Here is a 95,222-nt window from a genome sequence, read left to right on the forward strand (position 1 = left end):
TGATCTGATTGGAACGTCGGTACGTCCAATCCGGGATAGAGCTGCGAGCTTCCTGGGAGGCGTCCTATCAGGAGGAGCCACCAATGGATGACGAACGACAATCATCAAAGGCGGGGGAACGGGCCGCTGAAGGCTTGCGGGAAGCAACTTCCAAGGACGAAGCGAAAAACGAGAGCAAGATGGGGCATGATCTAGCCAAGGGAGCCGATCGTTTCGAAGAGCGCTCGAAAAGCTCCGATGGAGAAAGCGCAGAAGAGAAACAAAAAGAGTGAATCCAGGCCGCAATCAAACCTGATCTCATCACGCTTTAGTCTAGGTCTCTCACTTAGCCTTTGCCGAGATCAGGCTTGAGATAGCCTCGGCACTCTCGGACGGCTTCAGGTGACCTGCATCGAGGGTGAGGGCGGGCTGGGGCATTGATGCCATGCAGGCATCGAACTGCGGTCGGAGTGTGCGCAGTAGCGACAGGTCCCGCATCTTGCCGAATGCGGCACGATCTTCATCGACCAGGCGTCGCTCTTGCTCTGCCTGTTCCAGGTGAAGTGCTACGAAGATGACCTCACCGCCATTGCGCTCCACTAATTCTTGTACTCGGATCGGAAAATCGCCAGCCACCGTTGGCTCGGGGGCGAATGTGAATATCAACGATCGCCTCTGCTTGGCAGCTTCCTCAAACACGGCCATCCAGAATTGTTCACGTAAACGCGCGAATGCCTCCGTGCCAAACGGAAACACCGCGCCAACTGCATCGACGACAAGGTGATTGTGAAACAGCGCAATCCCTGTCCCGGAGGCAAGATGGCGCGCGATAGTCAGTTTTCCTGAGGCGACTTGCCCATAGATGAAAATTAGCTGCATCGGATCATAATATCACGGGGACTCCCTCGAAGGCTTCTCCTGGAATCGCCATGTCCAGGCATGGCGGCGCCTACAATGTCGGCTATCGCGTCAAGAAACGCCGCCGATCTTCTCGGACACGATCCTGGCGGCGCTACGCAGCTCCGCGGCGATGGTGCTGGCCTCGGTTGCCGGGATCTGATCCTGCCTCACCAGCGGCACGGTCATCGCGGCCACCGCACGGCCGGAGACTTCGATGATAGGGCAGCTATAGGCAAGGATGCGCGTATAGCCGTCGTCGTTGGAGAAGTTTCCTCCCTCCGCTGAAATGCGGTCGAGCGCGGCAAGTGCCTTCTTGATGCTGATCCGATCATTAGTCGCGATGACCTGCGCCAGCTCCTGGCGGCGGCCCTCGAGCTGAAAGGCCGCCAGAACCTTCGCCGAAGCGTATTGCTGGGTGAGCGGAAACACCGCGCCGACCTTGACCGACCAGCCCATCAGCCATTCCGGCTCGATACGGGCGATCACCATGAACTGCTCGCCGTGCAGCACCGTCAGGTGGCAGGACAGTTGCACGCGGGAGGCGAGCTGCTCCATGACCGGCAGCGCGGCCTTCAGCAGCCGCTCGGTCGGCGGGAATTGCGAGGCGATCCGGAACAGCTTCAGCGTCAACGTGTATTCGCCGGTCGCGGGGTCGCGCGCGACATAGCCCCGGCGCTCCAGCGCCACCAGCATCCGGAAGATCTCGCTGACGGAGCGGCCGACGCGTTCGGCGAGCTGCTTCTGGCTCATCCCGCGTGCGGAGCCTGCCAGCGCCTCCAGAAGGTCCAGCCCCTTTTCCAGGGCGGGCGCGCCCGGCTGCAGCTTCTCAGTCATCCCTAGGCCTTGTTGAGTCAGCGCGCCTGCTAGCGCACGGTGAAAATGCAATTCCCGTGTAGCCGATTGCTCGCGTGGCGAAAAGTCGATCGCCGGCAAGCCTGGCCGAACTCGACGACGTCATCCATCAGCCGCTGCGCCTGAAGATCATGGCCGCGCTGAACGCCCTCCCTGCGGAGGTGGGTCTCGAATTCGCCCGCCTGAAGAAGCTCACCGGCGACCACCGACGGCCATCTCGGCGCCCATATCGAGACCCTGGCGAAGGCGGGGTATGTCCAGGTGGACAAGGCTTTTGTGGGCAAGTAGCCGCAGACCACGGTGACAGCAACGGCCGCGGGCCGAGGGGCGTTCGCCCGGCATGTGGCTACGTTGCAGGAGATTATCGCGGGGAAGCAGAATAGCCCACTGGCAGGACTGCTTACGGTACAAGGCGTGCGTAAAATGGGTCTGTTAGGGCGACTGCGTGGATGGTTTTCAATTGGGTTATTGCTACCGGCGCAATGCCCGCGTTCCGAAGGAGCGAGAGGAGCATCAAAAATTTCGCGTGCGAAATGCGATTTGGAAGTGAAGTGTTGTGAGCAACGATGAACTTTCTGATGGCTGTGAAGCCAGCAACGGTATTGGCAAGCTCATGGTGAAACTGCGTTACACTTGAGGCGGCAAAGCCCCCTGCCTTGCGAAGTATTGCCTCAAACTTTGGTTGAAGCGGAGAGCCAAAAAATCTGGGAAACATTCCTGCAACCAGCCGGGTGAGATGCTCATTGCTTCCCCACATGGAGGCTTTCGTCTCAATAATTGCCATGAGTTCATCGTTCGATGAGTACTTCGAAGCGACCCAGATTTGGGCATACAAGCTCCATGTGGACGAAGAACCGAGACCACTTAGCGCTTGTTTGAGGTGTCCACGCACCCAACTATTGTCCGGCAAACGTGCCGCCACTATAGCACTTGCAATTTCGACAAGGGACGCGTCATCTACAAGATGTCCATCTTGAAGGATTTGGGTCAGCAAGTTGAGCTTGAGAGCAGGAGATGCATGTGCCTGCCACCACTGGAGCAGTGTATGTCTCAATGGCGGCCAGTTCGCCAGAATGAGCGAAAAATCTTCGTCGGAGATTGGGGCCGACGTGTCGCGAGCCAAGTTGAGAAGGCGCTTCAACACCTTGTCCCCGTTGCCCGACGAGAAGGCACCGCGCTTTAGACCAACTCGAATACTAATCTCAATCTTTCGACGCTCGTTGAATATCGAACTCTTAGTCTGTCTTTTGGCTGCAATACGGTCAGATAAGGCACTCAACCACTCATTTTCCCTGATCTTGAAGTGCTTGCGCGCTTCAATCTCCGTCAAGATTCTGGTCTTGCCCGAGTTCAATCGAAGCTGACGAGTTTGTAGGCGAGATCCAGATTTCTTATGATCTCACGGGCCTCTGAGATCGTGTCAACTCCGATATCAATATCATCCATAAATCTTGCGAAGTCCGCGTTCGGAATGCTTTCAAGCAGCTTATCAACTTCAAACAGAAAACAGTGCGCTAACAGACGCGGAGCATCAAGGTTCATCTGGGGCAAACCAATAGGAACGCGTGGCATATAGTCCGGCTGCCAAAGCATGCTCGAGAGAGTATAAATCAGCAGATCGAGCGCATGCTCCTTCACGACCGAAAGGCTCGCCAGTACGTTCCTTAGATGCTCGTACGAGATGAAGTCGTAGTAATTTGCTATGTCAGTAACTACCAAAAATTTCTTAGTATCAGTGAAACCAAAAATCGTCTTCTGAAAGGCTAGCCATGCTGATAGTGAGCCGTATTCCGCGGTTTGCCCTTTGATGATTTTCGAGAAGTTATGGTCGGCTGGTGCATAGAAGGACTTCTTGCTTGGCGCCTGCAGCTTTACTTCGCTCCAGATGGCATTTGATAAAGCCTGAAGAACCAAGGCGTCCTTGGCAGTCGGCACAACAAGCTGCCGACAAAGCCCCTTCGACTTCTCAGCTAAGAAACGCAAGGGCTGACGCGGAGCGTATGAGGCAGAACAAACTTCAGCTTCTATTGCCGCGCAGTTTGCATCTAGTCGGACGTGAAAGTCGAGATTTTCCAGCGGATCGGGAATTGGTTGCTTCCGCATTGCGTCCCGTACTTGCGCCTTCCAAACTATCTTCAGCTGCGTTGCGCCGATTACTTTGCGTAGATCGGCTATTTTCAGAGGAAACTTCGGCGAGTACATTTCGGTTAAGCCATCTCGTGAGAGCTGAGGGGCAGGCTCTACTAAAACGCGTGAGGCAGCTGTCCTACACCGGGGCGAGCCGGTCAATCCCGCGGCAGCAAATACCCGATACCTTAGTGCGCGTTGGGAGGGGGATTACTCCTGAGCTGGTACGAAATCACCTCGGGAGCTTGTAGTCGCCGCCCTGCTGATTGGGGATAGGTGACGAGGTTAACCACGCTCGCAACGCACATTGGGGATCAAAAGCCTATCGTGGCGAGGCGGAGATAAACTTCGCAGCATAGCCAGTCTGTCTCCTCGACAATCTGGGCTTGCGCCTGAGCCACGTGCGCTGGAATGACGGGGAGTTCGGCCAACCCCCTTGAGCCCGACCCCGATTCGTGCGACCTCCGGCCCCAGCAAAACCCCTCATTCTGAGCCTTCGATGCACATTCTCCTGCTTGGTTCCGGCGGCCGCGAACATGCCCTGGCGTGGAAGATCGCGGCCTCTCCCCTGGTGACCAAATTCTGGTGCGCGCCCGGCAATGCCGGCATCGCGAGGGAGGCGGAATGCGCGGCGCTCGATGTCGCCGACCATGCCGCCGTGATCGACTTCTGCAAAAAGAACGCGGTCGAGCTCGTGGTGGTCGGGCCGGAGACGCCGCTCGCGGCCGGCATCGTCGATGATCTCACCAAAGCCGGCATCAAGGCGTTCGGCCCGAGCAAGGTGGCGGCCCAGCTCGAAAGCTCCAAGGGCTTTACCAAGGCGCTGTGCACCGAGTTCGGCATTCCGACCGGCGCCTATCAGCGATTCACCAATGCCGATGAGGCGCGCGCCTATGTGCAGAGCCAGGGCGCGCCGATCGTGGTCAAGGCCGATGGCCTTGCCGCCGGCAAGGGCGTCGTCGTTGCGAAAACCGTGCGCGAGGCGGAGGACGCCATCGCCATGATGTTCGAGGGCGCCTTCGGCGAGGCCGGCACTGAAGTCGTAATCGAGGAGTTTCTGCCGGGCCGCGAGATCAGCTTCTTTGCGCTGTGCGACGGCGAGACGGCGATCCCGCTGGCCTCCGCCCAGGACCACAAGCGCGTGTTCGACCACGATGTCGGCCCGAACACCGGCGGCATGGGCGCCTATTCGCCGACGCCGCTGGTCACGCCCGCCATCCACGACGCGATCATGGCCAAAATCATCCTGCCGACGGTCGCAGGCATGAAGCAGCGTGGCACGCCGTTCCGCGGCGTGCTCTATGCCGGCATCATGCTGACGACGCAGGGGCCAAAGCTGTTCGAGTTCAACGTGCGCTTCGGCGATCCCGAGTGCCAGGTCCTGATGCTGCGCATGATGAGCGACATCGTGCCGGCGCTGCTCGCCGCCTGCGACGGGGAGCTGAAGCATTTCGACCTGCGCTGGCATAAGGAATCCGCGCTGACCGTGGTGATGGCGGCGAAGGGCTATCCCGGCGACTACCAGAAGGGCACGCGGATCGGCGGGCTCGAGGAGGCCGCCAAGGTCGATACCGTCGAGATCTTCCACGCCGGCACGGTTGAGAAGGACGGCGCGATCCTCGCCAATGGCGGCCGCGTGCTCAATGTCTGCGCGCTAGGGGCGACCGTGACGGAAGCGCAGGCGCGCGCCTATCAAGCCGTCGACCGCATCGATTGGCCGGACGGCTTCTGCCGCCGCGACATCGGCTGGCAGGCGGTGGAGGCGGAAAAGGCCAAAAATTAGCGCGTCATTGCGGACGGCGCCCCCAAAAGCGCCGATCCGGAATCGCGACGTTGGCGTCACCGCGCCGCCACATCTACACTCCAGAATATGCAATCGGCCGTTGGGGTTAGCTGCCCCGACGATAATACCGGTACTGTGCATGGGGTTGTTTTCGACACTTTTGTCGAGCGGCCCCGCGACCGACCAATAAGGATGCAAAAAGATGTCCGATCTCGCCGACCTCTATCCGGGCTTTGCCGCCGAATGGATCGATACCTCGTTCGGCCGCATCTTCGCCCGCGTCGGCGGCAAGGGCCCGCCGCTGCTGCTCCTGCACGGCTTCTCCGAGACTCACGTGATGTGGCACCAGGTGGCGCCCGAGCTTGCCGAGCACTTCACGCTGATCATCGCCGACCTGCCGGGCTACGGCTGGTCCGACATGCCCGCGAGCGATGCGCTGCACATCCCCTACAGCAAGCGCGCCATGGCGAAAGCCATGGTCGAGGTCATGGAGCGGCTCGGCCACGTGCATTTCGCGCTCGCCGGCCACGATCGCGGCGGCCGCGTCTCCTATCGCCTCGCGCTCGACCATCCGGGCCGGCTGTCGAAGCTCGCCGTGCTCGATATCCTGCCGACCTATAATTACTGGGAGCGGATGAACCGCGCCTACGCACTTAAGATCTATCACTGGACCTTCCTGGCGCAGCCCTATCCGCTGCCGGAGACGCTGATCGCAGGCCAAGGCGAGTTCTTCCTGCGCTTCAAGATGGCGAGCCAGACCAAGTCGAAGACGCTGGACGCGATCGACCCGCGCGCGCTCGAGCACTACCTCGCCCCGTTCCGCGATCCCGCCCGCATCCACGCGATGTGCGAGGATTACCGCGCCGGCGCCTATTTCGACTACGACCTCGACAAGGCCGATTTCGAGGCCGGCAAGAAGATCACGATTCCGATGCTGGCGCTGTGGGGCAATGCCGGCGTCGCCCAGGCCGCCGCGACGCCGCTCGACACCTGGAAGCAATGGGCCACCAACGTCGACGGCATGCCGGTGGATTCGGGGCACTTCCTCACCGAGGAGAATCCGGAGGTGACCGCGAGGGCGTTGCGCGAGTTCTTCGCGGCTTGACGATCTTGTAGCCCGGATGGAGCGAAGCGAAATCCGGGGTTCTCTCCTCGCCGCGAGACTGTCCCGGATTGCGCTTCGCTCCATCCGGGCTACGCGACTCCAACCTACCGCCGCTCCCGAAAGAACTCCTTCAGCAGCCGCGCCGCCTCGCTCTCGCCGACGCCGGAATAGACGTCCGGCGCGTGGTGACAGGTCGGCGAGGCAAAGAACCGCACGCCTGACTCCACCGCGCCGCCCTTGGGGTCGGCCGCGCCGTAATAGAGCCGCCTCACCCTTGCAAACGAGATCGCGCCCGCACACATGGTGCAGGGCTCCAGCGTCACGTAGAGGTCGCAGTCGACCAGCCGCTCGCTGCCGATCTTCGCGGCGGCCGCGCGCAGCGCGATGATCTCGGCATGGGCGGTCGGATCATGGTCGGTCAGCGTCCGGTTGGCGCCGGTGGCGATCACCTCGTGATCGCGGACCACCACGCAGCCAACAGGAACTTCGCCCGATTTTCCGGCAGTTTCAGCCGCCAGAAGCGCCAAATCCATGAAAGAAGGGGCTTTCATGCCTCGTATCATCGCCAGAAACCTGCTACTAGCTCCGCCTTCAGCAAGAGTGGATACCGATTTTGCCTGAGCATGCGGCTCGCAGCGAGCGCGCACAATGCTCGCGCCACCCCTTAAGTGAGATTAGTCATGCCTCGCGACAGCGACAAAGACAACGATTCCCGCGGCCGGCGAGGCCCGGCCAAAGGCCGTAGCGGCAAGCCGCGCGGGCCAGAGAAGAAATTCGCCAAGCGCGGCTTCGAGGGCAAGGGCGAGGGTAAGCGCGAGCGCGACAGCCGCCCGCCCCGTGGCGACCGCGACAGCCGTCCATTCCGCCGCCGCGAGGAAGGCGACGCACCGCGCCGCGATTTCAGCGACCGTCCCCGCTTCAAGCGCGACGACCGCGGCAGTGAAGGCCGCGGCGAGCGCAGCTTCAAGCCGCGCGGCGATCGGCCGTCCTTTGGCCGTGACGATCGTCCGCCGCGCAGGGATCGCGACGATGCCCGCTCGGCCGGCCGCTCCAGCGACAGGAAGTTCGGCGACAAGAAGCCCTACGCGCCGCGCGGCGACCGCCCGGAGCGCAAGTTCGACGGCGAACGGAAATTTTCGCGGGGCGGGCCGGATCGCCAACGCGACCGTGGGGATCGCCAACGCGGCCATGGGGATCGCGAACGCGACCGTGGGCCGCGCGAGGACCGTGGCGAACGCAGCTTCAAGCCGCGCGGCGACCGCCCGAATTTCGATCGCGGTGATCGCGCACCGCGCGGTGATCGCCCACGCAAGAGCTTCGACAAGGATTTCGGCGGTCGCGATCGCGGCGATGAAAAGCCCTGGCGTCAGCGCGACGATCGGCGGGAGGGTGGCCGTGGCGAGGACCGTCCGCGTTTCTCTCGTTCGCGCGACGACCGCGCATCCGGTGACCGCCCGTTTCGCGAGCGGCCGAAATTCGATCGGCCCCGTGACCGCGACACCGAACGCGGTGACCGTCCGAAGTTCGATCGCCCACGCCAGCGCCCCGAAGGCCGCATGGACTGGCAGGAGCATCCGCGCAGCGAGGGCCGCTTCCGCGATCGTCCGCGCCGCGACAACGAGGACGACAGCAGGATCTTCGAGAAGCGTCCCGCCTTCGGCGGCCGCGGCGCCTATCGCGAGCGCGATCGTGATTTCGAGGGCCGGCCGCGCCGCGACGAGGCGCCGAAGCCGAAGAAGGCCGGCGAGCGCATCGCCAAGGTGCTGGCCCGCGCCGGGCTTGCCTCGCGCCGCGATGCCGAGGAGATGGTCACGCAGGGCCGCGTCACCGTGAATGGCCGCGTGATCAACTCGCCGGCGCTCGACGTCACCAAGAACGACGTCGTCATGGTCGACGGCAAGCCGTTGCCGGAGCGCGAGCGCACGCGGCTTTTCCTCTACCACAAGCCGCGCGGGCTGATGACGACGCATGACGACCCCGAGGGCCGTCCGACCGTGTTCGACAATCTGCCCGAAGGGCTGCCGCGCCTGATCAGCGTCGGCCGGCTCGACTTCAACACCGAAGGGCTCTTGCTGCTCACGAACGACGGCGGCCTCGCGCGCACGCTCGAGCTGCCGGACACCGGCTGGCTGCGCCGCTACCGCGTCCGCGCCCATGGCGACGTCACCCAGGCGCAGCTCGACGAGCTCAAGAACGGCATCGAGGTCGAGGGCGTCAAATATGGTCCGATCGAGGCTACGCTGGAGCGCGACCAGGGCGCCAATGTCTGGCTGGTGTTCGCGATCCGCGAGGGCAAGAACCGCGAGGTGCGCAATGTCTGCGCCCATCTCGGCCTCGAGGTGAACCGGCTGATCCGCGTCTCCTACGGCCCGTTCCAGCTCGGCGAGATTCCGGAAGGCCAGGTCGAGGAGATCCGCGCGCGCGTGCTGCGCGAGCAACTCGGCGACAAGGTGATCGAGAAGTCGGGCGCGCAGTTCGACACGCCCTCGAAGTCATCTTCGCGCTCCGGCGAGGCGCCGAGCGAGAAGAAGCCCGCCAGCAAGCGCGCGGTGATCAACGATCGCAAGGGCCGCCGTGTGCTGGTGCAGCGCACCGGCAGCGAGGAGGCGCGCGAGCGCAACGAGATGGAGGCGAACGGCTACGGCCCTCCGCGCCGTCCCAAGCGCGGCTATCACGGCAAGCGAGACCTGACGCCGCGGGAGGATTGAGGTTGCGCGTCGTCGGCGGCAGGTTGAAGGGGCGCAATCTCGCCTCACCGTCCTCGCGTGACATCCGGCCGACGGCGGACCGGTTGCGCGAGTCCGTGTTCAACATCCTCGTGCACGCCTATGACGATCCGATTGCGGATGCGCGCGTGCTCGATCTCTTCGCCGGCACCGGCGCGCTCGGCATCGAGGCGGCCTCGCGCGGGGCGAAGTTCACGCTGTTCGTGGACAACGGCGCGGAGGCGCGTGCGCTGTTGCGCAACAATGTCGAGGCGCTCGGCCTCGGCGGCGTCACCAAGGTCTACCGCCGCGATGCGACCGATCTCGGCCCCGCGCATCCCGTCGAGCCGTTCTCGCTGGTGTTTCTCGACCCGCCCTACGGCAAGGGCTTCGCCGAGAAGGCGCTGGCGTCCTTGCGCGACGGCGGCTGGCTCACCCCGGGCGCGCTGCTGGTGGTGGAAGAGGCGAAGGCCGCGCAGTTCGTGACGCCGGAAGGTTTTGAGGAATTGGAGCGGCGGGCGTACGACGACACGGAGTTCGTGTTTCTGTGTAGGGCGGATTAGCAAAGCGTAATCCGCCACTGTCTCTCACTGCGGACGCAGAAGAGGTGGATTACGCCTTCGGCTAATCCACCCTACGGCACCGTCACCGCCGCCCGAACAGCTTCTCCACGTCGCTGAGCTTCAGCTCGACATAGGTCGGCCGGCCGTGATTGCACTGGCCGGAGTTTGGGGTGTCCTCCATCTCGCGCAGCAGGGCGTTCATCTCCTCCGGCCGCAGCCGGCGGCCGGCGCGCACCGAGCCGTGGCAGGCCATGGTCGCCGCGACGTGCATCAGGCGGCGTTCGAGCGGCAGCGCCTCGTCCCATTCGGCCATGTGCTCGGAGAGATCGCGCAACAGGCCTCCGGCATTGGTCTTGCCGAGCAGCGACGGCGTCTCGCGCACCGCGACCGCGCCGGGGCCGAAGGATTCGATGGCAAGGCCGAACGATGCCAGCTCCTCGCTGCGCTCCAGCAGGCGCTCCACAGTGGCCTCATCCATCTCCACGATCTCAGGGATCAGCAGGATCTGCCGCTGCACGCCGTTGGCGGCGAGCGAGGTCTTCAGCCGCTCGTAGACGATGCGCTCATGCGCGGCGTGCTGATCGACGATGATCAGGCCGTCGCGGGTCTGCGAGACGATGTAGGTCTCGTGGATCTGCGTGCGCGCCGCGCCGAGCGGGCGATCGACGAGATCGCCGGCGGGTTGGCTCTCGATCCGCACGTCAGCACTGGGCGCGCCGACGTCGAAGGCAGCCTGCGCACGCTCGGCGAAGGCGGGCGCGGCGGCGCCTTCGAACGACGGCATCGGCGCCACCGGGGCGGCTGGCGAGGCGCGCCAGTCCCAGCTTGCCGGACGTGGCGGCGTGAAGGCTGGGCGGAACGAGGACAGCGCGCTCTCGCCGCTGTTGGCGGCGGTGCGGCGGCCCTCGCGTGCGAGTGCTTCCTTCAAGCCATGCACGATCAGCGCGCGGACGAGGCCCGCATTGCGGAAGCGCACCTCGGTCTTGGCCGGATGCACATTGGCATCGACCTCGCGCGGATCGAGCGTGACGAACAGCGCCAGCACCGGATGGCGGTCGCGCGGCAGATAGTCGGAATAGGCCGCGCGCACGGCGCCGAGAATGAGCTTGTCGCGCACCGGCCGGCCGTTGACGAAGAGATATTGGCCGAGTGCGTTGGCCTTGGTCAGCGCGGGAGCCGCAGCATAGCCGGCGATCACGACGCCCTCGCGCTCGGCATGGACCTCGATGGCGTGGCTGCGGAACTCGGCGCCGAGGATGTCGCCGAGCCGGGTCAGCCGTCCGGCCGCGCCGGGCAGTGCCGCGGTCCAGGTCACCGGTGCGCGCTCCTCGCCGGCGAGCGTGAAGGCGATATCGGGCCGTGCCATCGCGAGGCGCCGTACCACTTCGCGGATGGCTTCCGCCTCGGTGCGGTCGGTCTTCAGAAACTTGAGCCGCGCCGGCGTCGCGTAGAAGAGGTCGCCAACCTCGACGCGCGTGCCATGCGCCAGCGCCGCCGGCATGATCCCGGACTTCTCGCCGCCCTCGACCGACAACGCCCAGGCGTGCGGCTCGCTGGCATGCCGCGTGGTGATGGAGAGGCGCGCCACCGAGCCGATTGAGGGCAGGGCCTCGCCGCGAAACCCGAGGGTGCGGATCTGCAGCAGGTCCTCGTCGTCGAGCTTGGAGGTGGCATGGCGCTCGACGGCGAGCGCAAGGTCTTTTGCGATCATGCCGCTGCCGTCGTCGGTGATGCCGATTCGCCGCCGCCCGCCGCCGTCGGTGAAGACGTCGATGCGGCTCGCGCCGGCATCGATAGCGTTCTCGACCAGCTCCTTGACCACGCTCGCCGGACGTTCGACCACCTCGCCGGCGGCGATGCGGTTGACGACCTGTTCTGGCAGCTGGCGGACGGGCATGAGGCTCACTCGGCGAATATTCTCAAGTCTAATGCCGCGCAGCGACAAATGCATGGGTCAGGTCGAGCTTCCCACACCCGAAATGGGGGACATTTTCGGCGCGCGTCGTCCGTCGGGAATGCTTGGCATGTTCCGCGCCGCCGCATATGAGGAGCACAATTCCGCGAAAGCGCCGCGAAAACCCTAAACGATCACCACACGACGCGGCTTGCATCACACCGCGCCGTTCGAACTCTCTTCGCGATGAACCGGTCCGGTGCAGGCGAACGGTGCAGAAGGCAGCCGAACGGTTCATCGCGACATTCCAGGAGAAATGGATGAAGTTGGTGAAGACCTCTGCGATCGCTTGCGCTCTCGCGGCCCTCGTTGCAACGCCCGTTCTCGCCCAAGGCACCTCGTCTGGGACGAGGCCTGGCGGCACCGTACAAAGCAAGCCCATGCAAGGCGGCGCGTCAGGCAGCGAGGATGAGGATCTCGGTGCACAGCAGGGCGCAGCCGGCGAGAAGGTCGGCATGAAGTCGGGCAAAGGCACGAAGGGGTCCGTCGGGACCACCGGCAGCGCGACGCGCAAGGGCACCGCAGACGATGCGGCGACCGGCGGTGCTGCCGCCGGCAAGCGCTACTGACGCCAGCTCGCGAACGGCAAATCTCCGGTCGCTCGCGCGACCGGAGGTTTTTCGCATCAATCGTCGAAGCTCCGGCCGCGGCCGGCCTTGATGTCGCTGCGGCGTTTCTTGCCCTCGAGCCGGCGCTGCTTGGAGGCGAAGGTCGGCCGCGTCGCACGGCGAGGCGTCGGCCGGACCATGGCCTCCTTGAGGATCTCGACGAGACGGTCGATGGCATCCTGACGGTTGCGCTCCTGAGTGCGAAAGCGCTGAGCGTGGATCACGATCACGCCGTCCTTGGTCATGCGCTGGCCGGCAATGCGGGCAAGGCGCAGCGCCGCGTCCTCGGGCAAGGTCAGCTTGCGCGTGTCGAAGCGCAGCTGCGCGGAGGTCGCGACCTTGTTGACGTTCTGCCCGCCCGGGCCGGAGGCGCGGACAAAGCCGATCTCGATGTCGTCCTCGTCGATGACGAGATCGCGGGATATCCGCAGCATGCTGGCACCATTCGTGATGTCAGGACATACCGCGGACATCCGTCGTCAGCAATGGCGCTGCCGTGAAACGCAAATGGCCGGAAACGTCGAGAAAAGAGATCAGTTCGACTTCGTCGCCGGTGCAGCCGCCGGTTGCACGGCGGCCTGCGGGGCCCGGCCGACGACGACGGTCAGCAGCCCCTGGCCCCAGAGCCGCTTGGCGGCCGCCTTGGCATCGTCCAGCGTCACGGCGTCGACGATGGCGTTGCGCTTCTCGATATAGTCGATCGGCAGCTTGTCTTGCTGATATTGCAGCAGCGCCTGTGCCAGCTTGGACGAGGTGTCGAGCGCCAGCATCTGCGAGCCCTTGAGATAGGACTTGGCCTCATCGAGCTCCTTCTGCGTCGGGCCCTCCTCGGCGATGCGGCGCACCTCCTGTTCGATGGCCTCGATGGTGTCGCCGGCGCGGTCGGCGCGGGTGCCGGTATTGCCGATGAAAATCGCCGAGTGCTGCATCCAGAGCAGCGACTCGTACACCGAATAGGCCAGTCCGCGCTTCTCGCGCACCTCGCGATAGAGCCGGGACGATAGGCCGCCGCCGCCGAGGATGTGGTTGACGACGTAGGCCGCCATGAAGCTCGGATCACTCCGCTTCACGCCGGGTCCGCCGAAGGTGATCACCGTCTGCGGCACGTCGAGGGTCACGAAGGCGCGTTGCGGCGGCTTTGCAGCCTCGACGTCGGGAACTGGCGTCAGATTGGCTTTGGCGGGCAGGCTGCCGAAGGTGTGGTCGAGCAGCTTTCCGAGCGTAGCCGGATCGACGTCGCCGACGACCGCAATCTTGAGGCCATCCCTGGCGAGGACACGGCCGACATAATTCCTCAGGTCGGCAATTGTGATGGTCGGCACGCTGTCGAGGTTGCCGTTGCTCTGCCGGCTGTAGGGGTGATCGCCGAACGCGAGCTCCAGAAACTTGCGGCTCGCCAGCGAGGTCGGATTGGTGGTCTCGCGGCGCAGGCCCGAGATGACCTGCGAGCGGATGCGTTCGACGTCGGCCGTGTCGAAATGCGGCGAGGTCAGCGCCATCCTGAGCAGGTCGAAGGCCTCGTCCTTGTTGTCGCGCAGCATGCGAAGGCTGCCCCGGAGGGTGTCGCGGGTGGCGTTGAAGGACAGCTCGATGGCGCGGCGGTCGAGCCGTTCATGGAACGTCTTGGAATCGAGATCGCCTGAGCCTTCGTCGAGGAGAGAGCCGACCAGATTGGCAACGCCCGGCTTGTCCTTGGGGTCCTCCGCCGAGCCCCCGGCGAAGGAATATTCCATGGCAATCAGCGGCACGGTTGCGTCCTGCACGAACCAGGCTTCGATGCCGCCCGGCGAGATCAGGTGCTGGATCTTTGCGGCGGCCTGCGACGGCGAGACCGCAGAGAATGCGAGGACCGCGCCGGCGGCAACGGAGAATGCAATGCGGCGAACGAAGGAATAGGTCACGAGCGCTTCTCCTCGCGCTTGGCGGTTGCAGTGTCCTTGATCAGGTAGCCCGTCACCGAGCGCTTCTTCTCGAGCCATTTCTGCGCAACGGCGCGAACCTGCTCGGCGGTGACGGCGCGGATGCGATCGGGCCAGCTCCTGATGTCCTCGATCGACAGGCCGGTGGTCAGCGCGCCGCCGTACCAGCGCGCCAGCACAGCCTGGTTGTCCTGGGCGTAGATCGCTTCGGCAATGAGCTGGGTTTTGACCCGCTCCAGATCCTCGGCGCGGATCGGGTTCTGCGCGACGTTGGCGAGGACCCCGTCGACCGCCTGCTCGACCTCCGAAAAACTGACGCCGGGTTTCGGTGCAGCCGAGATCGCGAACTGGGTCGGGTCGAGCGAGATGCTCGAATAGCTGGCGCTGGCGGAGACCGCGAGCGGCTTGTCGACCACGAGGGCACGGTAGAGATAGGAATTGCTGCCGCTGCCGATCAGCTGCGCCAGCACATCGAGGGCCGCGCTCTCGCCGGCCGCGGCCGTGGTCGCCGAGGGCACGAGATAATAGCGCCGCATGTTCGGCTGCTCGACGCGCGGGTCGGCCAGCGTGACGGTGCGCGGGGCGGCGGGCTCCGGCTCCTGCGGACGAACGCGCCGCGCCGGGATCGCGGGCTGCGCGGGGATCGAGCCGAAATTGCGCTCGACCAGCGGGCGGATTTCGGCGGCGTCGACGTCGCCGGCGATCACCAGGATCGCGTTGTTCGGCGCGTAGAAGCGACGATAGAAGGCGAGCGCATCCTCGCGATCGAGCTTCTCGATCTCCTGATGCCAGCCGATCACCGGCCGCCCGTAGGGATGGTTGAGATAGAGCGCGGCCATGATCTGCTCGTTCAACCGCGCATCCGGATTGTTGGCGACGCGCATGTTGTACTCTTCGAGCACGACGTCGCGCTCGGGCAGCACGTTCTCGTCCTTGAGGACGAGGCCTGTCATGCGGTCGGCCTCGAACTCCATCATGGTCGGCAGCTGCTCTTTCGGCACGCGCTGATAGTAGTTGGTGTAGTCGACCGAGGTCGAAGCGTTCTCGTTGCCGCCGACACGCAGCACGGTCTGGGAGAATTCGCCTGCCGGATGCTTCGCGGTGCCCTTGAACATCAGGTGCTCGAGGAAGTGCGCGAGGCCGGACTTGCCGGGCGTCTCATCGGCCGAGCCGACTTTGTACCAGATCATCTCGGTGACAACGGGGGTGCGGCGGTCCGGGATCACCACGACCTGCATGCCGTTGGCGAGCGTGAAGCTGGCGGGCGGAGCCGATGTCACCGTGGTCTGGGCAAGGGCGGCGCCGGCCGAAAGGACACTCGTCGAAAGCAGCGCGGCAAGGAGGCAGGCAGCCGATCGGTAAGAGGACATCATGATCCCTGGTTGTGAGGTGCCGAGCCCGGATCTCCGGCTCGGAGGGCACGGCAGGCTACACCGTGCGGCTGAGGCTTCGCGTCACGAAGCAGAGAACTCAACGCTTAGGCAAGTTACTGATAAGCAATTTTGAACGAGGTGGGCGGACATGCACCGCCGACCCTCGCTTCGCGCGGGTCAGAATGTCGCGACAGGACAGGAACGCTATTGTTCCTTCTCCTTGCCGGATCGGACGTCGAAATATGTCCGCTTCGAATTATCCGGGCCGGCGCCGTAGGCGTAGTTCGGCGACGGCGTCTGATATCCCGGCGGCGGCTCCACCAGCGATTGGCGTGGCGGTTCCGACGTAAACTGCTTGGACTCGGGCCCGTTCCCTTTGAAGAGTTTCCACAGCCCTCCGGTATATCCGAGTTCGGCAGGGCTCATCGTCGGATTGGCCACGTTGGTGCCCGGCTGGACCGGGTCATTGCTCGTCCTGTCGGCGGCGGCCGTCCTATGGGCGTTCAACTCGGCGGGCGACAGCGGCTGGGCGTTCTTCCAGTACTCCGTTGCCTTGTTACCGGACTTCTTCCGCTGGGCGATGGCCTCCTTGCGGCGCTTCTCGTCGGGGTCCTTCGGCCAATTCGGCGCAGCCGCGGCTTCGGCGGCGGCAGGCGGCGGCAGGTCGAGCTTGGGCGGCACGACCAGCGGCGAACGCTCGCGGTATTCGATGCCGGGTTTTTCCATGCTCCGGGCGCCAAGGCCGGTCATCAGGTTGTCGATGAGCTTCTCTTCGAAGGTCATGTCGTCGTCGTCGTCATCGTCGGCAGCACGGGCGCCACCGGTCGACATGACGAGGCCGATGCCGAGCGCGACGGCGGCCAATTTCAGTGCCCGCCAGCCCCCCGATTGGGAGCCCCGAACCATCGAACCGCTGGTCTTCGAGCTGCGCATCACCGTACCTGTTTCATATTGTAGCAGATTGCCGCCCACACGCGGCTTGACCCTTGCAAAAGCCGGGTTCCAGCTGCCGGTCCGTATCGGCCGGGATCAGGGCGCTTTTGCGGCGGGTACCCCCAGGAAGGAATCATACAATAGCGCTGCCACCCCAGCAACGATGGCCACGTCCGCGAGGTTAAACACATACCAATTATAGGTATTTCCGGCGATCTCGATGTGGAACAGGGCGAAATCCACCACCGCGCCATAGGCCAGGCGGTCGATGCCGTTGCCAATGGCGCCGCCGATGATCAGGCCGAGCGCGACGGTCGCGAGCATGGTGTGCGAGCGGGCCATCCAGATCGCCAGCGCAACCACCGCGATCGCCTTGACGGCCATCAGCGCGAACTGCGCGGCCTGGCTGTCGTTCTGGAGCCAGCCGAAGCTGATGCCGATATTCCAGGCCAGCACCAGGTCGAAGAACGGCGTCACCCGCACCGCGCCGCGACGGGCGAGGTCGAACACGTTCAACAGCCAGAGCTTCGAGGCCTGGTCGGCCACGAGCGTGACCATGGCCGCGAGGATGCCGGCGCGGAGCGGGGTCATGGCCGACCGATCAGATGCTCACCCCGAGCGCCTTCCATTCGCGCAGCGCCTTGGCGTCGCGCGGGGTGACGTCGGGGTATTCGGCGTCTTCGCCGACCATCGGCGAGATCTTCCAGGAGCGGGCGCATTTGGTGCCGATCGCCTTCTCCACCACGACCGCGACGCCGGGGACGGCATCGAGGCGGAACGCCGAGGCCGGCGCCTCGCCCTCCCGCACCTCGTAGTTCGAGGTGATGCAGACTTCAGCCAGATCGATGTCGAACAAGGTCGCCAGCATGCCGCGATCGGCGACATAGATTACCGGCGATGCCTCGAGCGAGGAGCCGATGTTCTTGGCGGCGCGTTCCAGCTCGAGTGCGCCGGTGACGACGCGACGCACGTTGCGGATCGTCTCCCATTTCGCGGCGAGCTTGTCGTCGCGCAAGGCTTCGAGATCGGTCGGGAACAGCGTCAGGTGCACGGACGGCTCGGCGTCGGGCCGGTACATGCGCCACGCCTCCTCCGCAGTGAAGCTGAGGATCGGGGCCAGCCATTTCAGGATCGAAGCGCACAACAGGTCGATGGTCGTCAGCGCCGCCTTGCGCGTCAGTGACGAGGGCGGATCGCAATACAGCGTATCCTTGCGGATGTCGAAGTAGAAGGCGGAGAGCTCGCTGTTCAGGAACGCGGACAGGCTCGCGACCACGGTCTTGTAGTCGAACTCCCGATAGGCCTTGCCGATCGCGGCGGCGCGACCTGAGAGCTCGTGCAGCATCAAGCGCTCGAGCTCGGGCATCTCGGCCGGCGCGATTGCGTCGGCCGGCCTGTAATGATGCAGCGTGCCCAGCATCCAGCGCACGGTGTTGCGCAGCTTGCGATAGGTTTCGACGGTGTTCTTCAGGATCTCGGGGCCGATGCGCTGGTCGTCGGTATAGTCGCTCGACGCGACCCAGAGCCTTAAGATGTCGGCGCCAGATTCCTTGATGACGGCCTGCGGCTCGATGGTGTTGCCGAGCGACTTCGACATCTTGCGGCCGTCCTCGGCCTGGGTGAAGCCGTGGGTCAGCACGATGTCGTAAGGCGCGCGGCCGCGCGTGCCGCAGCTTTCCAGCAGCGAGGAGTGGAACCAGCCGCGATGCTGGTCCGAGCCTTCCAGATACATCACCGTGTCGGCGCCGCCGTCGACCTTGCGCTTGATGCCGGCGAGCCCGGGAAACTGCACGGGATCTTCGAGCACGAAAGCGTGGGTCGAGCCGGAATCGAACCAAACGTCGAGAATGTCGTCGACCTTCTGCCAGTCCTCGTTCGCGCGGGGCCCGAGGAAGCGCTCGCGCGCGCCGGTCGCGTACCAGGCGTCGGCGCCTTCCTTCTCGAAGGCTTCACCGATGCGCGCATTGACGGCCTCGTCCTGGAGGATCTCGGCGGAGCCGTCGCCCTTCTCGCGCACGAACACGGCGATCGGCACCCCCCAGGCGCGCTGGCGCGAGATCACCCAGTCGGGGCGTGCCTCGATCATGCCGTTGATGCGGTTCTCGCCGGACGGCGGCACCCATTGCGTCACCGAGATCGCCTGCAGCGCGCGGGCGCGCAGCGTGTCGCCGCTCTTCGTCTTGCCGCCCACCGCGATGTCCTTGTCCATCGCAATGAACCATTGCGGTGTGTTGCGGAAGATTACCGGCTTCTTGGAGCGCCAGGAGTGCGGATATTGATGCTTCAGCCGGCCGCGGGCGAGCAGCATGCCTTTCTCGACGAGCGCCTTGATCACGGCCTCGTTGGCATCGCCCTTCTCGCCCTTGTCGGTGATGACGCGCTTGCCGGCAAAGCCCGGCGCATGATCGGTGTAGGCGCCATTCTCGTCGACGGTATAGGGGATGGCGGTGTTGATGCCGCGCGCGTCGAGATCGCGCGCCTCCGCCATCCAGACATCGAAGTCCTCGCGGCCATGGCCGGGCGCCGTGTGCACGAAGCCGGTGCCGGTGTCGTCGGTGACATGGTCGCCAGGCAGCAGCGGCACGATGAAGTCGTAGCCACCGCCGACGCCCTTGAGCGGATGGGCACACTCGATCGCGTCCATGGTGTCGCCGGGGACGTCGCGGACCTTCTCATAAGCCGTCACGCGCGCCTGCTTGAAGACGTCTTGCGCGAGCGCATCGGCGAGGATGAGGAGATCGCCGTTCCTGGCCCAATTGTCGGCGGGGGCGTCCGTCACCTTGTAGAGGCCATAAGCGATCTTCGGCGAGAACGAGATGGCGCGATTGCCCGGCAGCGTCCAGGGCGTGGTGGTCCAGATCACGACGCTCGCCGAGGCGAGCGCACCGTGCGCGGGCGAGGTCACCGGGAATTTCACCCAGACCGTATCGGACGTGTGGTCCTCGTACTCCACCTCGGCTTCGGCCAGCGCGGTCTTCTCAACCACGCTCCACATCACCGGCTTGGAGCCGCGATAGAGCGTGCCGTTTGCGGCAAACTTCATCAGCTCGCGCGCGATCTGGGCTTCGGCCGGATAGCTCATGGTGGCGTAGGGATGGTCCCAATCGCCGATCACGCCGAGGCGCTTGAACTCCTCGCGCTGCACGCCGAGCCAGTGCGTGGCATAGGCGCGGCACTCCTTGCGGAAATCAATCATCGCGGCGCTGTCGCGGAAGTCGGGCTTCTGCTTGCCCTTCTTGCGATAATGCTCCTCCTCGACCTTCCACTCGATCGGCAGGCCGTGGCAGTCCCAGCCCGGCACGTAGTTGGAATCGAAGCCGAGCATCTGCTGGCTCTTGGTGACGAGGTCCTTCAGGATCTTGTTCAGCGCCGTGCCGATATGGATGTTGCCGTTGGCGTAGGGCGGGCCGTCATGCAACACGAACTTGGCGCGGCCCTTCGCACTCTGGCGCAGCTTCTCGTAGAGGCCGATCTCGTACCAGCGCTTGAGGATCTCCGGCTCGCGCTGCGGCAGGCCGGCGCGCATCGGGAATTCGGTCTGCGGCAGGAACAGGGTCTTCGAATAGTCCTTGGCTTCAGACTTTTGGGACTTTTGCGGCTTTTCGGACATGAGGCTGACTGGCTCGGAAGGGCGCGGGAACGGATGGCGATGCAAAATCGCGGGTGAAACGACGAAATCCCGGTCTTGCGCCGAGCCTTCAGGCTCAGGCGGAAGCCGGGCCGCTAATCCCTATGATGCGCCGCGCAAACATGGGCTCTCCATAGCAGGGGGGCGGAGGAAGCGCAAAGGTCCGGGGGCCCGGTTTCGCCTCTCAATCGATCACGCCCAGGCGCGGAAACGCGTCCGGGGCGGCGGCGAGCATGGCGCGGGCGCGGGCGGAATCGTCGTCCATCTGGTGAATCAGGGCCTCTAGACCATCGAATTTCAGCTCATCGCGGATGAAGCCGATGAAGGCGCAGTCGAGCGCCTGCCCGTAGAGGTCGCCCTTGAAGTCGAACAGGAAGATTTCGAGCAGCGGGGCGCCATTGTCGAAGGTCGGGCGGCGGCCGAAGCTGGCCACCCCGTCCAGCCGCTCGGTGCCGCGGCCGACCCGGACCGCGTAGATGCCGTGCTTGAGGCCGCAATTGGCGTCCAGGCGGATGTTGGCGGTGGGATAGCCGAGCTCGCGGCCGCGCTTTTCGCCGTGGATGACCTCGCCGGTGATGAACCAGGGCGCGCCCAGCATGGTCGTGGCCTCGTCGAGCTGGCCCTCGGCGAGGGCGATCCGGATCGCGCTGGAGGAGACCGGCCGCTCGTCGATATCGACATGCGGCTGGACGTCGACTTCGATGCCGAGCCGGGGCGCCTCGTTGACCAGGAGGCTCGGGGAGCCGACGCGACCCTTGCCGAAATGGAAGTCGTAGCCGACCGCGATGCCGCTGACGCCGAGACGCCCGATCAGGTCGTGGTGAATGAAATCTTGCGCGCTGGTTCCGGCACGGGCCTTGTCGAAGGTCATGACCACGGCGCCGGCAAGCCCGGTACCGGCCAGAAGCCGCAGCTTGGCCCGCTCGTCCGTCAGGCGGAATTGCGGGGTGTTGGGGCTGAAGAACCGTCGCGGATGCGGCTCGAAGGTCAAGGCCAGCGCAGGCCGGCCATGCGCCCTGCCCATCTCCAGGGCAGCCGCGATGACGGCGCGATGGCCGAGATGCACGCCGTCGAAATTGCCCATGGCAACCACGGCGCCCCTCGGAATCGCGGAATCCGGCGTTGTATCGCGGATGACGGTAAAAGGCGGAGCCATCAGGGGAATTCTCGAACCGGGCAGGACCGGCCCGGACCGTGGCGCGACCGGCACCGCGAAGTCAAGCGGCGGGGCGGGCAGACATTGAACACGATTTCAAGCCTTCGGAGCTGACCGCAGTTAACGCGCTGTTTAAGGCCTTGGTGCTAGTCCTTGAGGCGTGGAACTGCCGGGCGCCGGCCTGGCAGGTCCGATCGTAATATTCCTGGGTTTGCGTTGGGGGAGTCGAGATGGCGGTTGATTTGTCGATGCCGGTTCTGGTGGTGGATGACTACAGCACCATGATCCGTATCATCCGGAATCTGCTGAAGCAGCTTGGCTTCGAGAACATCGATGATGCCAGCGACGGTTCGGCAGCGCTGAACAAGATGCGCGGCAAGAAGTACGGGCTCGTGATCTCCGACTGGAACATGGAGCCGATGACGGGCTACGACCTCCTGCGCGAAGTCCGCGCGGATCCGAACCTCGCCACCACGCCCTTCATCATGATCACCGCGGAATCGAAGACCGAGAACGTGATCGCGGCCAAGAAGGCCGGCGTGAACAACTACATCGTCAAGCCGTTCAATGCGGCGACGCTGAAGACCAAGATCGAGGCGGTCTTCCCGGACATGGCGAGCGCGTAAGGGCGCTCTTCGCCGGACAACAATTTTCCATTTGGAACGTCATGCCCGGGCTTGTCCCGGGCATCCACGTTCTTGGATGCAAAAAAAGGAAGACGTGGATGGCCGGGTCATAGGCGAGCGCAAGCGACGCCGTCCTTCGGACGGCTATGCCCGGCCATGACGGCGTCTGAGGCTTGCCCTTTGGTCTAAGTCCATTGCAGCTGCGCGCGCTCCGCCGTCACCACTTCAATTCGCGCATCAGCGCCTTCGGCGGGTGGCCGAACAGCTCCATGACCGAATTCGGGTCGAGCTGGTCGAGGCCCTCGAACTCCTCGGCATGGATGCCGCGGGTGACGAACAGGCAGTCGATGCCGAATTCGCGGGCGCCGGTTAAGTCGGTGCGGACGGAATCGCCGATCGCCAGCACCTTCTTCCGGTCGATCTGGTAGCCTTGGCGTTCGCCGGCAAGCGCCATGGCGCGCTCGTAGATCGGCCGGTGCGGCTTGCCGTAGAAGATCACCTCGCCGCCGAGCTCGCGGTAGAGCTCGGCGATGGCGCCGGCGCAGTAGATCAACCGGTCGCCGCGTTCCACCACGATGTCGGGGTTGGCGCAGACCAGCGTCAGCTTGCGCTCGCGCGCCTGCAGCATCATGCCGCGATAGTCTTCCGCCGTCTCGGTCTCGTCGTCGTAGAGGCCGGTGCAGACGATGTAATCGGCTTGCTCCAGCGGCGCGGTCACCGCATCGAGGCCGCGATAGATCGAGTTGTCGCGCTCGGGGCCGAGCCAGAACATCTTGCGGCCGGGATGCTCGGCGACGTAGAGCCGGGTCAGGTCGCCTGAAGATACGATCGCGTCATAGGTCTCATCGGGGACGCCGAGCTTGCGCAATTGCCGCTGCACGGAGTCGGCAGGGCGCGGTGCGTTGGTGATCAGGATTACCGTACCGCCGCGGCTGCGATAGGTGTGCAGCGCCTCGCAGGCTTCGGGGAAGGATTCCAGCCCGTTATGGACCACGCCCCAGATATCGCTGAGCACGACCTCCACGCCGCCCACGAGCTCGCGCAGGCCTTCGGCAAAATGCAGCGCGGTCATGACGTGCGCGGCCGATCAGATGCGGCGCGCGAGCGCTGCGTTTCCGGTGATGCGTTGGGGCGGAGGCGCCGAAGAGGTCGCGCCTGAGCTGGGTGTGGCGGAGCCATTGGATCCCTGAATGTCCTGCGCCTGGTTCGGCGAGGCCCCGCCGGTAGCAGATGCCCCCTCCGGCCGCAATGGCCGGGGCGGCGCGAACAGGAACCCTTGGCCGAACCGCACGTCATAGTCGAGCAGGTCGACCACGGCGCGCTCGCCTTCGATCCGTTCGGCGATCAGGTCGATGCCGAAGCGGCCGAGCAGGTCGGAGAGGTCGGACGGGTGGATGTCGGAGGCGGAGGCCTGCTTGGGATCGAGCAGCAGCGCGGCCGGCACCTTGATGAAGCGAACCCCGCGATCGGCCAGCTCGCGCGGTTCGATGCGCAAATCCGTGACATGGTCGATGGAGAAACGGAAGCCGCGCTGGGCGAGCGCCGCGAGGTTCTCGGTCTCGGCGGGGCCGAGATTGCGGAAGGTCGACTGCTTGAACTCCAGCACCAGCGAGGGTGCCAGCGCGCGGTTGGCTTCCAGGAAATCGAGACATTGCGCGAAGGTGGTGGAATTGCCCAGCGTGGACGCCGCGACGTTGCAGAACACGCCGACGTCCTTGTTGCGCACCATCAGGCGCCGCAGCACCTGCACGCATCGCAGCATCACCATGTTGTCGATGCGCCCGATCAGGCCCGAGGCTTCCGCGATGCTGATGAACTCTTCGGCGGCGATCAGCTGGTCGCGCTCGTCGCGCAGGCGCGTCACCGCCTCGTAGAACCGCACCTTGCGCTGCGGCAGCGTGACCATCGGCTGCAGGAAGATATCGATGCGGTTCTCGTCGACCGCATTGCGCAGCGTCGCCAGCAATTGGGTCTGGTTGCGTCCATTGGCGGTCTGAACCGGGGGGGCGGCCTGGACCTGCACCGTCGGCGGCGCCGGCCGTAGCGGGGGCTGCGGAAGCGGAGGAGGAGCGAGCGGCTTCTCCTCGAACGGGGCAGCCAGATCGATCGGCGTTTCCGGCTCGGGCCTTGAGACCGGGGCGGGTGCGGGAGCCGGCGCGTGGCCGGCGAGCAGATCCTCATGGGCCGCCACGGTGGTGGCGAGCTGCCTGACCAATCCGCCAAGTTCGTTGATCTCGCCGATGACCGACTGGATGCGGTCGGAATTGGTCGAATTGGACGCGGCGATGCGGCTCTCGACCGCAGCCAGCCGGCGGCCGAACTCGGCCGCCTGGCGGGCGAGGTCGGCGGTGCCGCGCGAGAGATCGGCGATCTGGCCGCCGACGTCGCTGCGGTCGCGCAGCCGCATCGACACCGCGTTGTAGAGGATCAGGAAGGTCAGCGCGGTCAGCGCCACGATCGCCGATTCCGTTCCGCTGATGCCGGCGACCGAATAGAGCACGAGCCCGAGCGAGGCCGCGACCAGGACCATGCAGATGGCGATGAAGATCGTCGAAATGCGAATCATGCCGCGCGTTATGCCTTTAAGAGCTGACTGCCTCACCCGGGGAAAACACGGGTCGCTCGACCTCGTCACGCCTCATGCTCCCCCAAGCTTCGATCAGCCTAACATCATTGTTGATTCGAGGGGATAGGACTGTGTCGGAGCCTATTCAGGCCCGCGCGCCCAAAGCGTTTCGTCACACGTCTGCCGGCTCAGGTGCGGAAATCAAGACGCTCTCAGCGGAAAATCATGCCGCCCTCAAGGCCAGCGCGCCGCATGCGCCCTATCGTCCCGGCGTTTTCAACCGCAGGAGATTGCCATGTCGACATCCGCCGCGCTCAAGCCAGCCGCCCCCCAACCTGATCTTGCCGCCGTCAAGCAGCGCCAGCACGGCGCCTGGTCGTCCGGCGATTATGCCGTGGTCGGCACCACCTTGCAGATCGTCGGGGAACAGCTCTGCGAGGCCATTGACTTGCGCGCCGGCAGCAAGGTGCTGGACGTCGCTGCCGGCAACGGCAATGCGACGCTGGCGGCGGCGCGGCGCTGGTGTGACGTCACATCCACCGACTACGTGCCGGCGCTGCTCAAGCGCGGGCGCGAGCGCGCCATGGCCGAACACCTCGCCGTCGAGTTCCGCGAAGCGGATGCCCAGGCGCTGCCCTTTGCGGATGCCGCCTTCGACGTCGTGCTCTCCACTTTCGGCGTGATGTTCACGCCGGATCAGGACAGGGCGGCCTCCGAGCTCGCGCGGGTCTGCAGATCCGGCGGCAAGATCGGTCTCGCCAACTGGACGCCGCAAGGCTTTATCGGCCAGCTGTTCAAGACCATCGGCAAGCATTTGCCGCCGCCGGCCGGGGTGAAATCGCCCGCCATGTGGGGCACACCGGCACGGCTCGAGGAGATGTTCGGCGGCGTGGCCGCGGAGATCGCCGCCGAGCCGCGCATGTTCGTGTTCCGCTATCGCTCGCCGGACCACTGGCTCGACATCTTCAAGACCTTCTACGGCCCCACGCTGAAGGCGTTTGCCGCGCTCGACGCAAGCGGCCAGGCCGCGCTGACGCGCGATCTCCTGACGCTGCTCGAAGAGTTCAACCACGCCGATGACGGCACGATCGTGGTGCACAGCGAATATCTGGAAGCCGTGATAACCAAGCGCTGATCGCGCCCGGGATGCGGTCGGGCCAGCTTCGGCCCGACCGCTACCGATCAAAATGGCGCGGTGGCGCCGACCGTGTCGGCGGAGACGGCGTCCCGGGTGCCGAGCGGCTTCGCCCGCCCGGTGGTGGTATCGCGCAGCGTCTGCCGCTCGATCTCCGAATTCAGCTCGGCGCCGAACATGATGACGATCGCCGACATCCACATCCACGTCATCAGGCCGATCGCCGCGCCCAGCGAGCCGTAGGTTGCGTTGTAATTGGCGAATTCCGAGAGATACCAGGACAGCAGGGCGGAGCCTGCGATCCAGAGGATCGCGGCAATCACGGCGCCGAGGCTCAGCCATTGCCAGCGCGGCGCGTCACGGCTGGGCGCGAAGCGATAGAGGATGGCGAGTGCGACCAGCAGGATGATGAACAGCAGCGGCCATCGTGCCAGCGCCACGATCAGCTTGCTTTCCGGCGCCATGCCGAGATGATTGAGCGCAAGCGGGAAGGCGACGACGGCTCCCACCATCAACAGCAGCGCCACGATGCCGCCGACGGTGAAGGCCAGCGAGACCATGTTCAGCCGGATGAAGCTGCGCTTCTCGCGTTCCTCATAGGCGACGTTGAGGGCGTCGAAGATCGCCTTGACGCCGGCATTGGCGCTCCAGATCGCAAGCAGCAGGCCGACCAGGAAGGTGACGCCGAGCGTCGCATTGCCGTTCGACACCACGCGGGCGACCTGGTCCTCGACGATCTGGAACGAGCCCTCCGGCAGCATGGTCGCAAGCGTGTGCAGATTGGCGCTGATCGTGGCGGGATCGGCGAACAGGGCATAAGAGGAGACGAGCGCGGTGACTGCGGGGAAGAGCGCGAGCAGCCCGAAGAAGACGACGCCGCCCGCCGTCGCGAGCAGGCGATCCTCGTCGATGCGTTGATAGGTCCGCCAGAAAATGTCCTTCCAGCCAGCCCAGGGGATCTCGAACGGGCTTTTCGCGCGGCGGCCGCGGCCCGGCTGCATCGCCGCACCGGCCGGGTGCGTTTCCGGGGAATTCGCTTCGCCCTTGCGGTGGTGTTGCGGAGGCCCGGGCCTCGCCAGGCCGGAATCCTGAAAGTAGCGCTCCGCGGTCAGCACGAACACGGCCGTCGCCGCCACCAGCAGCCAGGAGTCGATCTGTTCGGGGCGCCGCGTCAGCATCACGCCTCCAGACTATGCCTGTTGCGTCGCCGCCGGGCGGCCGTCAGCCCGACCAGGCCGACCGCCGCGAGCATCAGGCCGAGCTGCACGGGACGGTTGGCGCGGGCCGGCCAGGTCTTGATGCCGCCGCGCTCGCCCGGTGCGAGCGGCGCGAGGGGAATCGTCGTTGCGACCTCCTTCACCGCCTCCTTGACCGTTCCACGCGGGATCCGGGGCGTGGCGATCGCCACGCGCAGACGGCTCGCGAGCGGCACGACCGGCTTGGCCTTGCGTTTCATCTGGGCCATGGCCACCCCGGCACAGACCGCAGCCAGCACCAGCAGCACTGCGGCGACGGCGCCAAATCCCCAGAACTGCCCGTAGGTGATCCCGACCCAGCGGTACAGGGCGATCAGTCCGACGAAGAATGCCGCGACAACGAACAGGCCGGCGACCGCGAACAGCCCGCCGGCCACCGCGTAAGATGTCACCTTGCCTGTGGCCTGGCTGGTCTGGTCACGCAGATAGGATTGAGCAGCGCGTTTGACGTGATTGAGCTTGAGCGCCATCCCGGCGCGCAGCAATTCGCCCGATGGCGCGAGCATGCGGACATCCTCCCAAGACGAGAAAATTCATCGGGGGATGAACGTGGCGATATTTGACTTGTTCCGACGGAGCGTGATCGGCCGCGATGAATCAGCCGAGATCGGCGGCCGCGATCCAGAACACCTCGCCCTCGGAATCTTCGGTGTCCAGCCAGAGCAGCGGCAGTTCCGGAAAGGCCTCGTCGACCAGCTCGCGGCCGCGGCCGATCTCGCAAATCAGCCCGCCATCCGCCGTCAGGTGGTCGGGCGCATCGCGTAGGATCCGGCGCACCACGTCGAGACCGTCGGCGCCACCATCGAAGGCGAGCTTCGGCTCGGCCCGGCACTCCGGCGGCAATGCCGCCATGCCCTCGGCGTCGACGTAGGGCGGGTTGGTGATGATCAGGTCGTATCTATTGCCGCCGAGAGGGGCGAACAGATCGCCGCGATACAGGCTGATGCGGTCCTCGAGCCCGTATTCGCCGACATTGCGCGCAGCGACCTCGAGCGCGCCCTTGGAGATGTCGACGGCGTCGATGGTGGCGTTCGGGAAATGATGCGCGGCGAGGATCGCAAGGCATCCCGAGCCCGTGCAGAGATCGAGCACGCGCTCGACCGCCGTCGGGTCGTCGATCAGCGATCCGGCCTCGCCGTGGGCGCCGAAATGCGACTCCAGGAGCTCGCCGATGAAGGAGCGCGGAACGATGACGCGCTCGTCGACATAGAAGGGCAGGCCGCGCATGTAGATCTTGTTGACGAGATAGGCGGCCGGTTTGCGCGTCGTGACGCGCTGATGGATGAGGTCAAGGAGGGTCTTGCCTTCCGCGGCGCTGACGCGCGCGTTGGCGAAGATCTCGAACTGGTCGGGATTGAGATGCAGCGCCTCGCAGACCAGGAACGCGGCTTCCGCGACGGGGTCGGTCGTGCCATGAGCAAAGGAAAGCTTGGCCTCGACGAAGCGGCTCACCGCATAGCGGACGAAGTCGAGCAGCGTGAGAAGCTCGCCGGGTCCCACCTTCGCGAGGTTAGGCGCGGCGCGGCCGCGCGCGGTCTTTTTCGTTGGCTTGGCCATCAGGATTTGGTCCAGCGTGCGGCGGCTTCGTCGTCACGGGCATGGGCCTCGACCCAGCCGGTGCCGGTGGCGCTCTCTTCCTTCTTCCAGAACGGCGCGCTGGTCTTGAGATAGTCCATCAGGAACTCGGCGGCCTGGAACGCCGCCTGTCGGTGCTGCGAGGCGGTCACCACCAGCACGATGTTCTGGCCCGGCATCAAGCGGCCGACGCGGTGGATCACCGTGATGCCGTTGAGCGGCCAGCGCGAGACGGCCTCTTCGGCGTGGCGCCTGATCTCTTCCTCCGCCATGCCCGGGTAATGTTCGAGCGTCAGCGCGGCGACCGTGGCGCTGTCCTCGTCGGCGCGGCAGATGCCGGAAAATGTCACCACAGCGCCGATATCCGTCCGGCTGCTCGTCAGGACCGAGATCTCGCGCGCGATGTCGAAATCGTCTTCCTGGATACGGATGGTGACGGGGCAGGTCATGAGGCTAGCCGCCGGTCATGGGCGGGAAGAACGCGATCTCGCGGGCGCCTGCGATGGCGGCGTCCTGCTTGACGTGAGCGCGGTCGATCGCGGCGCGGATCACCTTCGGCTTCTCGAACGCGTACGCATAGGCTTCGCTTTGGCCGGAGAGCCAGGCGATCAGCTCCTCGACGGTGCGCACGCTCGCGGGAGGCTCGATCGTCTCTTCGGCCTTGCCGACGCGCTCGCGCACCCAGGCGAAATACTTCACCTTCATCCCTCGTCCTCCTTGATGAGGTGATGGATGCCGGCGCGGAAATAGTCGTAGCCGGTGTACATGGTGAGGATCGCCGAAGCCCACAGCAGCGCGAGGCCAATCATCGAGACCACCGGCACCACCTGATCGCCGGCTGGGCCGGCGATCAGGAAGCCGATCGCAACCAGCTGGACCGTGGTCTTCCACTTCGCAAGCTTGGTCACGGGCACGCTGACACGGAGCGCAGCCAGATATTCGCGCAGGCCCGAGACCAGGATCTCGCGGCACAGGATCACGATGGCGGCCCATAGCGACCAGCCGTGAATGATGCCGTCCGCGGCCAGCATCAACAGGCAGGAGGCGACCAGTAGCTTGTCGGCGATCGGATCGAGCATGCGGCCGAAAGCCGATTGCTGATTCCAGATCCGCGCGTAATAGCCGTCGAGGTAATCCGTCACCCCTGCGGCGATGAAAAGGGCGACCGCGAGCCAGCGCAGCCAGAGCGGCTGATCCAGAATCGACTGCGCATAGATGCATCCGACCACGACCGGGATCGCGGCGATCCGGCCATAGGTCAGGATGTTGGGGAGGGACATCGCGCGGCTGGTCGTCCCTCGTGTGGTGGCGATGTTCATCCGTCCTACCAATACCGCTGCTGCCTGAACGTCAACCGTCCCGCGCCCCAAATGAGGTGCGGACACGACGATCATATGACTGCGGTCCCCCTTTAGTTCATCCCGGTTGGGGATGGAAATACTCGAAAATCCTGCGCGCGCTCTCGGCGCTCACCCCCGGAACCTTGCCGAGATCGGCGATCGAGGCCCGTTCGATCTCCTTCAGGGTTCCGAAATGGTGCAGCAAGGCACGTTTGCGTGACGGGCCGATGCCCGGAATCTCCTGCAAACCAGCCTCGCGGATGTCCTTCTTGCGCAGCTTGCGGTGCGAGCCGATGACGAAGCGGTGGGCTTCGTCACGCAGGCGCTGGATGAAATAGAGTACGGGATCGCGCGGCTCCAGCTTGATCGCCTCGCGCTCCGGCATGAACAGGGTCTCGCGGCCGGCATCCCGGTCCGGTCCCTTGGCGACCGACATCAGCGACACCTGGGTCAGGCCGAGATTGGCGAAGATCTCGCGCACGGCGTTGAGCTGGCCGCGGCCGCCGTCGATGATCACGAGGTCGGGCCATTGCGGGAAATCGTCGTCCTTGGCCTTGTTGCCTTCCTTGGCGGCATCCTCGGGCGGATTGATCAGGCGCTTGAAGCGGCGCTCCAGCACTTCGCGCATCATGGCGAAGTCGTCGCCGGGCGTGATCCCTTCCGACTTGATGTTGAACTTGCGGTACTGGTTCTTCACGAAGCCATCTGGGCCCGCGACGATCATGGCGCCGACCGCGTTGGTGCCCTGGATGTGGCTGTTGTCGTAGACCTCGATGCGTTTGGGCACGTGCGGCAGGCTCAGCGTCGCGGCCATGGCCTCGAGCAGCCGGCTTTGCGTCGCGGTGTCCGCGAGCTTGCGGCCGAGCGCCTCGCGCGCATTGGTCAGCGCGTGGGCGACCAGCTCCTTCTTCTCGCCGCGCTTGGGCGCGGTGACCTCGACCTTGTGGCCAGCCTTGATCGATAGCGCGTTGGCGAGCAGCTCGCTCTCCTCGATATCGTGCGAGAGCAGGATGTTTCTCGGCGGCGGCTTGTCGTCGTAGAACTGCGCCAGGAAGGATCCCAGCACCTCCTCCGGGGTAAAGCTCTTCTCCGCGCGCGGAAAGTAGGCGCGGTTGCCCCAGTTCTGTCCGGTGCGGAAGAAGAACACCTCGACGCAGGAGAAGCCGCCCTCCTGGTGGATGGCGAACACGTCGGCTTCCTCCACCGTGCGCGGATTGATGCCCTGCTGCGACTGGATCGCCGACAGCGCGGCGAGGCGGTCGCGGTACAGTGCGGCGCGCTCGAATTCGAGCTCGTTCGAGGCCTTCTCCATCTCGCCGGCGAGCTCCTGCTTCACCGCATGGCTCTTGCCGGAGAGGAAGTCGCTGGCCTCGCGCACCAGCGTCGAATAGCCGCCGAAATCGATCTCCCGGGTGCAGGGTGCGGCGCAGCGGCGGATCTGGTGGAGCAGGCAGGGCCGGGTGCGGCTCTCGAAGAAGGAATCAGTGCAGGAGCGGATCAAGAACGCGCGCTGCAGCGCCGTGATGGTGCGGTTGACCGCGCCGGCGGAGGCAAACGGGCCGAAATAGCGCCCGGGCCGGGTCTGCGCACCGCGATGTTTCAGGATCTGCGGCGCCCAATGGTCGCCGGTGATCAGGATGTAGGGGAACGACTTGTCGTCGCGAAGCTGCACGTTGAAGCGCGGCCGCAGCTGCTTGATCAGGTTGGCTTCCAGCAGCAGCGCCTCGGTCTCGGTCGTGGTCGAGACGATCTCCACCGTGACGGTGGCCGCGATCATGCGCAGGATGCGGGCCGGCAGCGGCGCACTCTGGCGCGCATAACTGGACAGGCGCTTTTTGACGTTCTTGGCCTTGCCGACATAGAGCACGTCGGCGTTCGCATTGAGCATACGATAGACGCCAGGCGAGGTCGGTGCGAGGCGGACCGCGCGCTCGATCGCCTCGTGACCGGTCGCGAGCGGGCCTTCGCCGACGGCGCCGCTCTCTTCCAGGATGTCCGGCAGCAGGGCATCGTCCTCGTCATCGCCCCCTGCCGCCGCGGGATCTACGTCCGGCCCGGCCAGCCGCTCGGGCGGCGTGTCGCTCGCAGCCGGCGGCGCCTTGCGCGCGCGGTCGTCCGGATTGTCGGGGGAATCGTGAACCATGGGACGAATTTAGGCGCTGGGGGGACTGATTTGAAGTTCCGGCCATGCGGCACGCACAGAGGATGGCGGGCAGCTCCCGGTAACGCTTCCTTAAGTCTGTTAAGCGGGCGGTAACCCGGCTTAACAGCCCTTTAACTTAAAACTCTCGATAAATCCTACGCGAAAAGCTCTTGGTTCCGTAACCATGCGGTTTTGCTCGCGCGGCGGCGCGGGCATCGCTCGGGTTGCGACAGTGGCGTTGGAGTGAGTGATGAAGAGGCTCGTTGTGGGCGCAGCCGCGTTGGTTGCGGCCGGCTGGACAGCTTCGGCAGAGGCCGCTGATCTCCAATACGGGCAGCGCGCGCCCTATACCGTCAATCAGCCGCTCAATGCCTATAGCTGGGCGGGTCCCTATCTCGGCGGCAATATCGGCTATGAATGGGGCTCGGTCGACAACAACCCCACCAAGCCGTCCGGCTTCGTCGCCGGTGTGCAGGCCGGCTACAATTTCCAGAACGGCCCGTGGGTGTTCGGCGTCGAGGGCGACATCCAGGCCGCCGGCGCCGACGACACGTTTGCGCCGTGGAAGTTCTCCAACCCGTGGTTCGGCACCCTGCGCGGCCGCGCCGGCTATGCGTTCAACAACGTGCTGTTCTACGGCACCGCCGGTCTCGCCTTCGGCGAGCTGCGCGCGCAGACCTTCGGCTGGTCGGAGTCGCACACCACCGCGGGCTGGACCATCGGCGCCGGTGCGGAAGTCGGCCTCGCGCCGAACTGGAGCGCCAAGCTCGAATATCTCTACATCGATCTGTCGACCAGCCAGTTCGCAATCACGGGCGTGTCAAACGGCTATAGCGCCAACGTTGTCCGCGCAGGCGTGAATTATCGCTTCTGACATCCAAAGAAGAAAATACCGGACCAGCCTCCCGGCCGCTCGCGGCCGGGATTTTTTTTTGCCAGGATCGCTAGGAGAGGATCACCAGATTGACCGCCTTCGGTCCCTTCCCCTTCTTGTCCGGTTCGACTTCGAAAGTAATACGCTGTCCTTCGGCAAGGTCCTTCAGTCCCGCCCGCTCCACAGCAGTGATGTGAACGAAGACGTCGCGACCGCCGTCGTCAGGCTTGATGAAGCCGTAGCCGCGCTCGCCGTTGAAGAACTTGACCGTTCCCGTCATGGCCATCGGGAAACTCCCCCTCATTGCTCCTCCGTCGCGACGCAGACTCACGTCGCGACATGACCGGGCCTTACGGAGCCCGGGAGCTGGCCATCCTTGGACGGACCTGATCGGTCCGGCGGGATCTTTCTTAGGGCCTTCACTCCGCCGCAACCATTCGCGGAAGCGGAACGTAAAGCCAGTCACGGAAATAGCATAATACGGTTCTTTGCAGATTGACTACCGGTCCTGCATATTTTTCCCAAGAATGCCGGAGTGTTACGGCTTGGCGTCAATGCTTGGCGCTAAGGCTTGGGCACCTCCAGCCGGAATCTGGCAGCACCGCCCTGGCCGAGCGGTATTTCCAGCTCCGGCAGAATGGTCTTGAGCTCGCCGTGCAGCGTGTAGGGCGGGTTGACGATCAGGAGACCGGTGGAGGTGAGGGCGGCGCTGTCGGCTTGCGGCGCGACGCTGAATTCGAGGCGCAGGCATTTTCCAGGCGGCTTTGCTGCAGCTGCGAGCCGCGCCACGGTTTGCGCCAGCGTGTCGGTGGCGCGCCGGTTCTTGGCGGGATACCAGATTACGTAGATACCGGTCGGCCATTTCGCGAACGCTGCCGAGAAGGCTTCGCCGAGCCGCTCGAACTCGTCCTTGGCCTCGAAGGGCGGATCGATCAGCACGAGGCCACGCCGCTCCTTCGGCGGCACGAAGGCCGGCAGCGCCACCCAGCCGTCGAGATCGACCACGCGGGCTTGCTCGTCGCGGCGCAGCGCATCGATCAGCGCTTTGCGGGCCTTCGGCTCGAGCTCGCAGGCGACGAGCCGGTCCTGCGGCCTGAGCAGGCCGCGCGCGATCAACGGCGAGCCCGGATAGGCCTTGAGCTCCCCCTTTGGGTTGAAGGCGCGGACGATGTCGAGATAGGGCTTCGTCAGCGCTGCGCTCTCGTTGGACAGGCGCGCCTGCAGCAGCCGCGCGATGCCGGTCAGCCATTCGCCGCCGCGGCGCGCCTCGTCGCTGTTGAGATCGTAGAGGCCGGCGCCGGCGTGGGTGTCGATGACGCGGAACGCTGCCGGCTTGTCCTGCAGATAAGTGAGGATGCGCGCCAGCACGATGTGCTTGATGACATCGGCGAAGCTGCCGGCGTGGAAGGCGTGGCGGTAGTTCATGGCGGAGAGGACTACGTTGTCTGGCGCGATCCTAACCCCCTGTCATTGCGAGCGCAGCGAAGCAATCCAGAAATGCGTCCGCGGAGGCACTCTGGATTGCTTCGCTGCGCTCGCAATGACTGAGCTACCCGCCCCTGATCGGCGGCATCGTCACCTGGTCGCGGCGGCAGGCGCGGCGCTCGATCTCGTCGCAGGCGCGGAATTGCAGGTCCTTGCTGAGGCAGATGCGGACCTCGGACAGCCGCGTCCGGTTGCAGGTGACCGAGACGGCGGCATTGCTGAGACCCGGATTGGCCTTGACGAAGGCCTCCTCGACCTCCGCCGGCGCGACGGTCTTGGCCTGCGCCAGATCGAGATATTCGGGCGGGATCTTGATCGCAGCGCGCGCCTTGCGGATCATCTCGAAATAGCCGCGGCCCTCCAGCCCGGAGCAGGTGCCGTGCTTGTCCCATTCGTTGAAGATCAGGCCCGGCGCCGGCATCAAATCGAGCATCGAGGAAACGATATTGCGGTTCAGCCGCGGCGCCGGCCGCTGGCAGTATTCCGGAAAACCGTTCTCGTATTGCGGCCACAGCCCATGCACCACGAAGGCGTAGGGCCGTCCGCCGCATTGCATCTGGGACCGGCCGCCGCGTTCGGCCGCTTCCTCGCAGAACGAGGGCGACCATGAAAGCGCCAGCACATAGAAATCGAACTCGCCCGGGGCGTTCTGCCGCTTGTCCTGTGCCTTCGCACCGCCGGCGAGGCTAGCCAACCCCGCAGCAAGAGTGAGCGAAATCATCAAACGGGACAACGAACGCAATCTGAAGTGAAACATGGCGACGCCCCTCAACTAGACTGTGCACACACAGCCTAGCAGGCGATGGGAACATTTCAAGAACAAAATTGGGGCGGCAGTCATCGGCTGGCTGATCAGCCCGAATCCGCCGCTGTTGATCAGGGCTTGGCGGCGCGGCAGGCCGGATTGTAGGCCCAGTTGCGGTCGACGCCGACGACGCACCATTCGACACCGTTGCCGTAGGAGGCAAAGCCGCCATCCTCGATGATCGAGAAATGCACCTTGCGCGCCTTGCCGTCATTGAGCATGGCCTCACCGGTGCAATAGCGGCGCGGAATGTTGTCGGACTGCCAGGGCCGGAACGCCGTCTCGCGAACGGCGGAGAAACCGGTGATCTGCAACGAAGAATTCCAGAACGTGTATTCCTTTTCGGCGAACTCGTGCACGATCCTCGGCAGAGCCCAGTCGCAAGGGGCGACGGCACCGTCATAGCGCGGCCCGCTCAGCCAGAAATTCAGCTCGAGCGGATTGGCGGCCCTGGCCTCGCCGAGCGACAGCGCTCCCAACATGAGGCCGAGCACGGCGGCAAAGCGGAGCGATTTCAGGGAGGGGGCGCGCATGGTCAATCCGGACAGCTAAGGTCTTGCGAAGGCTGGACGGTGCCGCGAAGGTTGGGGCGGGTCAAGTGCAGCGCGGCAACACTTCGCCAGGACTTGACCAGGATGTCGCGGCCAACAGGGGTTCGGTTCTTTTCACGTCCGTCCCGGCACCGTAGACTGGCGCCAGCCAATTGGAGTGACGGGAATGCGAATCATTGCGGCCGCGGGCCTTCTTGCCAGCCTGATCGTCTCGGGCATGGCGAGCCAGTCGGCGCGCGCCGACATCTTTTCTCTGGTGCCGCCGTTCAAGGGCAACGACACCGGCGGCATCATCGCCTATTCGATGGCGACCCAGGTCGATGCGCGTCAGGTCGCCGTCGATCACTGCGCCCGCTACGGCAAGGTCGCGAAATTCCTGGGCGTGCAGGCCTATGAGGGCGGCTACATCTCGTTCTCCTGCCGCTGGGTGCCCTATGGCGCCGCCGACCGGCCGATCCGCACGCTGTACTGAGGCGCTGTCGTAGGCGCCGCACCTCTCTCAGCCGGGAGCTTCCCTCATGACGCGCAAACTCGCTTTGCTCGGCTCGACGCTTTGCCTCGCATTGTCGGCAGGCAGCGCCGGCGCCGACGAACTGCCGCTGCGCAAGGCCGGTCTTTGGGAGATGAAGCTGGTCACATCGGGCTCGCCCATGCCCGAGATGACCATGCAGCACTGCACCGACGAGACCGTCGACAAGGAGATGAGCAACAACGTCTCCCCGATGGCCAAGCAGATCTGCGCCAAGCAGGAGATCAAGAAGACCGCGACCGGCTATGTCAGCGATTCCGAGTGCAGCGTCGCCGGTGTCAGCACGACCTCGCATGCCGAGATCACCGGAGACTTCAACTCGGCCTACACGGTGAAGACGACCTCACACGCCAAAGGCGGCGTTGCCGGTGCGGCGGGGCGCGATAGCACGACGACGCTGCAAGCCAAGTGGCTCGGGGCCTGCAAGCCGGATCAGAAGCCCGGCGACATCGTCATGCCCGGCGGTTTCAAGATGAACACGCGCGACATGGACAAGCTGAAGGCGCTGCTGCCGAAGTAGGTGTGCTCTTTCCCTCTCCCCTTGTGGGAGAGGGTGGATCGCCGCAAAGCGGCGAGACGGGTGAGGGGTTTCTCTCCGCGAATTCAATGAGACTTGGACGCGCGGAGAGATACCCCTCATCCGGCGCTTCGCGCCACCTTCTCCCGCAAGGGGAGAAGGGAAGACCGCACCTACACCGGTATCCGCACGCTTGCCCTCAATCCTCCCATCGGGCTGTCACCGAGCGTGATGTCGCCGCCATGCGAGCGGGCGATGTCGCGGGCGATCGCGAGGCCAAGGCCGGTGCCGCCTTCATCCTGGTTGCGGGCGTTGTCCAGCCGCAGGAACGGCTTGAACACCTCTTCGCGCAAGTGGGCGGGAATGCCCGGGCCGTCGTCATCGACGGTGACGGTCAAATAACGGTGATCGCGTTGGCCGGTGATGGCGATGTTCTTGCCGTAGCGCGCTGCGTTGGTGACGAGGTTGGCGAGGCAGCGCTTGAACGAAGCCGGCTTCACCGTCACCACGGGCAGGCCGTTGAAGGCGACGGTCGCGGTATGGCCGTGACGCTCGGCATCGCTGCGCAGCTCCTCGAGCGCCTGCGCCATGTCGGTCGGCTGCGACTGCTCGCCGGAATCGCCGCGGGCGAACGCAAGGTAATCCTCCAGCATCATCGACATTTCGTCGACGTCCTTGCGCATGCCTTCGAGCTCGGGACTGTCTCCGATCAGTGCCAGCTCGAGCTTGAAGCGGGTCAGGATGGTGCGCAGATCGTGGCTGACGCCGGCGAGCATCGCGGTGCGCTGCTCCATCGTGCGCTCGATGCGCGACTTCATCTCCAGGAAGGCGACCGCCGCGCGCCGCACCTCGCGCGCGCCGCGCGGCCGGAAATTCGGCGCCTCGCGGCCCTTGCCGAAGCTCTCGGCGGCATCGGCAAGGCGCAGGATCGGCTTGATCTGGTTGCGCAGGAACAGCACCGCGACGATCAACAGGATCGAGGACGTGCCGACCATCCAGAACAGGAAGATCTCCGAGTTCGAGGCATAGGCGGCGCTGCGCTGCGCGAACACGCGCATCACGGCGTCGTCGAGCTGGATGCGGATCTCGACCAGATTGGAGCGGCCGACCGTGTCGATCCAGAACGAGCGGCCGATCTGGCGGCCGAGCTGCACCGACAGCGTCTGGTCGAGCAGCGAGAAGAACGGTTTTGGTCCCGGCGGCGGCATGTCGCCGGCAGGCAGGAAATCGACGACGAGGCCGAGTCGCTGCTGCGCGATGCGGCGGATCTCGGAGCGGTCCTTGTCCTGCGGATAGCCCTTGTAGACGTCGATCAGCGCGGCGATGTCCTGCACCACCGCGGCCGATAGGCGGCGCGTCACCGTGTTCCAGTGCCGCTCCATGAACACGAAAGCGACGACCGATTGCAGCACCACCATCGGTACGATCATGATGAGGAGCGCGCGGGCGTAGAGGCCGGTCGGCATCCAGCCCTTGAACGCGTTGCCCATCCAGCCGTTCGCGGCGGAGACGCGGCCGGCGGCGCTCTTCAGAAGCGTCAGGCCGGTATCGATCGTGCTCATCTGGCGCGCTTCACTGCGGTTCAGGGCGAGGCCACCAGGCGGTAGCCGATGCCGCGCACCGCCTGCAGGAACAGCGGATTGGCGGGATCGGTCTCGATCTTGCGCCGGAGGCGGTTGATCTGCACGTCGACGGCGCGCTCGTTGACGCTGCCATTGCCGGTCAGTGCGCTGCGCGGCACGGTCTCGCCCGGCGTCTCCGCGAGAATCCGCAGCATCTCGCGCTCGCGGTCGGTGAGGTGGATGACCTCCTCGCCCTGGCGCAATTCGCCGCGTTCGAGATGGTAGACATAGGGGCCGAAGGCGATCTTCTCGATCGTCGTGGCCTGCGGCGGCGGCGCGGCGCGCTTGAGGATGTTGTTGATGCGCAGCGCCAGCTCGCGCGGTTCGAACGGTTTTGCGACGTAATCGTCGGCGCCGATCTGCAGGCCCTCGATGCGGGCTTCCGCCTCGTGGCGCGCCGTCAGCATCACGATCGGCACCGACGACGAGGTGCGGATGAAGCGGGCGAGGTCGAAGCCGGTCTCGCCGGGCATCATGACGTCGAGGATCAGGAGATCGAAATGCAGGCCCATCAGCTTCGAGCGCGCATCACCGGCGCTCGCCGCGGTGGTGACGCGGTAGCCTTCACTTGCAAGAAAGCGCGAGAGCAGGTCGCGGATGCGGCGGTCGTCGTCGACCAGCAAGAGATGCGGGGCATCGTCGGCCGGTTGCACCGGCGGGCGCGCGAGCGTGGCTGCGAGCGGCACGGTCACTCCTTGGCGTCTTGTTTGACGGCAGCGAAGATCGTCTCCAGCACCTTGTCCGGATCGTCGCGGTCGATCATCGCGCGCAGGAAGCGCTTGACCGTCTCGGCGTCCTGCGGACCCATCTCCGCGAGCGCCCTGGTGATCCGCGTGGTCTGCAGCCCGGCGAGCTTCTGCACCAGCGCCTCGCCCTTCGGCGTCGCGTAGAGCAGGCGCTGGCGACGATCGTTGTCGCCGGTCTTCTGCACGATATAACCCTCGTCCAGGAGCTGCTTCAGCACCCGGCCGAGCGACTGTTTGGTGATGCGCAGGACGTCGAGCAGGTCGGCGACCTTGAGCCCGGGATAGCGGTAGACGAAATGCATGACCCGGTGATGGGCCCGGCCGAAGCCGAACGCCTCCAGCTCCTGGTCGGGATCGCCGACGAAATCGCGATAGGCGAAGAACAGCAGCTCGATGATATCCCAGCGCAAATTGCCTCCATCGCCTGCGGCCGGCCGGGGCGCGGCAGCGTCTTGAGAAGGAGTCGCGAAATTTATGTCAGGCATATTGACGTATCTTGGGTTCAATGTTACAAAACGATCGACCCGCACGAAATTTTAGATCGTTTCGCGCCGGGTGGCGTCGGAGCAGGACGGCCGGAGAGAGCCGGACAGGCGGCGACGGCCGAAGCAGATCTACCGTGCGATTGTCGAGCGGCATTTCGGCAAAACATACTGGACTTCCGCCTTCCGCAAAAGCATGTCCTCGATGACATGCTGGCTGCGGAAACCGGCCGTAACATGGCTGGCGGCGGTCCGGCCAGAAACCAATCAAGCCAGCCGGGCCCGAACGGGCAGGCGGGCGCGAGAAACAGCGCCGCCACCGGCAGCGGGAGGCAAGGACATGAGCATGATATTCGACATCCAGCCCGCATCCAATCCGACGCCCGAGAAGGACCGCGTCGCCAAGCTGGTGGATCCCGGCTTCGGGCGGGTCTTCACCGATCACATGGCAATCGTCCGCTACAACCAGGCCAAGGGCGGCTGGTACGAGGCGAAAATCGAGGCGCGCGCCAACTTCCAGCTCGATCCCGCCGGCGCGGTCCTGCACTACGCCCAGGAGATCTTCGAAGGCCTGAAGGCCTACAAGCGCGACGACGGCGGGGTGAACCTGTTCCGTCCCGACGCCAATGCGCGCCGCTTCAAGGACTCGGCCGATCGCATGGCGATGGCGCAGCTGCCCGAAGACGTCTTCATCGAGGCGGTCGAGCAGGTCGTGCGCATCGACCGCGCCTGGATGCCGGGCGGCGAGGGCAGCCTTTACCTGCGGCCGTTCATGATCGCGAGCGAGACCTTCCTCGGCGTCAAGCCATCGTCCGAATACATCTTTGCGGTGATCGCCTCGCCGGTCGGCTCCTACTTCAAGGGCGGGCCCGCGCCGGTCTCGATCTGGGTGTCGGAGAACTACACGCGCGCCGCGATCGGCGGTACCGGCGCGGTCAAATGCGGCGGCAATTATGCCGCGAGCCTGCGCGCCCAGGCCGAAGCGATCCAGCACGGCTGCGACCAGGTCGTCTTCCTCGACGCGGTCGAGCGCCGCTACATCGAGGAGCTCGGCGGCATGAACGTATTCTTCGTGTTTGAGGACGGCTCGCTGTCGACGCCGCCGCTCGGCACGATCCTGCCCGGCATCACCCGCGACTCCATCATCACGCTCGCCCGCGACGCCGGCAAGACGGTGCGCGAAGAACCCTATACGCTCGAGCAGTGGCGCAAGGACGCGGCCTCAGGCAGGCTGAAGGAAGCCTTCGCCTGCGGCACCGCCGCGGTGATCTCGCCGATCGGCAAGGTGCGCTCGGTCAGCGGCGATTTCGACATCTCGGGCGGCGCCGCCGGCCCCGTCGCCATGGGCCTGCGCAAGCAGCTCGTCGACATCCAGTACGGCCGCACCAACGATCCCCACAACTGGATCCGCAAGGTGTTTTGATCACCCTCCCCTGGAGGGGTCCGGGACGAGCGTAGCTCGCCCGTGGGTCGATCGCGCGCAGCGCGAGCGGGGTGGGGTGATCTCTCAACACGGGCAGTGTTCGATGTGGAGAGACCCTCACCCCACCCCGTCTCTCATCTTCGCTACGCTCAGATGCGAGCCGACCACGGGCGAGCTACGCTCGTCCCGGGCCCCCGCCAGGGGAGGGTAAAAAGCGCAACGTTTGTGGCTTATTGCGCACTGAACGTGCTGCTGCCGACGTGCGACAAAGCCAGGACACAACAAGCGTCCCGGACATCGCGATCATGGCAACAAAGCTCTCCCAACCCATGAAATGGGTCGTTCTCGCCGCCATCACCGGCGTTTGCGTTTTCGGCATCCTGACCGTCGGCCCGACCCACGAGGTTGCTGCGCAAGACCGCTCGCCGATCGTCGATGTGCGCACCGGCGATCCCGAGATGAACACCGCGATCGCTCGCGCCCGCGGCTCGCTGCCGACTTTCTGGGCCTCCTATGAATCGCCCAAGCCGTCCGAGTCTGGTCACGCTTTGAAGGTGCGCTTTACGACCCGCAAGGGCGGGGAGCACATCTGGATCGGTGAGGTGAAGAAGCTGCCCGACGGGACCTTGACCGGCGTCTTCGCCAACGAGCCGCGCGATTTGCCGGGCAAGCGAGCCGGCGATAAGGTCAAGTTCGCGGAGGCCGACATCTCGGACTGGATGTTCATGCGCAACGGCAAGATCGTGGGCGGCGAGACTATTAAGCCGACGCTGAAATCGCTGCCGAAGGCCGACGCGGACGCGCTCCGGGCGCGAATGGAGCAGCCCTAGGGCAGTTGCCGCCTTGCGCCCCGGCTGGTAAACGCCGCGCATGGCCGAGAAACCCAAAAAACCCCAGAAACTGAAGGCGCGTCTGCCGCGCGGGCTCGAGGATCGCGACCCCGCCGCGATCCGGGCGACGCGCGAGATGGTCGAGAAGATCCGCGCCGTCTACGAGCTCTACGGTTTCGAGCCGGTGGAGACGCCGGCGATGGAATACACCGACGCGCTCGGCAAATTCCTGCCGGATCAGGATCGTCCGAACGAGGGCGTGTTCTCGTTCCAGGACGACGACGAGCAATGGATCAGCCTGCGCTACGATCTGACCGCGCCGCTCGCCCGCTACGTCGGTGAGCGCTACGGCACCGATGGTCTGGTGCTGCCCTATCGCAGCTACCGCGTTGGCTACGTCTTCCGCAACGAGAAACCCGGCCCCGGCCGCTTCCGCCAGTTCATGCAGTTCGATGCCGACACGGTCGGCTCGGCGACGCCAGCGGCGGACGCCGAGATCTGCATGATGGCGGCGGACACGATGGAGGCGCTCGGGATCGCGCGCGGCCAGTACCTGGTGAAGGTGAACAATCGCAAGGTGCTCGACGGCGTTCTGGAAGCCATTGGCCTCGCGGGTGAAGAGAATGCGGCGCGCCGACTGACCGTGCTGCGTGCGATCGACAAGCTCGACAAGTTTTCCGCCGATGAAGTGCGCAAGCTGCTCGGTCCCGGACGCTGGGATGGCGGCGAGGAAGGCAAGGGCGACTTCACCAAAGGCGCCAATTTGAGCGCGGCGGAAGCCGATGTTGTTCTCGCTATCACCAAGCCGCGCGAAGATTGGAAAGAAGCAATTGCCGCGGCAGAAACCTATCTCACCAAGAGCGAAGTCGGTCAGGCCGGCGTCAGCGAGCTGGAAGAGATTGCAAAACTGGTCACGGCCTCGGGCTATGGTGCGGATCGTATCAAGATCGATCCCTCGGTCGTGCGCGGCCTCGAATATTACACCGGTCCCGTCTACGAGGTCGAACTCCTGCTCGATACCAAGGACGAGAAGGGCCGCCCGGTGCGCTTCGGCTCGGTCGGTGGCGGCGGGCGTTATGACGGCCTCGTCTCGCGCTTCCGCGGCGAGCCGGTGCCGGCAACCGGCTTCTCGATTGGCGTATCGCGGCTGCAGGCCGCGCTGACGCTGCTCGGCAAGCTCGACACGCGGCCCGAGTTCGGCCCGGTCGTCGTCACCGTGTTCGACCGCGACCGCGTGGCCGACTACCAGAAGATGGTCGCGAGCTTGCGTACCGCGGGCATCCGCGCCGAGCTCTATCTGGGCAACCCGAAGAACATGGGCAACCAGCTCAAATATGCCGATCGCCGCAACTCACCTTGCGTCATCATCCAGGGCTCGGATGAAAAGGCGCGCGGCGAAGTGCAGGTCAAGGACCTGATCGAGGGCGCCAAGGCGGCCGCTGCGATCGCCTCCAACCAGGAATGGCGCGAGACCCGGCCGGCGCAGTTCTCGTGCAGCGAAGCCGATCTCGTCGCAAAAGTGCGCGAGGTCCTGGGCCGCCATGACGTGAAGTGGGGCTAGCTATTCGCAGGCCGCGTCATGCCCGGGCTTGTCCCGGGCATCCACGTCTTGTTTGATAGAAGAGAACGTGGATGGCCGGGACAAGCCCGGCCATGACGACAGCAGCAGGGAGAGAACAATGCCTGAGATCACCATCAGCATGGCCGAAGGCCGTACCGACGAGCAGAAGGCCGGCATGATGCGCGACATCACCCAGGCGCTGGTGAAGAATCTCGGCGTCGATGCCGATGCCGTCGTCATCCAGATCAACGAAGCCCCGCTCCGTCACAAGATGAAGGGCGGCAAGACCTTCGTGGAGCGTGCGGCGGCGGCGAAGAAGTAGCGGTCGACGGTTCTGCATTCACCGCTGTCGTCCCCGCGAAGGCGGGGACCCATAACCACAGGGAGTGGTATTGGGCCAGCTGGTAACTCCGAGCCTTCGCCAAACTTGATCCTGTGGTTATGGGTCCCGGATCTGCGCGCGCTTAAGGCGCGCTTGTCCGGGACGACACTGAGTGTAAGGGGTCCATGGACGCACGCGACTTCATCACAACAGGCATGAGCGCCGAGCGCACGCTGGTGGTCCCGGTGGAGCGCACCGTCGGGCATTTCGTGTCAGGCATGCCTTTTGTCTACGCGACGCCGATGATGATCCTGGAGATGGAGATGGCATCGGGTGATGCGATCCGCTCAGCGCTTCAGCCGGGCTGGGTCACTGTCGGTACCGAGGTCGACATCCGCCATCTTGCCGCCGCGCTCGTCGGTGCGACCGTGCGGACCACTGCAAAGGTGGTCGCGGTCGAGCGCCGCGTCATTCGCTTCGAGGTTGAGGCATTCGAGGGCCCGCGCAAGCTCGGCGAAGGCCGCCACGCCCGCGGGCTCGTCAATGTCGAGATGTTCAACAAGCGGCTCGGGGCTTAACGCGGCTGTGGATTTCGCCTAATCCAGCTTCCGCGCTTTTGGAGACGAATACGACGTTTCCTGCTCCCTGCGGAGACGCACGGCAGACAGCCTCTCGTCAATCGCCACATCCGCCCAGGTGATGCAGGTGTCTTTGGCTACCGCCTTGGTCAATCGCACATTGTGCGCAAGCCCGAGTGGCAGATAGCGCTTTTCAAGGGAGGTGCTGGCGGGCGTCAGTTTGCCGAAGACGGTGTAGCCACCTTCTCCGTCGAGCATGTCTCCCTCGCGCAAGTCCTTCTTGGCTGTGGCAGCAACATCGGCGTTGAACGTCGTGGCGACGCCTGTCGCCTCATTGCGCAGAGCGATCGAGGCAACTGAAATTCCAAGCTCCAGCCCTATGAGATGCCACTTCTTGTAGGAGCTCATGTAACGACCGCTCGGATCGGTGACGACGCTGTATTCCTGGAAACAGTTGCGGATGTAATCGCTGTCGCCTTCGAAACAGACCCACACGCCCTTGCGGATGTCGTTGGGGATGGGCCTGCCTTCGGCCGTCAGGCAGGATACGACCTCGACCTGGCCCTTGGATTCCAGGATGCCGCCCTCCGAACGGGGGCGCATCAGCGTGGGGATGTCGTCGACCGATCCCGGTGGGAATGCAAGGCCATGCGAGGGCGCCTCCAGGCCGGTTGCGTTCGCGATCGCGGCAGATTCAATCGCAGGCTTGGAGCCGTCGAGGAACGCGTTGAACATTTTTGGATTCATGCCCCCGCGCGCAGCTTGCTCTGCAGACAATCCCCAGTGATCCCAGACCGTTTCGGGCGTCGATTCCCGGTAATGCGGCAGCCATTTGTGGCCACGGCCCGCTGCCACGACGGGAAAACCGCAGGCCCTCGCCCAATCTACGAGGTCGCAAGCGAGAGCCGGCTGATCGCCATAGGCCAGGCTGTAGATCACGCCGGCCTGCCTGGCTCTCTGCGCGAGGATCGGTCCGCAGAAGGCGTCGGCTTCGACGGTCACGTTGATGACGGCCTTGCCTGCAGAAAAGGCGCCGAGGCAGTGCTCGACCGCCGCGACAGGATTGCCGGTGCACTCTGCGATCACCTCGATGCCTTCGCACTTCACAAGCGCTTCCCAGTCGTCGGTCAGGAAGGTCGTGCCGTACTTGAGAGCATCCCCGAGTGAGGTCGCGGCGAACTGCTCCGGGCGCCACCCCACCCGGTACAGGTTTTCGCGGGCACGCGATGGGGACAGGTCAGCAATTCCAACGAGATGGACGCCCGGCGTACGCAGGACTTGATGGAGATACATTGCGCCGAACTTGCCCGCCCCGATCAGTCCGATTTTGATGGGGCGCCGCTCGGCCTGTCGTTCGAGAAGTTTCGCGTAGAGGTTCACGATTGCTCTCCCTATCGGCAACGACCGGGATCGCCGCGCATTCGGCCGCCGAAGCGCTCTGATCCGTCTACTTCGCCAATTCCTTCGACCGCTGCGTGGCCGCGGCGATGGCGCGGATCATGAGTTCGCGCAGGCCCGGCTCGCCCATCAGCACACTGAGCGCGGCGGCCGTGGTGCCGCCGGGCGAGGTGACGTTCTGGCGCAGGGCGCTGGACGGCAGCTCCGACTGGTGCAGCAGCTCGCCGGAGCCGGCGACGGTCTCGCGGGCGAGCTTGGTCGCCAGCGCCTCCGGCAATCCCGCTTCGACGCCGGCGCGGGCGAGCTCCTCAGCGAGCAGGAACACATAGGCCGGGCCCGAGCCGGACACGGCGGTGACCGCGTCCATCAATCCTTCATCCTCGACCCATTCGACCGAGCCGGTGGCGCGCAGCAGCGCATCCGCCACCGCGCGCTGCGCGGCGCTGACGTTGTTCGCGGCAACAGCGACGGTGATGCCGCGGCCGATCGCTGCCGGCGTGTTCGGCATCGCGCGCACCACGGCGCCGCCACAGACCTCCTGGAGCGAGGCGATCGTGGTGCCTGCCATGATCGAGACCACCGACGTCTTCTCCGAGACGAACGGCTTCAGCTTGGCGCCGGCCTCGCGGAACATCTGCGGCTTCACCGCCACGACCAGCGTCTCGACGGCGCCGGCGGCGCTCACATCAGGATTGAGCACGACGCCCTTGGCGGCCAGCGCGGAGATCTCGGGCGCAATGTGCGGCTCGATCACCGCGACGCGGCGCGGATCGAGTCCGCCCGAAAGCCATCCGGTCAGCATCGCGCCTCCCATCTTGCCGGCGCCGGCAAGCAGGATTGTGCCGGTGACGTTTTGGAGGGTGCTGTTCGCCATCGGTGTCGCCAAATACTCGGTGTCGTCCCCGCGAAGGCGGGGACCCATAACCACAGGCCGTTCTAATGGACGGAGGGCAGAGCAACAAGCGTTGTGCCACAAGCGAAATCACGCGGTCTGGATCCCGGATCTGCGCGCGCTTTGGGCGCGCTTGTCCGGGATGACGTGGGGAGGGAGCTGCCGCCCTCGCGCCTTGGGAGGCCCTACGCTTCTCCGACCGTATCGAACATTGCCGCGTCCATCGCCTCCGCCGTGCTCTTGCCGGCCCACACCACGAACTGGAACGCGGGGAAGTAGCGCTCGCAGGCATGAATGGCGCCGGCGAGCATGACCTCGCATTGCGCCGGCGAGGCGGTGAGGCCGCCCGGCAGCACCAAGGCCTGGCGGTGCATCACCATGCCGGTGGTGGTCCACAGGTCGAAATGGCCGACCCACAGCTGCTCGTTGACAGCGGCGACGAGCCGCTGCACCTCGCCGCGGCGCGCGGGCGGAATCTTCATGTCGAAGGCGCAGGCCAGATGCAGCGCCTCGATCTCGCCCATCCAGGTAAAGGAGAGCTGGTAGTCGGTCCATTGTCCCTTGGAGACAATCGTGAGCTCGTCCTCGCCGGAGCGTTCGAACGGCCAGTTGTTGCTGGCGGCGATGTCCTCGACCACCGCGAGCGGATGGTTTCTGGAATCGATAGTGCCTTCGAGCAGGGACATGCCGTCTCGACCTCTTGCCTTCTTGTTGTCTTTGATACGCACGCGGTTGGGCCCGGCGCGCACTCCCTAAAACGTCGCTGCGGCGTCCCTCGGATCAGCCTTTGCAATCCCCTCGGAGTCGCTGTTGCGATCCCTCGGATCAGCGCAGGCCTGTCGCGGATCAAGTGATGTGATTTGCGGAATCTGCGCAACGGGGTCGCGAGTCCGTCCACAAGCCAGGACTCGTTCGTCCACAGCTCATCTCCGCCACAATTCTTAACGGACGAGAACAAACCGGAATCGGATTCGGCAAAAAAGCTCGCCGCAAATTCCGTGAGGCGAGGGCCGGACCGCCGTGCGGGCATGGGACCATGCGCTTGGCCCATGCGGAACATGCTTGCCGCGACTGCCCGGCGGCGGCATATTTCGTGATAGGCCGTTCATCCCGGACGGCCGATGTTCTCAGGGCGGGGTGAAAGTCCCCACCGGCGGTAAGGGCCGAACGGCCCAAGCCCGCGAGCGCCTTCCGCGAGGGCTATCCCGAACGGAAGGGTCAGCAGATTCGGTGCAACTCCGAAGCCGACGGTTAAAGTCCGGATGAAAGAGAACGGTCGCTGGCAGACGCATCGCAAGGTGCGGCTGTTTGTCGTTCCGTGTGCCCTGATTCTGGTCCTTAAACCGAGGAAAGCCATGAATCAGATGCTGCAAGACCCCCAAAACGAAACGTCCCAAACGCCGCCGCCGGTTCCCGTGGATCCGGCCCCTGCGCATCCGCGTTTCGCCAAGCCGCAGCGGGTGGCCTTCGTGCAGGCCTGCTGGCACCGCGACGTGGTCGCGGAAGCCCGCATCGCCTTCATGAAGGAGGCGGAAGCCCGCCACCTCACCCATGTCGACGTGTTCGAGGTGCCGGGCTCGTTCGAGATCCCGCTGCACGCGCAGGTCCTCGCCAAGACGCGGCGCTACACCGCGATCGTCGCGGCCGGTCTCGTCGTCGACGGCGGCATCTACCGCCACGAATTCGTCGCCGACACCGTGATCAAGGCGCTGATGGACGTGCAGCTGCGCACGGAGGTGCCGGTGTTCTCGGCCGTGCTGACGCCGCAGCAATTCCACGAGACCGAGGTGCACTACGATTTCTTCCGCAAGCACTTTGCGATCAAGGGCGTCGAGGTCGCGACCGCCTGCGCGGAGACGTTGCACGGCCTGGAGCGCCTGCGCGGCCAGGTCGCAGCGGGGATCGTGGGGTAGGCAATGGTCATTCCGGGGCGCGCGCAGCGCGAGCCCGGAGTCCATTGATCGACACGGATTGCTGCAAGATGGATTCCGGGTTCGGCGCTGACGCGCCGCCCCGGAATGACGGTGCTAGATCAAATCAGTCGAACAGGCTCGACACCGATTCTTCCGCCGCCGTGCGCGCGATCGCATCCGAGATCAGGCTGGCGATCGGCAGGGTGCGGATGTTCGGCGCCTTGGTCACCGCGTCGGTCGGCAAGATCGAATCGGTGATCACCAGCTCCTTCAGCCTGGAGCCGGCGATGCGCGCCGCCGCGCCGCCGGAGAGCACGCCGTGGGTGATGTAGGCGTAGACGTCCTTGGCGCCCTTGGCGAGCAGCGCATCGGCCGCGTTCACCAGCGTGCCGCCGGAATCGACGATGTCGTCGACGAGGATGCAGGTGTGGCCGGAGACGTCGCCGATCACGTTCATGACCTCGGATTCACCCGGGCGCTCGCGGCGCTTGTCGACGATCGCGAGCGGGGTGTTGATGCGCTTGGCGAGGCCGCGCGCGCGGGCGACGCCGCCGACGTCGGGCGAGACCACCATCGTCTTGGTCAGGTCGAACTTGTCCTTGATGTCGCGCACCATCAGCGGCGCGGCGAACAGGTTGTCGGTCGGGATGTCGAAGAAGCCCTGGATCTGGCCGGCATGCAGGTCGAGCGTCATGACGCGGTCGACGCCGGCCTGCGTGATCATGTTGGCGACGAGCTTGGCCGAGATCGGCGTGCGCGAGCCTGATTTACGGTCCTGCCTTGCGTAGCCGAAATAGGGCAGCACTGCGGTGATGCGGCGCGCCGAGGAGCGGCGCAGCGCGTCGGTGATGATGAGCAATTCCATCAGATGGTCGTTGGCGGGGAACGAGGTCGACTGGATGACGAAGGCATCCGAGCCGCGGACGTTCTCCTGGATCTCGACGAAGATCTCCATGTCGGCGAAGCGCCGCACCACCGCCTTGGTCAGCGGCAGGTCGAGCCCTTGCGCGATCGCCTGGGCGAGGGCCGGATTGGAGTTGCCGGCGACGAGCTTGATGGAGCCGTTTTTGGCCGACATGGACGCTTCCTCCCGCGCTTTGCTGGATACGACCTTCAACATCTGAGAATACCCGCTGGCAGCACGGTTACGACGGGCGAGGAAATATCAGGCGGAAGGCCGCAATGGCAACCCGGGATGCTACGTTTTCCCTTCGAAAATCCTGAGTCGGGCCAACGGCTTGGCCGCAAGTTGAGGCCGTGGTTTCGCGGGGGTTATTGCTCGGCATAGCCGAGCGCTGATGCCGGCATGTCCTGCGCGGGAGCGTCCTTGACGACGCTGGCCACCGCCGGTCCCCGCAATGCCGGAGCCGCGCCGGGTGCATCCGGCGTTCCGTTGATCATGTTGGAAAGTCCGCTGAATCCGGCCTGGGCGATCTTCCGCAGCACGAGGTCGTCGGCAGCCGACCACGCGTCGCGCCCGCCCTTGGCCGAGGTCGGTTCCTCGCCGGAGAGACGCAGCGCGCGCTGCTGGTTGGCGTCGTAGACGTCCCAGACCCAGGCGATCACGGTCTTGCCGCGCACCACCTGGGCGGAGAGGTAGCTGCGCACGCGATAGGCAGCCGTACCTTCGCGGGAGACCACGGACAGGCTGCGCAGCTTGGATTCGCTGTCGAGCACGCCGACCATGCGGTCGAACACTTGCGGAGGTGGCCCGTCGATCGATTCGAAGGCGATAGTGGCCCCGCTGCCGGCGCTCGGCGCCATCGCATAGGAATTGGCGGCACTGCCGCCGCCGCCGGCGCAGCCGCCCAGCGCGGCCGCCGCCACCAGCAGCATGACCGCCAGCACGCGCGAACCCGCGCGGCGGAAGATGAATGACGCGTCCCTCATTATGGAAGGCAGCGATATCGTTAAAATCGATTAAGGTCTAGGGCAGGCGCGACACATCCCCACTGTCATTCCGGGGGCGATGCGCAAGCATCGAACCCGGAATCCATTTCGCCGCGTGAATTGCCGCACGATGGATTCCGGGTTCTCGCTTCGCGAGCCCCGGAATGACACGGGGTTGCCCCTGTGTTCACCCATCCAGCGCAATCGCGTGAACGTGACGGCCGTAATCCGGCTCCTTGCGATGGACCGAACGCCGATAGCTGAAGAAGCGCTCGTCGGCGTAAGTATCGAGGCCGAGATCGTCGATCATCAGGATGCCTGCGGCCTCGAGCCGCTTGCGGATGTAGCCGGCGAGATCGAACATCGCGTGGCCCTCGCGCACCGAGGGGATGAAGAACACAGTGTTCTCGGCATCCTGTTCGATGAAGCGCGCGACGAACTCGTTGCCGACCTCGTAGCTGTCCTGGCGGATCAAGGGGCCGATCGCGGCGATGATGCCGCCGCGCGTGGCGCCGAGCTGCTCCATCGCCGCGATGGTGGAATCCAGCACGCCCGTCAGTGCGCCCTTCCACCCCGCATGCGCGCCACCGATCACGCGCGCCTGGGGATCGACGAACAGCACCGGCCCGCAATCGGCGGTGGAGACGCCGAGCGCGATGCCTGGCGTCTTCGTCACCAGCGCATCGCCCTTCGGCCGTGGCCCGCTCGGCCACGGTGCCTCGGCAACCAGCACGTCGGGCGAATGGATCTGGTGCAGGCTGAGGAAGCGCTCGGGCGCAACGCCGACATGCTCGGCCATGCGGCGCCGGTTCTCGGCGACCAGGGTCTGATCGTCGTTGGAGCCGAGCCCGCCGTTCAGCGCGGAATAAATGCCGCCGGAGACGCCGCCTTCGCGGGTGAAGAAGGCATGGCGCAGGCCGGGCACGGCCGACAGCAGCGACGAAGCTATCGTCATGAGGCCTCTCCTGTCTGTTCGAGATCGCTGAGGCCGGCAAGGCTTGCCAGCCGCGGCTCCGAGATGCCGAGCACCTTGAACATCGAGCCCATGCCGCCACGCCCGGTATCGGTCAGGCGCTTGAGCGCCACCGAAATGTCGGTGGCGACGTCGGGCGCTGCTTTCTGCATCAAGGCGGCGGCGCGGGTGTCGATGCCGATCCGCTTGAGGAAGTCGCCTTGCGTGACCGGCCCATGCACGCGCGCGCCGACGTCCTCGGCCGCGCGCGCCAGCGCCTGGAAGTCGACATGGGCGGTGACGTCGGCCTGGCCCGGCGCCTTCAAGGGATCGGCGAAGGTGTGGCGCGCAATCGCCTGGAACGTGTCGCCGGCGTCGCTGCGGAGGTGGCCGTAATCGATGATCAGCGCCGCGCCGTCCTGGTCGCGCACGCGCGTGGCAAGCTTCATGATCTCGCCGTCGGGGCGCCACTCGAACACGGCGCCGATGGGGGCGGCGCGCACCAGGGGCGGCAACAGCACGTCGAAGCGAGGCGTCGGCTCCGGCGCCGCGCCGAACTGAAGCTTGCCGTTGGGATCGATCTCGATCACGCGCTCGTGCCAGCCGTTCTCGAGCCGGACCATCTGGTGGATCGGCAGCACGTCGAAATATTCGTTGGCGAGGATGATGCTGGGGCCCTCCGGCACCTCGTCGATGCTGTCGTGCCAGGCGATGTTGCGCACGTTGGCGAGCGTCGCGCTCTGCCGGTCCCGCAACACGGGATTGACCTCGACCATGTGGATGTGGAGCGCCTGGTAGAGCGGGGGCAGCACGCGGAGCGCGCGCAGCGCATCCGCCATCATGGTGCCGCGGCCGGGGCCGAGCTCGATCAGCCGAAGGAACTGCGGCGAGCCCATCTGCTTCCAGACCGAGGCGGTCCACAACCCCAACAGCTCGCCGAACATCTGGCTGACTTCGGGCGCCGTGGTGAAGTCGCCCTCGCGCCCGAGCGGATCGCGCGAGACGTAATAGCCGTAGCGCGGATGCATCAGGCACAGTTCCATGTACCGCCAGACCGGCATCGGCCCGGAAGATTTGATCAGCGCCTTGATCTCGTTGAGCAGCGGCTGGTCGGTCACGGCGATCTTCTCGAAATGAATTAACGAATGGCCTGGACGGGCGTCGGCGCACCGCGCCTCACTGCCAATACAATAAGAATGAGGCCGACGATAAGCATCGGGATCGACAGCAGCATGCCCATGGTTAATCCGCCCCAGAGAAAACCGAGCTGCGCGTCCGGCTCGCGGAAATGCTCGCCGGCGATGCGGGCCAGGCCATAGACCAGGATGAAGGCGCCGAGGATCATGCCGGGGCGCTTCAAGGCACCGAACCGGATCATGATCGCGAGCACGGTGAACAGCAGGATGCCCTCCATGCCGGCTTGGTAGAGCTGGCTCGGATGCCGCGGCAACTGCGTCGGATCGTTGGGGAAGATGATCGCCCAGGGCAGGTTCGGGTCGGTGGCGCGGCCCCACAATTCGCCGTTGATGAAATTGGCGATGCGTCCGAGCAACAGCCCGACCGGGGCGACCGCGGTGGTGATGTCGCCGAGCGACAGGATCGAGATGCCATTGCGCCAGGCGAACCACATCACCGCGACGACGCAGCCGAGGAAGCCGCCGTGGAACGACATCCCGCCCTCCCACAACTTAAAGATCGCGGCGGGATGATCGATGAAGAAGGGCAGGTTGTAGAACAGCACGTAGCCGGCGCGGCCCCCCACGATGATGCCGAGCGTGACCCACAGGATGAAGTCGTCGATCTGAAGCAGCGAGATCGGCGCGGGTCCGCCCCACAGGCGTTCGCTCTTCAGCAGCGCGCGGGCATAAAGCCAGCCGAACACGATGCCGCAGATATAGGCCAAGGCATACCATTTGATCGCGAACGGACCGATCTCGAGCGCGATCGGGTTGAAGGCGGGGAAGTCGATGAGCAGAAACGGCATCGCGCCTTCTGTGTCCAAGCGGGATCGCGGCGGTCGGCGCCGGCAGACGCCCCGTGATTCCTCTTATGCAGGGACGTTGAATACGATTGCAAGGAAACCGGCGCATGACAAGGATACCGCCGCTTCGCTCTTGAACCGGCCCCGTCGGATTGCCATTGTCATTCTGCGTGTTCGCGCAAAGTTTATCGGAGGCCCACAATGACCCAGACCAACAACCGGTTTTTCGACGAGATCGGCCGCCTGATGAACGACGCCGCCGGTGCTGCCCAGGGCGTCAAGCGCGAGTTCGATTCCGTGATGCGCAGCCAGGCCGAAAAATTCCTGCGCGACATGGACCTCGTCAAGCGCGAGGAGTTCGAGGCGGTCAAGGACATGGCGCGCCTTGCGCGTGAGGAGAACGAAGCCCTGAAGGCGCGGCTCGCAGCGCTGGAGGCGAAGCTCGGGGGGACCCCGACGTCGTAAAGCGCGGTCTCTCTGACCAACCCCCTCCAAGGGAGGGTGCCAGCCTATTCTCCTTGTCATTTCCGCAGCTTCCGGGTAAAAGCCCGCCACGTCCGCGGCCCCCGCACCCCTGGAGGCTTGCTGTGGACCATGCCATGGGCCGCCTTGCGGCCCATTAACTTTTGCAAAAACAAGGACTTAACGACATGGCGACGACCGTCAAGGAATTGAAGGCGACCGCACGTCCGAAGAGCGGCAAGGGGGCCGCCCGGGCTGAGCGTCGCGCCGGGCGAGTGCCCGGAGTGATCTACGGCAACAACCAGCCCCCGCTGACGATCTCGATCGAGGATCGTGAACTGCGCCAGCGCATCCTTGCCGGCCGGTTCCTGACCACGCTGGTCGACATCGACCTCGAGGGCAAGAAGCACCGCGTCATTCCGCGCGACTATCACCTCGACCCGGTCAAGGACTTCCCGATCCATGTCGACTTCATGCGGCTGGGCGAAGGCGCCACCATCCGCATCAGCGTTCCCCTGCACGTGGTGAAGGCGGAAACCTCCCCGGGCGTGAAGCGCGGCGGTACCGTCAACATCGTCGCCCACGCGATCGAGCTCGAATGCGGCGTCGAGAGCATCCCGCAATATATCGAGGCCGATGTCGGCGCGCTCGAGATCGGTCACTCCCTGCATCTGGCCGACGTCAAGCTGCCGGCCGGCGTCAAGGCGCTGACCCGCGAGGACGCGACCCTTGTCACCATCGTGCCGCCGTCCGGTTACGCCGAAGAGCAGAAGGCCGCTGCTGCGGCTGCCGCTGCTGGTGCGGCCCCGGGCGCTGCGGCTGCTCCGGCCGCTGGTGCTGCGGCTCCGGCTGCTGCTCCTGCCGCTGCTGCCAAGGCTCCCGCCGGCGGCGACAAGAAGAAGTAATCTCTCGAAGCTGGCGCGCGGTCCTTGACCGCGCGCCGAGCGGGGGGCGCGCCGCGTCATGCGACTCTTTGTTGGGCTCGGCAATCCCGGCGCGAAATACGCACGTAACCGGCACAATATCGGCTTCATGGCCGTCGACGAGATCGCGCGGCGTCATGGTTTTGCGCCGTGGCGCCGCCGCTTTCAGGGCGAGACCTCGGAAGGTGCGCTCGGACCCGAGCGCGTGATCCTGCTCAAGCCCACGACCTACATGAACGAGTCCGGACGCAGCGTTCAGGAAGCGGCGAGCTTCTTCAAGATCGCCGCGGGCGACACCACCGTGTTCCACGACGAGCTCGAGCTGCCGCCAGGCAAGGTGCGGGTGAAGATCCGCGGCGGCATTGCCGGCCACAACGGCCTGCGCTCGATCTCGGCGCATATCGGCAACGATTATCGCCGCGTGCGCCTCGGCATCGGTCATCCCGGCGTCAAGGAGCTGGTGCACGGCCATGTGCTGTCGGACTTCGCCAAGGCCGACAACGAATGGGTGACGACGCTCTGCGACGCGGTGGCCGAGCACGCCGCACTGCTTGCCAAGGGCACGGACGCAACCTTCGCCAACAGGGTGCATCTGGCCATGCAGGCGAAGGGGTTTTTGACCAAGGACGAGAACGGAGAGAAATCGAGCTGATCTCTCTCCGTCATGGCCGGGCAAAAGCGCGAAGCGCGTCTTTGCGCTAGATGCCCGGCCATCCACGTCTTTCTTTCTCCGCGGAGCGAAGGACGTGGATGCCCGGCACGAGGCCGGGCATGACGACTTCAACGCACGCACGCGCCCGCGGCGCGAAGACTGGAAGAGACCATGGGATTCAAATGCGGGATCGTCGGATTGCCCAATGTCGGCAAGTCGACCTTGTTCAATGCGCTGACCGAGACGGCCGCGGCGCAGGCCGCGAACTATCCGTTCTGCACCATCGAGCCGAATGTCGGCGAGGTCGCCGTGCCCGATCCCAGGCTCGACAAGCTCGCGGCCATCGCCAAGTCGGGCCAGATCATCCCGACCCGGCTGACCTTCGTCGACATCGCCGGCCTCGTGCGCGGCGCCTCCAAGGGCGAAGGCCTCGGCAACCAGTTCCTCGCCAATATCCGCGAGGTCGACGCCATCGCGCATGTGGTGCGCTGCTTTGAAGATTCCGACATCACCCATGTCGAAGGCAAGATCGCCCCGCTCGCGGACATCGAGACCATCGAGACCGAGCTGATGCTCGCCGACCTAGACAGCCTCGAGAAGCGCGTCGACAATCTCACCAAGAAGGCCAAGGGCAACGACAAGGACGCCAAGGAGCAGCTCGATCTCGTCAACCGCACCCTGGTGCTGTTGCGCGAAGGCAAGCCCGCGCGCCTCGTCGAGCGCAAGGCGGAGGAGGAGCGGGCCTTCTCGATGCTCGGCCTGCTGTCGTCCAAGCCCGTGCTCTATGTCTGCAACGTCGAGGAAGGCTCGGCCGCCACCGGCAACGCCTTCTCCAAGGCGGTCGAGGAGCAGGCGGCGAAGGAGGGCGCAGTTGCCGTCGTCATCTCCGCCAAGATCGAATCCGAGATCGCGACCATCTCGCGTGACGAGCGCGCGGACTTCCTGGAGACCTTGGGCCTCGAAGAAGCCGGCCTCGATCGCCTGATCCGCGCCGGCTACACCCTGCTCGACCTCATCACCTACTTCACCGTGGGCCCGAAGGAAGCGCGCGCCTGGACCATCTATCGCGGCACCAAGGCGCCGGCGGCGGCCGGCGTGATCCACACCGATTTCGAGAAGGGTTTTATCCGCGCCGAGACCATCGCGTATGACGATTACGTCGCGCTCGGCGGCGAAGCCGGTGCCCGCGATGCCGGCAAGCTCCGCCTCGAAGGCAAGGACTACGTCGTCGCCGACGGCGACGTGATGCATTTCAGGTTCAATACGTAGGAGCTGGTCATTCCGGGGCGCGCGAAGCGCGAGCCCGGAATCCATCTATACGCTTGTTCTGTGGCTCAATGGATTCCGGGCTCGCCTCTTCGAGGCGCCCCGGAATGACGGGAATCACCGCATCCCTGATCCCTGGTCCCGGATCGCGCCGAGATGCTCGTTGATGCGGAAGACGATCAGGATCAGCTCCGCGACGATGCGCGAGAACACGATGCCGACCACGACGCTGGCGATCGACGACAGCAGCACCAGGAAGCCGCCGAATGGGCTGATCGCCATCGCGGCCAACCCTGAGAAGATGCCGGAGAGCCCGAACAGGCAGATCAGCGCGATCACCAGCCAGTAGAAGGTCTTGATGATCGTCGGCGTGATGAAGCGGTCCCACTGGAACAGGTCGCTGAATGAGAACATTGCTCTCCCCAAGGCAAATCGCAAGGCAAATCGGGACTTCAAATCGGGCTTCGGCCGTCGATCGATCCGACTCAAATCAACGCCGATCTCAAGTATGTAGCACGAGCCATGCGGGCCGGCGGGTTGAGATTGCCGCAAAGTGCGGCCACAATCTGTCATTCCCGCAAAGCTTTCCCGAGATGACCCTGACCTTCGAAGATTTCCCGCCTGGCCGGTTCGGAACGTTCGGCCCGCGCCACGTCACCCGCGACGAGATATTGGCCTTTGCCGCCGAGTTCGATCCGCAGCCGATGCACCTCGACGAGGCGGCAGCAGCTGAGAGCATGCTGCGCGGCCTGTCCGGTTCGGGCTGGCACCTGTGCTCGCTGATGATGCGGATGATGGCCGACGGCTTCATCACCCGCGCCGCGTCGCTGGGATCTCCCGGCGTCGACGAGGTGCGCTGGCTGTCGCCACTGCGGCCTGGCGACGATCTCACGCTCGACGTCGATGTCCTGGAAGCGCGGGCCTCGAAGAGCCGACCTGAGCTCGGCATCGTCAAGTTCAAATGCACCGCGCGCAATGCGGCGGGGCAGGCGCTCGCCGAGATGATCTCGCCGATCCTGATCAAGCGGCGCGAGGGAGCGGCCTGATGCGGTTCTTCGAAGACATCGCGATCGGTCAGCGCCGCGAGATCGGCGCCTATACGTTCACCGCGGAAAAGATCAAGACCTTCGCCGCCAAGTTCGATCCGCAACGCTTTCACCTCGACGAGGAGGAGGGCAAGAACTCGCTGTTCGGCGGGCTCGCGGCCTCGGGCTGGCATGTCGGCTCGGCCTGCATGAGCCTGCTTGTCGCCGACGGCCAGCGCCTGGCACGCGAGGCCGCCTCGCGCGGCGAGGAGGTCGCGGTGTGGGGCCCGTCGCCGGGCTTTCGCGACCTGCGCTGGATCAGGCCGGTGCTCGCCGGCGACACCGTCGCTTACGTCAACGAAGTCATCGACAAGCGCGCCTCCGCCTCCCGTCCCGGCTGGGGCATTTTGACGGCCCGCACCACCGGCACCAACCAGCGCGGCGAGGAGGTCTATTCCATCACCGCCTCCGCCTTCGTGCCGCTGCGCAAGGGCGCGTGATTTAGAATTGATCGAGCTGGTCGCGGTTCCTTCACCTCTCCCCGCTTGCGGGGAGAGGTCGAATTCGATCGCAGATCGAATTCGGGTGAGGGGGTACAGGTCTCTCGACCGCCGCCTATACGGAGAGACGCCCTCACCCCAACCCTCTCAGCGCGAGCGAAGCTCGTCGCGCCCCCGTAAGAACGGGGAGAGGGAGAGGAGAAACCGAGCGAGTGTTGCCCGCGCGCTATGGACGCGATTCCGGGTGGCTGCCATAAGCCTGCGCAACATGGTTACGGCGAAGCGGTTTCGCGGAACCAGTCAGTTGCTAACTAATTATGAACCTGTCGCTGTCTATTTGAAACGAATAGGCAGACGACAGGGGACGAGGACCATGGCTGATCGCGGCGCACTCAAATTTGTTGGATTCATCTTCGCGACCGCGACGCTGGCCGTGATGCTGGTCGCGGGCATGGTGGCGAAGGGCTACGCCGATGGCGCCTACACGCTGGAAGCCTCGACCGCGGAAGCGGCCCGGTAAGAATTCGTTAACGATCGCGGCCGGCATCCGGCCGCAGCTCAGCGGCTATAGACGAACGCCAGGATGGCGATCGCAACCGCCAGCAGCCCGACAAAGCGCAGCATGATCGTGCCGAATTGATTCGGCGCGGGCCGCAACGGGATCGGGTCCGTGGTGTCGGGCCGAATGCTTTCCATCTGAAATGTCCCCTGAGCCCGGCCGTAGCTGCACGGGCGCTTGGCGTTGGTCGCCGGGGTGGGCCGGAGGGTTCAATGGTGGCCGTTGGCCGCGCCACATTCTCCGCTGTCATGCCCCGGCTTGTCCGGGGCATCCAGTACGCCGCGGCCTATCGACTCAATCACCGGCGCTGGTGGAATACTGGATCACCCGCCCCTGTGCGCAATTGCGCACTAGGCGGGTGATGACACCTGTGTTGGAGAAACGGCTGCGTGACCCACCAACAAATCAAAACCGCCGCGCTCCCTTCCGGAACGCGGCGGCCAATGATGCGTTCGTGCCGGCGATCAGCTGTTGCGCAGGCCGTCGGCGGCGCGCTTCCACTGCGCGACGTTGTCGGCGATCATGCGGGTCGATTTCATCGCGGCCTGGCTGAGCTGGGCGTAGCCGGAGATCTCGCGCTGGACGCGCTGGCCTTCGGCGTGGAGCAGGTCGCGCAGGCTCTCGAGCTCGGAGATCAAATTCTCGATCTCGGCGAGCGAGGTGCCGGCGACGCGCTGGATCAGCGAGTTGACGTTGTTGACGGTGGCTTCCGCGCTCGGGTCGAGCGGCGGCGCGTCGGCGGTTGTCGCGGCCGGACGGCGCAGATAGGCGATGTCGTTGCGGACGAAGTCGCGGATGCCGGCTTCGACCTCGGTCACGGCGGCGAGGTTGGTGTCGACCGTCTCGGTCTCGGTGGCTTCGATCTTTTCGGGACGCATGGCGTTCATCGTTATTCCCCTGTTCGCGTTGAGCGCAGCGCGAGTGTCCCCCGCACGACGACGTCTGTGAGGCAGGCTGCATCAGGGCGTCCGATTTTGACCGCAAATGGGCCAAGATGCGGCAAGGCCGGACCATTCGGGGGTTTTGCCGTGGCGTATGGTTAGGGAAGGGTGAATCGCGTGCGAGGTGAATGCGCGGTCGGCCGGTGTTTCACGCCCTCGCCCCGTTCTTACGGGGAGAGGGTGGGGTGAGGGGCTGCTTCCGCGATCACGGTGAGAGTTGGACTCGCGGAGAGTCCCCCTCACCCGGAATTTGCTGTCGCAAATTCCGGCCTCTCCCCGCAGGCGGGGAGAGGCGAAGACACTACCAGCTCTTCTTGAAGCCCGCCGTCACGCTCTTGTTCAGCGTGCCTTGCGAGGTTTCACCGACCGAGCCTGATACGGTGACGTTGTCGAACAGCTTCTGCTCGGCGCCGAGCTTGCGCAGCCATTTGTCGTCGGTGGTCGACAGCGTCTGGCCGGCAACGATGCTGGTGCCGGTGTCGGTCACGGTGACCTTGGCGCTCTGGTCGGTCTCGTAATTGCGCGTGACGTGGCCGCCGATGCCGGGGACCGCACTGGTGCCCTGCTGGTTGACGCTGTAGCCGTTCTGCAGCGTCAGCGAGGTATCGCCCGACAGCGGCACCGATTTGGTCAGTGACGCCCCGATCTTGCTGTGCTCGGCGCCGGGATCGACCCTGGCTTCCACCGCGGTCTTGTCCCAGATCGCGCCCGCGCCCGGCGCGGTTGCCGTCGCCCAGGCGCTGCCCGAGGATTGCGGCAGGTTGCCGTCGTTGGTGGCCTTCTGCGCCAGCAGCTCGGACATCGTCCTGGGCTCGCTCGCCAGCGTCATGTCGGCGCCGACTCGGGTATCCCAGAACGAGGACACCGATTGCTTCACGGTCACCGCCGAGGAGCCGTTGGCATTGGGATTCGACGTCCAGTCGAGGCCTTCCCTGGCGGCGGCCTGCGCGCGCTTCTTGGCGGCCATCGGGTCGATGCCGGTCCCGGCATCGACCGCGATCTGGCTCCAGTCGAGCTTGTCGACGTCGATGCCCTTCATGATGTCGGGATCATTGACGTCGGGGGCTTCGGCCGCCTCGGCCTCGTCGTCGGATGCGGGTGCGGAGAAGGGCGGAATGATCTGTGCCTGTAACGTCAGCACCGAGCCCAAGATGAATGCGGCCGCCAGCAACGGCAGCCTGGTCCAGCCAAACCCTGTCGAGAATTCCATCGTCCTGCCCGCGAACCCCAGCGCATGCTGTCCGCCCCACTATAGCGGTCGCAATGACCATGCGCCATTCCGGCGCTGAAAGTGCCGGTTTATCGTTGCGGAATTGTGGCGGTTCGCAAGGGGAGGCGAACCAACGGGCCGCGCGAAAGGCGCGCGCCCGATGACAGGTTCGTGATGCGACGGCATCCGGCGGGGCTGGAGGCCAGGACGTCGCGATCGCCTCGTCATCGGTCCCGAACAGCGGGGCCCGTTGGCGTCCCCCCTAAAGCGCGATGATCATCATCGCGCTTCAGGTTGTTGTTTGCGCATGATCTTCTCGGAAAACCGCTTCGCACTTTGCGCTAACGCGGCCCTTCGGAGCCGGATCATGCGTTAGCCGACGCTGGTCATCTTCGGCAGATGAATGGCGCGGCCGAGTGCCTGCTCGACCAGGTCGAAGGTGTCGATCAGCACCCGCATGCTGATCAGCTTGCCGGCCTTGAACTGGGCGAACTGCGCCACGCGCAGGCTGATCGGCTTGTTGGAATCCAGGGCCGTCAGCGAATAGCGCACCATCGAGGCGGCGGAATCGACGCCCAGCATGATGCTCTCGCGGTCGAAGCGGCGGACCTGGAAATTGTCGGCGAGCTGGCGGATGACGTCGAGCACGGCATCCTTGCCCTGGCGCGCGCCGAGGAACGGAAACATGTCGATCGGGCCGTAGAGCGCCCACTCGACGTCCTCGTCGATCAGGGCCTCGATATCCCTAAAATCCCGGTCGTTGATCGCGCGGTGCAACGCACGCGAGAAACGCCAGAGGCTGTGCTCTGTCATTTGGGGCAGTCCTGAAGGTGGCTTTACGGAAAAAAACGCCAAACAACCCCATGCGCACCAAGGCGCCAGGGCTCAACTCATTTGTATACGAACAAATTAGCAGATTTCGGCCAAAACGCAATTCACGTTTTCGCAATGCACACTTGAACGGGTTTTGTGAGATTTACAATACAACCCCGTAATTGTCCGGGTCCCGGCGCTCAGTCCGCCCCGGCAATCAGCGGCCCGATCTCCCGTTCCAGCACCTGCTGCACCAGGTCGTAGGAATCGATGATCTCGCGCATCTCCGCCACCAGTCCGCCGCGAAACGTGTAGAACACCGCCATGTCGAACTGCACGATGCGGTCGTTGCTGCGCTTCTTGAAAAAAGCGTGCATGTAGGTCGCGACGGCCTCGCCCTCGGCGACGATATGCGGCGTCTTGTAACGAACCTCCGAATAGCGCGACCAGACCGTCTGCCACAGCTCGCGCAGCTCCTGCTTGCCGTGGCGCGGCACCAGATGTGGCAGCACGTCAATCGGGGCGTGGGTGAGGAAATAGACGTCGTCGGTGCAGCTGGCCAGCGCCGTCTCGATATCGCCGCGCGCGAAGGCATCGAGCAGGTGCACGACGCGTTGGCGATTCAGCTGCTCCACCGTCATTCCCACCCGCTCTCCTTGGTCTTGTGCCTTTTGCAAGCCTAGCGCGTGGTCTCACGCCGGCGCAATCCGCAAGATCACAGGGATGTTTGCAGAGGTTTTGACGTGCGAGCGCAATGCCCGGTTCATGGGGTTCGCGGCGTCTTCGGCTGCTTGGTGTGCAAGCCCGCGTGGACGAACCCGCAAAGCCGCGCGCCGGGAACATAGGCGGCCCGCTCTCGTGCGCCGAAGCTTGGGTGAACGTGGAGGGGAGAGACGCAGCCGGCATCGCCGGCCTGCGTGATCCATCTCACGTCGCGCCTGTCCAGACGCCGCTACCGTCATCCCCAAGTCATCAGGGAGACGTGCCATGGCCGCCATCGCCACCGTCAGAAAGTCCCGCCTGCACAACGCGCTCGAAGGCCTCGCGCTGACCGCGAGCCTGCAGAGCTTCCCGACCTTCGCCACATCGGCCTTCCTGCTCAAGCTCTGCGGCGACCACGACCTCGTCGGTGACGCCGGCGTCGCCATCTTCGTCGCCTTCGCCTCGCTCGCCCACGCGACGCTCGCCGTGACCCTCGGCCCGAGCTTCCCGCACCTGTTCAAGACCGTCTACGAGCCGAAATTCTTCGAGGCCCATCTGTCGTTGTCCGACAAGATCACGGCCTGGCGCACCCAGCCCGTCGCCTCGCTGCAACTGGTGACGATCGTGCTGCTGCTGTCGGTGATGGCCGTGGTGGCGGCGAGCGTGGGGTGAGGGGGTAACCACGAACGTCGCCGATAAACCTACGCGTCTACCTCTTCTTCCACCCACCCCTTCGCCCCGGTGCCCCGCCCGTCGACTTCGGCGCGGGCCCGAACTCCGGTCCCGACTGCCGCGAATCCGTCGGCTGGATGATCCTGCTGGTGCTGCCGAACGGCTTTGACGGCAGCGCGCGGCTCTCGCGATAGGGCAACGACTCCGGGCCGTGCATCTCGTCGAGATGCGGCTTATGCACGCGGGAGCCCTTGCCGCCGCCGGCCTTCAGCGCAGTTGCGGCGCTCTTGTTCCTCATGGCGCTGACGGGCAGGTTCGCGGCATCGCCGTATTTCTTCGTGCCGGCATAGGCGCCGGCCTTGGTCGCGACCGTGCGCTGCTTGGCGGTGGGATCGTCGACCACGGCGAGCTCGGTGGCGCGCAGGCGCTTGACCTCGTCGCGCAGGCGGGCGGCTTCCTCGAAGTTCAGATCGGCAGCGGCCTCGCGCATCCTCGTTTCGAGATCGGCGAGCACGGCTTCGAAATTATGGCCGATCGAGATGACGTCGTCGGTCATGTCGTGACCGCCGACCTCGACCAGCACGTGGTCGCGCTCGTAGACCGAGTTGAGGATGTCGCCGATCTGCTTCTTCACGCTCTCCGGCGTGATGCCGTTGGCATTGTTGTACTCGACCTGCTTCTCGCGGCGGCGGTTGGTCTCGGCGATGGCGCGCTCCATCGATCCCGTCATCTGGTCGGCATAGAGGATCACCTTGCCGTCGACGTTGCGCGCGGCACGGCCGATGGTCTGGATCAGCGAGGTCTCGCTGCGCAGAAAACCTTCCTTGTCGGCGTCGAGGATCGCGACCAGCGCGCATTCGGGAATGTCGAGGCCTTCGCGGAGCAGGTTGATGCCGACCAGCGCGTCGAAGGCACCGAGCCGCAGATCGCGGATGATCTCGATGCGCTCGATCGTGTCGATATCGCTGTGCATGTAGCGGACGCGGATGCCCTGCTCGTGCAGATATTCGGTGAGGTCCTCCGCCATGCGCTTTGTGAGGACCGTGATCAGTGAGCGATAGCCCGCTTGCGCAGTGGCTCGCACTTCGCCGACGAGGTCGTCGACCTGCGTGCGCGCGGGGCGAATATCGACGGGAGGATCAATCAGTCCGGTGGGACGAATGACCTGCTCGACGAACACGCCGCCGCTCTCGTTCAGCTCCCAGCTGCCCGGCGTCGCCGACACCGCGACGGTCTGCGGCCGCATCATGTCCCATTCCTCGAAGCGGAGCGGGCGGTTGTCCATGCAGGAGGGCAGGCGGAAGCCGTATTCGGCCAGCGTCGCCTTGCGCCGGAAGTCGCCGCGGAACATGGCGCCGATCTGCGGGATAGTGACGTGGCTCTCGTCGGCGAAGATCAGCGCGTTGTCGGGCACGTATTCGAACAGCGTCGGCGGCGGCTCGCCGGGGCGGCGGCCGGTGAGGTAGCGCGAATAGTTCTCGATGCCGGCGCAGCTGCCCGTCGCCTCCATCATCTCGAGGTCGAAGGTGGTGCGCTGCTCCAGCCGCTGCGCCTCCAGCAGGCGGCCCTGGTTGTTGAGCTGGTCGAGCCGCTGCTTCAATTCGAACTTGATCGACTTGATCGCCTGCACCAGCGTCGGCCGTGGCGTCACGTAGTGCGAGTTGGCGTACATCTTGATGAATTCGAGCTCGTCCTGCTTGTGGCCGGTGAGCGGATCGAACTCCTCGATAGTCTCGATGGTGTCGCCGAACAGGTTCACGCGCCAGGCGCGGTCTTCATAGTGCGCCGGGAAGATGTCGATGACGTCGCCGCGGACACGGAAGGTACCGCGGGTAAAATCGGCCTGGGTGCGCTTGTACTGCAGGGCGACGAGGTCGGCGATCAGCTGGCGCTGGTCGATGCGCTCGCCCTTCTTCAGCGCGAAGGTCATCGCGGTGTAGGTCTCGACCGAGCCGATACCGTAGATGCAGGACACCGACGCGACGATGATGACGTCGTCGCGTTCGAGCAGCGCGCGCGTCGCCGAGTGTCGCATGCGGTCGATCTGCTCGTTGATCGAGGAATCCTTTTCGATGTACGTGTCCGTGCGGGGCACATACGCTTCCGGCTGGTAGTAGTCGTAATAGCTGACGAAGTACTCGACTGCGTTGTCGGGGAAGAAGTTCTTGAACTCGCCATAGAGCTGGGCGGCCAGCGTCTTGTTCGGCGCCAGGATCAGGGCCGGGCGCTGCGTCGCCTCGATCACCTTGGCCATGGTGTAGGTCTTGCCCGAGCCGGTGACGCCCAGCAGCACCTGCGAACGGTCGTTGCGGTTGATGCCCTCGACCAGCTCGGCGATCGCGGTCGGCTGGTCGCCCTTGGGCTCGTAGGACGACTTGATCTCGAAGCGGACACCGCCTTCGGACTTCTCCGGGCGCGGCGGCCGGTGCGGCGTCCACACCTTCATGGAGCCGTCGCCCTTGCGGAACTCCGGCCGGCCCTCGCGGATCAGCGATTCCAGCGCATCCGCGGTGGCCTTGACGCCGAGCGCCTCCATCTTGGAACGCGGCGGGCGCGCCAGCGCTTCGGCATCGTCCTCCTCGGTGGGCAGGCCGAGCTGCCGCGCCAGTTCCGGATCGAGCGTCGGGATGGTGGCCGCAGTTCCGTAATTGGCCTGCGGTGCCTCCTCTAGCCCGGCAAGCTCACTGGACTGACGGGCGCCCGGCGGCTGCGGATTGGGCCGCAGCGGCATCGGCCGCGCCGCATCTTGCGGAAACTCCTTCGGCGTCGAAGCCCGCGCGCGATGCGCGGCGGCCTCGCCCCCGGCGCGGCGGTCGCGCGAATTGTCCGGCGGCGGCTGCAGGCCGGTGCCCGAGCCCAAGCCCGCATCGCCGCGATTGATCGCGGGATTGAGCAGTTCGGCCAGCGCCGGCCCGATCGGCTGCACGTCGGGGCGATGCGCCTTCGAGTTCGGAGCCTTGGTCTTGAGGGATTTGCCGGATTTTTCGGAGGATGCAGGTTTCTTCGCCATGAGGCGAATATGGGACGAGTCCGCCCCGCAATAAAGGGTGAAGGCCCGTGGTCATGCAGGCTGCTGACAGCAGGTTGGCAGCAGCCTTGTGCCCTCACGCCGCCGGCAGCGGCCCCTCGTCTCCGGCGGTGACATTCGGCTCGAGGATGTCGAGATGAATGCCGCCGCAATCGGTGCAGCGCATGGTCCAGTACTCGCATCCGGCGCGGCCGCCGATCACACGGAGCACCGTGAGATCGCTGTCGCATTCCGGGCAGTTGGACAGCACTGCGCGGGCGTAGATCCGCGGCCGCGCTGCATCGGTTTCGATGATGGACATGACCGGTTCCCCCCTTTTTTCGCCGCCCTGTCTCTGGTCGGCCTGCGGACCGCCTATTCGTCGTCGCCGCCGGTCCGCAGCCGAAAACGATCGATGTGGTGCTTGGCATCGGCAATCGCGGCATCGCGATCGGGCCAGGCGAAGCCGACTTCCATGGCCGGAAACAGCACGCCGTCGATGGCCACCGGGCTGAGATCGGCCCGGCGGATCCGCGCGTGCCACAGCCCCTTGCCAGCTTCGAAGGATTCGATGTCAAAGCCGTCGTAGAGGGTCGTCATGAGTGTAGGTCCCACGTTTCTTTTCGGAGGGTCACGAGACCACGTCTGCGGAATTTGGGATGTGAAGCCGTTCACAAGCAGACGGCTTTTTTGCCCGCCAGGCTTCAGTTCCGCGCTGCGGCGCGGCCGATCCGGCGCGGGCGGGCGGCGGGTTCCGATGCCGCCCGCATGATCCAGCGGCGGAAGGCGGCAAAGTCGCGCTGCTCGGTCTGGAAGCTGCGATAGAGCAGGTACCAGCGCATGCCCTTGGGCACTGACAAGTCGAACGGCGCCACCAGTCGGCCGGCCGCAAGATCGTCGTCGATATAGGGGCGGATGCCCATGGCGATGCCGAGCCCGTCGGCCGCGGCCTGCAGCGCCTGGCCGTAGAACTGGAACTCGGGCCCGCGCGCGTTGATCCTCGCCGTGCCCGCCGCCTTCAGCCAGATCGGCCAGTCCTCGGGTGAGTGCGCGACGCGGATCAGGCTCGGTCCTTTCAGGTCGCCCGGGCGCTTCAATCCGCCGGCAAGGCGCGGCACGCAGACGGGGGTGAGGTCGCCCGCGAACAGCGGCTCGGCGACGAGGCCGGGCCAGTCGCCGGTGCCGAGCTTGATGCCGCAATTCCAGTCCTCGCCGAACGGCACCGCGGCGCCGCCGGTGGTGAAGCGCACCTCGATGTCGGGCTCCTCGCTGCGAAACTCCGACAGGCGCGGGATCAGCCAGCGCATCGCAAAGGTGTGGCCGACGCCGATGGTGAGCACGCGCACGCTCGCAGGCGCCGTCACCTGCGCCGTGAGGCTCGCCAGCGCATCGAAGATCGGGGTCAGCCCGCTCTGATAGGCGCGGCCGGCCTGCGTCAGCACGAGCCTGTTGGCCTTGCGCTCGAACAAGGCGACGCCGAGCCGCTCTTCGAGCAGGTGCACCATGCGGCTGACGGCGGCCGCCGATACGCTCAGCTCCAGCCCGGCCGCAGCAAAGCTGCCGGTCCGTGCCGCCGCCTCGAACGCCTTGATGCCGTTGAGAAACAGCAGCCGCCGCAAATGACCCACCCTCAGGAAAGCTGATGCCAGGGCAAGATATCTCAGTTTGCGGAACAGGCGCAAGCGAGGCACAAACATCAGCGTAATTCGTGCTGATTTGTTGAAGCAGGCGCGGTGCCTTCGCCTCTCCTCGCGGGGCGAGGGAGTGAAACAGTTTGCGTCCCTCACTCGCCCTCGGGAGATTCCTTTCGTGACGCCCATCATGATCGCTGCCCTTGGATTGCTGATGGTGGCCACGGCATTCCTGTCGGGGCTGTTCGGCATGGCGGGCGGGCTGATCCTGATCGGCGTGCTGCTGGCACTGATGCCGCTGCCGACCGCGATGGTGCTGCATGCGGTCACGCAGATGGCTTCGAACGGCTGGCGCGCGTTCCTGTGGCGGGCGCATATCCGCTGGCGGCCGGTTGCGAACTATATGGTCGGCGCGGCCGTGGCGCTCGCGGCGTGGTCGCTGACCCGCTACGTGCCGGACAAGCCGGTCGCGCTGCTGCTGCTCGGCATCACCCCGTTCATGGCGCGGCTCCTGCCGGCGAACATCAAGCCGGACCCTGATAGCCTCTGGCAGGGCACGGTCTACGGCACGATCTGCATGGGCCTGATGCTGATGACCGGCGTCTCCGGCCCGCTGCTCGACACCTTTTTCCTCGGCGGCGATTTCGGCCGGCGCGAGAAGGTTGCGACCAAGGCGATGTGCCAGGTCGTCAGCCATTTCACCAAGCTGATCTATTTCGGCGGCATCATCGACCAGGCCGTGGGCCTCGATCCCGTGCTCGCTGCCGTCGCCATCGCAGCCTCGATGCTCGGCACCACGCTGGCGCGGCGCATCCTCGAAGCCATGACCGACCAGCAGTTCATCGCCTGGTCCAACAAGCTGATCACCACCATCGCCTGCTACTACATCGTCCACGGCGGCTGGCTGTTGCTGCGTGCGCCGGTTCTGGCCGCCTTCGACAAGGGAGGTTTGCAATGAGCTGTAACGCCGATCCGCTGGTGCTGGACTTCGTCGAATGGGTCGCGCGCGAGCCGCGCGCCTATGCCGAGGTGATCGCGACCTGGAAGACCTCGTGCCCGCGCCTCACCATCTGGGAGGACGCCGCCGAGCGCGGCTATGTCGCGCGCGAGACGATTGCCGGTCTCGGGCTGGTGATCGCGGTGACGGAAGGCGGCGAGAGGCTGTTGCGCGGGAACGGGCGGTGACGCGCACACCTCTCTCCACATCGTCATTGCGAGCGCAAGCGAAGCAATCCAGAATGTCACCGCGGCGGCAGCCTGGATTGCTTCGCTGCGCTCGCAATGACGGAGCACTGCTCAATGTCGCTCAAACTCTACGAACTCGTCGGCACCGATCCCGCGCGCCCCTTCAGCCCGTATTGCTGGCGCACGCGGATGGCACTGGCGCACAAGGGCCTTGCGGCGGAATCGCTGCCCTGGCGCTTCACCGAGAAGAGCGCGATCGCGCCGCACGGCTCGGAGAAGGTCCCGGTGCTGCTGCATCACGAGAGGGCGGTGGTGGATTCCTGGACCATCGCGAACTATCTCGAGGACACTTTTCCGGATCGCCCGTCGCTGTTCGGCGGCGAGGGCGGCCGCGCGATGGCGCGCATGATCAATGCGTGGGGCGACATCGCCATCGTCGGCGGCATCTTTCCGCTCATCATCGCCGACATCCCGAACAATCTGAATGAGGTCGATGCCGCCTATTTCCGCAAGTCGCGCGAGGCGCGCTTCGGCGGCAAGACGCTCGAGGAGATCATGGCGGGCCGCGATGCCGGCGTCGTCGCGTTCCGCAAATCGCTCGAGATCATGCGGCAGACGTTCAAGACGCAGCCTTTTCTCGGCGGGCAGGCACCGAACTACGCCGATTACATCGTGTTCGGCGGATTCCACTGGGCGCGCGTGGTCAGCCCGTTCAAGCTGCTCGAAGCGGATGATCCGGTCTATGCCTGGCGCGAAAAGCTGCTGGATGCGTTCGACGGCATGGCGCGCAAATCGCCAGGACATGAGGTGTAAACTTCGTAGCCCGGATGGAGCGCAAGCGTAATCCGGGGCCGGTGCTAGCGGAACGATTCCCGGATTACGCTTGCGCTCCATCCGGGCTACGCGCCGCCGCTTTCCGCAAGCACTCCCGGCACAGGCAGTCGTCGCCCTCGAGCGGCATCGGCAGTTTTGCCGTCTCCTCCGCGCACCAGCAATTGCCTGAGAGATCGCAGCCGAATTCGCTGCCGCAACGGGAACAGGTGAGACGGCGCGCAAGGGCCGGCGCTGACGGGATTTCTTTCGGATTTTTCATGTTTTACGTCGAAGCTTCGCCGTCATTTTCATGGCGGGTTCATCTGCCGCTGCAGTATATTACGCGCCGACCGCGTCGAAAGGAAAGCACCTCGCAACGCGCGAAGGACAGATCATCGATGGCCCGCGATTCGCAAGCCGCCCTCGTCGCGCTCAACCGCTTCGGCTTCGGCGCCCGCGGCGGTGCATCGAGCGATCTCGTCAATGCGAGCTCCGACCCGCGCGGCTTCGTGAAGGCGGAGCTTTCGCGTGCCAATGGCGTGCTGCTGGAAGCGCCGGGCCTGCAATCGACGCCGCAGCTCGGGCAGGCCGTGTTTGCCTATCAGGACCAGGTCAAGCAGGCGCGTGAGGCGGCGAAGGCTGCTGCGCCCGCCGAGACGCCGCCCGCCGATCAGAACGCGCCCTTGCGCCGCAATCTCTCGCTGAATGCAGCGGCAGAGATCACCGGCCAAATGGCCGATGCAAAGCCCGCCGAGAACACCGTTCGGCCCGAGGCCATGCAGCCGAACGCCGCGCCGCCTGCTGCCAAGCCAGCGCCGCAGCCGCTCAATGTCATCCAGAAAACCTTTCGCGCCGAGGCACTGGCGCGGCTGCAGCGCGCCACGCTCGTCGAGTGCGGTTTCACCGAGCGCCTCGTCGCGTTCTGGTCCAATCATTTCTGCATCTCTGCCAGTAAGGGCGAGCTGGCGCGGATCTGGGCCGGCGCGTTCGAGCGCGAGGCGATCCGGCCGCACGTGCTCGGGCGCTTCGCCGACATGCTGAGGGCTGTCGAGCAGCACCCGGCGATGCTGTTCTTCCTCGACAACCAGCAATCGCTTGGACCTGACTCGCGCGCGGGGCAAAACCGCAAGCGCGGGCTGAACGAAAATCTCGCGCGCGAGATCCTGGAGCTGCATACGCTCGGCGTCGGCGGCGGCTACACCCAAGGCGACGTCACCTCGCTCGCGCGCATCATCACCGGCTGGACCTTTGCCGGCAGGCAAGGGCAGCTCGGGGTTCCCGGCTCCTTCGTCTTCAACACCAATGCGCATCAGCCCGGGCCGCAGGTCCTGCTCGGCAAGACCTACGATCAGGCCGGCCTCGCACAGGGCGAAGTTGCGCTCGCCGATCTCGCGCGGCATCCCTCGACCGCGAGTTTCATCGCCACCAAATTCGTCCGTCACTTCGTTGCGGACGAGCCGCCGCCGGCGCTCGTTGCGCGCCTGCGCGACGTCTTCGTCAGGACCGACGGCGATCTCAAGGCGATGGCGACCACGCTCCTCGATTCCGATGAAGCATGGAAAGCGCCGCTCACGAAGCTGCGTTCGCCATACGATTTCCTGGTCGCGAGCGGCCGGCTGCTGGCGCGCGTGCCGGAGGATCCCGGCGCCTATCTCAACAACCTCAATCTGCTCGGCCAGCCGCTGTGGTCGCCGCCGGGCCCCAACGGCTTTCCCGACAGCAATGCCGCCTGGGGCGCGCCTGAAAGCATCAAGCTCAGGCTCGACATCGCGGCGCAGATCGGCGCGCGGCTCGGCAACAACATCGATCCGCTCGACCTGCTGCAGTTCGCCGCCGCCGGTGCCGCCTCGGCCGAGACGCGGCGGACCATCGAGCGCGCGGAGTCGCGGCAGCAGGCGCTGGCGCTGCTGCTGATGTCGCCGGAAATGCAGAGGAGATGATGATGACCGACTGCGTCGAGAACCGGCTCCTCACCTCCCGCCGCGGTCTCCTGCTCGGCGGCGCGTCCTTTGCAGCCTGGGCCTACCTGCCGAAATTTGCCCGCGCGGCCGACGGGCGCGATCCGCGATTGATCGTGGTGATCCTGCGCGGGGCGCTGGACGGGCTCTCGACCGTCGCGCCGCTGGGCGATCCCGATTATGCCGGCCTGCATGGATCGATCGCGCTCAGCGCCGACGGTGCCCATCCCGCGATCATGCTCGACTCGTTCTTCGCCCTGCATCCGGCAATGCCGGAGTTTGCGCGCATGTATCGCGACACGCACGCGGCGGTGATCCATGCGGTGGCGACGCCCTATCGCGACCGCTCGCATTTCGACGGCCAGGACGTGCTCGAAAGCGGCTATGCCGGCCCCGGCCGCGTGCAGTCCGGCTGGCTCAACCGCGCACTGGAAGCGCTGCCGCGCGGCGAGCGCGTGTCGAGCGGGCTTGCGGTCGGTCCTACCACGCCGCTGGTGCTGCGCGGCAATGCGCCGACCGTCGGCTGGGCGCCGGTCGCGCTGCCGCAGGCCGACGACGACACCGCGATGCGCCTCGTCGAGCTCTATCGGCACCGCGATCCCGCTTTGGCCTCGGCACTGTCGCAAGGCCTTCAGCTCGACAAGGTCGCGAGCGGCGACGACATGAAAGCGACGCGCGGCAATGCGGTCGCGCAGATGCGGCAGGTCGCGCGCGGCGCCGCAAAGCTGATGGCGGCTGATGATGGCCCGCGCATCGCCGCGCTCGCCTTCGACGGCTGGGACACGCATGCCAATGAAGGCGGCCCTGTGGGGCGTCTCGCCTTCCTGCTCGGCGGCCTCGACGGCGCACTCGCCGAATTCGAAAGCGGCTTAAGGGATCGCTGGCGCGACACCGTCGTGGTTGTCGCCACCGAGTTCGGCCGCACCGCGCGCATCAACGGCACCGAGGGGACCGATCACGGCACCGGCACGATCGCCTTGCTCGCCGGCGGCGCGGTGCAAGGCGGCCGGGTGATCGCGGACTGGCCCGGCCTCAAGCTCGCGAACCTGTATGAGGGCCGTGACCTCAAGCCGACCACGGATCTGCGCTCGGTGATCAAGGGCGTGCTGCAGGATCAGTTCGGCCTGTCCGATCGCACGCTGGCCGAGACGGTGTTCCCCGACAGCGCAAGCGCAAGGCCGATGAAGGGACTGGTTACCTAACCCACAGATGCTGTCATTCCAGGGCGCGCCTCTTGGCGCGAGCTATGATGCGCAATTGCGCATCTGAGAATCCATACTCCCGATCGGGGTTATGGATTCCGGGCCCGCGCCTTGCGGCGCGTCCCGGAATGACGAGATAATGGCGCAGCATCAGGAGACACCACCCCATGTACATCGCCATGAACCGCTTCCGCGTCGCCAAGGGCTCCGAGGCTGCCTTCGAGCAGGTCTGGCTCACGCGCGACACCCATCTCGACAAGGTGCCGGGCTTCGTCGAGTTTCACCTGCTGCGCGGGCCGGAAGCCGAGGACCACACGCTGTACGCCTCGCACACCGTGTGGGCGAATTATGCGGCGTTTGAGGCGTGGACCAAGTCGGAAGCATTTCGCGCGGCGCATCATAAAGCGGGCGACAACAAGCCGCTTTATCTCGGCCATCCCCAGTTCGAAGGTTTCGAGGTGATGCAGACCGTGGGGCGCGGCGCCAAGTAACGCTGCCAAGTAGCGCTGCCAGCAAAAAAATGCGGCCCCTGTCAGACGCGGCGACTGACGGGGACCGCTGGGGCGCATGATCGGTGACGGGGGGCCTGACCAGACGCAGGGGCAGCCTAGCCTTGCTGTGTTACGCGCGGGTGACAGGTGGAGTTATCCACAGGCTCCCGGCACGACTCAGAAGATCTTGCGATAGACGATGAAACCGGAGCGCTCCGCGACCTTGTCGTACAGGCGCTGCGCCGTGAGATTGGTCTCGTGCGTCTGCCAGTAGACACGCGGCGATCCCGCCAGCTTCGCCCGTTCGTAGACGCCATGGATCAGCGCCGAGCCGACGCCCTTGCCGCGCGCGGCCTCGGAGGTGAACAGGTCCTGCAGATAGCAGGACGGCTCGATCGCGGTGGTGCTGCGATGGAACAGATAATGCGTCAGCCCGAGCAGGCGGCCGTTGTCCTCGGCGACCAGCGCATGCATCGGCTCATAAGCATCGAAGAAGCGCTGCCACGTCATCGCAGTGATCTCGGGCGCGAGCGCGGTCGGACCGGAGCGGCCGTAAAAGGCGTTGTAGCCGTCCCACAGCGGCAGCCATTGATCGTAATCCTGCCTGGTGACGGCGCGAATGATGAGCGACATGTGAATTTCCGCGATCTCGGAGGTGCGCGATGAAGGGATGTCCTTCATACGTGATGATCGTATTGCCGATCAATCGCACACTCGCCTCATTCCGCAACGCGCAAGTACTGGATCAGCTTGCGGCCGGTCGGATCGCGCAGCGAGCGGTAGTAGTCGGCGCGCGCCGGCGCATCGGTGTGGCGCACGAGGTCGGTCACGGGCGTGTAGCTCAGCATCCGCCCGCCGTCCGGCAGTGCGGTGCAGACGAAGCGCAGCACCTCGCCGTTGCGCAGCGCGACGTTGATCGGCGTGGCATCGCCGACCCGCACCATCTCCATGCGCTGCGCGATGAAAGTGCCGAGCTCGTCCTCGGGCAGCGCGAACGCGCCGGTGTCGCGGCCGTGATACATCAGCGCGATGAAGGGTGGCTTCGCCTCGGCGACCTCGTCCGGCACCGCAAAATAGTCGCGGAACGCGCGGTTGATGAATTCGGCCCGGGTCTCGGCATCGAGCAGCACGATGCCGATATCGACCTTGTCGAGCGCGGCCGACAGCCGCGCGGCAATGGCGTGGCTGCGGCGCTCGGCCGCGAAACTGCCGAGCAGCCGCTCGCGCATCAGCCCGGTGATGCCGGCGGTTCCGAAAACAGTGACGGCCAGGAGGCCGAGCGGCGCCAGATCGGCGGCGCCATGGCCGGAGACGCCGTGGCGGTTGAGGAAGAACAGCGCCGCGCCGATCACCGCGACAATCGCGGTCGTCACGGCGGAGGCGAGACCTGCGAGCGCGCCGGCGAGAGCCACGATGGCGACGAACAGCGGGGCGGGCGAGGGCGCGGGGACGAAGCGATCGAGCAGCATCGCCAGCAGCAGGGTCGCTGCCGTCAGCGCCGGACCGGAGATCGCACGCCATCCGAACCGCATGGACCTGTCTCGCTCCTCCCGAAAGAGGTAAGGCCGCAACACTGGCTGATTGTTGCGTGACTGCGATGCGATTTCGTGCGGCGTGCTTAAGGCGCGGTTGCGTGCAAGCGTAAGGCTTTCGGATGATTTTAAAGCATGATCCGGAAAAGTGTGAAGCGGTTTTCCGAAAAGATCATGCTCAAACAATTAACCTAAAGCGCGATGACGATTCATCCTAATCGCATCGCGCTTTAGACCATGTGCGCGCGCTGCTGCAGCGTCGGCGCATGCAGCGTCGACGTGCCCGTGCCCTTGCGCGTGCCGACGATGATCAGCAGCGAGGCCGCGACCAGGATGGCCGCAGTCAGGGTGATTGCAACGACTACCACAGGTGATTTCATCGACGTCCTGTCGCGATGCCGGTCGGCGCGGGCCGCACGGCGCCCTGAAGGCTGGTCCAGGATGAAACGGGAATCAGACCGGCAGGCCCATCGCCATGGTCGCCTTGGTCGACAACACCGTCAGGGTGACGATCAGGCACAGCGAAAGCGCGGCGACGGCGAGCGAAGCCGCGACCGCATGGGTGAGCCGGGAAGACGCGACGGTAGCGGATGGGCTCTGAAACCCCGCTGTGCCGGACGCCCGCATCATGGTCTAAATCCTTCAACACGCGAGCGAATCACCCGCGACTTTCCAGATTTCCCAGTTTCAACCGGCAATATTGCGGCGGCGACCGCGCGGAAAGTGGCGGGATTGCGGCAGAGGCGGCCCTTATGCCCGCTATTCGCCGGAGCGGACGCGCCTCAGGCGCTCGCGGCGATGCTGGCGGGGTCGTCGATGTCGGCCGGGCGCCAGTCCATGGTCACGAAGCCGGGCGCGGCTTCGACGCGTTTGAGCCAGTCCCGGATCGCCGGGAAGGCCTGGAGGTCGAAGTCGCAGCGGTCGGCGAGGTGGGTGTAGCCGTACAGCGCGATGTCGGCGACCGTGAGCTGGCGCGCGGCGAAATAGGAATTGGTCTTGAGGTGATTCTCCATCACCTGGAGCGCGCCATAGCCGCGCTCCATCCAGTCCTCCAGCGAATGGGTCTGCAGGTCGCGGCCGCCCTTGACCAGCGACAGCCAGAAATAGGCCGCGCCGATGTTCGGCTCGAGCGCGTGCTGCTCGAAGAACATCCATTGCAGCGCCTCGGCGCGGTCGATGCGGTTTTCCGGCGCGAGCGGCGTGCCGACGGCAACGTACCAGAGGATGGCGTTAGACTCGGCGAGATAGCGGTCCTCGCCGACCTCGAGCAGCGGCACCTGCCCCGACGGGTTCTTGGACAGGAAATCCGGCGTGCGGCTCTCGCCGCGCAGAATGTCCACCTCCACCGCTTCGTAAGGCAGGTTGAGCAGCGCCAGCGCAAGGCGGACCTTGTAGCTGTTGCCCGAGCGTTGCATCGAATAGAGCTTGTACATTCTGGCGTTCGAAATCCGAGGACGAGAAGACGCGGCGCCCGTTGCCCCGCGAGGCGGCTAAACAATGATGCCGATGCGAATCCGCCGCAAGTGCCGGCCGATAGAAAAACTCGAAAACCCTACCGCACTGCAATGGAGGGGAAGATCATTTCGCGACGATGCAGTTCAGTTCACATGTACGTCAATCTGCGGACACATCGCTCTACGTAGGCTACCGCATAGACGATCGAGATTAGGACGCCAGTGTTTCCGCATCGTCATGGCCGGGCTTGACCCGGCCATCCACGTCTCACTTGGCGCACGAAGAACGTGGATGCCCGGGACAAGCCCGGGCATGACGACGAGCGGTTTCCTGGAGACGTGCACCATCCAGAATTGCTCCGAGGACAGGCCTTGTCGGATATGAGCAATTCCGGAGGCAAAAGTTACGGAATATTGCGGGAAACCGCGCCTCGCAGCGCTCCAACTCGTAAACTTTTCCGGGATCGGGCCGAAGTTTCTTGCGGCCCAGCGGCACACGTTTTAGGGTGGCTCATTCCCACAATCAGAGTCGTGAGGCGAAGGGCTTCACGACGCTCGCCAGGAGATGATGATGTCCTTCCTTGCCGCTGCGCTCGACCGTGTGAAGCCGTCCGCGACCATCGCGGTCACGGATAAAGCACGCGCGCTGAAAGCGGCGGGCCGCAACGTCATCGGCCTCGGTGCCGGCGAGCCCGACTTCGACACGCCCGCCAACATCAAGCTGGCGGCGATCCGCGCCATCGAGGCCGGCAAGACCAAGTACACCGCGGTCGACGGCATCCCCGAGCTGAAGGAAGCCATCATCGCGAAATTTCAGCGCGAGAACGGCGTCGCCTACAAGCCGAACCAGATCATCGTCGGCACCGGCGGCAAGCAGGTGCTCTACAACGCGTTGATGGCGACCATCAATCCGGGCGACGAGGTGATCATTCCCGCGCCCTATTGGGTCAGCTATCCCGAGATGGTCGCGCTCGCGGGCGGCGAGCCGGTGCCGGTGGTCTGCACCGCCGCGACCGGCTTCAAGCTCCAGGCCGAGGCGCTCGAGCGCGCGATCACGCCGAAGACCAAATGGGTCATCCTGTGCTCGCCGTCGAACCCGACCGGCGCCGCCTACACGCGTTCGGAGCTGAAAGCGCTCACCGACGTGCTGGTGAAGCATCCCCACGTCTGGGTGATGACCGACGACATGTACGAGCATCTCGTCTATGACGACTTCCAGTTCACCACGGTCGCGCAGGTCGAGCCGAAACTCTACGACCGCACGCTCACCGTGAACGGCGTCTCGAAGGCCTATTGCATGACCGGCTGGCGCATCGGCTACGCCGGCGGTCCCGCGCAGCTCATCAAGGCGATGTCGACGATCCAGTCGCAGTCGACCTCGAACCCGTCGTCGATCGCACAATGGGCCGCGGTCGAGGCGCTGAACGGTCCGCAGGACTTCATCCCCGCCAACAACAAGGTGTTCAAGGAGCGGCGCGACCTCGTCGTCTCCATGCTCAATCAGGCCAAGGGAATCGAGTGCCCGCGTCCCGAAGGCGCGTTCTACGTCTATCCATCGTGCGCCGGCACGATCGGCAAGACCGCGCCGTCGGGCAAGGTGATCGCCAATGACGAGGACTTCGTCACCGAGCTCCTGGAGACCGAAGGCGTCGCCGTGGTGCAGGGGTCGGCCTTCGGCCTTGGACCGGCGTTCCGCATATCCTACGCGACCAAGACCTCGGACCTCGAAGACGCCTGCAAGCGCATCCAGCGCTTCTGCGGCAATCTGCGGTAAGACGGTCGCGACAAGAATCGGAAAGGCCCGCTTCGGCGGGCCTTTTTTGTTGTTTTTCGATAAGAGGAGTCGGATGGACTTTTTGTTTCTGGTCGGCGTTGTGCCCGGCCCCTCACCCGGATCACATCTGCGATGTGATCCGACCTCTCCCCGCGGAAGAGCGGGGAGAGGTTAAGCAAGGCCGGCGACGTTGCATTGTGAGGGACGCACGGCTCTCTCACTCCCTCGCCCCGTTCTTACGGGGAGAGGGTGGGGTGAGGGGTCTCTCCGCAAGTTCGATTCTAAACGCGCGCGAGCTGGCACGGCCGCGGCTCTTGTGGCATAGACCCGCAACACGGGTGGGGCGCTCTCTCTGCTCGCATCACATCATCGCCGGAGACATTCATGCGCCGTTCGTTCCTCTTCGCCGGACTCACCGCTGCCAGCCTCATCGCGTCCGTCGTGAACACCGGCGCGCAGCAGCGGATGGCGCGGGTCGGCGTGCTCGAATGCCGCGGCGGCGCCAGCGTCGGCTTCATCGTGGGGTCGGTGACTCATCTCGGCTGCGTGCTGCGCGCCGACGGCTTGCCCGACGACCGCTATGTCGCGACCATCCGGAAAGTGGGCCTCGACATCGGCATCACCCAGGAGACGGCTTTGGCCTGGGGCGTGTTCGCGCCGGTCGACCGGCTCGGCCCCGGCGACCTCTCCGGCAATTACGTCGGCGCGCAGGGCAGCGCCTCCGTCGGTGTCGGCTTGGGGGGCAACGTGCTGGTCGGCGGCTCCAACAATTCGATCGCGCTGCAGCCGCTGAGCGTGCAGGGCCAGGTCGGCCTCAACATCGCCGCCGGCCTCGAGAGCCTGGAACTCCGTCCGGGCCGTTGAGATATACGGGCGAAGCTCTCTCCTTACCTCTCCCTTCGGGAGGGTGGAACACCGAGCCTGCAGTCCGTGGAATTATAAGACTTGATCCAACTGACGACGCACCGCAGCGACGTTTGATGCTTGCCAAATCTCGGGGAGGGGCAGAGCATCGGCGTTTGCCGACCCAATCACGGGCCGAGCTCCACACCAAGGAGGCGGCGAAATGGGACAAGACGTCAGAAGTCCCCGAGGTCCACGGTGCATCGCGCTGGTGGGCCCTTTCCAAAGCGGTAAAACCACACTTCTGGAAGCAATATTGGCGCGAACGGGTGTAATCCCGCGCGCCGGCAGCGTCGATGCCGGAACGTGCGTCGGCGACGCCACGCCCGAGGCTCGTCATCACAAGATGACCGTCGGCCTCACTGCCGCCACCACGAGTTTCATGGGCGACAGCTACACCTTCCTCGATTGTCCCGGTTCCGTCGAGTTTGCCCACGACATGCGCGCCGCGTTGCCGGCGGTCGACGCCGCAATCGTGGTCTGCGAGGCCGACGAGAAGAAGCTGCCGCAGCTTCAGATCATCCTGCGCGAGCTGGAGGAGCTGAAGATCCCGCGTTTCCTGTTCCTCAACAAGATCGACCGCGCCAGTCAGCGCATCCGCGAGACGCTGGCGATGCTGCAGCCCGCCTCGCGCGTGCCGCTGGTGCTGCGCCAGATCCCGATCTGGAAGGGCGAGCTGATCGAGGGCTTCGTCGATCTCGCGCTGGAGCGCGCCTTCATCTATCGCGAGCACAAGGCCTCCGAGGTGATCGCGCTCGAAGGCGGCGATCTCGATCGCGAGAAGGAAGCCCGCTTCTCGATGCTGGAGAAGCTCGCCGATCACGACGATGCGCTGATGGAGCAGCTGCTCGAGGACATCCAGCCGCCGCGCGATGCCGTCTTCGACGATCTCGCCCGCGAATTGCGGGAAGGGCTGATTTGCCCGGTGCTGCTGGGCGCCGCCGTGCGCGAAAACGGCGTGTTGCGCCTGATGAAGGCGTTGCGTCACGAGGCGCCCGGCGTTGCGGAGACCGCAAAACGTCTTGGCGTACCCGAGGCTAAGGACGCGCTCGGCTATGTCTTCAAGACGCTGCATTCGCAGCACGGCGGAAAGTTGTCGCTGACGCGGCTGCTCGCCGGCCATCTCGACGACGGCGCCACGCTGCAATCCTCATCCGGCGGTGCCGGGCGCATCTCCGGCATCCTCGCCGTCAACGGCGCCTACGACACCAAGCGCGCCTCGGCCGAAGCCGGCGAGACCGTGGCCCTCGCCAAGCTTGATCCGGTCAAGACCGGTGACACGGTTTCGAGCGGCAAGACGGCGCCCGCGGCATTGATCACGATCGAGCCGACGCCGCCGGTGCTCGCGATCTCGGTCGCGGCCACCGACCGCAAGGACGACGTCAAGCTCGGCCAGGCGCTGACGCGCCTGCATGAGGAGGATCCCTCGCTCATGATCGTGCAGAACGCCAAGACTCACGACACTGTGCTGTGGGGCCAGGGCGAGATGCATCTGCGCGTCGCCAGCGAGCGCTTGCGCGACCGCTTCGGCGTCAAGATCACCTCGCATCCGCCTGCGATCGGCTATCAGGAGACCATCCGCAAGCCGATCACCCAGCGCGGCCGTCACAAGAAGCAGTCCGGCGGCCACGGCCAGTTCGGCGATGTCGTGCTCGACATCACGCCGCTGCCGCGCGGCGACGGCTTCAAGTTCGCCGAGAAGGTGGTGGGCGGCGCGGTGCCGCGCAACTACATCCCGGCGGTGGAGGAGGGCGTCGTCGATGGATTGGCGCGCGGTCCGCTCGGCTTCCCCGTCACCGACGTGCAGGTGACGCTGACCGACGGCTCCTATCACAGCGTCGATAGCTCCGATCTCGCCTTCCGCACGGCCGCGCGGGTCGGGCTCAACGAAGGCCTGCCGCAATGCCAGCCGGTGCTGCTGGAGCCGATCCACATGGTCGAGATCGTCTGCCCGACCGACGCCACCGCCAAGATCAACGCGATCCTGTCGGCGCGGCGCGGCCAGATTCTCGGCTTTGACACCCGTGAGGGCTGGACCGGCTGGGACTGTGTCCGCGCCATGATGCCGGAAGCGGAGATCGGCGAGCTGATCGTGGAGCTGCGCTCGGCCACCGCCGGCGCCGGCAGCTTCACGCGCCAGTTCGACCACATGGCCGAAGTCACCGGCCGCGCCGCCGACCAGATCATCGCCGCACATCAGCACGCGGCGTGAGGCGGCTCCCGCTGTAAGGGCCGCACGCCCTCTCACTCCCTCTCCCCGTTCTTACGGGGAGAGGGGTGAAGTGAGCGGCTGTATCCACGCGTGCGGTGAACGTTGGACTCTCGCGCTCTCCTCGCCTTCGTCATTGCGAGCGCAGCGAAGCAATCCAGGCAATCTCCGAGGAGGCGGCCTGGACTTCGTCGCAAGGGCTCCTCGCAATGACGGAGGAGCCAGACGGGCAGTCGCTTGCATTCATCCCGAGATGATGTATTTTACATCATTGTATATGTTCCAGATATCACTTATAACTGCTCGTAAGTGAGGCCAAGGTGATCACCTCGTTCCAGATGCGGGCAGCCCGCGCGTTGCTCGGCATCGATCAGAAAACCCTGGCCGAGCTCGCCGGCGTGTCGCTGCCGACCATCCAGCGGATGGAGGCCTCCACCGGCAATGTTCGTGGCGTGGTCGAGACCTTGATCAAGGTGGTCGAGGCGTTCGACCGGGCCGGCGTCGAGCTGATCGGCGAGCAGGCCCGCAGCGACAGCGGCGGACGTGGCGTTCGCTTGAAGGAGCCGGGGCCGCCGCGCCGTGTCGGAGCATGATCGCGCGTTGATCGTGCCCGGGATCAAGATGGGCTAGCGCATCGTCGCACCTTAGGACGCACGATGCTTCGGAGCATTGTGGGGCCAGCGGAGCACTTTGCTGACATGAGCATCACGAGCGATCAGGCAGGACGGCTGCACCAGCTGCGTCAGCCGACCTTTGCCGAACTGTATCTGCCGAAGCTCGTCACCGTCTTTCGCGAAGGCTACGGCCTTGCGGATTTCCGCGCCGACGTCTTCGCCGGCCTCACGGTCGCGATCGTCGCGCTGCCGCTGTCGATGGCGATCGCGATCGCCTCGGGCGTGACGCCGGACCGCGGCCTCTACACCGCCGTCGCCGGCGGCTTCATCGCCTCCTTGCTCGGCGGCAGCCGGTTCCAGATCGGCGGCCCTGCCGGTGCGTTCATCGTTCTGGTCGCGGCGACTGCGGAGCGGCATGGCGTCGACGGAGTCATCCTCGCCACCATGATGGCGGGCCTGTTCCTGATCGGCGCAGGGCTGCTCAGGGTCGGCACCTACATCAAGTTCATTCCCTATCCCGTCACCGTCGGCTTCACCGCTGGCATCGCCGTCATCATCTTTGCCAGCCAGCTCCGCGATCTCTCCGGCATCACGCTCGCGGGCAAGGAGCCCAGCGAGTTCGTGCCCAAGCTCGTCGCGCTCGCCGGCGGCCTCAACACGATCAATCCGTCCGCCGTCGCGGTCGCCCTCGTCAGCATCGGCATTATCGCCGCCTTGCGCCGCTGGCGGCCGTCCTGGCCCGGGATCCTGATCGCGGTCGTGTTTGCAGCCATCGCCAGCGCGGTGCTGTCGTTGCCGGTCGAGACCATCGGCTCGCGCTTCGGCGGCATCCCGCGCGAATTGCCATCGCCGGCGCTGCCCGCGTTCTCACTGGAAAAGGCAAGGGCGGTGTTGCCGGATGCGATCGCCTTTGCGTTGCTGGCGGCGATCGAATCGCTGCTGTCGGCGGTGGTGGCCGACGGCATGACCGGCCGCCGTCATCGCTCCAATTGCGAGCTGGTGGCGCAAGGCGCGGCCAATATCGGCTCGGCGCTGTTCGGCGGCATCTGCGTCACCGGGCTGATCGCGCGCACCGCGACCAACATCCGCGCCGGCGCGCGCGGGCCGCTCGCGGGCATGCTGCATTCGGTGTTCCTGCTTTTGTTCATGCTGGTCGCGGCGCCGCTCGCAAGCTACATCCCGCTGGCCGCGCTCGCCGCGGTACTGGTCGTGGTGGCCTGGACCATGGCGGAGAAGCATGAATTCGCAACTCTGCTGCGCTCGTCATGGGGCGATGCGGTGGTGCTGCTCGCGACCTTTCTGCTCACGATCTTCCGCGATCTCACCGAGGGCATCCTGGTCGGCTTCGCGCTCGGCGCGGTGCTGTTCATCCATCGCATGGCGGAGATGACGGGCATCGAGGAGCGCTCGCCGCTGGTTGCGGATGATCGCCCCGACGACGGCAACGGCGACCGTGTGCGTTACGATCCCGCGCTTGCGGTCGACCGCGACGTGCTGGTCTATCGCATCACCGGCGCGTTCTTCTTCGGCGCGGCCTCGGCGATCGGCGGCGTGCTCGACGGCATTGCCGACCGGCGCAAGGCCTTCGTGGTCGATTTCGCCGCGGTGCCGTTCCTGGATTCGACCGCGGCCAACGTGATCGGCCGCGTCGCCGCCAAGGCGCACCGCCAGGGCATCAGGCTGTTCATCACCGGGGCCTCGCCCGCGGTCCGCCGCGCGCTGCTCACCCATGGCGTCACGCCGCCGCGCGCGCGTTACCGCACGAGCCTCGAGCGCGCCATCGCCGACATCAAGGGCCGGGCCGCCGACGAGACCGCTGCGAGCTGACCGCGCGCGCTTGACAGAGCGGGCGCGACGCGAAATGGATCGCCTCGGAAACGACCCGAGGGAAAGATGACCGCGCCCAAGCCCCCTGCAGCCTGTCTGATCGGATGGCCGGCCGCGCATTCGCGCTCGCCGCTGATCCACCATCACTGGCTGCGCACGCTCGGCATCGAGGGCGGCTATGTCATCGAGGCGGTGCCGCCCGAGGATTTGCGCGATTTCGTGCTGCGGCTGTCGCTGCGCGGCTTCGTCGGTGCCAACGCCACCATCCCGCATAAGGAAGCCGTGCTGGCGCTGTCGACGCCCGACGCGCGCGCCAGGGCCGTCGGCGCCGCGAACACGCTGTGGTTCGCCGACGGCGAGCTGCGCTCAACCAACACCGATGTCGAAGGCTTCATCAACAATCTCGACGCCAGCGCGCCCGGCTGGGACATGGCCGAGGATGCGCTGGTGCTGGGCGCCGGCGGCTCCTCGCGCGCGGTCGTGTTCGGCCTGCTGGAACGCGGCATCAGCTGCGTGCATGTCGCCAATCGCTCCATCGCGCGGGCCGAGACGCTGGCACAACAGTTCGGATCGAACGTGCATCCGCTGCCGTGGGACGCGATCGGCGACGTGCTGCCGCGCGCAAAGCTTCTCGTGAACACGACCTCGCTCGGCATGCATGGCCAGCCTTCACTCGACGTCGACCTCGCGCGCCTGCCGCAAGATGCCGTCGTCGCCGACCTCGTCTACGTTCCCCTGGTGACGCCGCTGCTCGCCGCAGCGACGGCGCGCGGCCTGAAGACCGCCGATGGGCTCGGCATGCTGCTGCATCAGGCGGTGCGCGGCTTCGAGCTGTGGTTCGGGCGGCGGCCCGAGGTCACCGCCGAGCTGCGCGCATTGGTCGAAGCCGATCTCACGAAGACTTGAGAGGGGCGCGGCGAATAGCACACCATCTCTGGAGTTCTACGTCGTGGGACAATCGGAGACCGTCATGCCTGTTCAACGTGCAACTTTCACACGCCCCCTGATCGCCGTCGCGATGGTGGTCGTCTCGACCTACTGCGCCTTCGCCCAGAGAGCGCCGGTGCCGACGCGCGTGCGCGGCACCATCGAAAGCGTCAATGGCGACACCATGCAGGTCAAGTCGCGCAGCGGTGAAGAGCTCAAGCTTCACCTCGCCTCCGACGTGAACGTGTCGGGCGTTATCAAGATCTCGCTCGCCGACATCAAGCCGGGCTCGTTCATCGGCGCCACCACCGTGCCGGGACCGGATGGCAGCCAGAACGCCGTCGAGGTGCACGTGTTTCCGGAAAGCATGCGCGGCACCGGCGAAGGCTCGCGACCCTGGGACCTCAAGCCCAACTCCAGCATGACCAATGCGACCGTGGCCGAGAGCGTCGTCGGCAATGACGGCCACACGCTGCTGGTCAAGTACAAGGACGGCGAGAAGAAGGTGTTCGTCGCCGACGACACGCCGGTCGTGACCTTCGTGCCCGGCGACAAATCCGAGCTGAAGCCCGGCGCCAAGGTCATCGCCTTCATGAAGCAATTGCCCGACGGCTCGTTCGAGACCAACCGCGTCAGCGTCGGCCGCGACGGCCTGACGCCGCCGATGTGAGGGGCTGTGAGACGCGCACCTGCCGCCTGAAATGCCGCCGTCGTCCCGGACAAGCGTCAGCGCAGGTCCGGGACCTATAACCACAGGGAAAAGTTGTTGCGCGAAGCAGGCCACTCCGAGCCCCCATAGCCACACCCTTCTGTGGCTATGGGTCCCGGATCGGCGCGCGCTTTGGGCGCGCTTGTCCGGGACGACAGTGATTATTGCTGCGGCATCCCGGCAGACGCACTCACACCGCAATCACGTGATCGTCGATCTCGTCCACCCGGTTGACGCCGCACAGGCCCATCGTGGTGAGCAGCTCCTTCTGGATGATGTCGATCGCCTTGGCGACGCCGGCCTGGCCGCCGGCACCGAGGCCATAGGCATAGGCGCGGCCGATCATGCACGACTTTGCGCCGAGCGCCAGCGCGCGCATCACGTCCTGGCCGGAGCGGATGCCGCCGTCGAACATGATCTCCATCCTGTCGCCCACCGCGTCCGCGATCTCGGGCAGGACCTCGATCGAGGACGGCGCGCCGTCGAGCTGGCGGCCGCCGTGGTTGGAGACCACCAGCGCCTGCGCGCCGGTCTTGGCGGCTTCCTCGGCGTCCTCGACGTCGAGGATGCCCTTGATGATCAGCTTGCCCGGCCAGATGCTGCGGACCCACTCGACGTCCTTCCAGTTCAAGGAGGTGTCGAACTGCGAGGCCGTCCATTCGGCGAGGCGGTTGAGATCTTCAGTGTTCTTCACGTGGCCGGCGATATTGCCGAAGGTGCGGCGCTTGCCCTGCAGCACGCCGGAGACCCAGGCGGGCTTGCTGGCGAAGTCCAGCAGCTTCGACAGCGACCATTCCGGTGGCACCGTCATGCCGTTCTTGATGTCGGCGTGGCGCTGGCCGATCACCTGCAGGTCCACCGTGAGCACCAGCGCGCTGCACTTGGCGGCCATCGCGCGCTGGATCAATTCCTTGATGAAGCCGCGGTCCTTCATGACGTAGAGCTGGAACCAGAACGGCTTCTCGACGCTGGCGGCGATGTCCTCGATCGAGCAGATCGACATCGTCGATTGCGTGAACGGGATGCCGGCGGCCTGCGCGGCGCGGCAGGCGTGGATCTCGCCGTCGCCGTGCTGCATGCCGAGCAGGCCGACCGGCGCGAGGATCAGCGGCATCGTCGACGGCTCGCCGAGGATCGTGGTCGAGGTGTCGCGCTTGGAGACGTCGACCAGGATGCGCTGGCGGAACTTGATCGCCTGCATGTCCTCGCGGTTGGCGCGCAGCGTCTCCTCGGCGTAGGAGCCGCGGTCGCAATAGTCGAAGAATGCCTTCGGCACGCGGCGCCGATGCAGCGTGCGAAGATCGTCGATACAGGTAATATGCTTCATGTCGTTTCCCCGGCCCGTCACGTACCAAACAGTCTTGCATCGGAAGATTTCGGGGTCATCTAGCATGGTTGGATGCACAGCCAAATCGTTTGCAGAACGTTTTGGAAGGAGAGTGCCAAGGAGAGCGTCATGACGAAGCCGCACGCAGGACCTTCGCCGGAAGAGATCAAGGAGAAGCATGATCTCGAGGAGGCGCTCGAAGAGGGGCTGGAGGAGACCTTCCCGGGCTCCGATCCCGTCAACGTCACCCAGCCGGCGCCCAGCCGCGCGGACGGCCATGTGAAGCGCTCGGATTAAGGCGAGTTCCACCGCTTTTCGCTAGTCACGCCGGAATTGCAATGTTAACAATCTGTTATCGGGGGCGGTCGCGGCGCCGGTTCCGTAATGATTCATCATATTTTTTGAAGCCAAGTTAGCCGCGATAGCTTTATAAGACCTCGGCAAATCAGGGATGCGGGTCCCGTTGGGGCAGCCCGTGGTTGTAGAGGGGAGTCCCTGGTTGCTGCTTGGGGGACGATATGAGCCGGAAATATTTCGGGACGGACGGGATTAGGGGCCGCGCCAACGGACTGATCACGCCGGAGCTCGCGCTCAAGGTCGGCCAGGCCGCGGGCCTTGCGTTTCAGCGCGGCGACCACCGCCACCGCGTCGTGATCGGCAAGGACACCCGTTTGTCCGGCTACATGATCGAATACGCCATGGTCGCAGGCTTCACCTCGGTCGGTATGGACGTGCTGCTGGTCGGCCCGATGCCGACGCCGGCGGTCGCGATGCTGACCAAGTCGATGCGCGCCGATCTCGGCGTGATGATCTCGGCCTCGCACAATCTGTTCGAGGACAACGGCATCAAGCTGTTCGGCCCGCAGGGCTTCAAGCTGTCCGACGATGTCGAGCGGCAGATCGAGCAGCTGCTCGACGAATCGCTCGACAAGCGGCTCGCGCAGAGCGCGAGCCTCGGCCGTGCCCGCCGCATCGACGGCGTGCATGACCGCTACATCGAATTCGCCAAGCGCACGCTGCCGCGCGACCTCTCGCTCGAGGGCCTTCGCGTCGTGATCGATTGCGCCAACGGCGCCGCCTACAAGGTGGTGCCCGAGGCGCTGTGGGAATTGGGCGCCGACGTGGTGCCGATCGGCGTCGAGCCCGACGGCTTCAACATCAACAAGGATTGCGGCTCGACCTCGCCGGAGGCGCTGTCGAAGAAGGTGCGCGAGATGCGCGCCGACATCGGCATTGCGCTGGACGGCGACGCCGATCGCGTCATCCTGGTCGACGAGCGCGGCCATGTCGTCGACGGCGACCAGCTGCTCGCGGTGATCGCGCAGAGCTGGAAGGAGGATGGACGCCTCTCGCGTCCCGGCATCGTTGCCACCGTGATGTCCAATCTCGGGCTGGAGCGCTTCCTGCAAGGGCAGGGGCTCGAGCTCGTGCGCACGCCGGTCGGCGACCGCTACGTGCTCGAGCAGATGCTGAACGGCGGCTACAATCTCGGCGGCGAGCAGTCCGGCCACATCATCCTGTCCGACTACGCCACGACCGGCGACGGTTTTGTCGCCGCATTGCAGGTGCTCGCCGTGGTGCAGAAGCTGCGCCGCCCGGTGTCCGAGGTCTGCCACCGCTTCGATCCGCTGCCGCAGATCCTCAAGAACGTCCGCCACAAGGGCGGCAAGCCGCTCGATGATTCCGACGTCAAGTCGGCGATTTCCGACGGCGAGAAGCGCCTCAACGGCCACGGCCGCCTCTTGATCCGCTCCTCCGGCACCGAGCCCGTGATCCGCGTCATGGGCGAAGGCGAGGACCGTCACCTCGTCGAGGACGTCGTCGACACCATCGTTTCGGCATTGGGGCAGGCCGCGGCTTGAGTCCTTCCTTCTCCCCTTGCGGGAGAAGGTGGCGCGAAGCGCCGGATGAGGGGTTCTATCCGCTCGCAACACAGCTCGTGAGGATAGAAACCCCTCACCCGTCTCGCCGCTAACGCGGCGAGCCACCCTCTCCCACAAGGGGAGAGGGTAAGAGGCGCATCCCAGCCATTTGCGATTGACGCTGGTCCCACCGTCGCTTGCGTCGTAATCAGCACCTCGCGGCAATCTGCCGCGCCGGATTGCCGCCTTGAACAAGCCTGTCGTCGTCTCAGAGGAAACGCTGACCGAGCCCGTCGTCGTCGCCGAATTGGCGCCGGCCGCCGCCAAGGGGCCGGCCTATATCGTGCTCGCCGGCATCAGCGTCTCGCACTTCCTCAACGACACCATGCAGTCGCTGATCGCCTCGGTGTACCCGATCCTGAAGGACGCCTACGCGCTCGACTTCGCGCAGATCGGCATGATCACGCTGGCATTCCAGTTCACGGCCTCGCTGCTGCAGCCGGTGGTCGGGCACTACACCGACAAGAAGGCGCAGCCCTATTCGCTCGCGGTCGGCATGGCCTCGACCTTCTTCGGCCTGCTGCTGCTTAGCGTCGCGCACCAATATCTCGTCATCCTCGTCGCCGCCGCGCTGGTCGGCCTCGGCTCGGCGGTGTTTCACCCGGAATCGGCGCGCATCGCGCGGCTCGCCTCGGGCGGACGCTACGGCTTTGCGCAATCGGTGTTCCAGCTCGGCGGCAGCTTCGGCACCTCGATGGGGCCGGTGCTCGCCGCGTTGATCGTGGTGCCGTTCGGGCAGGGCAGCATCGCCTGGTTCTCCTCGATCGCGTTTCTCGCCATCCTGATTCTCTGGCGCATCGGGCGCTGGTACGCGCCGCAGATCGCGACGAAGAAAGCGGCGCCCGTCCACACCCAGCCCGGTGCGCCGAGCTCGCGCCGTGTCGCGGTAGCGCTCGCAGTGCTCGTCGTGCTGTTGTTCTCCAAGCAGCTCTACGTTTCGAGCCTGTCGAGCTATTACATCTTCTACCTGATCGACCGTTTCGGCGTGTCGACGCAGGCAGCCCAGATCTATCTCTTCGTCTTTCTCGCGGCGAACGCCGTGGGTGCGTTTCTCGGCGGTCCGCTGGGCGACCGCTTCGGCCGCAAGATCGTGATCTGGATCTCGATCCTCGGCGCGCTGCCGTTCACGCTGGCGCTGCCCTATGCCGGGCTCGTTGCGAGCGCGGTGCTCAGCGTCGCCATCGGCCTGATCATCTCCTCGACGACGTCGTCGATCATCGTGTTTGCGCAGGAGCTGGTGCCGCACCGCTTCGGCATGATCTCCGGCGTGTTCTTCGGCGTCGCCTTCGGCATCGGGGGCCTGGGCGCGGCCGTGCTCGGCAAGCTCGCCGACCACACCTCGATCGAGTTCGTCTACCAGATCTGCGCCTATCTGCCGGCGATCGGACTGCTCGCGGTGTTCCTGCCCAAGCTGCCGCGAAACGCGCGTTAACGCATCCTCTCTTGCCGCGTTGCGGCTTCACACATCGTTAGGGAATGCGGCGCCGATGTCGCATTTGGCGCGGCATTTTTGCAACGCTCGCACGGCGCGCGCGTGTAGGGTGAGAAAAAATCAACCTTAAAAATTAGGGTTAAGTGGCGCTTAAACATTTGCTGGCATCGTCCCCCCGTGAGTTTCCAGAACGTGAGGCGCTCGTATTCAGCCTCACCGGCCATAAGGACGAAGCCAATGCGTAGCGTTAAGTCTCTCCTTGCCGCGGGTGCGGCAACCCTGATCTCGTCGATGGCGTTCGCCGCCGATATGCCGATCGCCGCCCCCCCTCCGATGTACGCGCCGCCGGCTCCGCCCGCCGACTTCGGCGGCTGGTATCTGCGCGGCGACATCGGCATGACCAACCAGAGCGCGAAGCGCATCGAGAGCGCCCTGCCGGCCGGGTACTCGAAGACGACGGAAGGCCTCGGCTTCGACTCCTCGCCGCTGTTCGGCCTCGGCGTCGGCTATCGCTTCAACAACTGGTTCCGCGCCGACGTCATCGGCCAGTACCGGGGCAAGGCCAATTTGCACGGTAGCGACAATGTCGTGGGACCCGGCTTCGTCGGCGTCAACAACTACAGCGGCAGCAAGTCCGAGTGGCTCGTGATGGCCAACGCCTATGTCGACCTCGGCACCTGGTGGTGCGTCACTCCGTTCATCGGCGCGGGCGTCGGCGGCTCCTACAACAAGCTCAGCGGCTTCCGCGACGACGGCGTGTCCTACAGCCCGCTGCTCAACAACAGCGTCGCCTACTTTGCCGACAACGGAAAGTGGAATCTCGCCTGGGCCGCTCACGCCGGTCTTGCCTACAAGGTCAATCCCGGCTTCACCGTCGAACTGGCCTACAGCTACATGAACCTCGGCGATGCCGCGCCCGGCAACTACCGTTTGTTCGACAACAGCGCTTCCGGCCCGACCTCGATCAAGGTCAGGGACATCACCTCGCACGACGTCAAGCTCGGCGTGCGCTGGGATCTCAACAGCCCGCCGGCCTACGTGCCGCCGCCGCTGGTCACCAAGGGCTGATCGCAACCTGATCGGTTAGGACTCCTTAACGGCGCGGGATCATCCCGCGCCGTTTTGCTTTGCGTATTTTTCATGGCGAGGTGCGGCGAAGGCGCCTGGCGCAACCATTGGTTAAGGTTAACAGGCGATGATCATCGCAACAGTTCGAGTCCGATGGAGCGTGGTGATGCGTAGGCTGGTGTTGGCAGCGGCGATGTTGGGGACGGTGTCTGCCGCGCAAGCGGCCGACATGCCGGACCTGCCCGTGCTGCGCGGCGGCTTCGCGGACGGTCTGTCGAAGACCTCCGTCAATTGGAATGGCTTCTATGTCGGCGGTCATGGCGGTTATACCGCAGATGCCACGGATTTCAGCCAGAGCGTGGTCGGACTGACCAACTACATCTTCCGCGACAGCGTACTCCAGGGGCCGACCTCGACGTGGTCGCTGCTGAACAAGACCAACACTCAAAGCACCAATTTCGGTGGCTTCGTCGGCCGCAACTGGCAATGGTATGATGCCGTTCTCAGTCTCGAGGGCACTTACAGCTACTTCAACGATATGGCGACATTGACGTCAGGAACCAACTCGCTCGTCATCGTCAACCCGCCTGGTGAGGTGCGGGCGCCCGGCGTCACCAACAACTATGCCGTCACGCTGACGGGTGCCGCGGCGGCACAGGTCAAAGACATGGTGACGCTCCGCGGCCGCGTGGGTTGGGACGGCGGCAGCTTCATGCCTTATGCCTTCATGGGCGCTGCCGTCGGGCGAATGGACGTGTCGCGCACCGTGACCAGCAGCGTCTCGATGCGACAGGACACGACGACGACGGATTTCTTCGGCAACACCACGACGATACTTGGAACGTGGGGCCCGGTTCCTGCGCAGTCGGGCACGCAAGGTCAGCACAGGACCAACACGTACGCAGTGGGTTGGACCGCCGGCCTCGGGCTCGAATACTGCGTTTGGGACGGCTTGTTCGCCCGCATCGAATACGAATATGTGAGATTCTCGCCCGTCATGAACACGCAGGTGACGTTGAACAACGCGCGCCTCGGCGTCGGCTACAAGTTCTGAGCCGTCCGCTTCCTGTTGACAGCTGCGCTTCGTCCTGATGCTCTCTCGTTCCGAAAGCGGGGCGGCAGCGATGAAGATCTACGGCGACAGCAATTCCGGCAATTGTCTCAAGGTGAAGTGGGTCTGCGACAAGCTCGCTGTGCCCTACCAGTGGATCGAGATCGACACCCGCAAGGGCGAGACGCGCACGCCGCAATTCCTGAAGATGAACGGCGCCGGCCAGGTGCCGACCGTCGCATTCGACGACGGCCGTACGCTGGCGCAGTCCAACGCCATCATCCGCTATGTCGCCCGCGACAGCGTGCTGGTTCCGCGCGACGCCTTCACGGCGGCCAAGATGGACGAATGGCTGTTCTGGGAGCAGTACAGCCACGAGCCTTATATCGCCGTGTGCCGCTTCCTCATGGTCTATCTTGGCAAGGATGCCTCCGAGCTCGATCCTGAAAAGGTCAAGCGCGGCTATGCGGCGCTCGACCGCATGGAGCAGCATCTCGCCGCCAGCCGCTTGTTCGCCGGCGAGGAGGTGTCGCTCGCCGACGTGTCGCTGCTCGCCTATACGCGCCTCGCGCATGAAGGTGGCTTCGACCTCGGCCGTTATGCCTCCGTCCGCCGCTGGATCGGCGACGTCGAAGCGTTTCTCGGCCTTCCGCCGGCGCGCTGAGGTGCGGAGTCGCCTGACATGAATGCCGAAGCCGTCTCTATCCGTCCCGCGCGCCGCGAGGACGTCGTCGCGATCGTGGCGATGCTCGCCGACGATCATCTCGGCCGCGCGCGCGAGCGCGTGGAGGATCCGTTGCCGTCCTCCTATTACGACGCATTCGCGCGGATCGCGCGCGATCCGAATCTGACGCTGGTGGTTGCCGAGAGTGAGGGCAGGGTGGTCGGCTGCCTGCAACTCGCGATCCTGCCGGGCCTGAGCTCGCAGGGCGGATCCCGCGGACTGCTCGAGGATGTTCGCGTTGCCACCGAGTGTCGCAGCCGCGGCATCGGCGAGCAATTGGTGCAATGGGCCGTGACGGAAGCAAAGGCGCGCGGCTGCAATCTGGTCGAGTTGCTCACGCATCAGACGCGCGTCGATGCGCAGCGCTTCTACAAGCGGCTCGGCTTCACGGCGAGTCACGTCGGCATGACTGTCCGCTTTTGAGGCAGCGCGACGCGAGCGCTGCGCAGCCGGCGAAAAGCGGGCTTTTCATTCGGTCGTGTTAAGAGCCGGTAAACTACCGCTCCGTCGTTCACATTGATGAAGGAACGAAGGGTGCTACGGGGGCATCTGACACCGGGCTCGCTCGGTTCGGGACATTTCAATGACAAGCTATTCGATGATCAAGGTCGGCAACGACTACGTCGTGCAGGCCAATGACAAATGCATTTTGAAGGTCGGAAGCCGCCGCAAGGCGGCGCAATTGATCAGCGATGCCACGGACTTGCTGAACGCGCTCACTGTTGTCGAATCCCCTGATATTGCACCGGAAGCGCCATCACTGGCGCGTGAGGCCCCGGAACTTCCTTGACGGACCTTCCCGATTCCCGTATCAGCCGCGGCGGGACACCTCCCCCCAACGGGAGGCTTACTATCTGGAAGGGTAGATCATGACTGTAGCGAAGCCCGCTTCGCGGCCGACCGTGCCGCATTTCTCCTCCGGCCCCTGCGCCAAGCGCCCCGGCTGGAACGCCCAAAATCTCAAGGACGCAGCTCTCGGCCGCTCGCATCGCGCGAAGATCGGCAAGGCCAAGCTCAAGCTCGCGATCGACCTGACGCGCGAAGTGCTTGAGGTCCCCTCCGATTACCGCATTGGCATCGTGCCGGCCTCCGATACCGGCGCGGTCGAGATGGCGCTGTGGTCGCTGCTTGGCGCACGGCCGGTCACCACGCTCGCCTGGGAATCCTTCGGCGAGGGCTGGGTCAGCGACATCGTCAAGGAATTGAAGCTCAAGGACGTCACCAAGCTCAATGCGGCCTACGGTGAGATCCCCGATCTGTCGAAGGTCGATCCCAAGAGCGACGTCGTCTTCACCTGGAACGGCACCACGTCGGGCGTGCGCGTTCCGAACGCGGACTGGATCAGCGCGAGCCGCGAAGGCCTGACCATCTGCGATGCGACCTCCGCCGCATTTGCGCAGCCGCTCGACTGGGCCAAGCTCGACGTCGTCACCTTCTCCTGGCAGAAGGCGCTCGGCGGCGAGGCCGCGCATGGCATGCTGATCCTATCGCCCCGCGCGGTGGAACGGCTCGAGACCTACAAGCCGGCCTGGCCGCTGCCGAAGATCTTCCGCATGACCAAGGGCGGCAAGCTCAACGAAGGCATCTTCGTCGGCGAGACCATCAACACGCCGTCGATGCTCTGCGTCGAGGATTATCTCGATGCGCTGAACTGGGCCAAGTCGATCGGCGGTCTCAAGGCGCTGATCGCGCGCGCCGATGCCAACACCAAGGTGCTGGCGGACTGGAAGGCGAAGACGCCCTGGATCGACTTCCTCGCCAAGGACGCTTCGATCCGCTCCAACACCTCGGTGTGCCTGAAGTTCACCGATCCCGCGATCACCTCGCTCTCCGAGGACGCGCAGGCGGAGTTCAGCAAGAAGCTGGTGGCCCTCGTCGAGAAGGAAGGCGCGGGCTACGACTTCGCCTATTACCGCGACGCGCCGGCCGGCCTGCGCATCTGGTGCGGCGCCACGGTGGAAGCAAAGGACGTCGAGCTGCTGACGCAGTGGATCGACTGGGCCTTCGCCGAGACCAAGGCCGCTCTGCCCAAGGCAGCGTGATGCTCTGACCCTCCCCTGGAGGGGGAGGGTCGACGCACCGCGAGGTGCGGCGGGGTGGGTGATCTCTCCACACGACGTACCGGCGACTTTCTTTGTTGCAGCTTCACCCCACCCCGGC

101 protein-coding genes, 1 pseudogene and 1 riboswitch are annotated in these 95,222 nt (G+C 65.2%); of the genes and pseudogenes, 48 read left to right on the plus strand and 54 right to left on the minus strand.

From position 1 onward, the window contains the following. The first annotated feature begins 83 nt into the window (after positions 1-83). Positions 84-272 carry a hypothetical protein gene (locus I6F31_RS23600; protein WP_109145985.1) on the plus strand — a complete coding sequence of 63 codons (189 nt, stop codon included), beginning with the start codon at positions 84-86 and terminating at the stop codon, positions 270-272. Positions 273-321: 49 nt separating this feature from the next. Here I6F31_RS23600 and I6F31_RS23605 read toward each other — a convergent pair whose 3' ends face one another. Then, positions 322-858, minus strand: a complete 537-nt coding sequence (locus I6F31_RS23605; protein ID WP_109145337.1) for a shikimate kinase — start codon at positions 856-858, stop codon at positions 322-324. A 90-nt stretch (positions 859-948) separates the two neighbouring features. Then, a complete protein-coding gene (locus I6F31_RS23610) occupies positions 949-1,713 on the minus strand; it encodes an IclR family transcriptional regulator (protein ID WP_225186185.1) in 765 nt (254 codons plus the stop codon). A 101-nt stretch (positions 1,714-1,814) separates the two neighbouring features. Here I6F31_RS23610 and I6F31_RS23615 point away from each other — a divergent pair. Then, positions 1,815-2,109 (plus strand): annotated as a pseudogene (locus I6F31_RS23615) (transcriptional regulator); the annotation flags it as partial. Between the two features lie 22 nt (positions 2,110-2,131). Here the strand turns inward: I6F31_RS23615 and I6F31_RS23620 are convergent. Together I6F31_RS23620 and I6F31_RS23625 are read right to left on the minus strand one after the other, a co-directional pair. Next, positions 2,132-3,061, minus strand: a complete 930-nt coding sequence (locus tag I6F31_RS23620; protein ID WP_225186213.1) for a hypothetical protein — start codon at positions 3,059-3,061, stop codon at positions 2,132-2,134. Between the two features lie 20 nt (positions 3,062-3,081). Continuing rightward, positions 3,082-3,933 (minus strand): RNA-directed DNA polymerase, encoded by an 852-nt coding sequence (locus I6F31_RS23625; RefSeq protein WP_225186186.1) that lies wholly within the window; start codon positions 3,931-3,933, stop codon positions 3,082-3,084. 424 nt (positions 3,934-4,357) lie between these two features. On the opposite strand from I6F31_RS23625, the gene purD reads away from it, so the two are divergent. Further along, positions 4,358-5,641 carry a phosphoribosylamine--glycine ligase gene (gene purD, locus I6F31_RS23630; RefSeq protein ID WP_225186187.1) on the plus strand — a complete coding sequence of 428 codons (1,284 nt, stop codon included), beginning with the start codon at positions 4,358-4,360 and terminating at the stop codon, positions 5,639-5,641. A 202-nt stretch (positions 5,642-5,843) separates the two neighbouring features. Next, positions 5,844-6,746, plus strand: coding sequence for an alpha/beta hydrolase (locus I6F31_RS23635; RefSeq protein ID WP_225186188.1), 903 nt, complete (start codon positions 5,844-5,846; stop codon positions 6,744-6,746). A 104-nt stretch (positions 6,747-6,850) separates the two neighbouring features. On the opposite strand, the gene tadA is transcribed toward I6F31_RS23635, so the two are convergent. Beyond that, positions 6,851-7,309: a tRNA adenosine(34) deaminase TadA gene (gene tadA / locus I6F31_RS23640; RefSeq protein ID WP_057027654.1), complete on the minus strand. Its 459-nt coding sequence runs from the start codon at positions 7,307-7,309 to the stop codon at positions 6,851-6,853. 117 nt (positions 7,310-7,426) lie between these two features. On the opposite strand from tadA, the gene I6F31_RS23645 reads away from it, so the two are divergent. Then, positions 7,427-9,454: a pseudouridine synthase gene (locus I6F31_RS23645; protein WP_225186189.1), complete on the plus strand. Its 2,028-nt coding sequence runs from the start codon at positions 7,427-7,429 to the stop codon at positions 9,452-9,454. A 2-nt stretch (positions 9,455-9,456) separates the two neighbouring features. Next, positions 9,457-10,014 (plus strand): 16S rRNA (guanine(966)-N(2))-methyltransferase RsmD, encoded by a 558-nt coding sequence (rsmD, locus tag I6F31_RS23650; RefSeq protein WP_225186190.1) that lies wholly within the window; start codon positions 9,457-9,459, stop codon positions 10,012-10,014. Between the two features lie 82 nt (positions 10,015-10,096). Here rsmD and mutL read toward each other — a convergent pair whose 3' ends face one another. Then, entirely contained in the window at positions 10,097-11,911 is a 1,815-nt protein-coding gene (gene mutL / locus I6F31_RS23655) for a DNA mismatch repair endonuclease MutL (protein WP_225186191.1), read from the minus strand. Positions 11,912-12,228: 317 nt separating this feature from the next. Between mutL and I6F31_RS23660 the strand changes: the two genes are divergently transcribed. Continuing rightward, a complete protein-coding gene (locus tag I6F31_RS23660) occupies positions 12,229-12,537 on the plus strand; it encodes a hypothetical protein (RefSeq protein WP_036027161.1) in 309 nt (102 codons plus the stop codon). A 56-nt stretch (positions 12,538-12,593) separates the two neighbouring features. Here the strand turns inward: I6F31_RS23660 and arfB are convergent, their stop codons facing one another. From arfB to I6F31_RS23695, 7 genes are all read right to left on the minus strand, one after another. After that, the gene (gene arfB / locus I6F31_RS23665) at positions 12,594-13,010 is read right to left on the minus strand and encodes an alternative ribosome rescue aminoacyl-tRNA hydrolase ArfB (RefSeq protein WP_027575820.1); all 417 of its coding nucleotides are present in this window, start codon (positions 13,008-13,010) and stop codon (positions 12,594-12,596) included. A 99-nt stretch (positions 13,011-13,109) separates the two neighbouring features. Then, on the minus strand, positions 13,110-14,477 hold the full coding sequence (locus tag I6F31_RS23670; protein WP_036009252.1) for a pitrilysin family protein: 1,368 nt from the start codon (positions 14,475-14,477) through the stop codon (positions 13,110-13,112). Beyond that, positions 14,474-15,865 carry a pitrilysin family protein gene (locus I6F31_RS23675; protein WP_036009336.1) on the minus strand — a complete coding sequence of 464 codons (1,392 nt, stop codon included), beginning with the start codon at positions 15,863-15,865 and terminating at the stop codon, positions 14,474-14,476. Before I6F31_RS23675 ends, I6F31_RS23670 begins: the two co-directional genes overlap by 4 nt. Before the next feature lie 207 nt (positions 15,866-16,072). Further along, the gene (locus I6F31_RS23680; RefSeq protein WP_036009255.1) at positions 16,073-16,801 is read right to left on the minus strand and encodes a hypothetical protein; all 729 of its coding nucleotides are present in this window, start codon (positions 16,799-16,801) and stop codon (positions 16,073-16,075) included. Positions 16,802-16,897: 96 nt separating this feature from the next. Further along, on the minus strand, positions 16,898-17,392 hold the full coding sequence (lspA, locus tag I6F31_RS23685; protein WP_036009258.1) for a signal peptidase II: 495 nt from the start codon (positions 17,390-17,392) through the stop codon (positions 16,898-16,900). A 10-nt stretch (positions 17,393-17,402) separates the two neighbouring features. Then, on the minus strand, positions 17,403-20,411 hold the full coding sequence (gene ileS, locus I6F31_RS23690) for an isoleucine--tRNA ligase (protein WP_036009261.1): 3,009 nt from the start codon (positions 20,409-20,411) through the stop codon (positions 17,403-17,405). 202 nt (positions 20,412-20,613) lie between these two features. After that, a complete protein-coding gene (locus I6F31_RS23695; RefSeq protein WP_036009264.1) occupies positions 20,614-21,585 on the minus strand; it encodes a bifunctional riboflavin kinase/FAD synthetase in 972 nt (323 codons plus the stop codon). A gap of 230 nt (positions 21,586-21,815) precedes the next feature. On the opposite strand from I6F31_RS23695, the gene I6F31_RS23700 reads away from it, so the two are divergent. Next, entirely contained in the window at positions 21,816-22,211 is a 396-nt protein-coding gene (locus I6F31_RS23700; protein ID WP_008567674.1) for a response regulator, read from the plus strand. A 217-nt stretch (positions 22,212-22,428) separates the two neighbouring features. Here I6F31_RS23700 and I6F31_RS23705 read toward each other — a convergent pair whose 3' ends face one another. Further along, positions 22,429-23,283, minus strand: a complete 855-nt coding sequence (locus I6F31_RS23705; RefSeq protein WP_036009268.1) for a TIGR01459 family HAD-type hydrolase — start codon at positions 23,281-23,283, stop codon at positions 22,429-22,431. Between the two features lie 15 nt (positions 23,284-23,298). Next, a complete protein-coding gene (locus I6F31_RS23710; RefSeq protein ID WP_036009270.1) occupies positions 23,299-24,777 on the minus strand; it encodes an EAL domain-containing protein in 1,479 nt (492 codons plus the stop codon). 295 nt (positions 24,778-25,072) lie between these two features. On the opposite strand from I6F31_RS23710, the gene I6F31_RS23715 reads away from it, so the two are divergent. Then, the gene (locus tag I6F31_RS23715; RefSeq protein WP_225186192.1) at positions 25,073-25,912 is read left to right on the plus strand and encodes a class I SAM-dependent methyltransferase; all 840 of its coding nucleotides are present in this window, start codon (positions 25,073-25,075) and stop codon (positions 25,910-25,912) included. A gap of 47 nt (positions 25,913-25,959) precedes the next feature. Here the strand turns inward: I6F31_RS23715 and I6F31_RS23720 are convergent, their stop codons facing one another. The 7 genes from I6F31_RS23720 to uvrC form a co-directional block, all read right to left on the minus strand. Then, positions 25,960-27,090, minus strand: a complete 1,131-nt coding sequence (locus I6F31_RS23720; protein WP_036009276.1) for a YihY/virulence factor BrkB family protein — start codon at positions 27,088-27,090, stop codon at positions 25,960-25,962. Continuing rightward, positions 27,090-27,674 (minus strand): phage holin family protein, encoded by a 585-nt coding sequence (locus I6F31_RS23725; RefSeq protein WP_036009277.1) that lies wholly within the window; start codon positions 27,672-27,674, stop codon positions 27,090-27,092. The genes I6F31_RS23720 and I6F31_RS23725 overlap by 1 nt, the downstream gene beginning before the upstream one ends. Before the next feature lie 91 nt (positions 27,675-27,765). Next, complete coding sequence (prmB, locus tag I6F31_RS23730; RefSeq protein WP_036009280.1) at positions 27,766-28,725, minus strand: 50S ribosomal protein L3 N(5)-glutamine methyltransferase; 960 nt, start codon at positions 28,723-28,725, stop codon at positions 27,766-27,768. After that, on the minus strand, positions 28,725-29,192 hold the full coding sequence (locus I6F31_RS23735) for a molybdenum cofactor biosynthesis protein MoaE (protein WP_036009282.1): 468 nt from the start codon (positions 29,190-29,192) through the stop codon (positions 28,725-28,727). Before I6F31_RS23735 ends, prmB begins: the two co-directional genes overlap by 1 nt. A 4-nt stretch (positions 29,193-29,196) precedes the next feature. Further along, a complete protein-coding gene (gene moaD / locus I6F31_RS23740) occupies positions 29,197-29,448 on the minus strand; it encodes a molybdopterin converting factor subunit 1 (RefSeq protein ID WP_036009285.1) in 252 nt (83 codons plus the stop codon). Continuing rightward, entirely contained in the window at positions 29,445-30,062 is a 618-nt protein-coding gene (gene pgsA / locus I6F31_RS23745; RefSeq protein WP_036009286.1) for a CDP-diacylglycerol--glycerol-3-phosphate 3-phosphatidyltransferase, read from the minus strand. Before pgsA ends, moaD begins: the two co-directional genes overlap by 4 nt. Positions 30,063-30,159: 97 nt before the next feature. After that, positions 30,160-32,226 carry an excinuclease ABC subunit UvrC gene (gene uvrC / locus I6F31_RS23750; protein ID WP_225186193.1) on the minus strand — a complete coding sequence of 689 codons (2,067 nt, stop codon included), beginning with the start codon at positions 32,224-32,226 and terminating at the stop codon, positions 30,160-30,162. Positions 32,227-32,476: 250 nt separating this feature from the next. Here uvrC and I6F31_RS23755 point away from each other — a divergent pair, with 250 nt between their 5' ends. After that, positions 32,477-33,100, plus strand: coding sequence for an outer membrane protein (locus tag I6F31_RS23755; protein ID WP_225186194.1), 624 nt, complete (start codon positions 32,477-32,479; stop codon positions 33,098-33,100). Between the two features lie 70 nt (positions 33,101-33,170). Here I6F31_RS23755 and I6F31_RS23760 read toward each other — a convergent pair whose 3' ends face one another. From I6F31_RS23760 to I6F31_RS23775, 4 genes are all read right to left on the minus strand, one after another. Then, positions 33,171-33,386, minus strand: a complete 216-nt coding sequence (locus tag I6F31_RS23760) for a cold-shock protein (protein WP_008544396.1) — start codon at positions 33,384-33,386, stop codon at positions 33,171-33,173. A 278-nt stretch (positions 33,387-33,664) separates the two neighbouring features. Next, positions 33,665-34,525, minus strand: coding sequence for a 23S rRNA (adenine(2030)-N(6))-methyltransferase RlmJ (rlmJ, locus tag I6F31_RS23765; RefSeq protein WP_225134042.1), 861 nt, complete (start codon positions 34,523-34,525; stop codon positions 33,665-33,667). 124 nt (positions 34,526-34,649) lie between these two features. Continuing rightward, positions 34,650-35,342 carry a ribonuclease T2 gene (locus tag I6F31_RS23770; RefSeq protein ID WP_036027120.1) on the minus strand — a complete coding sequence of 231 codons (693 nt, stop codon included), beginning with the start codon at positions 35,340-35,342 and terminating at the stop codon, positions 34,650-34,652. 119 nt (positions 35,343-35,461) lie between these two features. Further along, positions 35,462-35,923: a hypothetical protein gene (locus I6F31_RS23775; RefSeq protein ID WP_128264812.1), complete on the minus strand. Its 462-nt coding sequence runs from the start codon at positions 35,921-35,923 to the stop codon at positions 35,462-35,464. 184 nt (positions 35,924-36,107) lie between these two features. Between I6F31_RS23775 and I6F31_RS23780 the strand changes: the two genes are divergently transcribed. Both I6F31_RS23780 and I6F31_RS23785 read left to right on the plus strand, forming a co-directional pair. Next, positions 36,108-36,413, plus strand: a complete 306-nt coding sequence (locus tag I6F31_RS23780) for a hypothetical protein (protein ID WP_036009301.1) — start codon at positions 36,108-36,110, stop codon at positions 36,411-36,413. A 46-nt stretch (positions 36,414-36,459) separates the two neighbouring features. Next, a complete protein-coding gene (locus tag I6F31_RS23785) occupies positions 36,460-36,990 on the plus strand; it encodes a DUF3617 family protein (RefSeq protein ID WP_225147365.1) in 531 nt (176 codons plus the stop codon). Positions 36,991-37,160: 170 nt separating this feature from the next. Here I6F31_RS23785 and I6F31_RS23790 read toward each other — a convergent pair whose 3' ends face one another. The 3 genes from I6F31_RS23790 to I6F31_RS23800 are packed head-to-tail and all read right to left on the minus strand — an operon-like array spanning position 37,161 to position 39,840. Continuing rightward, a complete protein-coding gene (locus I6F31_RS23790) occupies positions 37,161-38,549 on the minus strand; it encodes an ATP-binding protein (protein ID WP_225186195.1) in 1,389 nt (462 codons plus the stop codon). 20 nt (positions 38,550-38,569) lie between these two features. Beyond that, a complete protein-coding gene (locus I6F31_RS23795) occupies positions 38,570-39,301 on the minus strand; it encodes a response regulator transcription factor (protein ID WP_036009315.1) in 732 nt (243 codons plus the stop codon). Then, positions 39,298-39,840: a MarR family transcriptional regulator gene (locus tag I6F31_RS23800; protein WP_050991840.1), complete on the minus strand. Its 543-nt coding sequence runs from the start codon at positions 39,838-39,840 to the stop codon at positions 39,298-39,300. The genes I6F31_RS23795 and I6F31_RS23800 overlap by 4 nt, the downstream gene beginning before the upstream one ends. 337 nt (positions 39,841-40,177) lie before the next feature. Between I6F31_RS23800 and I6F31_RS23805 the strand changes: the two genes are divergently transcribed. From I6F31_RS23805 to I6F31_RS23825, 5 genes are all read left to right on the plus strand, one after another. Continuing rightward, positions 40,178-41,260 (plus strand): branched-chain amino acid aminotransferase, encoded by a 1,083-nt coding sequence (locus I6F31_RS23805; RefSeq protein WP_036027134.1) that lies wholly within the window; start codon positions 40,178-40,180, stop codon positions 41,258-41,260. A gap of 305 nt (positions 41,261-41,565) precedes the next feature. After that, positions 41,566-42,090 carry a DUF2314 domain-containing protein gene (locus I6F31_RS23810; RefSeq protein WP_036009354.1) on the plus strand — a complete coding sequence of 175 codons (525 nt, stop codon included), beginning with the start codon at positions 41,566-41,568 and terminating at the stop codon, positions 42,088-42,090. A gap of 40 nt (positions 42,091-42,130) precedes the next feature. Beyond that, positions 42,131-43,651, plus strand: a complete 1,521-nt coding sequence (gene hisS, locus I6F31_RS23815) for a histidine--tRNA ligase (RefSeq protein ID WP_225186196.1) — start codon at positions 42,131-42,133, stop codon at positions 43,649-43,651. 67 nt (positions 43,652-43,718) lie between these two features. Continuing rightward, on the plus strand, positions 43,719-43,973 hold the full coding sequence (locus I6F31_RS23820; protein ID WP_275498569.1) for a tautomerase family protein: 255 nt from the start codon (positions 43,719-43,721) through the stop codon (positions 43,971-43,973). Between the two features lie 185 nt (positions 43,974-44,158). After that, positions 44,159-44,551, plus strand: coding sequence for a thioesterase family protein (locus I6F31_RS23825; protein WP_036009365.1), 393 nt, complete (start codon positions 44,159-44,161; stop codon positions 44,549-44,551). 18 nt (positions 44,552-44,569) lie between these two features. Here the strand turns inward: I6F31_RS23825 and I6F31_RS23830 are convergent, their stop codons facing one another. The 3 genes from I6F31_RS23830 to I6F31_RS23840 form a co-directional block, all read right to left on the minus strand. Beyond that, positions 44,570-45,931, minus strand: a complete 1,362-nt coding sequence (locus tag I6F31_RS23830) for a flagellar basal body P-ring biosynthesis protein FlgA (protein WP_036009368.1) — start codon at positions 45,929-45,931, stop codon at positions 44,570-44,572. 67 nt (positions 45,932-45,998) lie between these two features. Further along, the gene (gene proC, locus I6F31_RS23835) at positions 45,999-46,823 is read right to left on the minus strand and encodes a pyrroline-5-carboxylate reductase (protein ID WP_036009371.1); all 825 of its coding nucleotides are present in this window, start codon (positions 46,821-46,823) and stop codon (positions 45,999-46,001) included. Positions 46,824-47,026: 203 nt separating this feature from the next. Further along, positions 47,027-47,527 carry a YbjN domain-containing protein gene (locus I6F31_RS23840; protein WP_036009392.1) on the minus strand — a complete coding sequence of 167 codons (501 nt, stop codon included), beginning with the start codon at positions 47,525-47,527 and terminating at the stop codon, positions 47,027-47,029. 433 nt (positions 47,528-47,960) lie between these two features. Next, positions 47,961-48,119, plus strand: a riboswitch (FMN riboswitch). Positions 48,120-48,196: 77 nt separating this feature from the next. Here I6F31_RS23840 and I6F31_RS23845 point away from each other — a divergent pair. Continuing rightward, positions 48,197-48,754 (plus strand): 6,7-dimethyl-8-ribityllumazine synthase, encoded by a 558-nt coding sequence (locus tag I6F31_RS23845; protein WP_036009395.1) that lies wholly within the window; start codon positions 48,197-48,199, stop codon positions 48,752-48,754. Positions 48,755-48,878: 124 nt separating this feature from the next. Here I6F31_RS23845 and I6F31_RS23850 read toward each other — a convergent pair whose 3' ends face one another. The 5 genes from I6F31_RS23850 to lgt form a co-directional block, all read right to left on the minus strand. Further along, positions 48,879-49,832, minus strand: a complete 954-nt coding sequence (locus I6F31_RS23850) for a ribose-phosphate pyrophosphokinase (RefSeq protein ID WP_036009398.1) — start codon at positions 49,830-49,832, stop codon at positions 48,879-48,881. Positions 49,833-50,026: 194 nt separating this feature from the next. Continuing rightward, complete coding sequence (locus tag I6F31_RS23855) at positions 50,027-50,644, minus strand: hypothetical protein (RefSeq protein ID WP_225140470.1); 618 nt, start codon at positions 50,642-50,644, stop codon at positions 50,027-50,029. A 187-nt stretch (positions 50,645-50,831) separates the two neighbouring features. Then, positions 50,832-51,599 (minus strand): peptidoglycan editing factor PgeF, encoded by a 768-nt coding sequence (gene pgeF / locus I6F31_RS23860; protein ID WP_225151012.1) that lies wholly within the window; start codon positions 51,597-51,599, stop codon positions 50,832-50,834. Beyond that, complete coding sequence (locus I6F31_RS23865; RefSeq protein WP_225151014.1) at positions 51,596-52,714, minus strand: SAM-dependent methyltransferase; 1,119 nt, start codon at positions 52,712-52,714, stop codon at positions 51,596-51,598. Before I6F31_RS23865 ends, pgeF begins: the two co-directional genes overlap by 4 nt. Before the next feature lie 20 nt (positions 52,715-52,734). Then, a complete protein-coding gene (gene lgt, locus I6F31_RS23870) occupies positions 52,735-53,580 on the minus strand; it encodes a prolipoprotein diacylglyceryl transferase (protein ID WP_225186197.1) in 846 nt (281 codons plus the stop codon). 198 nt (positions 53,581-53,778) lie between these two features. Here lgt and I6F31_RS23875 point away from each other — a divergent pair, with 198 nt between their 5' ends. The 4 genes from I6F31_RS23875 to ychF all read left to right on the plus strand — a co-directional run bounded on the left by I6F31_RS23875 (position 53,779) and on the right by ychF (position 56,883). Beyond that, positions 53,779-54,042: an accessory factor UbiK family protein gene (locus tag I6F31_RS23875; protein ID WP_057027684.1), complete on the plus strand. Its 264-nt coding sequence runs from the start codon at positions 53,779-53,781 to the stop codon at positions 54,040-54,042. A 185-nt stretch (positions 54,043-54,227) separates the two neighbouring features. Continuing rightward, positions 54,228-54,944, plus strand: coding sequence for a 50S ribosomal protein L25/general stress protein Ctc (locus I6F31_RS23880; RefSeq protein ID WP_225115004.1), 717 nt, complete (start codon positions 54,228-54,230; stop codon positions 54,942-54,944). 58 nt (positions 54,945-55,002) lie between these two features. Then, positions 55,003-55,614: an aminoacyl-tRNA hydrolase gene (gene pth / locus I6F31_RS23885; RefSeq protein WP_225186198.1), complete on the plus strand. Its 612-nt coding sequence runs from the start codon at positions 55,003-55,005 to the stop codon at positions 55,612-55,614. A 171-nt stretch (positions 55,615-55,785) separates the two neighbouring features. Continuing rightward, on the plus strand, positions 55,786-56,883 hold the full coding sequence (gene ychF / locus I6F31_RS23890) for a redox-regulated ATPase YchF (RefSeq protein ID WP_036009406.1): 1,098 nt from the start codon (positions 55,786-55,788) through the stop codon (positions 56,881-56,883). Between the two features lie 114 nt (positions 56,884-56,997). Here ychF and I6F31_RS23895 read toward each other — a convergent pair whose 3' ends face one another. Then, on the minus strand, positions 56,998-57,294 hold the full coding sequence (locus I6F31_RS23895) for a DUF4282 domain-containing protein (protein WP_028134403.1): 297 nt from the start codon (positions 57,292-57,294) through the stop codon (positions 56,998-57,000). 179 nt (positions 57,295-57,473) lie between these two features. Here I6F31_RS23895 and I6F31_RS23900 point away from each other — a divergent pair, with 179 nt between their 5' ends. The 3 genes from I6F31_RS23900 to I6F31_RS23910 all read left to right on the plus strand — a co-directional run bounded on the left by I6F31_RS23900 (position 57,474) and on the right by I6F31_RS23910 (position 58,925). Next, positions 57,474-57,926 (plus strand): MaoC family dehydratase, encoded by a 453-nt coding sequence (locus I6F31_RS23900; RefSeq protein ID WP_057027688.1) that lies wholly within the window; start codon positions 57,474-57,476, stop codon positions 57,924-57,926. Next, positions 57,926-58,405: a MaoC family dehydratase gene (locus I6F31_RS23905; RefSeq protein WP_225147377.1), complete on the plus strand. Its 480-nt coding sequence runs from the start codon at positions 57,926-57,928 to the stop codon at positions 58,403-58,405. Before I6F31_RS23900 ends, I6F31_RS23905 begins: the two co-directional genes overlap by 1 nt. A gap of 373 nt (positions 58,406-58,778) precedes the next feature. Beyond that, positions 58,779-58,925: a hypothetical protein gene (locus tag I6F31_RS23910; RefSeq protein ID WP_036009412.1), complete on the plus strand. Its 147-nt coding sequence runs from the start codon at positions 58,779-58,781 to the stop codon at positions 58,923-58,925. 38 nt (positions 58,926-58,963) lie between these two features. Here I6F31_RS23910 and I6F31_RS23915 read toward each other — a convergent pair whose 3' ends face one another. From I6F31_RS23915 to I6F31_RS23935, 5 genes are all read right to left on the minus strand, one after another. Then, positions 58,964-59,101 (minus strand): hypothetical protein, encoded by a 138-nt coding sequence (locus I6F31_RS23915; RefSeq protein WP_007614812.1) that lies wholly within the window; start codon positions 59,099-59,101, stop codon positions 58,964-58,966. A gap of 327 nt (positions 59,102-59,428) precedes the next feature. Beyond that, the gene (locus I6F31_RS23920) at positions 59,429-59,851 is read right to left on the minus strand and encodes a hypothetical protein (RefSeq protein WP_036040066.1); all 423 of its coding nucleotides are present in this window, start codon (positions 59,849-59,851) and stop codon (positions 59,429-59,431) included. A 355-nt stretch (positions 59,852-60,206) separates the two neighbouring features. Further along, positions 60,207-61,115: a hypothetical protein gene (locus tag I6F31_RS23925; RefSeq protein WP_225186199.1), complete on the minus strand. Its 909-nt coding sequence runs from the start codon at positions 61,113-61,115 to the stop codon at positions 60,207-60,209. A 372-nt stretch (positions 61,116-61,487) separates the two neighbouring features. Further along, positions 61,488-61,928, minus strand: a complete 441-nt coding sequence (locus I6F31_RS23930) for a nuclear transport factor 2 family protein (RefSeq protein ID WP_109145308.1) — start codon at positions 61,926-61,928, stop codon at positions 61,488-61,490. A gap of 200 nt (positions 61,929-62,128) precedes the next feature. Next, positions 62,129-62,569, minus strand: coding sequence for a nuclear transport factor 2 family protein (locus I6F31_RS23935; RefSeq protein WP_225140462.1), 441 nt, complete (start codon positions 62,567-62,569; stop codon positions 62,129-62,131). A gap of 346 nt (positions 62,570-62,915) precedes the next feature. Between I6F31_RS23935 and I6F31_RS23940 the strand changes: the two genes are divergently transcribed. Further along, entirely contained in the window at positions 62,916-63,302 is a 387-nt protein-coding gene (locus I6F31_RS23940; protein WP_225147379.1) for a hypothetical protein, read from the plus strand. 37 nt (positions 63,303-63,339) lie between these two features. On the opposite strand, the gene uvrB is transcribed toward I6F31_RS23940, so the two are convergent. From uvrB to I6F31_RS23960, 4 genes are all read right to left on the minus strand, one after another. Further along, the gene (gene uvrB, locus I6F31_RS23945; protein WP_225186200.1) at positions 63,340-66,312 is read right to left on the minus strand and encodes an excinuclease ABC subunit UvrB; all 2,973 of its coding nucleotides are present in this window, start codon (positions 66,310-66,312) and stop codon (positions 63,340-63,342) included. 94 nt (positions 66,313-66,406) lie between these two features. Continuing rightward, positions 66,407-66,631, minus strand: coding sequence for a hypothetical protein (locus I6F31_RS23950; protein ID WP_225148087.1), 225 nt, complete (start codon positions 66,629-66,631; stop codon positions 66,407-66,409). A 53-nt stretch (positions 66,632-66,684) separates the two neighbouring features. Then, entirely contained in the window at positions 66,685-66,909 is a 225-nt protein-coding gene (locus I6F31_RS23955) for a hypothetical protein (protein WP_036009439.1), read from the minus strand. 104 nt (positions 66,910-67,013) lie between these two features. Next, complete coding sequence (locus I6F31_RS23960) at positions 67,014-67,928, minus strand: LysR substrate-binding domain-containing protein (protein ID WP_225148094.1); 915 nt, start codon at positions 67,926-67,928, stop codon at positions 67,014-67,016. Positions 67,929-68,118: 190 nt separating this feature from the next. Here I6F31_RS23960 and I6F31_RS23965 point away from each other — a divergent pair, with 190 nt between their 5' ends. From I6F31_RS23965 to I6F31_RS23975, 3 genes are all read left to right on the plus strand, one after another. After that, positions 68,119-68,898, plus strand: a complete 780-nt coding sequence (locus I6F31_RS23965) for a sulfite exporter TauE/SafE family protein (protein ID WP_225186201.1) — start codon at positions 68,119-68,121, stop codon at positions 68,896-68,898. After that, on the plus strand, positions 68,895-69,125 hold the full coding sequence (locus I6F31_RS23970; RefSeq protein WP_036027215.1) for a hypothetical protein: 231 nt from the start codon (positions 68,895-68,897) through the stop codon (positions 69,123-69,125). The genes I6F31_RS23965 and I6F31_RS23970 overlap by 4 nt, the downstream gene beginning before the upstream one ends. A gap of 114 nt (positions 69,126-69,239) precedes the next feature. Continuing rightward, entirely contained in the window at positions 69,240-69,938 is a 699-nt protein-coding gene (locus tag I6F31_RS23975; protein WP_225186202.1) for a glutathione S-transferase family protein, read from the plus strand. 64 nt (positions 69,939-70,002) lie between these two features. Here the strand turns inward: I6F31_RS23975 and I6F31_RS23980 are convergent, their stop codons facing one another. Then, positions 70,003-70,218 (minus strand): cysteine-rich CWC family protein, encoded by a 216-nt coding sequence (locus I6F31_RS23980; RefSeq protein ID WP_225186203.1) that lies wholly within the window; start codon positions 70,216-70,218, stop codon positions 70,003-70,005. A gap of 118 nt (positions 70,219-70,336) precedes the next feature. Here I6F31_RS23980 and I6F31_RS23985 point away from each other — a divergent pair, with 118 nt between their 5' ends. The 3 genes from I6F31_RS23985 (at position 70,337) to I6F31_RS23995 (ending at position 73,589) form a co-directional block, all read left to right on the plus strand. Then, the gene (locus I6F31_RS23985) at positions 70,337-71,878 is read left to right on the plus strand and encodes a DUF1800 family protein (protein WP_225186204.1); all 1,542 of its coding nucleotides are present in this window, start codon (positions 70,337-70,339) and stop codon (positions 71,876-71,878) included. Positions 71,879-71,880: 2 nt separating this feature from the next. Next, a complete protein-coding gene (locus I6F31_RS23990; RefSeq protein WP_225186205.1) occupies positions 71,881-73,098 on the plus strand; it encodes a DUF1501 domain-containing protein in 1,218 nt (405 codons plus the stop codon). A 167-nt stretch (positions 73,099-73,265) separates the two neighbouring features. Next, entirely contained in the window at positions 73,266-73,589 is a 324-nt protein-coding gene (locus tag I6F31_RS23995; RefSeq protein WP_036009456.1) for an antibiotic biosynthesis monooxygenase, read from the plus strand. A 177-nt stretch (positions 73,590-73,766) separates the two neighbouring features. Here the strand turns inward: I6F31_RS23995 and I6F31_RS24000 are convergent, their stop codons facing one another. The 5 genes from I6F31_RS24000 to I6F31_RS24020 all read right to left on the minus strand — a co-directional run bounded on the left by I6F31_RS24000 (position 73,767) and on the right by I6F31_RS24020 (position 76,554). After that, complete coding sequence (locus tag I6F31_RS24000) at positions 73,767-74,222, minus strand: GNAT family N-acetyltransferase (protein ID WP_036030968.1); 456 nt, start codon at positions 74,220-74,222, stop codon at positions 73,767-73,769. A gap of 86 nt (positions 74,223-74,308) precedes the next feature. Continuing rightward, on the minus strand, positions 74,309-75,121 hold the full coding sequence (locus tag I6F31_RS24005; protein WP_225148081.1) for a PAS-domain containing protein: 813 nt from the start codon (positions 75,119-75,121) through the stop codon (positions 74,309-74,311). 230 nt (positions 75,122-75,351) lie between these two features. Next, positions 75,352-75,501 carry a hypothetical protein gene (locus tag I6F31_RS24010; protein WP_036009463.1) on the minus strand — a complete coding sequence of 50 codons (150 nt, stop codon included), beginning with the start codon at positions 75,499-75,501 and terminating at the stop codon, positions 75,352-75,354. A 73-nt stretch (positions 75,502-75,574) separates the two neighbouring features. Next, positions 75,575-75,751 (minus strand): hypothetical protein, encoded by a 177-nt coding sequence (locus I6F31_RS24015; protein WP_162832045.1) that lies wholly within the window; start codon positions 75,749-75,751, stop codon positions 75,575-75,577. 152 nt (positions 75,752-75,903) lie between these two features. Next, positions 75,904-76,554 (minus strand): glutathione S-transferase family protein, encoded by a 651-nt coding sequence (locus I6F31_RS24020; RefSeq protein WP_025032208.1) that lies wholly within the window; start codon positions 76,552-76,554, stop codon positions 75,904-75,906. Between the two features lie 592 nt (positions 76,555-77,146). On the opposite strand from I6F31_RS24020, the gene I6F31_RS24025 reads away from it, so the two are divergent. From I6F31_RS24025 to I6F31_RS24055, 7 genes are all read left to right on the plus strand, one after another. Then, positions 77,147-78,349, plus strand: coding sequence for a pyridoxal phosphate-dependent aminotransferase (locus I6F31_RS24025; protein ID WP_036009490.1), 1,203 nt, complete (start codon positions 77,147-77,149; stop codon positions 78,347-78,349). A 384-nt stretch (positions 78,350-78,733) separates the two neighbouring features. Beyond that, positions 78,734-79,213 (plus strand): DUF992 domain-containing protein, encoded by a 480-nt coding sequence (locus tag I6F31_RS24030; protein WP_036009480.1) that lies wholly within the window; start codon positions 78,734-78,736, stop codon positions 79,211-79,213. A gap of 202 nt (positions 79,214-79,415) precedes the next feature. Next, positions 79,416-81,464 carry an elongation factor G gene (locus I6F31_RS24035; protein WP_225148079.1) on the plus strand — a complete coding sequence of 683 codons (2,049 nt, stop codon included), beginning with the start codon at positions 79,416-79,418 and terminating at the stop codon, positions 81,462-81,464. Positions 81,465-81,781: 317 nt separating this feature from the next. Then, positions 81,782-82,054: a helix-turn-helix transcriptional regulator gene (locus I6F31_RS24040; RefSeq protein WP_008566993.1), complete on the plus strand. Its 273-nt coding sequence runs from the start codon at positions 81,782-81,784 to the stop codon at positions 82,052-82,054. Between the two features lie 105 nt (positions 82,055-82,159). Next, complete coding sequence (locus I6F31_RS24045; RefSeq protein ID WP_225186206.1) at positions 82,160-83,902, plus strand: SulP family inorganic anion transporter; 1,743 nt, start codon at positions 82,160-82,162, stop codon at positions 83,900-83,902. Between the two features lie 66 nt (positions 83,903-83,968). Next, positions 83,969-84,808, plus strand: a complete 840-nt coding sequence (locus I6F31_RS24050; protein ID WP_225186207.1) for a shikimate dehydrogenase — start codon at positions 83,969-83,971, stop codon at positions 84,806-84,808. 64 nt (positions 84,809-84,872) lie between these two features. Beyond that, entirely contained in the window at positions 84,873-85,499 is a 627-nt protein-coding gene (locus I6F31_RS24055) for a hypothetical protein (RefSeq protein WP_225144288.1), read from the plus strand. A gap of 229 nt (positions 85,500-85,728) precedes the next feature. On the opposite strand, the gene I6F31_RS24060 is transcribed toward I6F31_RS24055, so the two are convergent. Continuing rightward, complete coding sequence (locus I6F31_RS24060; protein ID WP_036009502.1) at positions 85,729-86,865, minus strand: alpha-hydroxy acid oxidase; 1,137 nt, start codon at positions 86,863-86,865, stop codon at positions 85,729-85,731. A 129-nt stretch (positions 86,866-86,994) separates the two neighbouring features. On the opposite strand from I6F31_RS24060, the gene I6F31_RS24065 reads away from it, so the two are divergent. The 9 genes from I6F31_RS24065 (at position 86,995) to I6F31_RS24105 (ending at position 95,104) form a co-directional block, all read left to right on the plus strand. Continuing rightward, complete coding sequence (locus I6F31_RS24065) at positions 86,995-87,162, plus strand: hypothetical protein (RefSeq protein ID WP_167361667.1); 168 nt, start codon at positions 86,995-86,997, stop codon at positions 87,160-87,162. A 221-nt stretch (positions 87,163-87,383) separates the two neighbouring features. Continuing rightward, the gene (gene glmM / locus I6F31_RS24070; protein WP_036009507.1) at positions 87,384-88,727 is read left to right on the plus strand and encodes a phosphoglucosamine mutase; all 1,344 of its coding nucleotides are present in this window, start codon (positions 87,384-87,386) and stop codon (positions 88,725-88,727) included. A gap of 247 nt (positions 88,728-88,974) precedes the next feature. Beyond that, positions 88,975-90,219: an MFS transporter gene (locus tag I6F31_RS24075; protein WP_276573214.1), complete on the plus strand. Its 1,245-nt coding sequence runs from the start codon at positions 88,975-88,977 to the stop codon at positions 90,217-90,219. A gap of 237 nt (positions 90,220-90,456) precedes the next feature. Next, positions 90,457-91,287 (plus strand): outer membrane beta-barrel protein, encoded by an 831-nt coding sequence (locus I6F31_RS24080; RefSeq protein WP_036009511.1) that lies wholly within the window; start codon positions 90,457-90,459, stop codon positions 91,285-91,287. Positions 91,288-91,453: 166 nt separating this feature from the next. Continuing rightward, positions 91,454-92,341, plus strand: coding sequence for an outer membrane beta-barrel protein (locus I6F31_RS24085; protein WP_036009512.1), 888 nt, complete (start codon positions 91,454-91,456; stop codon positions 92,339-92,341). A gap of 70 nt (positions 92,342-92,411) precedes the next feature. Beyond that, positions 92,412-93,002: a glutathione S-transferase family protein gene (locus tag I6F31_RS24090; protein WP_036009513.1), complete on the plus strand. Its 591-nt coding sequence runs from the start codon at positions 92,412-92,414 to the stop codon at positions 93,000-93,002. 18 nt (positions 93,003-93,020) lie between these two features. Continuing rightward, positions 93,021-93,485, plus strand: coding sequence for a GNAT family N-acetyltransferase (locus tag I6F31_RS24095; RefSeq protein WP_109145289.1), 465 nt, complete (start codon positions 93,021-93,023; stop codon positions 93,483-93,485). Positions 93,486-93,645: 160 nt separating this feature from the next. Beyond that, positions 93,646-93,852 (plus strand): hypothetical protein, encoded by a 207-nt coding sequence (locus tag I6F31_RS24100; protein WP_036009515.1) that lies wholly within the window; start codon positions 93,646-93,648, stop codon positions 93,850-93,852. Positions 93,853-93,931: 79 nt separating this feature from the next. Then, on the plus strand, positions 93,932-95,104 hold the full coding sequence (locus I6F31_RS24105; RefSeq protein WP_225144286.1) for a phosphoserine transaminase: 1,173 nt from the start codon (positions 93,932-93,934) through the stop codon (positions 95,102-95,104). Positions 95,105-95,222: the final 118 nt, after the last annotated feature.

This window comes from Bradyrhizobium sp. NBAIM01, from assembly GCF_020194115.1.
Lineage (GTDB): Bacteria > Pseudomonadota > Alphaproteobacteria > Rhizobiales > Xanthobacteraceae > Bradyrhizobium > Bradyrhizobium yuanmingense.

Coding starts and splice junctions, on each gene's coding strand:
- I6F31_RS23600 (WP_109145985.1), top strand. CDS start 84: ATGGATGACGAACGACAATCATCAAAGGCGGGGGAACGGGCCGCTGAA.
- I6F31_RS23605 (WP_109145337.1), bottom strand. CDS start 858: ATGCAGCTAATTTTCATCTATGGGCAAGTCGCCTCAGGAAAACTGACT.
- I6F31_RS23610 (WP_225186185.1), bottom strand. CDS start 1,713: ATGACTGAGAAGCTGCAGCCGGGCGCGCCCGCCCTGGAAAAGGGGCTG.
- I6F31_RS23625 (WP_225186186.1), bottom strand. CDS start 3,933: ATGTACTCGCCGAAGTTTCCTCTGAAAATAGCCGATCTACGCAAAGTA.
- purD (WP_225186187.1), top strand. CDS start 4,358: ATGCACATTCTCCTGCTTGGTTCCGGCGGCCGCGAACATGCCCTGGCG.
- I6F31_RS23635 (WP_225186188.1), top strand. CDS start 5,844: ATGTCCGATCTCGCCGACCTCTATCCGGGCTTTGCCGCCGAATGGATC.
- tadA (WP_057027654.1), bottom strand. CDS start 7,309: ATGATACGAGGCATGAAAGCCCCTTCTTTCATGGATTTGGCGCTTCTG.
- I6F31_RS23645 (WP_225186189.1), top strand. CDS start 7,427: ATGCCTCGCGACAGCGACAAAGACAACGATTCCCGCGGCCGGCGAGGC.
- mutL (WP_225186191.1), bottom strand. CDS start 11,911: ATGCCCGTCCGCCAGCTGCCAGAACAGGTCGTCAACCGCATCGCCGCC.
- I6F31_RS23660 (WP_036027161.1), top strand. CDS start 12,229: ATGAAGTTGGTGAAGACCTCTGCGATCGCTTGCGCTCTCGCGGCCCTC.
- arfB (WP_027575820.1), bottom strand. CDS start 13,010: ATGCTGCGGATATCCCGCGATCTCGTCATCGACGAGGACGACATCGAG.
- I6F31_RS23675 (WP_036009336.1), bottom strand. CDS start 15,865: ATGTCCTCTTACCGATCGGCTGCCTGCCTCCTTGCCGCGCTGCTTTCG.
- I6F31_RS23680 (WP_036009255.1), bottom strand. CDS start 16,801: ATGCGCAGCTCGAAGACCAGCGGTTCGATGGTTCGGGGCTCCCAATCG.
- lspA (WP_036009258.1), bottom strand. CDS start 17,392: ATGACCCCGCTCCGCGCCGGCATCCTCGCGGCCATGGTCACGCTCGTG.
- ileS (WP_036009261.1), bottom strand. CDS start 20,411: ATGTCCGAAAAGCCGCAAAAGTCCCAAAAGTCTGAAGCCAAGGACTAT.
- I6F31_RS23695 (WP_036009264.1), bottom strand. CDS start 21,585: ATGGCTCCGCCTTTTACCGTCATCCGCGATACAACGCCGGATTCCGCG.
- I6F31_RS23700 (WP_008567674.1), top strand. CDS start 21,816: ATGGCGGTTGATTTGTCGATGCCGGTTCTGGTGGTGGATGACTACAGC.
- I6F31_RS23705 (WP_036009268.1), bottom strand. CDS start 23,283: ATGACCGCGCTGCATTTTGCCGAAGGCCTGCGCGAGCTCGTGGGCGGC.
- I6F31_RS23710 (WP_036009270.1), bottom strand. CDS start 24,777: ATGATTCGCATTTCGACGATCTTCATCGCCATCTGCATGGTCCTGGTC.
- I6F31_RS23715 (WP_225186192.1), top strand. CDS start 25,073: ATGTCGACATCCGCCGCGCTCAAGCCAGCCGCCCCCCAACCTGATCTT.
- I6F31_RS23720 (WP_036009276.1), bottom strand. CDS start 27,090: ATGCTGACGCGGCGCCCCGAACAGATCGACTCCTGGCTGCTGGTGGCG.
- I6F31_RS23725 (WP_036009277.1), bottom strand. CDS start 27,674: ATGCTCGCGCCATCGGGCGAATTGCTGCGCGCCGGGATGGCGCTCAAG.
- prmB (WP_036009280.1), bottom strand. CDS start 28,725: ATGGCCAAGCCAACGAAAAAGACCGCGCGCGGCCGCGCCGCGCCTAAC.
- I6F31_RS23735 (WP_036009282.1), bottom strand. CDS start 29,192: ATGACCTGCCCCGTCACCATCCGTATCCAGGAAGACGATTTCGACATC.
- moaD (WP_036009285.1), bottom strand. CDS start 29,448: ATGAAGGTGAAGTATTTCGCCTGGGTGCGCGAGCGCGTCGGCAAGGCC.
- pgsA (WP_036009286.1), bottom strand. CDS start 30,062: ATGAACATCGCCACCACACGAGGGACGACCAGCCGCGCGATGTCCCTC.
- uvrC (WP_225186193.1), bottom strand. CDS start 32,226: ATGGTTCACGATTCCCCCGACAATCCGGACGACCGCGCGCGCAAGGCG.
- I6F31_RS23755 (WP_225186194.1), top strand. CDS start 32,477: ATGAAGAGGCTCGTTGTGGGCGCAGCCGCGTTGGTTGCGGCCGGCTGG.
- I6F31_RS23760 (WP_008544396.1), bottom strand. CDS start 33,386: ATGGCCATGACGGGAACGGTCAAGTTCTTCAACGGCGAGCGCGGCTAC.
- rlmJ (WP_225134042.1), bottom strand. CDS start 34,525: ATGAACTACCGCCACGCCTTCCACGCCGGCAGCTTCGCCGATGTCATC.
- I6F31_RS23770 (WP_036027120.1), bottom strand. CDS start 35,342: ATGTTTCACTTCAGATTGCGTTCGTTGTCCCGTTTGATGATTTCGCTC.
- I6F31_RS23775 (WP_128264812.1), bottom strand. CDS start 35,923: ATGCGCGCCCCCTCCCTGAAATCGCTCCGCTTTGCCGCCGTGCTCGGC.
- I6F31_RS23780 (WP_036009301.1), top strand. CDS start 36,108: ATGCGAATCATTGCGGCCGCGGGCCTTCTTGCCAGCCTGATCGTCTCG.
- I6F31_RS23785 (WP_225147365.1), top strand. CDS start 36,460: ATGACGCGCAAACTCGCTTTGCTCGGCTCGACGCTTTGCCTCGCATTG.
- I6F31_RS23790 (WP_225186195.1), bottom strand. CDS start 38,549: ATGAGCACGATCGATACCGGCCTGACGCTTCTGAAGAGCGCCGCCGGC.
- I6F31_RS23800 (WP_050991840.1), bottom strand. CDS start 39,840: ATGCCTGACATAAATTTCGCGACTCCTTCTCAAGACGCTGCCGCGCCC.
- I6F31_RS23805 (WP_036027134.1), top strand. CDS start 40,178: ATGAGCATGATATTCGACATCCAGCCCGCATCCAATCCGACGCCCGAG.
- I6F31_RS23810 (WP_036009354.1), top strand. CDS start 41,566: ATGGCAACAAAGCTCTCCCAACCCATGAAATGGGTCGTTCTCGCCGCC.
- hisS (WP_225186196.1), top strand. CDS start 42,131: ATGGCCGAGAAACCCAAAAAACCCCAGAAACTGAAGGCGCGTCTGCCG.
- I6F31_RS23825 (WP_036009365.1), top strand. CDS start 44,159: ATGGACGCACGCGACTTCATCACAACAGGCATGAGCGCCGAGCGCACG.
- proC (WP_036009371.1), bottom strand. CDS start 46,823: ATGGCGAACAGCACCCTCCAAAACGTCACCGGCACAATCCTGCTTGCC.
- I6F31_RS23840 (WP_036009392.1), bottom strand. CDS start 47,527: ATGTCCCTGCTCGAAGGCACTATCGATTCCAGAAACCATCCGCTCGCG.
- I6F31_RS23845 (WP_036009395.1), top strand. CDS start 48,197: ATGAATCAGATGCTGCAAGACCCCCAAAACGAAACGTCCCAAACGCCG.
- I6F31_RS23850 (WP_036009398.1), bottom strand. CDS start 49,832: ATGTCGGCCAAAAACGGCTCCATCAAGCTCGTCGCCGGCAACTCCAAT.
- I6F31_RS23855 (WP_225140470.1), bottom strand. CDS start 50,644: ATGAGGGACGCGTCATTCATCTTCCGCCGCGCGGGTTCGCGCGTGCTG.
- pgeF (WP_225151012.1), bottom strand. CDS start 51,599: ATGACGATAGCTTCGTCGCTGCTGTCGGCCGTGCCCGGCCTGCGCCAT.
- lgt (WP_225186197.1), bottom strand. CDS start 53,580: ATGCCGTTTCTGCTCATCGACTTCCCCGCCTTCAACCCGATCGCGCTC.
- I6F31_RS23875 (WP_057027684.1), top strand. CDS start 53,779: ATGACCCAGACCAACAACCGGTTTTTCGACGAGATCGGCCGCCTGATG.
- I6F31_RS23880 (WP_225115004.1), top strand. CDS start 54,228: ATGGCGACGACCGTCAAGGAATTGAAGGCGACCGCACGTCCGAAGAGC.
- pth (WP_225186198.1), top strand. CDS start 55,003: ATGCGACTCTTTGTTGGGCTCGGCAATCCCGGCGCGAAATACGCACGT.
- ychF (WP_036009406.1), top strand. CDS start 55,786: ATGGGATTCAAATGCGGGATCGTCGGATTGCCCAATGTCGGCAAGTCG.
- I6F31_RS23895 (WP_028134403.1), bottom strand. CDS start 57,294: ATGTTCTCATTCAGCGACCTGTTCCAGTGGGACCGCTTCATCACGCCG.
- I6F31_RS23900 (WP_057027688.1), top strand. CDS start 57,474: ATGACCCTGACCTTCGAAGATTTCCCGCCTGGCCGGTTCGGAACGTTC.
- I6F31_RS23905 (WP_225147377.1), top strand. CDS start 57,926: ATGCGGTTCTTCGAAGACATCGCGATCGGTCAGCGCCGCGAGATCGGC.
- I6F31_RS23910 (WP_036009412.1), top strand. CDS start 58,779: ATGGCTGATCGCGGCGCACTCAAATTTGTTGGATTCATCTTCGCGACC.
- I6F31_RS23915 (WP_007614812.1), bottom strand. CDS start 59,101: ATGGAAAGCATTCGGCCCGACACCACGGACCCGATCCCGTTGCGGCCC.
- I6F31_RS23920 (WP_036040066.1), bottom strand. CDS start 59,851: ATGAACGCCATGCGTCCCGAAAAGATCGAAGCCACCGAGACCGAGACG.
- I6F31_RS23925 (WP_225186199.1), bottom strand. CDS start 61,115: ATGGAATTCTCGACAGGGTTTGGCTGGACCAGGCTGCCGTTGCTGGCG.
- I6F31_RS23930 (WP_109145308.1), bottom strand. CDS start 61,928: ATGACAGAGCACAGCCTCTGGCGTTTCTCGCGTGCGTTGCACCGCGCG.
- I6F31_RS23935 (WP_225140462.1), bottom strand. CDS start 62,569: ATGACGGTGGAGCAGCTGAATCGCCAACGCGTCGTGCACCTGCTCGAT.
- I6F31_RS23940 (WP_225147379.1), top strand. CDS start 62,916: ATGGCCGCCATCGCCACCGTCAGAAAGTCCCGCCTGCACAACGCGCTC.
- uvrB (WP_225186200.1), bottom strand. CDS start 66,312: ATGGCGAAGAAACCTGCATCCTCCGAAAAATCCGGCAAATCCCTCAAG.
- I6F31_RS23950 (WP_225148087.1), bottom strand. CDS start 66,631: ATGTCCATCATCGAAACCGATGCAGCGCGGCCGCGGATCTACGCCCGC.
- I6F31_RS23955 (WP_036009439.1), bottom strand. CDS start 66,909: ATGACGACCCTCTACGACGGCTTTGACATCGAATCCTTCGAAGCTGGC.
- I6F31_RS23970 (WP_036027215.1), top strand. CDS start 68,895: ATGAGCTGTAACGCCGATCCGCTGGTGCTGGACTTCGTCGAATGGGTC.
- I6F31_RS23975 (WP_225186202.1), top strand. CDS start 69,240: ATGTCGCTCAAACTCTACGAACTCGTCGGCACCGATCCCGCGCGCCCC.
- I6F31_RS23980 (WP_225186203.1), bottom strand. CDS start 70,218: ATGAAAAATCCGAAAGAAATCCCGTCAGCGCCGGCCCTTGCGCGCCGT.
- I6F31_RS23985 (WP_225186204.1), top strand. CDS start 70,337: ATGGCCCGCGATTCGCAAGCCGCCCTCGTCGCGCTCAACCGCTTCGGC.
- I6F31_RS23990 (WP_225186205.1), top strand. CDS start 71,881: ATGACCGACTGCGTCGAGAACCGGCTCCTCACCTCCCGCCGCGGTCTC.
- I6F31_RS23995 (WP_036009456.1), top strand. CDS start 73,266: ATGTACATCGCCATGAACCGCTTCCGCGTCGCCAAGGGCTCCGAGGCT.
- I6F31_RS24000 (WP_036030968.1), bottom strand. CDS start 74,222: ATGTCGCTCATCATTCGCGCCGTCACCAGGCAGGATTACGATCAATGG.
- I6F31_RS24005 (WP_225148081.1), bottom strand. CDS start 75,121: ATGCGGTTCGGATGGCGTGCGATCTCCGGTCCGGCGCTGACGGCAGCG.
- I6F31_RS24010 (WP_036009463.1), bottom strand. CDS start 75,501: ATGAAATCACCTGTGGTAGTCGTTGCAATCACCCTGACTGCGGCCATC.
- I6F31_RS24015 (WP_162832045.1), bottom strand. CDS start 75,751: ATGATGCGGGCGTCCGGCACAGCGGGGTTTCAGAGCCCATCCGCTACC.
- I6F31_RS24020 (WP_025032208.1), bottom strand. CDS start 76,554: ATGTACAAGCTCTATTCGATGCAACGCTCGGGCAACAGCTACAAGGTC.
- I6F31_RS24025 (WP_036009490.1), top strand. CDS start 77,147: ATGTCCTTCCTTGCCGCTGCGCTCGACCGTGTGAAGCCGTCCGCGACC.
- I6F31_RS24030 (WP_036009480.1), top strand. CDS start 78,734: ATGCGCCGTTCGTTCCTCTTCGCCGGACTCACCGCTGCCAGCCTCATC.
- I6F31_RS24035 (WP_225148079.1), top strand. CDS start 79,416: ATGGGACAAGACGTCAGAAGTCCCCGAGGTCCACGGTGCATCGCGCTG.
- I6F31_RS24045 (WP_225186206.1), top strand. CDS start 82,160: ATGAGCATCACGAGCGATCAGGCAGGACGGCTGCACCAGCTGCGTCAG.
- I6F31_RS24050 (WP_225186207.1), top strand. CDS start 83,969: ATGACCGCGCCCAAGCCCCCTGCAGCCTGTCTGATCGGATGGCCGGCC.
- I6F31_RS24055 (WP_225144288.1), top strand. CDS start 84,873: ATGCCTGTTCAACGTGCAACTTTCACACGCCCCCTGATCGCCGTCGCG.
- I6F31_RS24060 (WP_036009502.1), bottom strand. CDS start 86,865: ATGAAGCATATTACCTGTATCGACGATCTTCGCACGCTGCATCGGCGC.
- I6F31_RS24065 (WP_167361667.1), top strand. CDS start 86,995: ATGACGAAGCCGCACGCAGGACCTTCGCCGGAAGAGATCAAGGAGAAG.
- glmM (WP_036009507.1), top strand. CDS start 87,384: ATGAGCCGGAAATATTTCGGGACGGACGGGATTAGGGGCCGCGCCAAC.
- I6F31_RS24080 (WP_036009511.1), top strand. CDS start 90,457: ATGCGTAGCGTTAAGTCTCTCCTTGCCGCGGGTGCGGCAACCCTGATC.
- I6F31_RS24085 (WP_036009512.1), top strand. CDS start 91,454: ATGCGTAGGCTGGTGTTGGCAGCGGCGATGTTGGGGACGGTGTCTGCC.
- I6F31_RS24090 (WP_036009513.1), top strand. CDS start 92,412: ATGAAGATCTACGGCGACAGCAATTCCGGCAATTGTCTCAAGGTGAAG.
- I6F31_RS24095 (WP_109145289.1), top strand. CDS start 93,021: ATGAATGCCGAAGCCGTCTCTATCCGTCCCGCGCGCCGCGAGGACGTC.
- I6F31_RS24100 (WP_036009515.1), top strand. CDS start 93,646: ATGACAAGCTATTCGATGATCAAGGTCGGCAACGACTACGTCGTGCAG.
- I6F31_RS24105 (WP_225144286.1), top strand. CDS start 93,932: ATGACTGTAGCGAAGCCCGCTTCGCGGCCGACCGTGCCGCATTTCTCC.